We start from the raw sequence: 107,879 nt of genomic DNA, 5'->3' as shown, positions 1-107,879 counted from the left end.
TCTAGTTGTATACTAATATTGAAGAAATATTTATCAGGCCTTTTTCCATTTATAATAAGTTACGGCAAGCGGCGGTATATCCAGGATAATGGAGTATGGCCGGTTGTGGTACGGAATAGGGCGGCTTGTGAAGCACTCGTATTCGGCCCCGCTACCCCGGTAACTAAGGGCATCCGAGTTAAATATTTCGGTCCAGTTGCCTTTCAGGGGTACCCCAACCCGGTAATTCTCCTGTACCGTCGGCGTGAAATTGCACACCACCAGAATGATTTCTTTTTCTGATTTTCCTTTCCGGATAAAGCTGATGACGCTGTTGGTGGCATCGTTCATATCTATCCATTCAAAACCCTGCGGGTCGAATGCCAGCTCGTGCAAAGCCGGTTCCTGTCTGTACAGGCGGTTCAGTTCCCGTACCGTTTGCTGCACACCTTTGTGGTAACTTACATCGTGCACCAGATGCCACTGCAAGCTGCTGTCGTGGTTCCACTCGGCTAATTGCCCAAACTCCAGGCCCATAAACATGAGTTTGCCCCCCGGGTGGGCATACATATAGCTAAAGAGCAGGCGCACGCTGGCAAATTTTTGCCATTCATCGCCGGGCATTTTGTTTACGATAGAACCTTTGCCGTGTACCACCTCGTCGTGCGAAAGCGGCAGCATAAAGCTTTCGGTGAAGGCATAATGGATGCTAAACGTGATCTGGCCCTGGTGATAGCTGCGGTGAATAGGTTCCAGCGCCATATAGCGCAGGGTGTCGTTCATCCAGCCCATCATCCATTTCATATCAAAGCCTAAACCGCCCGACTGTGTTGGTTGAGTTACCATCGGCCAGGCCGTAGATTCCTCCGCCACGGTAATTACCTCCGGATAAACGGCCGTTACGGCATCGTTAAATTCCTCCAGAAACCGGATAGATTCCAGGTTTTCCCGGCCGCCAAACTCATTCGGAATCCACTCGCCGGCGTTGCGGGAATAATCGAGGTACAGCATCGAGGCCACCGCATCTACCCGCAAGCCATCCACGTGGAATTCCTGCAACCAGAACAAGGCGTTGGAAATCAAAAAAGATTTTACCTCGTTTCGACCAAAGTTAAAGATGTAACTTTTCCAGTCCGGGTGAAAGCCTTTGCGCTCGTCGGCGTGTTCGTACAGGTGCGTGCCATCAAAAAAACCAAGGCCATGCTGATCGGTCGGGAAGTGGGAGGGTACCCAGTCGAGAATTACGCCAATACCCGCCTGGTGCAACTGGTCGATGAGGTACTTAAAATCTTCCGGTGTGCCGTACCGGCTGGAAGGAGCGAAGAAGCCCGTTATCTGGTAGCCCCACGACCCGTAGAAAGGATGCTCCATAACCGGCATAAACTCCACGTGGGTATAGCCCATGTACGAAACGTAGCCCACCAGTTGTTCGGCAATTTCGCGGTAGGTGAGGGAGCGGTTGCCTTCCTCGGGAACGCGCCGCCAGGAACCCAGGTGCACTTCGTACACCGAATACGGCTTGTCTTTGCCGGTAACTTTATTTTTCCGGTTTTGCATCCACTCCTGGTCGTGCCACTCGTAGCGGCTCTCCCATACCACGGAGGCGGTGCGGGGCGGCACCTCGGCCAAAAAAGCATACGGATCGGCTTTTTCAACGGCGTAATGGTTGTGCTTCGACCGGATGAAATATTTGTATGCCGTACCTTTTCCTACGCCCGGCACAAAGGTTTCCCAAATGCCCGAGCCATCCCACCGGGGACTCATTGGGTAACTGTTATGATCCCAGAAATTAAAATCACCGATAACCGAAACGTGTTCGGCGTTAGGTGCCCATACGGCAAAGAAGGTGCCTTTTACGCCCCGGTACTCGCCCAGGTGCGCGCCTAATTTATTGTACAGGTTGTAATGTCGACCCTCCCGCAGCAGGTGAATATCAAAATCGGTGATCGGGCTTGGAAAACCGGTACTTGCTTCACCTGCCGGAGCGGTTTCCGGGATGGCCGGTACTTCACTTCCTACTTCTAAAATATTAGATACAAATTCAGCCAGCTTGCGCCGGACCCTTCCTTTTTTAACCGGCGGTTCTCCGGCAGCAGGCGTGGATTCCGGGACGGCTTCTACCGCCGGTACAGGCAATGGCAACGCCTCGTCTAATTTTTTACTGCGGCCGGCGCCCCTGGGCTTCTTAATCGGATTTATGTCTGGTCCGGGTCCTGGGCTGCCCAGGCTTTCTGGATTCTCTAAATTCTCGCTATTTCTCTCCATCTAAGTGCCTCCTCATAATATACTTTATGCCTCTGATCGGAATGGTAACCCAATCCGGACGGTTATTTAATTCATAATTTAATTCGTAAATCGCTTTCTCCAGCAAGTAGGTTTGAATAAGAATATCCAGGTGCTTCTTATCTGCCGGAATAAATTCGCTTCCCTTTACGGTATTCAGGTAAGAATCGAGGTAAAATCCGCTTACGTAATGATACCATTGTTCGGCCCAGTTTTCCAGCACGGCCATATCTTCTTTACGAACGCCTTGTAATTGGAATAGGGCATTGTAGGCGGCGTAGTGGAAAGAGCGGATCATACCGGCGACATCGCGCAGCGGCGACCGCTTTAGCCGGCGTTCGCTGAAAGCGCGGGCCGGCTCGCCCTCAAAATCAATAATCATGAAATCCTTGCCCGTAAACAACACCTGACCCAGATGGTAATCGCCGTGCATCCGGATTTTCATGGTGGTTATTTTCTCAGCAAATATTTCCTTCAGCACGTTCAGAATATCGTTTTTCAGGCCCATTATTTCCTGCGCCTCTACCCGTACCGATTCCGGTAACTTCTTCAGGTTCTTATCCAGGCTTTGGAAAGTGCCGCGCACCAAAGAAGTAAAAGAAGAAAACATAGAACGCTGGTAATGCAACGAGAAAGGCTCCGGCTCGAAATCCGGCGTTTGCGGACTGGCGTTCAGGGCCAGGTGCATTTCGCCGGTGCGTTGCCCCAACAGGTTTACCCGCTCTACGTAAGCGCCACCCAATATATTCTGGTATTCTTCCGGAATCTGGTCGAAAGTGGCCGGCTCCGATAGGTTTCCCAAGGTTGGTGGCAAATTTTGGAGATTTTCCTGCGATACTACCCGTTCAAAATACCGTTTCAGCGACTCACCGAAATAGGCCCAGGCATCGCCCTGGTTCGGAACCAATTCCTGCATCATGCCCAGCACCATTGAAGGTTGATTGCCTTGTTTCAGTTCTACAGCTCCTATAAATTTAGGAACCTGCTCGAAATGCGCTACTTCGGTCAGGAAGCGGGTAATTTCTAAATCCGGGTTAATCACACTATCGAGTTTCCGGTACAGCTTCATAAAATAAGCATTCTCGAAAACAATGGACGTGTTGCTCTGCTCGGCGCTTAAGACTTTTGAATTAACTATATCGCCGGCTTTTTTAATATTTTCTTGCACGTACAGGTTTAATTCGCCCGAATCGGCTTTAAGTTTTCTCCGTTTGGCCATGAGCTCGAACAAGGCTCCCCGGAAAGTATTGCTGTAAACCGCATCGTACAAATAACCCCGTCGGCCGCCAACCGAAACAGCAGCAATAATGCTTTGCGGACAAGTATTCCGGAGGTCTTGCTCCTCGTTCTGTTCGGCAAATGAAACCGGAAGCTGGTAAAGTTCGGGCAGGCCTTCGTTGTAGTTTACCCGGATAATCAGGAAGCCGGCATTCTCGTTTATGAGCGGAACCGGCACATGGTGTACTACTTCCATTTTTTGGATTACCCGCGCCTTGCCGCCAAACCACCGGCATTTCCGGAAATAATTAGGAAATGCTTTATCCAGGAGTACCTGGTGCCGACGCCCGGAGAACATTTCTTCCCAGTTCTTCACTTCCAAGACCAGCGGTGCGTCATCGGCAACTGTTTCCTCATCTACTTGTTGTTTCTCCAGCAAGAACCAATAAAAGCCGTGCGTTCCTACCGTGAACAAATACGGTTCGTTTTTAATCGCCGGAAATTTATTCTGGCTGAAAAGCTCTTTTGGTACGAAGTTCTCATAACCTTCCAATGGCAGTTCGGCTGCTTCGGAGTAACGCGATAAATTAGCAATTACCAGAATAGTCTGGTCTTCGTAGGTCCGCAGGAAAGAAAGTACCTTGGAGTTAGAAGAGTTCAGGAATTTTATTTCGCCCCGGCTGAAAGCCTGGTATTGCTTGCGCATGGCAATAATGCGCTTCATCCACCACAGCAGCGAGTTAGAGTTTTTCTGTTGATTCTCTACGTTTACCGACTCGTACTGGTACTCAGGATCGATGATAACCGGCAGGTATAATTGGTGCGGGTTGGCCTTGGAGAAACCGGCGTTCCGGTCGGGGCTCCACTGCATAGGCGTACGCACGCCATCGCGGTCGCCGAGGTAAAAGTTATCGCCCATGCCAATTTCGTCGCCGTAATAAATTACCGGGGTGCCCGGCAAGGCAAACAAAAGCGAGTTCATCAACTCTATTTTATTCCGGTTATTATCGAGCAAGGGAGCCAGCCGGTGTCGGATACCCAGGTTTATTTTGGCCAGCGGATCTTTGGTGTACACTTTGTACATATAATCACGCTCCTCGTCGGTTACCATTTCCAGGGTAAGTTCGTCGTGGTTGCGCAAAAACATGGCCCACTGACAGTTCTCCGGAATGGCCGGGGTTTGGTCTATAATATCGGTTATCGGGTAGCGGTCTTCCATCTTCACGGCCATAAACATGCGGGGCATAATGGGGAAGTGGTAATTCATGTGGCACTCGTCGCCGTTGCCAAAATAAGCCGCCGAATCTTCGGGCCACATATTGGCCTCGGCCAGCAGCATCTTACCCGGAAACTTTTTATCTACGTGGGCTCTTACTTTTTTCAGAAACTCGTGCGTTTGGGGTAGGTTTTCGCAGTTGGTACCTTCCCGTTCAAACAAATAAGGTACGGCATCCAGCCGGAAGCCATCCACGCCCATGTTCAACCAGAAATCAAGCACTTTAAATACCTCTTCCTGCACTTTGGGGTTATCGAAATTTAAATCGGGCTGATGATAGAAAAAACGGTGCCAGTAATATTGGCCGGCAACGGGGTCATAGGTCCAGTTGGAGGCTTCGTAATCTTTAAAAATAATCCGCACCTCGTTGTACTTGTTCGGATCATCGGTCCACACGTAAAAATCGCGGTACGGCGAGCCTTTCTTGGCCAAACGTGCCCGCTGAAACCAAGGGTGCTGGTCGGAGGTGTGGTTCAGCACCAATTCGGTAATAACTTTCAGGCCCCGCCGATGCGCTTCTTTCATAAAGCGCTTAAAATGGTTTATGTCGCCGTAAGTAGGATTTATGCTGTAATAATCGGCTATGTCGTAGCCATCGTCGCGGAGCGGCGACGGGTAAAAGGGGAGCAGCCAGATAGCCGTAACTCCCAAATCTTCCAGGTAATCCAGTTTTTCCATTAGCCCCTGAAAATCCCCGATGCCATCGCCGTTGCTATCGTGGAAGGCTTTTATGTGCAGTTCGTAAATTATTGCGTCTTTGTACCAGAGTAACTGGCCATCCGTGTTCATTTTATCGTTTGCCATATATGTTTTTCAGCTTTTATTAAAAAGAATTAATCTGGTTATCCTGCGGCTGTTTCCGTCCGGGGCGGTTCGGATGATATTCCACCCGGAATACATGGCCCGGAAATAAATGTGGATTCAACTCCACAAAATTCCATTCGCCTTGCCACTGATATTTAGCGCCGCTGATTAAATCGTGCACCCAATAAGGTTTATCTTCCGGAATGCCCAGTTTCTTCAGCGGTACTTTTACCATACTTTTCTGAGGGTGGCGGTAATCCAGGTTTACGACCATTAGGAGTTGATTCGAGAAATCGTCCGTGGTTTTACCGTAGCACAACATCTGGGGGTTGTCGGCCTCGCCCAAAATAATATTATTTGTTTCTTGTAGGGCCGGATTTTCGTGCCGGATGGTATTAATTAATTTAATAAACTCACCCACGCGCGTTTCCCGGTTCCAATCCCAATGCTTTACTTCGTACTTTTCTGAATCTAAATATTCTTCTTTGCCCGGTACCGGCTCGTTGATGCCGAATTCGTAAACCGGACCGTACAACCCGTAGTTCGACGATAACGTGGCCGCCAGCAATAACCGCTGAATAAAAGCTGGTTCGCCGCCTTGTACCAGGTGCGGCGGCAAAATATCGGGCGTGTTCGGCCAGAAGTTAGGACGGTAATAATATTGCCGGTCGGTTTTCGTAAGCTCCGTTAAATATTCTTTAAATTCTTCCTGGGTTTCGCGCCAGGTAAAATAAGTATACGATTGGTTAAAGCCAATTTTGCCCAGTTGCTCCATAATGCGCGGCCGGGTAAAAGCTTCGGCCAGGAATATTAATTCGGGGTGCTCTTTCCGGGTTTCGCGGATCAGCCATTCCCAAAAAGGAAACGGTTTGGTATGGGGGTTATCTACCCGGAAAATGGTGACGCCCTGCGCTACCCAATAATCTACAATGCTTTTTAGCTCCTGCCACAAATTTTCCCAGTCTTCATTCTCGAAATTAATCGGCAGAATATCTTGGTATTTTTTTGGTGGGTTTTCGGCGTATTGTACCGTGCCATCGGGCCGCCACTTAAACCACTGCGGGTGTTCTTTCACGTACGGGTGGTCGGGTGCGCACTGCAGCGCCAGATCCATGGCTATTTCAATATTTAATTCTTTGGCTTTCTGTACTAAACTGCGGAAATCTTCTACGGTGCCCAATTCAGGGTGAATAGATTTGTGGCCACCTTCTTCGGCACCAATTGCCCACGGAGAGCCGGGATCGCCAGGGTTGGCATTTACAGCATTATTCAAACCTTTGCGGTGATTGCGGCCAATGGGGTGCACCGGCGGAAAATAAAGTACGTCAAACCCCATATCGGCTACGCGCGGTAACAGCCGTTCGCAATCCTGAAAAGTGCCGTGTTTGCCGGGTTCCTGCGCCGCCGACCGGGGAAAAAATTCGTACCAGGTGCTGAACTGAGCTTTTTTTCGCTCTACATCTACCCTAATAATTTTTTGATAAGTAGTGGCGTTGCTGCGTTCGCCGTGTTCGTACATGAATTTGGTTACTTCGGGGCTTAACCCCAGCTGGACGGCGGCCGGCCCGTGGAGCGCTTTTAATTCGGCTGCCCAAGCCGCCAGTTTAGGCGCTGCTTCCGAAGAAGCTTGCCCAGCGGAGTCTTCCAGTAACTGCACGCCAATCATTATTTCAGAAGAAATATCCTGGTCAGCTTCGAACTTCTTTTTAAGGGAATATTGCCAGGTGCCGAAATGATCGATCCATCCGCGCACGGTAAATTCATATTGACCCGGTGATTCCGGCATAAAAGAAGCCTCCCAATGGTCATTTAACAAAAACACCATGGGCACCTCCTGCCAGGTTTCGGCACCTTTCGGCCGGTAGAGCACAATGGCTTTAACCACATCGTGGCCGTCGGCGAAAACATCGGCAGCAACTTTAACTTTTTGACCGAGGGCTGATTTGATTAAATATTGGCCGCAGCCAATCTCGGGAGATACGTTTTGGATTACAACTCTTTGTTTTCCTTCAAAATCTATCATAGGTACGCGTAAGGATTTACGATGATGGGAAAAATTGAAATGATAAGGCGGCGACGAGGGTTCTTATTAAGTCTTAAAGTCTTAATTAAAAGCCACATCGCCTACCGCCTTATTTTATATCCTGTCCTATTAAACGGGAGGTCTTCGTTTGGGTTTAATGTAAAGCCGCGAACCTACTTTAATTTTGCACTTTTTTAGGGCGGTTTACCAAGGCAAAATCCGTAATTTGTTCTGAATATTTTAGAAAACAGGAGGTGCTTTATTATTATTTTAAATTCATATTTCTGGTGTTACGGGTGAACCTCACCCTAAATCCCTCTCCTGAAAAAGGAGAGGGACTTTGATTACTCATTCTGATAAATAACCTGTCAAGCATGCATCTACTATAAAAAGCTATTAAATGCATTTCCTTCAAAAGAAGCATTACCAGAACTCCCCTTCGCCTTCAGGAGAAGGGGTAGGGGGATGAGGTGCTTTTATTAAATTAGGCGTAACCGTAATATTTTTACGCTATTGATTACCCACTTTCCGAAATAATTCTCAACTTTAACTATGGCTGTTTACGATGTTGCTTATTTGCAGGAACTTCCGGTATTGAAATCCATACCAACCGAACACCTGGAGTGGTTATTAAAAACCAGTGAAATTCGGGAGTTAGCCCCTGGGCAGGCCCTCTTTACCAAAGGCCAGCCCACCGATTACATGCACCTGGTGCTGGAAGGCCAAATAAACATCAGCCTGGAGCAGAATGGCACCTACAAGTATTTTGTCTCGGTTAAAAAAGGAGAAATTACCGGCTTGCTGCCTTATTCGCGGTTACGGACGGCGGCTGGTCAGGGTATTGCCCTGGTACCGACCACTGTGCTGTCGTTGCACCGGAGATATTTTACCGAGCTGGAGCACGTAAGCCCGGAGTTGGTGCAGGAGCTGGTAGGCATTATGACCGACCGCGTACGCGACTTTACCCGTAGTCAGCAGCAAAACGAAAAGCTCATGGCTTTGGGTAAACTCTCCGCTGGTTTGGCCCACGAACTAAATAACCCGGCGGCCGCTATGGTGCGGAGTTCGGCCGAGCTGCTGCGCATCCACCACAGCGTGCCCGAAAAGTTTAAGCGCATCATGTCCATGCACGTTACCCCTGACCAGGTAGATGCGGTAAATGATATTTTATTCCGGAAAATAGATGCCGGTTTGCAAAGCAACTTAACGCTACTCGAACGCAACAGCCTGGAAGATGAAATAACCGATTGGCTCGAAGAACAGGAGGTAGAAGACGGCTTCCTGCTCGCCGAAACTTTTGCCGAATCGGGTGTTAACCTCACCGATTTAGAAGAAATTAAAGCTATTTTGGCCGGTAATAATTTGTCCGAAGTTTTAGATTGGATTGCCAATACCCTGAATACCGAAAGATTAATCTGTGATATTCAGGCCTCGGCGAAACGTATTTCGGCGTTAGTAAACGCGGTAAAAACTTACTCCCACATGGATCGGGGCCAGGATAAAGAAAAAACCGATTTACACAGCGGAATTAAAAGCACCCTTACCATGCTCAACCACAAGTTAAAAGAAAAAAATATTCAGGTAGAGCAGGATTTTGGAAAAGATTTGCCTTTGGTAAACGGCTACGTAGGTGAGCTAAACCAGGTCTGGACTAACTTAATTGATAATGCCATTGATGCTTTAGAACCCGGTGGCAAGTTGCGGCTGGCCACCCGGGTAGAAGGCGATAATTTAAAAGTTACCGTGCAGGATAATGGCAGTGGTATTCCGGCCGAAGCCCTTAACCGGATATTTGAGCCTTTTTACACCACCAAACCCGTGGGTAAAGGCACCGGTCTGGGCCTGGATATTGTTAATAAAATTATGTTGCACCACGATGCCGCCATAAAAGTACAATCTCAACCCGGCAATACGGTTTTTGAACTTTGCTTTCCGATTGTGTAATTTCTATGCTTTAACCAAAAGCGTTGTTGTAAAAGATATCTGTGGGTTAAGCAGAGCCTCGGGAGGTTAGCTGAAAATCTTAATCTAATTTTTTTTACACGAAGCAAAAATTAATATTAGGTTTAATAAAAAATATACCTTCAGGAGAAGGTTTTAGGTTATGAAACAACCCATCATTTTTGCCGTGGACGATGATGCCCAGGTGCTAAAAGCCCTGGTGCGCGACCTCCGAAATCAGTACCGGCAGGAATACAAAATTTTGCATACCACCTCTGCCGACGAAGCGCTGGCCAGTTTGCGGGAGCTTAGAAATAAAGGCGAGGTTATCTCACTTTTTATTTCGGACCAGCGCATGCCCGATATGTTGGGCGTTGATTTTCTGGAGAAGGCCCGGGCCGTTTACCCGGAAGCCAAACGGGTGCTGCTAACCGCTTACTCCGATACCGAAGCCGCCATTAAAGCCATCAACGAGGTTGGTTTACATTATTATCTGCTAAAGCCTTGGGATCCACCCGAAGAAAAACTTTATCCGGTTATTTCGGATTTGCTCACAGATTGGGATGCCAATTACATTCCGGATTACGAGGGCATTAAAGTAATTGGGTACCAGTGGTCGCCGAAATCGCACGAATTAAAAGATTTTTTATCGGGTAACTTGTTTCCTTATAAATGGCTCGATATTGAATCCGATGAGAAAGCTGCTGAACTGGTGCGGCTTAACGTCATAGATCCAAAAGATTTACCGGCGGTTTTTTTTGAAGACGGCTCTTTCTTAACAAACGCGGGTTTAGCACCCATTGCCGAAAAACTGGGCTTAAAAGTTCGGGCGCTGAATAATCTGTACGATGTGGTAATTATTGGCGCCGGGCCAGCCGGTTTGGCGGCCGCGGTTTACGGCGCTTCCGAAGGATTAAGAACCTTGTTAATTGAGCGGCGGGCACCCGGCGGGCAAGCCGGTACCAGTTCGCGCATTGAGAATTACCTGGGTTTCCCGACCGGCTTAAGCGGGGCCGACCTTACCCGCCGGGCCATAACCCAAGCTACCCGATTTGGCACCGAATTTTTATCGCCGCAGGAAGTAGTGGATATTAAGATTAAAGACAAATACAAAATATTAACCCTGAGCGATGGCACCGAAATTAATGCTTTAAGCCTGGTTATTACCACCGGGGTAGATTACCGCCAGCTCGAAACGCCCGGCATTGCCGAGTTTACTGGCGCCGGCATTTATTACGGTGCGGCCATGACCGAAGCCCAGGCATGTAAAAACAAACAGGTATACGTGGTAGGTGGGGGTAATTCGGCGGGGCAGGCAGCCATGTACCTGGCGCAGTTTGCCGACCGGGTGCATATTATCATCCGGCGCGAAGATTTAAGCGCTACCATGTCGCAATACCTCATCGACCAAATTAAGGGAACTGCCAATATTGTAATGGTGCCTTGTTCCGAAATAATTCAGGCTAACGGCAACAGCCGACTGGAGGAACTGGTGCTAAAACAGGTAACCGACGGTGCGGAACAGACGGTAAAGGCCGATTCCTTATTCATTTTTATCGGGGCCAAGCCTTACACCGACTGGATTAAGGTAAATATTATTAAGAACGCCAAAGGTTTTATTACTACTGGTCGCGATTTATTGCAGCACGAGCAATACCGTAAATTCTGGAAACTGGAGCGGGAACCCTTTTTACTGGAAACCTGCAGCCCCGGTATATTTGCCGCCGGCGATGTACGGGCAGGCGCCATGAGCCGGGTAGCCTCCGCGGTAGGCGAGGGAGCCATGGCCATTAAATTTGTGCACGAATATTTAGCGGAGAATTAATAAAAATTAAAAATAACCTAATCCTGAGCGCATCATGACCCTAAATACCAAAACCTGCATTCATCTGCCGCAGGACCAGGAACTTAAAAAGGCAGCGGTGCCCCAATGCCAGCAGTGCATAGACATGGGAAGTACCTGGGTGCACCTGCGCACCTGCCAAACTTGCGGTGAAACCCATTGCTGCGATTCGTCGCCGAACAAGCATGCAACGAAGCATTTTCTGGAAACGAACCACCCCGTGGTAACTTCGGCAGAGCCGCGCGAAGATTGGGCCTGGTGTTATGTAGATAATTTATTTATGCCCCTATCTTAAAGGTCTATGCTTTTATTTTTCCTAGGCTGGAAAATAATCTAAAAGCTGCTCTGCCGGTTAATTATTAGGGTTTACCGGCAGCGTTTCTTTTAATTTATTTTACTTTTTAACGAATCTGCTTAAAGTCGTAAGGATTTATGATTTCTTCAATCGCTATAAAAAGTTAGGCCTATCTATTTTTTTAGAAATGCGGTAAGCCGCATTTACCAGACCAACGTGGCTGTACGCCTGCGGGAAATTACCCCACTGGCTGCCGGTTTTGGCGTCAACGTCTTCGCTGAGTAAACCCAAATGGTTGGTGTACTGCAATATTTTTTCGAATTCGCGCATGGCATCATCTATCCGGCCGACACACGCCAGCGCCTCAATGTACCAGAAAGAACAAATCAGGAAAGTGGTTTCGGGGGTGCCAAAATCATCGGCGTGGCGATAGCGGTAGAAAAGTCCTTCGGGGGTTTTAAGCTCTTTTTCAAGGTGGCGCAAGTGGCTGCGGGCCAGTTTGGAGTTCGGGTCGAGGTAGCCCATCATAATAAGTTGCATGGTGCTGGCGTCTAAATGTTTCGAGCCGATGGCATTGGTGTACACCCCGCGTTGTGGATCCAGGCACTCTTCAATTCGGCTGGCTGCTTCCTGCCGCAGCCGGTGCGCTAACTCGGTTAAAGTATTATCTTGTAAGTATTGTCCTATTTTCCAGGCCGCGTTGGCCCCGGCCCAATGAAACAGAAAAGTATAACAATGCAGTTGTTTCAGGTTGCGAAATTCCCAAAGGCCGGCATCGGGTTCGTGCAGGTATTTTTCCAGTTTGTGCAGCGTATGGTAAATTAATTTTTCTGATTCTACCCGGCCCGCATCTATAAAGCGACGATCGACATACAACGGCAGTAAGGCCACGAGTACTTGCCCGTACACATCGTTCTGTATGTGCGTGTAAGCGTCGTTGCCAATCCGCACCGGTTTGTTGCCCAGGTAACCTTCCAGGTCCAGTTCTTTTTCGATTAATTTACTCGCGCCATTAATGCCATACAGCGGCTGAAAACGGTCCTGTGCCTGCACCGATACATTGGCAATGTAATGGAAATACCGCTCCATTTCCTCAAAGTGCCCGATATTGTTAAAGGCCGTTAAAATATAATAGCTGTCGCGCATCCAGCAAAAGCGGTAATCCCAGTTGCGGGTGCTATGCGGCGCCTCGGGCAAACTGGTGGTACTGGCCGCAATAATGGCTCCGGTATCTTCGTACTGGTGAATTTTTAAAGCCAGCGCCGAACGAATAACCTGGCTCTGGTAATAATTGCTGATGCTGGTACTTTTTACCCAGTTGCGCCAGTAATGGATTGTTTTTACCTGAAATTCTTCGCAGGTGGTAATCAGGGGCGCTTCCAGGGGCTCGCCAAAAGTAAGAACCAGGTATTTGGTTTCGTTTAGTACAAACGGCTCTTCGTCCAGAATATAAGTGAGCGAAACGTTGGTGGTCAGGCGTACTTGTTCTTCTAAACCCAGGTACGCAATGTGGTTGCTGCCCCGAACGCGGGCAGGCTTAATAGTGCCGTAATTGCCTGCCGGATTGCAGGTAACTTTAATGTGCGGCGTACCCGAAAGCGGCTCTATCTTCCGGATGAGCATAAGCGGCTTAAAGTTACGCTGGTGCTGGTGAAAACGGGGAGCAAAGTCAGTTACGCGGTAGCGGCCATGTACGCTTTCAATTTCGGTGCAAAGCACGTTGGTATTTTCGATGTAATATTGATTGCAACTAAAATTAGTTTCGGAAGGCCGGACGGAGAACTCGCCACCTTTTTGCCGGTCGAGGAGGCTGCCAAAAATAAAACTGGAATCGAAGCGGGGCCAGCACATCCACGAAATATTCGTGTCTTTGCCAATTAAAGCTAAATAGGCGCAATTTCCGATTAAGCCAAAGTTGTAAGTATGTTTTTTCATAGGCATCCGGTGGGATGTTTTTTTAGTAGCTTATACAACTGCCAGGTAAGCCAGGCGGTAATGTTGCAGTTGTACCGGAATTAAAGCTTTTGAGTTACTATACCCGAAGAAATATATAGCAGAATGCAATTATTAATCCGGTAAATGCAAGCCAATAGAAAGAATTCGGCAGCATGGTTTTACTAAAAAGAGAAAGGGGGAAAGCGGTAGCTTAAATAAAGGGCGCTGCTACCCGTAGAAGATACATGGCGGCTTGGCCTAATCGAATAATAATTTAGCGCCCCCTAAAAAAATGAACAGCCAGATAAGTCCTTTAATCAGAAAGAACAGAAATCCGGCAACTCCGATTTTTTTTAAGTAGGTTTTAAACTTAGACATCGGCTTTAAAACGATGCGCTAATTTAAATATTATATCCTTAATTCTCAACTGCTGCCTTCAGGATTCGGCGCGGGCGTTCGTAATTTCGGTTACCAACTGTTCGTCGGAATAATTTTCCAGCCAATCGCGCTGTAATTGCAGGCGAACGGTTTGAGCGCCGCCGTTGGGCGTACACACTACCGGCACTTTCCCGTCGGTGGTTTCTACCCGGTCGGCCGCTTCTTCGGCGGCTTCTGCTTTCAAGCCGCCAAAAGCCTGCACACACACCCAATTGGTATTATCCTGATCCATTACTTCGCGTTGTTCCATAAAAAATTTAAATAGTATATTGCCCGGGCCAGCCCCGGAACTAATAAGTTTGGGTTAGAAACGGAAGTAGTTTTTAAAGGTTATGTTCATTCCGGAACAACCATGCGGCCAGAGAATTGATTATTTTAATTGGAATATTAAACGTTTTCCTGGCGATCGCTGTGCCCCAACGGTTTTTCGGGCGCAATACGGTCGCGGATAAGTTGTTTTAATTCCTTCGATTCGGGAAAGCGGCCGGCCTCTTTGCGCGAATAAATTAATTCGCCGTTTAGCCGCACATCAAAAACGCCACCGGTGCCGGGTACCAGGGCAACTTCGCCGAGTTCGGTTTCAAAAGTAGTTAACATTTCCTGGGCCATCCAGGCGGCCCGCAGCAACCACCGGCATTGGGTACAATAATTTATTTCCAAACGAGGATTCATGGCGTTAAATATATAAGTAGCTTACATGCTAAACAGCAGAAAGTACGGGAATTATTAAGAATAGATGATTCTTTTTGGCAATTGCCACCTGTTTTATTTCTCTGACCCAGCCGAAAATAAAATTTGAATAAAGGCGGAAAAACCTAATATTAGGGTTATGAAAAGAGGTATCTATTTAATTAAAATATTCTTGTTAGCAGTTGTCGTCAGCAGTTGCAACAGTGGCCCAAGCAATCTGCCCGAAACCCAGGAAGCAGTAACCCAGAATAGCCAGCCGGCCGAAAATAGCCAACCGGAAGCTACGGAGGCTGCCACCAACGATTTGCCGAATTTGCCTTTAACCAAACTGGACGGAACTAAACTAATGACCAACAGCCTGACCGGCAAAATCATTCTATTCTTTTTTCAGCCCGATTGTGACCATTGCCAACGCGAAACCGCCCAGATTCAGGAGAACCTGGCTGCTTTCCGCGACTACCAGGTATATTTTATTACCAATAACCCGCAAGCGGAACTAGCCAAATTTGCGCAGGAATATAAATTGGCTTTCGAATCTAATTTTGTTTTTGCTCAGGCCACTTTAGAGGATATTTTAAATACGGTTGGTCCCATGGCGTCGCCGAGTATGTTTATTTACGCCGCGGATGGTAAGTTAGTAAAAGCTTTTAACGGCGAAACGCCCATCGCGCAAATATTGCCGGCTTTATAAAAAAGCCTGTATTTTTTGTTAAGCCCTCCAACTATAGTGCAGATAAGCCGAATAATCGGTTTAGCTGCTAGTTAGGGCACATCTAATCAGTAGAAAATAAATAATGGGGATACCTACAGAAATCCTGAAATTCTTCAAAATTTCTAATGCTAAAACAGATGCTTCTGGTGTAATAAGACCTTTTGCAATTCACGATTTATTCAAAGAACATAGCTCATCAACTCTAAAGGGAGTCAGATTAGAATATGTGTATTCAATTTGTAAAAAATTTGAACATGAAGGCTTGCTAATTTCTGCTGGTACTAATGGAACGGCTCCCTTAATGAATCAGTGTTACTATAATATGTGGTTAGAGGAGGATTTAGCAAATTATGGTGCTTATGATTTTTTAATTGAAGGATTTTTAAGTATTAGGAATAATTTCTCCACGGCGGTTATGCCCATTGTTGTTCAACATTCTGAAACAGGCATAATTGATATCGGTACTTCTTTTGTTTATCAGCGAAACCTTATTCTAACAGCTAGGCATTGCGTTGAAAATATGGACTATATCAAAATACTCAAAGGGACAGAAGTCGTCAAAGTAAAGCGGGTCCTATATCCAAGAAATAGAAAAATTGATTTAGCAATTATAGAAACAGAAGATGGTGCTTTAAACAATATTCCTTTTTTTCATTTTGACAAAGGAAATGTATTGGATGATGTCTTGACTTTAGGGTATCCACCCATTTCAGGGTTTGATGCAATTCAATTTTCAGAAAAAGGGACAATCAATACAATGTACAAAGCTTCAATTGGAGATATAGTGGGTGAAGACATCTCCTATTTAGATGGTGTTGATTACTTTTTGATTAATGCAAGAGTTAAAGGAGGAAATAGTGGCGGTCCAGTTATAAATAAGTTTGGAGCTGTTGTAGGTATGTTAACTCAACTGCCATACGATATGGAAAATCCAGACAGAATAGACTTAATGGGATTTGGGATTGCTCTACCTACAGAAGTAATTGATAACATACTTAAAAGTGACGAATTAGATGAATTCGCCACAGAAAATACCTTAGATGGATTTAAAATAGTCGAGCCCTAACCACACCTATAGCGCATTAGAACGCGCCATAGCCAAGTCCGTTGGGCAAAAAAATCATAAGTATTGAATTATGGAGCCAGAAGTCAAAAGTGACATCGAAAAGTTAATAGGATACTCTGTAGAATTTGCAGAGAATTTGCTCCTTGACTCTGGTGAATACTATCCATTCGGTTCAAAGATTAGTTCATCAGGAAAATTTACACCAGTCAGCTTCTTTGAGGATGAAGAATACCCTGAAAGTCAAAAAATAATAAATGAACTGACTTCAGCCTTTGAAGAAGCATTTAACAAAAATAAAGTTAGAGCCTACAGCATAGCATATGACGTTAGAGTGCAAAATGAAAAGTATAATCTTCCCAAAGACGCCATACTGATTTCAATTAAGCACGAAAATGTTGAAGGGAAGCTAATTTATTATTACCCTTATAAGTTTGTTAATAAAAAGAAGTTGGAATTTCTTGAGCCTTGGGGTGAACACGAAATCTAAAAATGCCTTTACCCAACACGGTACATAAACAAAGCTTCGGCTACTCCATGCTCTCTTTATTTACTAACCGTTTTGGCCGCAATTACAACTTAAATTCATGAAAATATCCGAACAAATAGCGAAGCACTTTCGGGAAGTATATTTTGGCGGTAACTGGACCGAAGTAAACCTGAAAGAAAGTCTGGCCGGCCTAACCTGGCAACAAGCCACTACACCAATACATAATTGTAATACCATTGCGGCTTTGGTTTATCATACGAGTTACTATGTAAGTCGGGTTTTAAAGGTATTGGAGGGAGAACCACTGGATGCCAGCGATACGGATAGTTTTAACCTGCCGCCGATTAGCTCCCAGGAAGATTGGGAAAAATTGATGGACAAGACCTGGGCAGATGCCGAAAGCTTTGCCAGCTTATTGGAGCAGTTACCAGAGCATAAACTTTGGGAAGATTTTGCGAATAATAAATACGGGAATTACTACCGAAATATTCACGGGATTATAGAGCATACCCACTACCATTTAGGGCAAATTGTACTGATAAAAAAAATACTCTTACAGGTTAATAATAGCTGAAGCAGGCAAAAAATCTTTTGCCACCACTAGGGCCTTTGGGTTTTAACAGTAGCAGTGAAACTGCTAGTAAAAGGCAGAATATTTGGTTGAAAGTTTTAGCGCCAACTAACCTTTCGCCTTGTTCCGCAAATATAAAAATCCGGCCAGGATAATACCTGTAGCCGGATTATTATTTATAATATTTATTTAACTTCTCCTTTAAACCAGCAGAGCTAGTCCATTCGCTGGAGTTTAATAAATTCCTGCCCTTGTTTATCGTCTTTGCGCACAAAAGCCCGGATAATTAAACGGGTGCCGTGCTCGTAGGTAAAGAACCGGTAAACCCAGTTGCTGATAACCACCAGCTTGTTCCGGAAGCCAATCAGGTAATAAAGGTGCACAAACAACCAGGCCACCCAGGCAATAAAACCACCTAATTTAATATTTTTCGGTAAGTCGGCCACCGCCCGGTTGCGGCCAATTATGGCCAGCGAGCCTTTGTCGAAATACTCGAAAGGTTCGTAAGTTTCGCCGCGGAGCAGTCGCTGAAAGTTTTTGGCCAGATGCCTCCCTTGCTGAATAGCCGGTTGCGCTACTCCCGGGTGCCCGTTGGGAAATAAATCGGTAGTCATTTTGGCAATATCGCCAATAGCAAAAATATCGGTGTACCCTTTTACCTGGTTAAAGCGGTTTACAATATATTTGCCCCGCTCCACGGTTTCGGCCGGCATGCCCTCTACGGTAGCGCCGGCTACCCCGGCTGCCCAAACCAATGTCTGGGTACGGATTTGCTCGCCGCCTTTCAGGGTTGCCACCTCGCCGTCGTACGATTCTACCAGGGTTTTCAGCTTAATAATAATGCCCATCTCCTCCAGGTATTTATGGGTTTTCTGACTCGATTCCGGCGACATGGGCGGCAATACGCGGTCTAAACCTTCTACTAAGTAAATATTCATTTTGCTGAAATCCATGCCGGGGTAATCGCCGGGCAAGATGTGTTTCCGCATTTCGGCCAGCGATCCGGCCATTTCTACCCCCGTCGGGCCACCGCCCACAATTACAATGTTTAACAAACTTTGGCGTTTTTCCGGGTCTTTGGTCATGTTGGCCAATTCAAACGATTGCAGCAACTGGCTTCGCAGGTTAAGGGCATCCGGAATTTGCTTCAGCGGGAAAGAATATTTTTTAATTTGCTCGTTGCCGAAAAAATTAGATTTGGTTCCGGTGGCAATAACTAAGTAGTCGTACCGCAAATCGCCAATGGCGGTGCTTATGGTTTTAGATTCAGGATTAATGCGGCTTACCCGGACTGGCCGGAAATGAAAATCTTCGTAATCCTCGTCGAACATTTTCCGCAAAGGTTCGGCAATGGCATCGGGTTCGAGGCCGGCGGTAGCAACCTGGTATAAAAGCGGCCAGAAGCCGTGGTAATTTTGCTTGTTAAACATGACCACTTGAAAATCTTTACCCGGTAATTTGCGGGCCAGGTTAATGCCGCCAAAGCCACCCCCAATAATAATAACCCGGGGCTTAGTGGTTTCGGGTACGTTAAGCGAAAGTTCTTCCAGTCTGAGCATATAGGTTTATGTAGCGGTTGTATTAATATTTATCTGGTTTAGAGCGCCGGAGAATATTTTGTTTTTCCTTCCGGGTAAAAACCGGTATATGATTTCTTTTGCCAATTGCTGATTATAATTACACATACGCAGAAGTTAAAAGAATAGCGTTAAAGCATTTTACCTCTTTCGGGCAGAAGGAAACTATTTAGCTGGTAAACAAATATTTTTCCTTCTGCCTGAAAGAGGTGAGAGCTCAAGCCTGATAATAAATTGCGTAACACCACTTATACTAGGTTATAAAAGTTAATATTAAAATATAGTTATCCGTCCTTCCTGAGATTACCCCGGAAATGAAATAAAGTTTCAATAAATATTGGCTACCCGAAATAAACGCCGCTGATTCCTCTTACTCTCAATACTTAGGCTGTTTTAGACGGATGGTGGCTGATTTATAGCAGAGTAAGATATTTATTACTTCGGAAAGTACAGGCCAAAATGCCAGATGGATTCGGACTCCACCCGCCTTAGCTATTAAACCTATTATTAATCTTCTCAGCTACTGACTTTAATTTACGATAACGCAGCGGACGTTTTAAAAGTAGGTAATACCCGGTTCTGGGAAGCTTGTTCGTAAGCGTAAGCCAGTTTTAATAATTCGCCTTCGGTATAAGCCGTACTGAAAAAGGAGAGACCAATGGGCAAGCCTTGTACCTGGCCCAAGGGTACGGTAATGTGCGGATACCCCGAAATAGCCGCCGGTGAAGTAAAGCCGTAGCCGGTAGAATAATCGCCGTTCACCAGGTCGATGCACCACGGCGGCCCGTAAGTAGGGCCCGAGATGGCATCTAACCGGTGTTCCCGCAATAGGTTATCAATGGATTGGCGGGAAACAGTCCGGTTTTTTTGTAAAGCTTCCCGGTATGCGGTACTGGTCAGGTCGCCGAGTTTTTCTGAGCTTTCAAGAATTTCCTGCTTAAAATAAGGCATTACTTTGGCCTCATTTTCTTTATTAAAAGCAATCAGCTGCTGCAGCGATTTTACCTGGCCGTTGGTCTTCGCCAAATATTTATTCAGCCCGTCTTTAAATTCGTATTGCAGCACCTTAAATTCCGATTCGCTCAACCCGCCTGTTTTTTTCAGAATATCCACCTCTACAATGGTAGCGCCCTTGCTTTTTACCAGGTCCAATGCTTTCTGTAGTAAAGTATCGATACCCGGATGACCTTTCAGAAATGATTTTTCTATCCCGATTCTTTTGCCTTGTAAGCCGTTGGCATCCAGAAACTGGGTATAATCCGGCTGTATTTGGCCTTCGCTTTCTTGCGTAACGGCATCGGCGGGGTCAATGCCGGTCAGGAAGCTTAATAAAATAGCCGTATCGCGTACCGTTCTGGCCATCGGTCCGGCCGTATCCTGGGTTTCGGAAATCGGAATAATGCCCGAACGGCTGATTAGCCCCACGGTTGGTTTCAAACCCACTACGCCGTTGACCGAAGCCGGGCAAACCACCGAGCCATCGGTTTCGGTACCAACCGCTACTACGCACAAGTTAGCGGCTACCACCACGCCCGAGCCCGAACTGGATCCGCAGGGCGTACGGTCCAGCACGTAAGGATTACGCGTTTGGCCGCCCCGGCTGCTCCAGCCGCTCGTGGACCGGGTAGACCGGAAATTCGCCCATTCGCTCAAGTTGGTTTTACCCAGGATAACGGCGCCCGCCTCGCGTAGCTTTTTTACAATAAAGGCATCCTGGGCGGCTTTGTTATCGGCCAGCGCCAAAGAGCCCGCTGACGTGGACATTTTATCGGCCGTATCAATATTATCTTTTATCAAAACCGGAATGCCGTGCAACGGGCCGCGTATTTTTCCATTTTTCCGTTCCTGGTCCAGGGCATCGGCAATATTTAAAGCATCCGGATTTAATTCAATTACGGCGTTCAGCTTAGGTCCATTTTTATCAATAGCCTCAATCCGATCCAGGTATAGCTGGGTTATGGACCGAGAGGTATATTCGCCGTTCTGCATTTTTTGCTGCAAATCGGTAATGGTTACTTCGTTTAATTCAAAATTATCGGCGCGGTGGTGGCCGGTGGTTTTCTCGGCCCCACGCTTACCCGCGGAACCCGAATTGCAGGCACCTAAAGTTAGTGTAGATAAGGTTAAACCAGCCAGGGAGCTATTTCTTAAGAAGTTTCTTCGGTTCATGGTTGCTGTTTTGTTAAATATATGAATTTGAAGCGAACAAAAAGTAGGGCAGTTGCCGCCTCATCCCCCAACCCCTTCTCCTCTGGGAGAAAGGGAGCTCCGGTAACGCATTTATTAGGGGAAACGCTTTTATCAGGAGAATAAATATTGTTCTGTAAGGTAGTACCATATAGTGGATGCAGTAAATTCCTTCAAAACTATTTTGTCCCTTATTACTGCTATCCAAATACCAGAATTATCTATTCAATTCGCTTGATAAATTTTCTAAAGAAGAAGCCCTTAAACACCTTTATTGTAATGACTGAAATACTAATCAAAGTCCCTCTCCTTTTTCAGGAGAGGGATTTTGGGTGAGGTCCTCTTGTAACATTAATTTTTTAATATCCGGCTAAATAATATTACATTTAATAAGCTGATTAGCTGTTGTTTTTTACCTAATACCAAATAGCCAGTTATGAGATATTGTTGGATTTTAATATTTTGCCTGATTCAGCTCCAGGTAAATGGCCAGGGAACAGCTACTGTAAAGCAAGGCGAAGTGGTTTTCCGGAACGTAAACGTAATACCCATGGACCGGGAGCGGGTGTTGGCTAACCAGACAGTGGTGGTAAAAGACGGTAAAATTACTTATGTGGGCGAGGCCAAAAACGCGAAGTACGGCAAAGCGGCTACCCTGGTAGAAGCCAAAGGCAAATATTTAATACCGGGATTGGCCGAAATGCACGCCCACGTACCGCCAATAGATAACCTGGAACCCATGAAAGAGGTTTTGATGCTGTTTGCCGCCAATGGAATTACCACCATCCGGGGCATGCTGGGGCACCCGCGCCACTTGGAACTGCGCAGTAAAATTAACAGCGGCGAAATATTAGGTCCTCATTTTTATACTACCGGCCCGTCGTTTAGCGGGCAAAGTGTTAAAACACCGGAGCAGGCCGCTACCATGGTGCGGCAGCAGAAAGCAGCCGGGTATAATTATTTAAAATTGCATCCGGGCCTTACCCTTGAAACGTTTGATGCGATGGCCAGTACCGCCAAAGAAGTAAATATTCCGTTTGTGGGGCACGTTTCTTTTGATGTGGGCATCTGGCGGGCCATTAACGCCGGTTATTCTTCTATCGATCACCTCGATGGTTTTATTGAAGGGCTGGTGCCGGGAATTGATAGTATGAAGCAGGAGCAAGTAGGTTTATTTGGAATGTTTGTGGCCGATAAAGCAGATACGACCCGCATACCTAAATTAATGCAAGGTTTAAAGGCAAAGAATATTTGGGTGGTGCCTACCCAGGCGCTGGCCGAGCGTTGGTTCTCGCCCATACCCGTAGAGCAGTTCAGCAAAGCTCCCGAAATGGTGTATATGGCGCCGGAAGTAAGGCGAAACTGGGCTAACAGCAAAAAGAACCTGCAAGCCAATCCGCAGTACAATGCCGCTAAAATGAAAGATTATATTCAGTTGCGGCGGAAATTAATATTAGCTTGTCAGCAAAATGGCGTGGGACTGCTGTTGGGCTGCGATGCACCACAAATATTTAACGTACCCGGTTTTTCTACGCACCAGGAACTTAAATATCTGGTAGATGCGGGCCTTACACCTTTTCAGGCTTTACAAACCGGTACGGTTAACGTAGCCAAATACCTGAACCAAACAGAAAATACGGGTACTATTAAGGTGGGAGCCGTATCGGATTTAATCTTGCTGGCTGGTAACCCTTTGCAGGATATTACCCAAACCCGCCGGATAGAAGGCGTCATGCTCGGCAACCGCTGGCTACCCAAAACTTACCTGCAACAACAGCTTCAGAAACTTAAAAAGCAATAATTAATATTGCCCAAGCGGTAACCGCGCCTTCAGACGTGCCTGCAAAACAGAACAATGAAGCTCCTGACATCAGTTTGGGCAAGGAGGGTCTTTGGGAAGATAAATCCTCTTTTAGATTTTCGGTGGTGAGGTATGAAGCATTTCGCAGCAGAAAGAAAGGTTTACCGCCCAGAAAACTCAACAGAGCCGGTTTCCCTGGAAATTACTTTGGAGTAGACTTCCAGTTAGCGGATTACCATTTAAAGATAAAATCTTTCAAAAGACAAATACACGCCTATCGTGTAATTTATAAATAAATGAAGCCTCTTGGTGTGGAGGCTTCATTTATTTTAAATAGGCTTAACTATTAGCCTCTCCCTTTGCCGCGATTATTGTCTTTCCCGCTATTATCCTGGGCGTGACCCTTGCCTTTACCTTTTTCTTTATCGGCTAATACCAGTTTAAACACTTTGCCGGTATTGCCGGTAGGCCCTGACAGCTCTGAAACGGTCAGGTATATTTCGCCTTCTAAATCCTGGCCAAAGCCTTTCAGGTAATATCCTAAATCGTCGGGGCGGTTTACCAGATTGATTTCGCGGTAATCCCACAAGCCCGGACCGGAAGGCTGCGAAATAAATAGCTCGGCATCGGGTGTGCCTGGGTTTTGCGAGAAGGTGCCGAAAATGTACTTGCCCTGGAAGCCCGGAATATCGTTACCGCGGTAAACGTTGCCCCCAATAATGGTAGTAGCCCGGCCATTTACCGGATTCCGGTAATTATTCACCTGGATCACCGGATTGATTAACCGCCGGCCGTATACATCAACACTGGGGCAGGAAGCTAAGGGTTTCAGCGGATCGGCCGCATTAAAGCAGGAGGTGCCTTCTTTTACGTTCCAGCCGTAATTCTGGCCTTTTTCTACCACATCAATTTCTTCGAACAGCAACTGCCCGGCATCGCCGGCAAACATCCGGCGGGAGCCGCTCATATCAAAAGAGAACCGGAAGGGGTTGCGGAAGCCGTAGGCCCATATTTCGTCGCGGCCGGTTTTACCCACAAAGGGGTTGTCGGCCGGAATACGGTAAGGGGCGCCGCTGTTTACATCTAAACGTAAAATATTGCCGAACAGGTTGGCCTCAATATCCTGACCGTTACCGCCTTTATTAACCGGGTACCAGTCTTCCACGTGACCAGGGTCCACATCATTGGCGCCGCCGCCATCACCAATGGCAATGTACAGGTAGCCGTCCGGGCCAAACGCAATGGTGCCGCCGTTGTGGTTCGATTGCGGATCGTCCAATTCCAATATTACTTTTTCTGTACTCAAATCGGCTACGTTCGGGTTACCCGCCGACACGCGGAATTCCGAAATCCGGCTCAGATTGTTCCAGGTGGTAGTAGGCGTTGGTCCGCCGGGGCGGGGCGGGAGGGTATAATAAATAAAGAAGCGGCCATTATTTTTAAAATCCGGGTGAAAAGTAAAGCCGAGTAAGCCCCGCTCATCGTAGCGCGGATTAAGTGTTACCATTTTACTCGTAACATCCAGGAAAGGGGTGGTTAACTGGTTGTCCGCTGCATTTACTATCCAGATTTTTCCGATCTGATCCAGAATAAACAAACGGTTGCTGCCGTCCGGGGCTTCTTCTACTCCCAGCGGCGACACCAGATTAGTGGCAATAGGAGCCAGGTCTACGGGCTTCATGTTGAAGTGGGCAACGGATAATTCTTCACTGGTTTGAGAATCGGTGGGCGCTGCCTCTTTTATTTCTTCCTGACAACTCTGTAGCAGCAATGTACTTAGGAGCAAGGCTAAACCAACCGTAGAAAATAACCGGTTAGGAGTAGTTTTTGCTGGAGCCGGACGGCTCCACCGGGGAACTTGGGTTAAAAAGGTACTGGCGGTACTCGTCTTTCTTTCCATAATTTTTAATTTTTAAAGATGAAAAATATTGAGACTACTGTATGCTAATGCCATAACTAAATATTGCCTGGTGGCTTGTTAAAATGACTGACCATTACTGTAAGCGGAAATTTACGGTATTGCTGCCGGTGTTTTTTGTTTTGTTTATTTCATGTCTGCATCTGTTTTTCTGGCAAATACACCAATAGCAGTTTTTCTAAATTTTAGAAGGATGCTGTTGCTGTATGGGCCTCAAATTATTCAGGTGAATGGAAAAGAAACTACTGGGTAAAGCAATAGTTCCGGTAAATAGTGTAGCCACCACGCAAGGATTATCTGATTGGTTGCCTGGCCTGCAACAAATAAGTGAGATTTTATTCAGAAATATTAATGCACTTAAAAACAAGTTAAATATAGATGATGTTTATTATAAATAAAATTATAAAATTTAATATTTTGTTAAATTATATTGGTGGTTTAATAATTATATTTTTTTATAATGAGTTCAAAACTTAAATAAATATATAAAATAATTAATATTTATGCTAATACTAAGATATAATTTCGCGTTTTTTCTGTTGTGGTGTTGGTGTTAATATAGTTATGATAAGCAAAAACGATAGTTTGATTTGAAAGCCTTTATTTATAATATGTTCTTATAAATGACTGATATTTAGATGTAATTGAAATAAAATAAAGTTGCATATCTTATGCGGCTATTAATAATTAGTTAATTTAACTTGTATTTAAAATAGTTTAAGAAAAATAAATGGTATATCAAATAAATTGGATTATATTGCTGCGATTTTATTAGTGAAAGCTTTATGGATGCTTGGTTATTGTGTGTTAAATTAGATAAAAGTAAGTTTATGGTAAATTAATTATGTGGATTTGTTGTTAGACAATATTGAATATTTTATAAAAATAAGTAAACAGATGCGTATTTGTTTATGATAAAACTATTACAACTGCTGGTATTTTTTCTTTTATCTATTCCTGTTCGGATTTATGCCGAAGATGTTAAACAACTTACCCCCAATAGAATAACTAGTGCGCTTGCCGACCTCAGTAATGATAAAGCGGGATATTTGGCGCACAATGCCAATTTTAACAGTGTTTCGGGTATTTGTATATCTTCGTTAAGGTTTTTAAACCCGGCTGGCTTTAGGCATTATGGGGCCTTAAACGGCAATAATTATCGGCAGTACATGGGTCTTCAGCCTGATGAAATTATGCACTATAATTAGTTACGAACTTTCCGCTCCCAGTCTTTACAAATCGACGAAAGTATTATTCACCAGATGATTTACCCGATTTTATCCTTCTTTATACCTGGCTTGTTTCTTATAGCAGGCTTTCCAGCCAATGGTTGCTTACTGCGCCTAAGGTGCTTTGGTGAATATTTTTAGCAAACAGATATTATTTGAATAAATAAATAAGTGAAAAATATGATTAAAATCTACCCTTCAGGAAAAAGACTAATAAAATTGATTTCAGCGTGGAAAGCACTTGTACTGGTTTTATGGTTTTGTACTTTTTTTTCTCAGGTGGAAAGTTTTGCTCAAACGATTACCAGCTGGAAAGGAACCAGTAGTAACGGATGGTATACTGCTGCCAACTGGACCAACGGGGTACCCACTGCTGCCTCAGATGTTTTTATTGGAGATGCTAATTTTACCGGTACCTATAACCCGGTTTTTGGTAGTACCACCACCATAAGATCTTTAACCTTAGGTGGCACTAAAGCGGCCAGTTTTTCTTTACTAAACTATAAAACCATTTTTAAGGTAACCGGCGATGTAACCATTGCGACCAACGGAACTATCAGTAATACGGCGGCGGCCTTCTATGTAGGCGGTAACTGGAACAACGAGGGTGGGTACCAAACTGCTACGGGCCGGAGTGGGAATAAAACTTACTACGCTACGGTCATTTTAAACGGAATTACCCAAGTCATTAGCGGGGCCACTACCTTTATGGACCTGGTGGTAAACCAAGGCAGTAATACCACCTTAAATAACGGAATAACAGTAACCAGAAATTTTTCTGTTTCGGGCACTTTCGATCCGGCTACTTATCTGGTAACGCTTACGGGTGCTGCCTTTAACCTTGGTTCTACCGGAACAATTAAAATAAAAACTGCCAGTTATGCCGGCAATTATACTATTGCGCCAACTACCGTTTATGCGGGTAGCACTGTAGAATTTGCAGCTTCTGATCGCTCCCAAACCATTGCGGCTTTTTCAAACAACAAGGCTTATTCTACCCTGGTAATAAGTGGCGGCACAACTAAAACCTTAACTAGTAATATTTCTTTTTCGGCATCAAGCGCCGCCGACGGTAAATTATTGGTGAATAATGGCACATTAGATTTGGGTAATTTTACCGCCAACCGGGGTACTACCACGGCGGGCGGTACTGTTAATATTTCTAATGGCGCTATCCTTAAAATTGGGGGTACCAATACCTTTCCGGCCAATTTTGTAACCCGCATTTTTGGGGTGAGCAGTACCATCGAATACGGGGGCACCAACCAAACAATTACGGGCGAGGCTTATGGCAACTTAACTTTAAGCTCCGGGAGTGGTGCGGCCGTTAAAACCATGCCTAACCTACCTTTTACCATTGCCGGTAATTTAACCAGTTCGGTTGGGGCAGGTACGTCGGTAAGCTTTACCGCGGGCCAGAATATTACCATAAACGGGAATTTAGTACTGGGGGCAAACACCACCTTTAACGGCGGAGCCTTTACCCACAACCTGGATGGTGATTGGATAAGTTCCGGTACTTTTACCGGCAATACCAGCACCATAATTTTAGGAGGTACCGGCAAAGCAATTGGGGGTACTGCACATACTGTTTTTAATAATTTAAACATTACCGGCAGTATCAAAGGTAAAGCTGCTAATATTACGGTGGCTGGTAACCTGGCTACCAGTGGGGCCGGTACTTTTATACACGCGGCGGAGGTTAACGGCGCCGCAACCAGTGGCACCTTAACCATGACCGGAACGGGTAAAACAATCAGTGGCCTTGATATTTCCTTTGATAACCTTACCATTACGGGCACCACAAGCTCTGCCAGCGACCTGACGCTTACCGGAAATTTAAACGTTAGCAACACTGCGTCTAATGCTTTTAACCTTACCAACGGCACCGTTTTGTTTTCGGGTACTGGCAAAACCATAAGCGCTGCCTCCAGTTCTAGTCTCAATTTTAATGCCTTGCGCATTATCGGAACTATAACTACCAGCAGCAGTTTCAGCATTAAGTCTGATTTTAGTGGCATTGGCGTTTTAACGGCTACCGCCGGCAATATTTCCTTTACGGGCACTTCTGCGTATGCCGGCGCACATAAATTATTTAATGTTGCTTTAAACGGAACCAAACTACAGTTAGCGGCCAATGCCAGTTTGGGTATTGCCAATTCCTTTACCATTGCGGCCGGAACCTTTGATGTGGCTACTTCCGGGCCGAACACAGTGGAGTATAATGGCAGCACCCAAAATATAGCCGGAACCACTTACCATACCTTAATTTTAGCTGGAACGGGTACCAAAACCGGGTTAAGCGGTTTTACGACCAACGGTAACTTGCAAATTAATAGCGGCGTTACGTTTAAGGCCGGTAACTTTACCCATACTATTAAAGGAAACTGGCTGAACAACGGTGCTTTTACCGCTGATGCCGGTATCATCCAATTTGCTGGTCCGGATGATGCCCAGATTACCGGTGCTTCTACTTTTGCTGCCTTAACGGTTAACAAAAGTACCGCCGGCAATACCATTAGTTTAAACAACAATGTAACAGCAGCTACTGTTAACATGACAGCCGGGAAAATCAATACGGGTGCTAATGTAATTACCATTACCGGAGCGCGTACCGGAACCGGCATTATTTTAGGCACCATTACCCGTACCCACGCCTTTAATGCCGGTACAGCTTATGCTTTCGAAAGCCCATTTAATACCGTAACTTTTGGCACTGCCACCGGCATAACCGCCGTAACGGTTACCGTTAAAGTTGGCGATGTAAGGAGCTTTCCGTTTGGTGGGGCCATTAACCGGGTTTATTCAGTTTCGGTACCGAATGGCACATATACGGCTGCGGCTTTGCGGTTGCATTACCAGGACGAGGAGTTAAACGGTAACGCCGAAGATGTGATTACGCTTTGGAACTACGGCACTTCCTGGAGCAGGGCTGCTAGAACAGCTAACAATACTACCGACAACTGGGTGGAGCAGACGGGGTTGGCCAGCCTAACGGGTCAATGGACGCTTTCCGGTGATAACATGGTAATGCAATGGACGGGTGCTACCAGCAATAACTGGCATGATCCTGCGAATTGGGTAGCTGTAGAAGGAACGACCACTGCCCGTGTACCCCTTTCCACCGACATTGTAGATATTGGGGGAGGAAATTTTATTAACCAACCGGTAATTACCAGCAATGCTTCGGTTAAAAGTATTCAGTTTGGCAGTGCGAAAAATGCAGTCTTAACTTTATCCGGGGGCGATTTAACCGTAGCGGGTAACCTGAATGGTGTCTGGTCTGGTAATGCCACCCATGCCTTGGTGGTAGGAAATCAAACTTTAGCAATTGGCGGCGATTTAAGCTTAAGCGATGGCACCACCGGGCAGGCCATCAATCTTTCCATTGGGTTGGGCACTGTTACGGTGGCTTATTCATTAACCCAGTCGGGTAACGCTAATATCACTTTTTCCGGGGCCGGCAATTTAAAAATTGGCCAGGACTTTCTGTATACCAATGGCAATTTTACATCCGGTACCGGTACTACTACTTATAATGGCAGTGGCAACCAATCTGTAGCCGGAAATATTGCCTACCATAATTTAGTTATAAATAAAACCGGTGGTACGGCTATGCTGACTAGCCCTGCCGCCATCGCCGGAAATTTATCGTTAGCCTCCGGGGGTAACTTTCTTACCAACGGCAATTTAGCCGTAACCGGTAATGTTGAAATAGGTGCCGGTACTATTTTTAATGGGGGCGGTAATGAGCACACCATTAATGGTAACTGGATTAATAATGGTACCTTTTTGCCTAATTCGGGCATTATTAAATTAGCCGGAACCAATAATCAAACCATTAGTGCTACTACTTTTAATTATTTAACAATTAACAAAGCCGGCGGCCGGGTAACTTTAACCGGCAACCTGATTTTAAATGCCAATCTGGTCGTGGAAGCCGGCGCACTGGACTTGGGTGAATTTACTTTTACCAGAAGCGCTGTGGGCGGTAATATTGCTTTTGGACCGAATACAGCTTTGTATTTGAGCGGGGCTACTAATTTCCCGGCCAACTTTAATGCGCACTATTTAGATAACACCAGTACGGTCTATTACAATGGTATCGGTACCCAAAACGTAGCCCGCATCAGTTACGGGCACCTGGTTATTCAGAATGGCAACACCAATGCTAAAACTTTAACCGGCTCTACAACCGTTAAAGGAAATTTAACCATTCATAATGGGGCTACCCTCCATGCTGGTTCTTATACGCTAACCGCTCAGGGTAATCTGGCAAATAATGGCACTTTTAATCCGGGAAGCGGCACCGTAATATTGGCCGGATCTTCTAAAACTACCGATGGTCCCTTGGTATTCAATGATCTTACCATTACCGGAAGCTATACCCTGAATTCCGGTTCTTTTACCGTCAATAATAATTTTTATAATTCTGGCAGCATCACTGCCGGCACCCATGCTTCTACCTTTTCGGGCAATGTAACCAATACCGGCAGCATGTCCAGTAATGGCAGCACCACGTTCTCTGGCTTAAAACAGCAAACAATTCAGTTGCTCGGAACCTTTACTACTACCGCTTCAGGTATTACTTATTTTAATGGTAATGTAGCGCCCATCTTAAATTCAACCAGTACGCCAACTTACGTTTCGGTGGTCATTAATAATAATGCCGGGATTACGGCCAGTGCCGATTGGACGGTTTTTGGATTGTTTAAAGTGGTAAATGGCGCGGCTTTTCATGGCGGTAATTCCACTCATTATTTTCATGGACCCTTCGTGAATGAAGGTACCGTAACCAGCACCGGAGTACTTAACTTTATTCCTGACGCAGCCCAGACTTTGGCATTAGGTACTACTTTAAACAGTTCGGGTACTGTCCGTTTTGGCGGCAACGGTCAGGTTACCATCGCCAGCAGCCCCACCGACTTAACCAATATCGAAATAGCCAATACCCATCCGGCCGGTATTACGCCGCCACTGGGCTGGAATATTGCCGATGAATTAATTATAAAGCCCGGCAGCTCCCTCAATGCCGGTACCAACCTTAACCATAGCTTAAAAGGAAACTTTATCAACGATGGTATCCTGAATGGTAATACGGCAACTTTTAACTTTAATCCTGCGGCCTCGGTTATTCAGGGCATGGGTACTACAAATTTTTATAACGTAATTATTAACGATTCCACTACCCTCGAAACAGATATAAATATTAAAGGTAATTTCACCAACAATGGGGTGTTAACTATTGAAAACAACACCGTAAACTTTGATGGAATTACCGCCCAGCTGATTAATGGTACGGCTGAAACTTCGTTTTACAACTTAAGTATCGCTAATAGCAATGCCCGGGTACAGGTAGCTACCAATATAAATGTAGTAAATAATTTAACCCTGGAGACCGGGAGTGTGCTTAAGCCGGATGAGACCGTGGTGGTGAATAATGCCGCTCCGGAAGGCACTTTAGCGGGCTCCGGCACCATAGAGGTAACCCGCATCCTGGCCCCTTCGGATTATATAGACCAGTATAAATTCAGCACTTATGATTTAAGTACCCTAACGGTTAAGTTTAGCGGTACCGCAGCCCAGAGCAGTTCTCTTACGTCTTTTTATAATTTAATCATCAGTAATCCGGCAGGTTTTACCTTAAGCGGACCTACCACGGTTGCCAATACGTTACGCCTCGAAAACAGTATTATTAATGCCAATGGCAATATTTTAACTGTGGGTACGGGTGCGGCCGCTCCCGGATCAGTAGAAGTAATTGGTACCGGTATGGTTTTGGGCAAGCTTAAACGCTGGATACCGGCCAGTACTGGCTCGGGTATTCAGTTCCCGGTAGGTACAGGCACCACCCGGCGGATGGCCACCATTCAGTACACAACGGCGCCATCCGGGGGCACCTTGACCGCCGAGTTTATAGTGGCTGATCCGGGTAAGAGAGGACTGCCGCTAACCGACCGCAACAGCAACCAGGAAGAATTTGTGATTAACAATATTGGTACTTCGGGCTATTGGACCATTACGGCTGGCAATACCGACGCAGAAGCCCTGACCGGCGGGGTTTATAATGCCACCTTTGAGGCTACTAATTTAGCCGGGATAAATAACCTGGAAAACTTTATGGTGCTAAAGCGGGGCAATAGTACACAGCCCTGGAATTTGCACGGGACCTATGCCGCCGCTACGGGTAGCCTTACCAGCCCGGTAATTAGCCGTACCGGTTTAACCGGATTCTCTGATTTTGCTTTGGGAGGCAAAGAAATTACAACCTTACCGGTAACCTTAACAGCTTTAAAGGCAATCACCCAGGGTAATAATGCTGTCATCACCTGGAAAACCGCAATGGAAATAGACAATCAGGGTTTTTATGTAGAAGTATCTGCCAATGGAAAGGATTACCGATCGCTGGGTTTTGTACAAAGTAAAGATGCTGATGCCCGCACCATACAAAACTACCAGTACACCGATACCGAAACCGGTAAATGGGGCACCCGGTATTATCGCTTAAAACAAGTAGATTTAAACGGTAATGCCACCTACTATGGCCCTAAGGTTATTACCTTTAAAGAGGAAAGTAATTGGCTTGTTGCTTACCCAAATCCTTTTAAGCAATCCGTTGAGGTTCTAATAGAATCCAGAATAAACCAGATTGGCAATATTACCTTGCATGATATAAATGGCAAACAAATATGGTCGACGGAAAAACACTTGATCCAGGGAAATAATAGTTTAAAACTACCACTGCCCGAAGATTTGGTTAAAGGAATTTATTATCTCCGCATTCAGCTACCACAAACAAGTAAATCAATAAAATTGGTGAAGGATTAACTTCTGGTATTTAGCTTTCAGCAGGAAGTACATTTACTACTTCCTGCTATTATTTTAAAGTAAATTTATCGTTTAAGGGCGGTAACCTATTTGGTGTTTGCGGAGAGAATTTAACTTATTTCATGTAAATTTATGTGCCGGAGCAGCAGTGATTTGCCGCCTGAGGAAAGTGGCTGGCTAACGGATTTAAGCCGAACCAATATTTAGCCTTACTAAATTAATTAAATCCTAAGTTACCCTATATTTTTTATTGTACGGTTTAATCTTTATTTTTGAACCGAAAATAAATAATGCCTTGAGATTAAGAGCGGTATATTTTGCGGTATATATTTTTATCGGCTCTTTGCTGCCTAACTCTGATCTGCACGAAATCTCCAAAATAAGCTCGCTCATTCAGCATTTTCAGCGCCACCAGGATAACGCCGGTGGTAATTTAAGCTTGCTCGATTTCCTGAAAATGCACTATAAGGATGCACAACACATGCAGTCCGAAAACCACGAAGCGTTGCCTTTTAAAAAGATGGGTAATTCGCCCTACGATTATTTTGTAAATTCCATTCGCTTCCATTATTCCGCTGAGGTACCCGAATTTTCCGAAATCATACATTTTCCACAGCCCATTTCCAGGGTAAAATATTCTTTTGCCGGTACTATCTGGCAACCTCCAAGAGTCTCCTAGCATCCGTTTAGGGCAAAAGCAATCCTGACGCAGCAGTTAGCCAGCAACCGATTTGGGTGCCGCTTTATTGCGATTTTGTTGCTTTTCCTGCAGTTTATCAGGTTGGTTCCGGCCGGAATACGACCTGCCTTTTCTTATATTTCTTAGCTCCTGCCTGTCAGGTCAAAATCCTTATTTCGATGCTGAATAAGATTATCCTATTTTCTATAAAAAATAAATTAATTATCGGTTTGATGACCCTGGCCCTGGTGGGTTGGGGCATTTATAACCTGAGCCGGCTCCCAATTGATGCTGTGCCCGATATCACGAATAACCAGGTGCAGGTAATTACCGTGTCGCCTTCGCTGGGTGCCCAGGAGGTAGAACGGCTTATTTCTTTCCCGGTAGAGCTATCAGTGGCCAGTGTACCGGGAATTATTGAGATTCGCTCTTTTTCCCGGTTTGGCTTGTCGTTAGTAACGGTGGTGTTTACAGAAGAAACCGATATTTACTGGGCCCGCCAGCAAATAACCGAAAAGCTAAAAGAAGCCGAAGAACAAATTCCGCCCGGCGTGGGAACGCCTACATTAGCGCCGGTTACCACCGGTCTGGGCGAAATTTACCAGTATGAAATTCACCCCACCAAAGGTTACGAAAGTAAATATTCAGCTACCGAATTGCGCACCATTCAGGATTGGCTGGTGCGGCGGCAACTGCTCGGCACCCCCGGTGTGGCCGAAGTAAGCAGTTTTGGTGGTAAACTGAAGCAGTATGAGGTAGCCATTAACTCCCCGAAACTGCGTTCGATGAACATTACCATTACCGAAGTTTTTGATGCCCTGGAAAACAACAACGCCAATGCCGGGGGCGCTTACATCGAAAAAGACCCCAATGCTTATTTTATCCGGACCGAAGGGCTGGTGAAAAGCAAAGAAGATATTGGCCGTATTGTGGTAAAAGAAACATCTGCCGGCGTGCCGGTGCTCATCCGCGATATTGCCACCGTGCGCGAGGGTTCGGCCATCCGCTACGGTGCCATGGTGAAGGACGACCAGGGCGAAGTGGCCGGCGGTATTGTGATGATGCTGAAAGGCGAAAATTCTTCTAAAGTAATAAAAGATGTAAAAGCTAAAATTGCCGAAATCCAGAAAACCTTACCCGAGGGTGTAAAAATTGAACCCTTCCTGGACCGAACCAAACTCGTAAACCGGGCCATTAGTACCGTCGAGAAAAACCTGGCCGAAGGCGCGTTAATTGTGGTATTTGTGCTGGTATTGTTGTTGGGTAATCTGCGGGCCGGCTTTCTGGTAGCTTCGGTTATTCCGCTGGCCATGCTGTTTGCCATTTCGCTCATGAACGTGTTTGGCGTATCGGGTAACCTCATGAGTTTGGGCGCGTTGGATTTTGGTTTGATTGTAGACGGGGCCGTAATAATTGTGGAAAGCGTCATCCACCGGCTCCAGTTAAGCAAACATCACCACTTGGGTATTACCCGCTTAAACCAGGAACAGATGGATGTGGAGGTGTACGATTCGGCCAGCCGCATGATGGGTTTTGCTTCCTTCGGCCAGATTATTATTCTGATTGTGTATTTGCCCATCCTGGCGCTGGTGGGCATCGAAGGAAAAATGTTTAAACCGATGGCTCAGACCGTAGCCTTTGCTATTCTGGGGGCGTTTTTGCTGTCGCTGACGTACGTGCCCATGATGGCCTCGCTGGTGCTGAGTCGCCGCACCGAGCACAAAGAAAATATTTCGGACAAAATAATGCGGGCCATTAACCGGGCTTATCAACCACTGCTCAACCTGGCCATGCGCCTGAAGGGAGCGGTACTTTTGGTGGCCATCGGCCTTTTTGCTCTGTCGTTGTTTTTGTTTTCCCGCATGGGCGGCGAATTTATTCCGTCTTTAGACGAAGGCGATTTTGCCATTGAAACCCGCGTGCTTACGGGCAGCTCTTTAAACGAAACCATTGAAGTCGTACAGAAAGCGTCGGGTCTGCTGAAGAAAACTTTTCCGGAAGTAGAAAAAGTGGTTACGAAGATTGGTTCTGCCGAAGTGCCCACTGAGCCCAACCCGGTAGAGTTAGGCGATATGATAGTGGTATTGAAAGAACAAAGCGAGTGGACGAGCGCCAAAAACCGCGAAGAACTGGCGAATAAAATATCCGAAACCCTGTCGGAGAATTTGCCCCAGGCTTCTTTTGGGGTGCAGCAGCCCATACAAATGCGTTTTAACGAATTAATGACCGGTGCCCGCCAGGATGTGGTGGTAAAAATATACGGCGAAGACCTCGATACCCTGGCCGTTTACGCCGAAAAGTTGGGTAAATTAATTAGTCCGGTAGCGGGTGCCCAGGATTTATACATTGAAAAAATGACCGGACTGCCTCAAATAATGGTAGGCTATAACCGCGAAAATTTAGCCAAGTACGGTTTAAGCATTAACGAGGTAAACCGCACCGTAACGGCAGCTTTCGCCGGCGAAGAGGCCGGCCAGGTGTACGAAGGTGAAAAACGGTTCGATTTGGTAGTGCGTCTGGATGAACAGGATCGGAAGGATATTTCGGATGTGCAGAATTTATTTGTGAGCAACGCCGCGGGTTTCCAGATTCCGTTGCACCAGCTCGCTACAGTAGAAATGAAAGAAGGCCCTAACCAGATTCAGCGGGATGGTACCAAGCGCCGGATTTCGGTGGGCTTTAACGTCCGGAATCGCGATGTGCAAAGCATTGTGGACGAAATTCAAGGCAAGGTTGAATCTAAATTAAAGCTGCCGGTGGGTTACGCAGTCACCTACGGCGGTCAGTTCCAGAATTTAATCGAAGCCAAAAACCGGTTATCGGTGGCGGTGCCGTTGGCGCTGCTCCTCATCTTCTTGTTACTGTTCTTCGCTTTTAAATCCATTAAGCAATCAATATTAATATTTACGGCCATTCCGCTTTCGGCCATCGGGGGCATATTTGCATTGCTGCTCCGCGACATGCCTTTTAGTATTTCGGCGGGCGTAGGGTTTATTGCCTTGTTCGGTGTGGCGGTACTCAACGGCATTGTAATGATTGGCTACTTTAACCAATTAAAAGAAAGCGGCCTGACCGATCTAGAAGAAATAATCCGGAAAGGAACCGCTGCCCGTCTCCGGCCTATTATTATGACGGCCACGGTAGCTTCGTTGGGCTTTTTACCTATGGCACTTTCCAATTCGGCGGGGGCCGAGGTGCAGAAGCCGTTGGCCACCGTAGTAATTGGCGGACTGATATCGGCTACTTTACTAACCCTCGTGGTGCTGCCGGTAATATATTATTTCTCCGAAAGAGGATTGCGGGTGAAAAAGGTTCTGGTGGCATCTATGCTGGTACTCGGGCCCTTAGCAGCCTCGGCGCAACAGCGTCAGCCCATGCCGCTGGCACAGGTGCTGCAACTGGCGCAGGAAAACAACGGTTTAATCCGGAAAGCGGGGCTAGAGGTAGAAATGCGCTCGGCTTTAAAAAAGACCGCTCTCGATTTACCTAAAACCTATATTGATTATTCCGAAGGTAAATTAAACAGCCCCTACATTGATAACCGGGTAGGTATTACCCAGAGTTTTTCGGCGCCGGGAGCCTATAAAGCACAAAAGAATTTGCTGAACGAACAAAAATTATTCAGCCAGAAACAACTGCAAACCCAGCAGCACGAGCTGAACTACCAGGTAAAAAGCGTGTATGTGCGTCTGGCTTATTTATTTGAGCAAAATACATTGCTGCAACGGCAGGACAGCATTTTTAAAATGCTGGAACGCGCTGCCGACGTAAAATTCCGGACCGGCGAAAGTGGCCTGCTGGAAAAAACCACCGCCACTACCCAGCGCCTGGAACTTGCTGATCGCCTCCGGCAAAACGAAACGGAGATAAATGTACAAATGGCAGGCTTAAATGCATTGGTGCAGGCTCCCGAGCCGCTGAATATTTTACCGGAAAAACTCCGCCGGGAAGAAGGTTCTAATCCTGTGTCTCCGCCGGAACTTAACCATCCGTTGCTGGGCGTTTACCGGCAGCAGGTTACCGTAGCCGAACGGGAACAACGGGCCGAAAAAAGCAAATTTAGTCCGGATATTACGCTGGGTTATTTTAACCAATCACTGACCGGTACTTACGAGGTGGACGGCGGTTCTCAATATTATGGGCGCGGCGACCGCTTTCAAGGGGTGGAAGCAGGTATTGCGCTGCCCTTGTTCTTTGGTGCCCAGTCAGCCCGTGTAAAAGCCGCCGGCTTAAGAGAACAAATTGCCCAGGCCGATTTGAAGAACCAGGAAATACAATTGCAGAATAATATGAAAGCTGCTTTGGAAAATCAGCAGCGCTTGCGCAATAGCCTCGACTTTTACCAAACCCAGGTACTGGTCAATGCCAATCTGGCGCTGCATCAAGCCGATAAAGCTTACCGCAATGGCGAAGCCGGGTACCTGAACTATTTACAGGCTGCCGACCAGGTGCTCCGCATCCGGCAAAATTATTTACAGTTGTTGCTGGACTACCGGCTTAATTTACATCAGTTAGAATATTTAAAAGGTAATTAATCATGAAATCAACCTTAATTATTATATACGTTTTAGCGGCTGGCTTATTCTTAAGCGGTTGCGGCGAAAAAGAAAATCCGGCGGAGGCAGCTACCGAAGCGCCGGCCCCCGCACCGGAAAACCTGACCTTAACACAAAAGCAATTCCAGAATATTGGCCTGGCGTTGGGCAGCCCCCAAAAGATTAAAATGGGAGCAATGCTACAATTATCCGGCGAAGTAGATGTGCCACCCTCCGGCCTGGTAAATGTAGCGGTACCCTATGGTGGTTTTCTGCGCAAAACCAATTTAATGCCCGGCTCCCGCATCCGGAAAGGCCAGGTATTGGCGGTACTGGAGCATCCCGATTATGTGCAGTTGCAACAAGAGTACCTCGATACCCAAACCAAGCTTCAACTGGCCGAACTCGAATACGCCCGCCAGCGGGAATTGACCCAGGAAAAAGTTGCGGCCTTGAAAAATTTTCAGCAGGCAACTGCCGAGTTGCAGTTGTTGAAAAATAACCGCGCCGGTTTACGGCAAAAACTACTCATGATAAATATCGACCCGAATCGGTTAAATAATGCCGGTATTACCCGGTATGTTAATATTTTGTCGCCGATAAACGGCTACGTGAAAAGTGTGAATGCCAATTTGGGCAGCATGATTAACACCTCCGATGTTTTATTTGAACTGGTAAATACCGAAGATTTACACCTGAAGCTGAATGTTTTTGAAAAGGACATACCCAAGTTACGGGTAGGTCAGCCGGTAAAGTTTAAATTAGCCAATGACCCCACGGAGCGAACGGCCAAAATTGCCATTGTGGGCCGGACCGTTGATGCAAATAAAACCATTCCGGTACATGCCCATATTGCTGATTCCGAGCCGGAACTGCTGCCTGGTATGTTTTTAACGGCCACCATCAAAACCGAAAACGAGGAGGTAACTGCCTTGCCCGAAACAGCCGTGGTACAGTTTGAAGGACAAGCTTTTGTATTTGTAGAGGAGGGTAACCACCAATTTAGACGTGTGCCGGTAACCACCGGCATTAAAAACGGCGAAATGATACAGGTTAATTTACCGGCAGCGTTGGAAAACTCCGGCAAGATTGCTGTAAAGGGTGCTCACAATTTATTGGCCATGCAGGCCAATGCGGAAGAAGAGGAGTAAAATTGCCTGGCGGCATGGGTTCCAGCTAAGCTTTTGTTGTTGTTCACACCTAAGCAATAAAAGTATACCAGACCAAAGCCCAGTAAAAGTCGAAGCCCTGTTCTACAGGTAGAGCAGGGCTTCGACTTTTATCTTTAAAATTTACAAATGCCGGAACCAATCTTTTACATCATCAACGGAGCGGCCCAATTTGGTAGACAATTGGTGAAACCATTCTTCCTGCCGGCCAGAAGTATATTCCAGGTCATCGTTGGTTAAATGGCTATATTGTTGCCGCGCTTTGGCTTTCAGTTCATTCCAGTTAAAATGGGTTTTTAATTCCTGGCCTTCAAACAGATCATCCTGACGATTATAATAGTAGTATTCCATAGCGCTTATTTTTAGTTGGGGTAGAAAATTATACGAATCCAATCAGCTTTAGTTTTTGCTTTATGGAGCCATAATCCAGAAAAATCTTGTTTAAAACCGGTTATTTCAGCTTTACCCGCATTATGTAATCATCGGCTGTCAGGTACAAAATGCTTTCGTCGGCATTAAAGGTGCAGTTTGAAGTGGCTTCGCCGGTGCGAATGGTGCCCAGGTGTTTCGCATTTTTATCAAATATGAGGACGCCACCCGGCCCGGTAGCGAATAAAAAGCCTTGCCGGTTTATTTTTAAGCCATCGGGTAAGCCTTTTTCATTTTTGGAGAGAGGGGTAGCATCGTAAAATAGCCGGCCATTCGAAATATTGCCGTTTGGTTGCACGTCATAGGCCATCCAGATAGCTCTTTGGGGATCGGAGTTAGCTACGTATAAGGTTTTTTCATCGGGCGAGAAAGCCAGGCCGTTGGGGCGGCTAAGTTCTTTTGTTAACAGGTGAATAGAGCCGTCTGCAGTTACCCGGTAAACGCCCTGAAATGGAATTTCTTTGGCCGGATCGTCGGCATTCTTTTCCAGGCCGTACGGCGGATCGGTAAAATATAAATCGCCGTTGCTTTTGTAAACCGCATCATTGGGGCTGTTTAAGCGTTTTCCTTCGTACTTATCGGCCAGGGTTATATAATTTGGTTTGGGCTGATCCAGCGGCGCTTCCATGCGGGCCATGCGGCGGTCGCCGTGCTGGCACAATACCAACCGGCCTTGTTTGTCAAGGATTAAGGCATTTGAGCCTACTTCGCCGCCCCGGACCTGCGTACTGGTATAGCCGGATGGCGTCAGGTATAATTTTAACCCACCTTCTTCGCTCCACTCAAATATTTTATTAGGCGGAATATCCGAAAACAACAGTTTGTTTTGTTCTGCTAGCCAGAGCGGCCCTTCGGCCCACTCGAAGCCATTTGCCAATATTTCTATTTTGGCATCCGGCGAGATTAAATTATCCAGGGCAGCATCCAGCCGCTCGATGGTGCCGGTAGTTTTGTAGCTAGTTGGGGTTAAATTACTTTCTTTTTCGGTCATGGTTGTGGTTGGGGGTTGTTTCTGGCGGCATGCTTCCGCCGTGCATAAACAAGCTAAAATCAGGGCAGTTCCCAGAATGTTCTTTCCGCGCATGGGCAGCTTTTTAAGTTTAGAGCTAAAATCTACCGGTTATATGTTGAAATAAAAATGCCCACCGTATAATTTTTTGGAATAACCGAAGCATCAATCCTAAACGGGTAGTGCGTAATGAATATTTTTAACTGCCAAACCAGCTTTAAATGCTATAGGGTGGGTAAAACTAGCACTGACTGCTTCGTAAACTTAAATTGGTCAGATAAATCGGTTGCCCTCCTTTATTTAATTAAACAAGGGCCTTTAATTTTAAAGTGATTATTACAACTTTAGCAGCAGGCGTGTAGGGCTGTATAGGTCTTAGGTGTTTTATGATTGGGATTTCTTTAGTTTAAACGTTATGAAAAAATATATACTCTTAATTTGGTTGTGCGGACTTATTGGTATAGCCCATGCCCAGGTATTACAGGAGTTTTCGGGGGTTGTGCTGGATAATAATGGAACGGGTATTCCGGGGACTACTATTTATTTGCTGAACACCAACTTCGGGGCACCTTCCGATAACCAGGGCCGGTTCTCGATCCAAAATATTCCGTCCGGAGAGTATCAGGTGCGGTTTAGCGCGGTGGGTTATGCTACTACCACCCGAACCATTACCCTGCCAGGCAACAACACCGAATTGGTTATTCAGTTAGTTGCGGCCAATAAGCAACTGGAAGAAGTAACGGTAACTGCGCAGAAAAGAGAAGAAAATTTGCAGCGGGTACCCTTTAGTATTTCGGCGCTTTCGAGCCGGAAGGTGCAGGAATACCGCTTGTGGAACAGCCGCGATATTACCGCTATTGTGCCTAACTTATATTCCGCTGACCCGGGCGATAACCGGAATTTAACATCCATCCGGGGCATTACCACTACGTCTTACGACCCCGCCGTGGCCACGTATATTGACGGGGTAAACCAGTTTGGCCTGGATACTTATATAGCGGAATTGCTGGATATAGAACGCATTGAAGTGCTACGCGGGCCCCAGGGCACCCTGTATGGCCGCAATGCCATGGGCGGCGTAATCAATATTATTACCAAACAGCCTACGAACCAAACCAGTGGTTTTGCCGAAATTAATTTAGGCAACTACGGCCAACAGCGCTACAGTGCCGGCATCCGCACGCCGCTGGTTAAAAATAAATTATTCTTGGGCGCCTCGGGCTTGTTCCGGAAACAAACCGGATTTTATACCAACCTGTTTAACAATTCCGACTTTGACCAACAGCACGTTAGCATGGGTAATTATTACCTGAAGTATCTGGCCAACGACCGGCTGAACCTTACTCTAAACGTAAAACACAGCGCGAATCGCAACGAAGGCACTTTCCCGGTAGTTTCCAGCCCCGAAGAAGCATTTGCCAACCCGTTTGAGTTAAACCAGAATTCGGTGGGCAAAATGATTGATAATACTACTAACAGTTCTTTGTCGGTAAATTATGCCGGCCGGGCTTTTAATTTTTCTTCCCAAACGGCTTATCAGGCTAATTACCGTTATTATAACCAACCCATCGACGGCGATTTTTCGCCGATTGATGCCGTTTCGATTGTGAATAATTATGGCTCCGATTGGAACAAGGTGCGGGTAGGAACCCAGGAATTCCGGTTTACTTCGCCGGCCAGTACCCAACCGGCTTTTAACTGGATTGCCAGCGCTTACGGTTTTTATAACGATAACCCGGTAAAACAAGGCACCCATTTTGGAGCAGATGCCAAATTGGTAGGCGCACCTTTCCCGAATTTTACCAGCATTAATATTAACAATGGGCAAAGTTACGGAGGAGCTTTGTACGGGCAGATCACTTACCAGCTTCTGCCCAAACTAGACTTGACCGCCGGCTTGCGCTACGATTACGAACGCCGCAAACAAAGCATCCGCGGCGAATTTCAGCCGGACGGGGAAGCAGCCATTGTATCCCTGCCCGATACGGCATCCAAAGCTAGTTTTAAAGCATTCTCGCCCAAAGCTAGTTTGTCGTATCACCTGGCCGAAAGCAATACCATTTACTTTACGTACAGCCGGGGTTTCCGGGCGGGTGGCTTTACCCAATTATCATCCGACCCTTCGCAGCCGCCTTTGTACGCTTACAAACCCGAGTACAGCAATAATTTTGAGGTAGGGTTAAAAAATACTTTCCTGGAAAACCGGCTCCGGCTGAATATTACCGGTTTTTATACCAAGGTAACCGATGTGCAAATCCCAACCCTGGTTTTGCCCGAAGCCTTGGTTATTACCCGCAATGCCGGTAAATTAACCAGCAAAGGCGCCGAACTCGAACTGACTGCTACGCCCGTAAATGGCTTAGAACTAGCTTACAACTTAGGCTATACGAATGCCAAATACACCGACTTAGTGCTGGCGCAGAACGGCGAGCAGGTAACCTTAAACGGTAGCCGGCAAATATTTACTCCCGATATCACCTCGATGCTGGCCGCCCAATACGGTTATGAGTTGGGTAGTTCGCAAAAGATTAGGCTTATTGCCCGGGGCGAATGGCGTTATTTGGGTAACCAGTATTTTGATTTGGCCAACCAGCTAAAACAAGAAGCTTACAGCGTATTTAATGCGCGGCTGGGGCTGGCAGCGCGGCGCGCTGAGGTCTTTGTTTGGGGCCGTAACCTGGGCGATAAAAGATACCTGGATTATGCCTATAATTTTGGAGCCGCCCGTTTAGGTAACCCGCGCACGTACGGCGTTTCGGTTAGGGTAAATTTTTAATTAAGTATCGCGCCAAATTTGCTTAGTTCTAAAGAAATAAACTATGCGTACGGCTTTAAGTATAAGCTACTATTAGAAGTGGTTTATTAATTGAAATATGATTGGGTGGCCGGCAGCAGAAATAGCAACATAAATTTCTTTCGGCCGGTAGCCTGCCTAATTTGTTAACCAAGCCGGAGGGAGATTCCGGAGAGCTATGCAAAAAAATATAGAACAGCTTCAGGAAATTGTTGCCCAACTGGATGCACTGGAAAATGGAGCGCGGCAATTAGAAGAAAAACTAATGCCGCAGGTAAACCAGGTGCAGCCTGCTTTTAAGGATAGTACCATTAATTTGCTGCATTACCTGGCGCTGCGCCACCACGATATCCGGGGCTTGCAGGAGCAGTTGGCACGTTTGGGTTTATCATCGCTGGGCCGGTCCGAAGGTCATGTGCTGGCTAACTTGCAGGCAGTTCGCGAACAGCTTTGTTGCGCTCTCCAACAGGAAGCGCCGGCCGATAACAAGCCAAAAATCTCTTTCGACGATAGTGCAGCCCTGCTTAAAAAACACACGGAGGATTTGCTGGGCCCAACTGTGGCAGATCGTAATTCGCGCATCATGGTTACTTTCTCGACGGAGTTAGCAACGGATTACGATTTGGTACGGCAAATGATGGCCGCCGGTATGAATTGTGCCCGCATCAACTGCGCCCACGACTATAAATCAGTTTGGGTAAAAATGGTACAAAATATCCGCCTGGCCGAACAGGAACTGGGGCTAAGTTGTAAAGTATTGTTTGACCTGATGGGTCCTAAACTGCGCACCGGCCCTTTACGTCCCGGCCCCAAACTGGTGGAAGTGCATCCGTACCGCGATGAACTGGGGCAGGTAATAGCGCCCGCTAAGGTGTGGCTGGCTGCCCCCGGCGTAACGCCACCATTCAAGGTAGATGCCATTTTACCTTTAGCGGCTGATTGGGTAAACCAGTTAGGAGAGGGCGATCAGCTGCAGTTTAAAGATACCCGCCAGCGCAAACGGACTTTGTACGTAGCCAGCCGGGAAGCCGGTGGGGTAGTGGCGCATTTGTTTAAAACCTCTTACATCTCTACCGGTACCCGCCTGAAACTGAAGAACCGGCAGGTACCGAACCTGACGGCTGAAGTAGAGGAATTGCCCGAACTGGAAGTGCCGTTGCTGTTGAAAAAAGACGATTTGCTGGTCATCCGGAAAGAGCTGGTGCCTGGCGAGCCGGCCCAGCTAAACGAGGAAGGCCAGGTGGCCCAGCCGGCTTTTATTTCCTGCACCTTACCCGAGGTTTTTACGCAGGTAAAAGTAGGCCAGCCCATTTTGTTCGACGACGGTAAAATAGAAGCCGAAATAGCAGAGGTTAATAAAAATTCGCTGCTGGTTAAAATTACTTCGGCCGGCAACAACGGTAGCACCCTGCGCGCCGACAAAGGCATTAATCTGCCCGACAGCAACCTAGGCCTGAATAAACTCACTGATAAAGACCGGCAGGATTTAGCTTTTGTAGTGAAATACGCCGATATTATTAACCTTTCCTTTGCGAATCACCCGGACATGGTAGAGGCCCTGCAGGAAGAATTGCGGAAACTCCGGGCCGGGCACGTAGCCATTATGCTGAAGATTGAGACAAAGGAAGGCTTCCGGAATTTGCCACACCTGCTGCTAACGGTAATGCGCTCTTACCCCGCCGGTATTATGATTGCCCGTGGCGATTTGGCCGTAGAATGCGGCTGGCAACGATTGGCCGAAGTACAGGAAGAAATATTATGGCTCTGCGAGGCGGCGCATTTGCCGGTGGTGTGGGCTACCCAGGTACTGGAAAGTCTGGCCAAGAAAGGCCGCCCGTCGCGCGCCGAAATTACCGATGCGGCCATGGCCCAGCGCGCCGACTGCGTAATGCTGAACAAAGGGCCTTATATTTTAGAAGCCATCCGGATGCTGGACGGAATATTACAGCGGATGCAGGAACACCAATATAAAAAAGTATCGATGCTGCGTAGTTTACAGGTTTCCGAAATAGGGCATTTTTACGAGGAAAATAGCTGATCAAGCCAAAATAATGATGGCCTGGAATGCCTTATAAATATTTCCGGTACAGGTTATAAAGCACCTTCTTATCGTTCTCTGTAAGAAAGCTATTTACTTCTTTCTGAATAAAATGCAGTTTAAAGGCCCGGATGGCGGCACTTAAATTTTTTACATCGTAGCCAATAATCCGTAAAGCCTCCTGGGGGTTAAAATTAGCTGGTACGGTATTTTTGAGGGTGGTACTGTCTATGGCCTGGGTGCTGTCGGGGGATAATAAATTCAGGTTGGCTATTATGTTCAGACTGGTGGTACTGTCGGTAGTGAGGGTATCGGCCAGGATGCTTTCGTCGTACCAATAGCCGTAGCCTCTTTCGGCCAGCGCTTTCCACGGGAAAGTAGGATTGGGGTCGTCTTTGCGGGCCGGCGCAATATCGGAGTGTCCAATAAAATTGGCGGTGGGTATGTTGTAGTTTTTTTTCAGTTGGGCGAGTACTTGCAGCAAACTGTTTATCTGAGGTTCTGCAAAAGGCTCCAGCCCATTGTTATCCAGCTCAATCCCAATCGAGGAAGAATTTATATCGGTATTATTGCCCCAACGCGCTGCCCCGCCGTGCCAGGCCCGTAAATAATCGTTGAGCATGTGGTAAATTTTACCGTCGCGGCCAATCACATAATGCGCACTTACCTGGGTTTGGAGCCGGGTGAAGGTTTTGAGGGTTTGAGCCGTAGAGTCCTGCGCCGTATGATGAATAATAACGTAGTTTGGTTTGCGCAGATTAAAATTGGTGGTGCCTACCCAATACGCGCCCATAAGTAAACTATCAGCGCCAGGGGTTATAACCGGGGCCTGCCGGATGGTACGGGCGTAGGCCTTTGCCTGCTTTTTGTACGACCGGTTGGTTACGGCATAAGGGTTGGTGGTGCAGGCCGCCAGGCCAGCGACAAACGTTAAAAAGAAAAACAGCCGGGTAACAATATTTTGCATGTAAAGCAGGTTAATTATTTTCCGCCGCCAATTTACAAATTAAGAATTTTGCTTTTTATTCTGTTTTAGGCTTTTAGCTAAAGAATAAATAGTAAGGCGCTAACGCAATGCTTATTTTTAGCAAAAGCCTTTATATTGTTACTTAATTATTCAATCAATATTAAAAGTAAAACAACTTCCAAAACAGATAAACCACATGCTAAAGCAATATTTTATTACCGCCTATGATTTTACCGACCCGGAAGCGCTTAACCGGCGGATGGCGGCCCGACCAGCGCACTTGGAAGGTGCCCGCAAGTTAAAACAAAGCGGCAATTTTATAATCGGGGGCGCAATTCTAAGCCCGGAAGGTAAAATGATTGGTTCCTCTTTGTTAATGCAATTCGCCACCGAAGCAGAATTACAGCAATGGCTAGACGCAGAGCCTTATATAACCGGTAAGGTTTGGGATAAAGTAGAAATCAAGCCGTTCCGGGTAGCGGATATTTAAACTTAAATATTATTTACCGCACGGATTCGTAGCCGCCCATTAAACCTTTTTTGGAAAGTACTATTTGCCAGAGTTGATTATTACGAGCACGGAAAGAGCCGGCCGTTGACAACAAATAATATTTCCATAATCTGTAAAATAGATCGCCGTATTCAGGCTGTAATAGCTCCCAGTTCTGGTCAAAATTACGAAACATAGCTAGGAGCGTATAATCGTAATGCGCTCCGAAGTTATGAAGATCTTCCAGCACGAATATGTTTTCCATAGCACCGCCCAGTTGTTTTAATGAGGGTAGTAAGGAATTTGGGAAAAGATACTTGTTGGTGAAGGGGTCGGCGGAGGTACGGGAGTAGGCCATACCCATGGTGTGCAGCAAAAAAAGTCCATCAGGTTTCAGGCAGCGGGCAGCGGTTTGCATATACGTTCGGTAGTTGCGGTAACCCACGTGTTCAGCCATACCAACCGATACTACATGATCAAATTGTCCCTGTACGTCGCGGTAATCTTGCAGCCGGATTTCCACGGGCAGGCCTTGGCACAACTCGCGGGCCAGTTTTACTTGTTCGTGAGCTACTGTTATTCCTACTACTTCCGCCCCGTAGCGTTCGGCGGCAAATTTAGCAAAACTGCCCCAACCACAACCAATATCTAAAACTCGCTGGCCAGGTTGCAGATAAATTTTACGACAAATTAGATCCAGCTTGTTTTCCTGGGCTTGGTCCAGATTGTTCGCATTTTTCCAATACCCACAACTATAGGCCATGCGTTTGTCCAACATAAGCTGATACAGTTTATTGCCAATGTCGTAGTGAATTTGGGCATTGCGTGCAGCCTTGCCTTTTACCTGGTGGTTCATTACCTTGGCCAGCAACGCCTCCAACCAGCCCCGCCAGGTCAAACGGGCTACTTTATATAAATCAGCCCGCAGGGCGCGGCAGACAAACTCGTCTATTTGCTCGCAGTCCCACCATCCGTCCATATAAGATTCACCCAGGCCCAAAGTGCCTTGGGTAATTACCCTTTTATAAAACTGCTGATTATGTATTTGCAAATCCCAGGGGTTAGAGCCATTAATATGTATATCGGCCCTGGCCAGAATAGCAGCAACATCTCTTTGTAAACTTTTAGTGTCCATCACTTACCAGTTTAATATTTATGAGAATTGAAAATAATATTATGGAGCGCTGGCTTATTGCGCCGGAAAAAGATGAAAACTTATAAATTAGGCTAAATAAGTAATAGGTCAGTATTTTTAATAGCTACGCCTTGATCCGGCCTTATTACCAGCTGGATTATTTCACAATCGAATATTTAAATATATTAAAAATTTAGGAATGTTTTAAATTTTAGACAGATCGGTATTGGCTTAAATTAGTCTTTGAGCAATAATTTAATTCTAATTCATTCAGCCTCCACGCTGGTTAAAATTGTTTCAGTTGATTGGGCGGAATAAGCCGCGATTTCATACCAGCTAGATTTAAATCAATTCAGGAGAGCTGGCTTTTATTTGGCTTAATAATTAATAATCAGCAATTTGCTTTTTGCTGGTTTGTTGCCCTGAATAACTAAGTTTTACAACTCTGTCAATGGTAAGAACTTTAGTCAGGTTATTGAATAATATTTAAAACTTAACAATATCTTAATATTCGCCTCATTTATGTAAGACGGGAAGCTGTAATTTTGTACCGGACATTTTATCGGGAGTGACTACCCGGTAAAAGTTAAATCTCCTGGGTAGAGAAATTAATTAATGCCCTGGAGGTTCTTAATATTTTTTTCACGCTTCAAACCTTGGTTTATGTTCTCACCCATAAACAAAAGTTTAACGACTTTTTATTTTAAAATAAATTTTATTCTATTCTTAGTTCTAAGTATACCGGCCGCTAAGGCTCAGATAACGCGACCGGCTGCCCAGGATACGGTACCCTCCAGCATCAGGCCGGTGGATGATACCAAGGGAGATGCGCCCGCTAAAAGTAAATGGTACGATAAAATTGGCCTGCGGGGGTACGTGCAGGTGCGCTATAACCGCCTTCTGGAAACCAACCCACTGCTCCAATCCGGGCACGATAAATCGGTGGGCGAACACGGCGGTTTTTTAATCCGGCGGGCACGGCTGGTTTTTAGCGGCGACGTGCACGAACGGGTATATATTTATATCCAGCCTGATTTTGCCTCTACGCCCGGTGGCAGTTCTTCCTTACATTTTGGGCAGTTACGAGATGCTTATGTAGATTTATCGCTGGATAAACAAAAAGAGTACCGGTTGCGGATAGGCCAAAGCAAATTGCCTTACGGGTTCGAGAACTTGCAATCGAGCCAGAACCGCTTAACCCTGGACCGGCACGATGCCCTGAACAGTGGGGTGCCCAACGAAAGGGATTTAGGTGTATTTTTTTACTGGGCCCCCGCCAAAATCCGGGAACGGTTTAGTTACTTAACCAGCAGTGGTTTAAAAGGCAGCGGCGATTACGGTGTTTTTGGTTTGGGTATTTATAACGGTCAGGCCGTTAATAATCCGGAGGCAAATAATAACCAGCACGTAGTAGCCCGTTTATCTTATCCGTTGGCCCTGAAGAACGGTCAGATAATAGAACCCGGCATCCAGGCTTATTCTGGTATCTACACCGTTACCAAAGACCAGCTAAGCAGCAGTAATTTGGTGGGGGGCAATTTTACCGATCGGCGGGTAGCCGCGAGTTTGGTGGTGTATCCGCAGCCTTTTGGTTTCCAGACCGAATACAATATAGGCGAAGGTCCGGAGTTTGATCCGGTTACCCGTACCATCCGGGTCAAAAATTTGAAAGGGGGGTATGCGCAAGCCATGTACATGCTTAAACTAAAAAGCCATACCCTGATTCCGTTTGTAAAAGCTCAGTATTACGAAGGTGGAAAAAAAGTAGAATTGGATGCCCGCTACAGTAAAACCTACGAAACTGAAATAGGAGTAGAGTGGCAGCCGCTCCAGGCTTTTGAGCTGGTAGCGCAGTATACCATTTCGGACCGTACTACCCGCGATGGCCGGGATTTAGATAATCACCAGTTTGGCAATTTATTAAGACTACAGGCGCAGTTTAATTTTTGATGATTTTTACCGCCTATTTAAACCGCTCAGATTAATATGAAAATAACAAAGGAAAGATTATTCAGAAAACACGCCGCCGGCTTATTGCTGATAACCTCTCTTTTGGGAGCTTGCGGTCGTGGTGATACGAATAATACCGCCGGAAATAATCCCGACGATATTACAATTACCATTAAAGGCAGTGATACCGTATTGCCGTTAACCCAGCAGGAAGCGGAAAATTACATGCAGAAAAATGCCGGAGCGGCCATTACCGTGGTAGGAGGCGGAACCGGGGTCGGCATTTCGGCTTTGCAGGAAGGTACCACCGATATAGCCATGGCTTCGCGGGCGCTTAAAACCGGTGAAAGATTAAAGCTGAAAGGCGCGAAGAAAAACGTAAAAGAAGCTTTAATTGCTTATGACGCCCTCTCGGTGGTGGTACATCCGGAAAATAAAGTGAACCAGCTTACCCGCGAGCAATTAGAGCAGATTTTTACCGGCAAAATTAAAAACTGGAAAGAAGTAGGCGGTAACGATGAAGTAATTGTGGCTTATTCGCGCGAAACCAGTTCCGGCACTTACGAATTTTTTAAAGAAGAAGTATTAGATAAAAAGAACTATGCGCCCGGTATTCTCATGATGTCGGCTACTGGTTCTATTGTGCAGTCGGTGAGCCAGACCAGAGGCGCTATTGGGTACATTGGGCTGGCTTACGAAACAGAAGATGTAAAGGCCTTATCAGTGTCTTACGACCAGGGCAAAACCTTTGTAGCGCCGAGCGTTGAAGCCGCTAAAAACAAATCGTACCCGATTTCCCGGCCTCTATTCTATTTTTACGATGCTTCCGTCGAAAGCAGGGTCAAGCCTTTTATAAATTACGTGCTATCACCGGAAGGGCAAAAAATTGTGCAGGATACCGGGTACGTACCTTTAAGTTAATCAGGTTATTAAATAAACTACTCTTGTGAAAAGGTACTTCCATAATTTTGGCGAGCGGTTAATAGTTGGGTTACTAACCCTAAGCGGTACAGTTACCAGTTTAACAGTGCTGCTCATCGTTTTCTATCTGTTTAAAGAAGGGCTTGGTATTTTCAGTATGTCGCCGGTAGAAGAGGGTACTGCTATTGCGGTTAACAAGCAAAACCCGGTAAAGGAACTTTCGGCCAGTCAGTTAAAAGAAATTTCGGATCAGAATATAACTAACTGGCAGCAAGTAGGTGGCCCCAATGCGCCCATCAAACTCTTCCGGATAGATGATATTACCGAATATTATTCCGAAGAAGAATTAGGCGCCGATTTCGAATTTGTACCCCAGCGCATTAACGAGATCGTAACCAAAAACCCTAATATTCTGGCTTTCTTTCCGGAGGAGTTTCTGGCCAAAGATTTTCCGGGGCGGCAGATTTTTTTAGATAATATTTCGGTGGCCGATTTCCTGGGTGGGCGTGAATGGTACCCGACCATTACGCCGGCGGTGCGCATGGGCGTACTGCCCTTAATTTTAGGTACGCTGTGGGTAAGTTTCGGGGCGATATTGCTGGCTTTGCCCTTGGGTTTAGCCACTGCCGTTTACATGGCCGAAATTGCCGATAGCCGGGTCCGTAATATTCTGAAGCCCGTTATAGAATTGCTGGCTGGTATTCCGTCGGTGGTTTATGGCTTTTTCGGGTTGGTGGTAGTGGTGCCGCTTATTCAGGATATTTTTGGGTTGCCCGTTGGCGAAACCGCACTGGCCGGGAGTATTATTTTAGGTATTATGGCCTTGCCCACCATTATTTCGGTTTCGGAAGATGCCATGCGTACCACGCCCCGCGCTATGAAAGAAGCTAGTTTGGCTTTAGGGGCCAGCAAGTGGCAAACCATTTACAAAGTGGTTATTCCGTATTCCATTTCGGGTATTTCTACGGCGGCTATTCTGGGAATCGGGCGGGCCATCGGCGAAACCATGGCGGTGCTGATGGTAACCGGTAATGCCTCGGTCATACCAGATTCCTTTTTAGAGCCGGTGCGCACCATTCCGGCTACGATTGCCGCCGAACTGGGCGAAGCGCCGCAAGGAGGCATACACTACAAAGCGTTATTTGCGCTGGGCTGCATTTTATTCCTGCTAACTTTAATCATCAACGTTACCGTCGACTTAGTGTCGGCTAAAAAAAGAGAGAACCGCTAAAATTATGAGCTTTCACGACGGTAAATCCAGCAATCAATCTAAGCGACTGGCGCAAAGTGCGGCTTTCACCATATTCCGGGGACTCAGTTTTTCGGTCGTTGCTATCTTATTTATTATTCTGGCCTTTATAATTATCCGGGGTGTTTCGGTAATTAGTTGGGAGTTTCTGACGGAAATGCCCCGCAACGGCATGACCGCCGGCGGTATATTCCCGGCAATTGTGGGCACTTTCTGGCTGGTAGTAGGCAGTATGCTATTTGCTTTTCCGATAGGAGTTATGTCGGGTATTTACATGAACGAATACCTGAAAGATGGCTGGTTAAAGCGTTTTATTAAACTCATGACCAACAACCTGGCCGGGGTGCCGTCTATTGTATTTGGTTTGTTTGGGATGGCGCTGTTTGTGAACCGGTTTGGCTTCGGCGATTCTATTCTGGCGGGTTCGCTTACGCTGGGCTTACTGGCCTTGCCGGTAGTTATTCGTACCACCGAAGAATCTTTAAAAGCCATCGACGATTCTTTCCGGATTGGCAGCTTGGCCTTAGGCGCCAGCAAATGGCAAACTACCAGCCGGGTGGTGCTGCCCATGGCTTTCCCGAATATTATTACAGGCTTAATCTTATCGATCGGTCGGGTTTCCGGCGAAACGGCTCCTATATTATTTACGGTGGCCGCTTACTTTCTGCCCCGGCTTCCGGATAGCATATTCGACCAGGTAATGGCTTTGCCTTACCACTTGTATGTAATTTCAACCAGCGGCACCGACATTGAAGCCTCCCGGAAAATGGCCTATGGCACCGCCTTTATTTTAATTTTAATAATTCTGGTGGTTAATTTATTAGCCAACTGGCTCCGGAAATATTTTGCCAAAAGAGTAAAAATGCATTAATCCAGACCAGCTTTGTGTAAAAGCTGGCCGCTTTAAAAGGTACTTACCCCCATGTATCATACAGATTCCAAAGAAAAAGAGTACAGCATCCAGACGAAAGACGTCCATCTGTATTACGGCGATTTTCACGCGCTGAAGGGCATTAGCGTGGCTATGCGTAAAAATCAGGTAACCGCATTTATCGGGCCTTCGGGCTGCGGCAAATCTACTTTTCTGCGTTGCTTTAACCGGATGAACGACTTAATAGATAACGCGCGGATTGAAGGAGATATATTGGTTGACGGTGTTGATATCTACAAAACCAATATTCACGTAGATGATTTACGCAAGCACGTCGGCATGGTGTTTCAGAAACCCAACCCGTTCCCGAAATCTATTTTCGAAAACGTTGCTTATGGTTTGCGGGTAAACGGCACCCAAAATAAAAACTTTATTCAGGAGCGCGTAGAGCGTTCGTTGCAGCAGGCTGCCCTTTGGGATGAAGTAAAAGACAAGCTTAAAAAATCGGCTTTCGAGCTTTCCGGCGGCCAGCAGCAACGCCTGTGCATTGCCCGCGCACTGGCCATTGAGCCCTCGGTGTTATTAATGGACGAGCCCGCTTCGGCTCTGGATCCTATTTCGACGGCCAAAATAGAAGAGCTGATTTACGGGTTAAAGAAAGATTACACGATTGTAATTGTAACGCATAATATGCAGCAGGCCGGCCGTGTAAGCGACCACACGGCATTTTTTTTCCTGGGCGAGCTGGTGGAATTTGCTAAAACCAAAACCTTATTTACCAGCCCCAGAGACCAGCGCACCCAAAATTACATTACCGGCCGCTTTGGTTAAGCCTTTCTGCCTATTTTTAACCATCAATAACCGGTAAAATTAGTAGCTTTAAAAATAACTGGCTTTACAGCCAGTTGAGTTTCAGCAACAGATTATTCCTTATGAACCAATTAGAAAAGGAGTTACTCCAGATAAAAGAAAAAGTACACGAAATGTGGGACCTGGTTACTTTTCAGGTAAACGGGGGCAAAGTAGCATTGGTGAATGCCGATAAAGAATTGGCCCGGAAGATTATGAAAAGAGGCAAGAAAGTGAACATCTACGATATTAAAATCGATAGGATGTGCGAGAACTTGTTTGCCTTGTTTAACCCGGTAGCGGTGGATTTGCGCTGGATATTGGCCATCCTAAAAATTAACGCTAACCTGGAGCGGATCGGCGATACGGCCGAAGGGATTGCCCGCCTGGTAAAAGAAGCAGATAACCCATTTGAAGCCGAATTGTTACAAACCACCCAGGTACTGGAAATGTACGATGCCGCGGAAGCGATGCTGGTAGATGCGCGTCAGGCGCTGGCAGAAGAAGATACCGAACTAGCCAAAGCCCTGATAAAAAGAGACAAAATACTGGATAAAATTAACAGTAAAGCCGATAAAGCCTTGGTTAGCTACATACAGGCCCACCCCGAAGATATTGCCCAAGCTTTAAAGATTGCTAATATTATCCGCAAACTGGAGCGCATCGGCGACCAGATTACTAATATTGCCGAAGAGGTGGTTTTTTATGTGGATGCCAAAGTAGTGAAGCACCGGCAAAAAAATAAAAGAGACAAGAACAGAAGTAAGGATAAAGACAACGATACTAGTGAAGAATAGCCTGGATAAACCCAACATAAAAAAGCCGTAGCCATTCTAGCTACGGCTTTTTTATGTTTTCCAGATTTGCTAAAGGGTTAAACATAATGGGGTTTAAATGTAGTAATCTTAAAAGTAGTTGTGATCTATTAGAGAAGTTGCTACTTTTGCGCCTCTTTATGGAAATTTTAGTAAAATTAAGTCTGATTACCCCACCCTGATTTACCGGTTATACCCTAAGCCGAAATATTCTTAAACTTAAAAGTATCTCCTGCCCGTGCCCCATCGGTTAGCAGGTTAATACATAATTTTCTTTTCATTTTTGGTCCTTCCGGAACAGGTATGGTGTTTATTCAACAAATCAAAAAACAAAATATTAATATAAAAAACGATGTTTTATCGGGTTTAACCGTAGCCTTGGCGCTGGTGCCGGAAGCCGTAGCGTTTTCGCTGATTGCCAATGTTAGTCCTTTAATTGGTTTATATACCGCTTTTATTATTGGTTTAATTACTTCTTTTCTGGGTGGCCGGCCTGGTATGATTTCCGGCGCAACCGGCGCCATTGCGGTCGTGGTGGTAAGTTTGGTAGCAACCCACGGGGTAGAATATTTATTCTCAGCGGTGGTGCTGATGGGCCTGATTCAGATAACGATTGGCTTATTACGCTTAGGCAAGTTTATCCGGCTGGTACCGCATCCGGTAATATTTGGCTTTGTAAACGGCTTAGCCATTGTCATCTTTATGGCCCAGTTAACCCAGTTTAAAGTAACCGATAGTGCCGGAGTACAGCATTGGTTAAGCGGTACGCCGCTGTATATTATGCTGGGCTTTGTGCTGCTCACCATGGCCATAATTCATTTTTTGCCAAAACTTACCAAAGCTGTTCCGGCTTCCTTAACGGCTATTCTGGTGGTTTCGGCCATTATTATTTACTTTAATATTCCTACCCGCACGGTGGGCGATATTGCCTCTATTGCTGGTGGTTTTCCAGAATTTCATTTGCCGCAAGTACCCCTGAACTGGGAAACTTTAACCATTATTTTTCCTTATTCTTTTATTATGGCGCTGGTGGGTTTAATCGAAAGTTTGCTAACTTTAGCGGTAGTAGACGAAATGACCGAAACCCGGGGCCGGGGCAATAAAGAGTGCGTGGCCCAAGGTATTGCCAATATTACCACCGGCTTTTTTGGTGGCATGGGTGGCTGCGCCATGATTGGCCAAAATATTATTAACGTAAGTTCCGGCGGGCGCAGTCGTATTTCGGGTATAATAGCGGCAGTTGGCTTGCTGCTTTTTGTCTTGGTTGGTTCCTCGCTGATTGAACAGGTACCCATGGCGGCTTTGGTAGGCCTGATGTTTATGGTTTGTATTGGTACTTTTGAGTGGGCCAGCTTAAAAATATTTCGGAAAGTGCCTTTAACCGATGTGTTGGTAATGGTATTGGTTACCCTGATTACAGCCATATTCCATAATTTGGCGATAGCGGTCATATCCGGGGTTATTATTTCGGCACTGGCTTTTGCCTGGGAAAGTGCGGTCCGCATCCGGGCCCGCAAATTTACCGATGAAAAAGGTAGGAAGCACTACGAAATATTCGGGCCTTTATTCTTTGGTTCGGTCGCTTCCTTTCAGGAAAAATTTGATATTCAAAACGATCCGGCTGATGTAATTATTAACTTTAAAGAATCGCGGGTAGTAGATCATTCGGCTATTGAGGCTTTGCATAAAATAACCGAGCGTTACAGCAAAGTTGGTAAAAAGGCACATCTGCGCCATTTAAGCGAAGATTGCCAGCGCCTGCTCACCAATGCGGCTTCTATTATAGAAGTGAATTACTGGGAAGACCCGCACTACAAAGTAGCCATCAATACGCTAGAAGGTTAATAATTTCAGGACTTGCGCCCCACCTGCCTCTAGTTTTGCACCAACGTAACCGGTAGTTGTTTATGAATAAGGCTGGTAGCTTGTCCTGTAATTGGTTTTAACAAAAGAGGCTCACCTTACAGGCAGCCTCTTTTTGTTGCTAAAAAAAATAAGAGCCGTTGCTTTAATCTTTATTCATCTTCGCGGTTTACCGTATTTATATCAAAGGCGGGCACGCATACCGACCAATATTCGGTTTCTTCGTCGAACGGGTTGGAATATTTAACCCGGGCGCCGCTTTTGACCAGTAAGGTTTCGCCGGCCTGTAATATTATTTCTTCGCCGTCTACTTCGGCCATTTTCCGGCCCCTGATAACAATGGTAATCTCATCAAATTCTGGTTTCTGGTGCGGCTCCGACCAATGGGGTGGCGCCACCATGTGGGCAATACTGTAGGCCTGGGCACGGGTAGAGGCCAAACCAAAGTGTTCTTCTATCAGTTTGCCATCGGTGGTAGGTACCCGGAATGGTTTTACCTGTTTAAAATATTTTTTTTCGGTCATGTTTTAACAAGGGTATAAAGCTAAGGAAATTTATTCCGGGCACGCACCTTTGGTGTAAGCCGTTACGCCGGCATTTTCGGCCAAACAGGCATTGCTGTAAGTCTGTTTATTACAACCGCAAACCGGATCAAACTGCATGGTACATAAAGCCTCTGGGTTTATTTTGGCCGTATCAATACAATCTGTTTGAGCGGTTTTGCAACTGATTAGCAGCGTGGCCGCCAGGCAACAAAAAAATCTATTCATAGGTCAATAATGGAGTTTTTTTTACCACTTGCAAACGTATTGTCCAGGTTATTTTGGTTCCGGTTGCAAGTATTAATTTAAAGTCGGCCTTATTGGTTTTGTAATTTGCTGATTTATACGCGAAAATGATGTTGTAGCAATATGGCTCTTGAGAAATTTATTCTAATTAAGCTATCGTATTTTTTTGGATGCAGATTATTTGTCCCTGCCTGCAATCTATGCTTTGCAAATGGCGACAAAATTCAGATATATCTATTAATTAACCTTCAGGCTTAACTATTAAAACCTGCTTTCGTATAAAAAATCGATATACGCCAATTTTTATATTTTGATCCTGGCAACGGGTAGTTTAGGCGTGAACAATTTCTTAAAAATTATTATAAACCTCTAAAGAAGAAGCAAATGTTAGGTAATGTAAATGACAACAATGGTAAAGTATTGGTGGCTTTGCTGGCTGGTGCTAGTGCTGGCATAATTGCTGGCTTGTTAATGGCACCAGAGGCCGGTAAAGGTACCCGCGATAGCATTAAACGCAAAGCTATGGACTGGACCGATGAACTGGACCAGGTTGTTCGGAAATATATGCGTAAACTGGAAGACATGAACCTGACCGGAACCGGCAGCAGTTTAAAAATGCAAGGTTCCTGGGATGATGTAAAAGGCCGGTTAAAAAGCCAGTATGGTGATTTGACTGACGAAGATCTGACTTACACCGAAGGACAAGCCGACCAGTTGGTAGGTCGCCTGGAAACCAAACTCGGAAAATCGAAAGCAGAAATCAGACGCCTTATTTCCGAAATTTAATCATCAGGTTTCGGCCACGGGGATTAGTTTTAAATAAATTATGATTTTATCTAAAGCTTTTTACCTTTGTGCCAACGCTAAGAGTTTAAGATATAGCTATAACTTAATGTAATTAAAAACGTTATCTTCGTTTAAGGTTAATATCGAGAGCTATTAGCGGAAACTTTAAAAACAAAAATCTACAACTATGAAAGACAACAGCGGAAAAATTATGCTGGCTTTATTAGCAGGTGCCAGTGCCGGTATCGTAGCAGGCTTATTAATGGCCCCCGACAGCGGTACTGTATCAAGAGATAACCTGAAAAAATATGCCGGTAAGCTGAGTAAGGATTTGGAAAAAACTTTCCAGGAAAACATTAATAAATTAAGCAGTTTAAACACCGGTGCTTTGTTAGGCAGCCTGGGTTTAGGCGGTAAAGCTGATGCCGGTAGCGGCACAACCGGTGGCAGTGCTGCCGGCGGTACCACTGGTGGTAGCTATGCTGGTGGCAGTTCTACTACTGGTTCTAATGCCAATGCCTCTGGCAGTGTAGCTGGCGCTACCGGTACCGATGCCAGTGCCGGCGGTCCTCCGCGGGGTGGCAGAGCAGCGGGCGGTACCAACCCAACCGGGGCTGGTCCGGAAGTTGGCGAAGACGCATAAATTCTTTTAGTTTAAAGCAAAAGGCCTTTCTGATTTACCAGAAAGGCCTTTTGCTTTTTTAGCGCAGATACAATTGCTGCTCTGGATACAATATTCCGGAATATTCTATTCTGAAATATTGTATTCTGGAATATTGTATTCTGGAATATTCTATTCTGGTCTTTCCGGCTTCATCTGCGGGAAAAACAACACATCCTGGATAGAGTTGGAATTGGTCATGATCATGCTCAAACGATCGATGCCAATACCCAGGCCCGCCGTTGGTGGCATCCCGTACTCCAGGGCGCGTAAAAAGTCTTCGTCTAAAACCATGGCTTCGGTATCGCCGCGGCGGCCCAATTCCAGTTGCTCCTCAAAACGGGCCCGCTGATCAATCGGGTCGTTTAACTCCGAGAAGGCATTGCAGATTTCCTTACCATTACAAATTGCTTCAAAGCGTTCTACCAAGCCTTCTTTGCTGCGGTGGCGCTTGGCCAGCGGCGACATTTCTACCGGGTAATCGGTTATAAAGGTGGGTTGAATCAGGTTCGGCTCGCACATTTCGCCAAATATTTCGTCGATAATTTTGCCTTTACCAATTTTAGGGTCGAGGCGAATGCCCAGCTTTTCGGCGGTATCGCGTAGTTCCGGCTCTTCCATCTCGGAAATATCAATTTTGGTAAAATGTTCGATGGCCTCAAACATGGTAAAGCGTTTCCAGGGGCGGGCAAAGTTAATTTTGTTTTCGCCAACTTGTACTTCGGTGGTGCCGTGTAAATCCAGCGCCACTTTCTCCACCATTTCTTCCACCAGATCCATCATCCAGTAATAATCTTTGTAGGCCACGTACAGCTCCACCTGCGTAAATTCGGGATTATGGAAACGGCTCATGCCTTCGTTCCGGAAATCTTTCGCAAACTCGTATACACCATCAAAACCGCCCACAATCAGCCGCTTCAGGTATAGTTCGTTCGCTATCCGCAGGTACAAGGTCATGTCCAGGGTGTTGTGGTGGGTTTTAAACGGCCGGGCGGCAGCGCCCCCGTACAAGGGCTGCAGAATAGGCGTTTCTACCTCCAGGTAACCTTTGGCATTCAAAAACTGGCGCATGGAGTTGGTAAGCTGCGTACGTTTGATAAAAGTTTCGCGCACCTGCGGGTTCACCACCAAATCTACGTACCGCTGGCGGTACCGCATTTCGGGGTCGGTAAAGGCATCGTAGGTAACTTTATTGCCCTGCTCGTCTACGGCTTCTTTTACAATGGGTAAAGGCCGCAACGATTTGGTTAATAATTTCAGTTCGGTTACGTGCACCGATATTTCGCCAACCTGGGTAACAAAAGCGTAGCCCCGGATACCGATAAAATCGCCGATATCCAGCATCTTTTTGAATACTTCGTTGTACAGCGATTTATCGTCGCCGGGTGCAATATCGTCGCGCGAAACGTATATCTGGATGCGGCCGGTACTATCCATTAACTCGGCAAAAGAGGCTTTGCCCATAATGCGGCGGCTCATGAGGCGGCCTGCCAAATAAACATCCTGGTATTCGCCGGAATCGGGTTTGAAATTTTCTTTTATGTCTTTGGCAAAGGCCGATACGGGAAACAACTCCGAAGGGTAGGGGTTAATACCTTTACTCTGAAGCTGTTCGCGCTCGTGGCGCCTGCGTATTTCCTGTTCGCTTAACTGCATGCGGATTATTTTTAATTTCTTTTTAGCGCCGCAAATTTCATAAATATTTTGCCAGGAATCTAACTTTTACGGTAACTTCTCTAAACCTAACCCCAGCCGCCATGTAAACCCACCGGTGAAAGCTTCTAAAAACTGGTTAAATTACCTTACTTATGTACAGCCTCGTTAGTCTACCCAAAATAAAAGACCGGATGCGAGCATAAACCTGTGACCATCAGTAGAAAGTTACGTTTATAAAGAGCTGCCCTGAACTACTGGCCTTAGTACTTATTTGGCGGTAAACCTGGTTTAGTAACTCTAAAAATTTGCCTGTTTATTTATTAACAAAATTATTCTTGATGAAAAATTTACGGAACAGCTATCTATTTATACTAGTATTAGCCTTTAATTTAAGCAGTTGTAAGTTTTTTGAGAAAGAAGATCCGAAGCCGGTTGGCGAAGATTTAAATTTTACCAAATACCTGGCAGTAGGCAACTCTTTAACGGCCGGCTATACCGATGGGGGCTTGTACCGCGAAGGGCAACTTAATGCTTACCCCTATATTTTGGCGCAACAGTTTAAAACAGCCGGCGGTGGTGATTTTCTACAGCCTTTATTTTCGGAACAGGAAGCCAATGGATCGGGGTATTTAAAGCTAACTGGGTTTAGTCCGGCCGGTAATCCTATCCTCACACCCGTAACCACCAATCTGGCTTTAAGAGGGGGGATACCTTTACCCGGTGGCCCCAAATTAACTAAATATACCGATGTCAATCTCCAGAACCTGGGGGTGCCGGGTATGTCGGTGCTTGCGAGTGGGGTTGCTTTGTATGGCACGTTAAATCCGTATTTCGAGCGATTACTGGAAGATACCGATGTTATTACCAAAACCTACCGCAACTTTATCAGCAACCGTAATCATACCTTTTTTAGCCTTTGGCTGGGTGGCAACGATGTATTAGAGTTTGCCACCAATGGAGGCGAAACGAAGCCAGGCAATCCTTTCAGCGGGTTAACCAGTATAGCCGATTTCCGGGAGAATTATAACCGCCTGGTAGAAGCTTTAACCGCTAACGGGGCTAAAGGAGTAGTAGCTACCATCCCGGCGATAACAGCAATTCCTTTCTTTACAACTATTTCGGTGGCCTCTGTCCGGGCCTTGGCTAAAGCCGCCAGTCCGCAATACGATGTATACATCAGAACCGGTTCCGGCTCAACAGATGTACGGGTAGCCCAGCCCGAAGATTTAATTTTGCTCAATGCTGTTGGTACAATCGGCCGGATGGATATGCAAATACCCCATGGCTACACCCCCGATAACCCATTGCTGGATATCGAAGTGCTTGATAAAGAAGAAGCGGCCGAAATAAAAGCCAGGCTGGCAGCCTTTAACAATATAATAACCGAAGCCGGAAAGGTAAATAGCCTGGCGGTAGTAGATATGGAGGCCGCTTTTAACGGTACTTTGGTGGCTAATAGTATTTTAAGCATTTACCAGCAGGGGGTGGCGCAAAATCCTGCCCCTATCCGGAACAGTTTATTTTCGGTGGATGGAATTCACCCAACACCCCGCGGCTACGCTTTAATTGCCAATGAATTTTTACAGGCTATAAACCGGCAATACGGTACTGCCTTACCGCTGGTAAACCCGGCAAATTACCGGGGCATAGCTTTCCCGTGATTTTTAAATACAAACCAGTTCTGCAGAGCCGGTTTAAATAAGACCTGCCTTCCCTTGCTGGTCAAAAGCTTTAACCGCTTAAACTAAAATTATCAGCTAATTTTCTATTTCAAATATTGCAACCGGTTCTGTATCAACTAATATTACAATAGCATCTGAATGAATATGAATATAAATAATAAAAAGGTACTGCGCTTTAAAAAGCATTTTGGTCATTCGGAGCTAGCCCGAGGTTCTACTACAATTATAGAAAAGTAAATTCAGCTATTTTGATTAGCTCAAGAAGTAGGCATTCTTTGAAGTATATTTTTAATTGATAAGGGTATAATAATAAACGAAGCGCCTTTGGGGTTGAGGTATTTAATTTCCTGCCGATGGCTAGCTACATTTACTTAGTGCTTAAAAATGAAAGTAGGTATTTCTACTTTATTTCCTTATCAACCTAAAAATTTTTCAGAATAAAATGGCTATTTAGGCCTAAAAGGCTTATATTAGATAAGAAAATTTAAAATTATACCTTTTTCCGGATGTTATCGTTTATAGGACAAACACCCTGATATTTGGATGAAGTGTGAGGTAACGCTGGTATTTGAAGAGAATGATGGAACGCTTAAATGGCTCTTTAATATTATTTCTTATGCCCATCATATAAGTGAGCCGCGGGTACAAAAAATGCTGGAGCCAATGCTGAAAGAATTTTTGCATGACCAAAGCTACCAGCAATTAATAAAATTAACCCGACAAAAAATATCGGAAGAAGAGCTGGTTGTAAAACATCTGCAAAACGGCCTGATAAAATTTAGTAGTTCGCAGGTAAAAGTACGTGGCCCCAAAATTAAAGCCATGTGCTATATGATTGAACAAGCCGGCACCATGCAGGCCGCCGCCGAAGGGGAAGATGTTCCGGATTATATATTAAATTTATTCGAGGGGCATGCGCTTATATTAAACCGGATAAAAGAGGTAGTTTCCGAAGCATTAAAAATAGCCGGCGCCAAAGGGGTGCAAATAGCAGAATTTAATAGTCAGTAAAGTAGCTTGAATTTTATTCCACGACGAGAGAGACTAAGAGGCTATGGATATCGGTTGATGTTCATAGTCTTTTTGTTTTTAGAACTTTTAATCTACGTTGAAATAATCTTTAACTAACCGGCTACTCCGATTTTAACACCCGCTAACTCCTTATTTATCTTTAATATTACACCAGGGAATGGCTTTGCACCACCTGGCCGCCTCTGTTCAGAACATCGGCTTTGGCTTTCTCAAACTCAGCCGGATTAATGGAGCGGATGCCGTCTTCCACCAGAAAGGTCTGGAATTCTAACTGCAGGGCATCTTTGGCTGTGTAGTAAACGCAAAAATCGCCGGCTAACCCCATAATATAAACCTGGCTAATTTGCTTGCCGAGCAGGTAATCGGCTAAAGCAGTGGTTTTGCGATGGCCATTATCAAAGAATCCGCTGTAACTGTCAATCTCGCGATCGGTCCCTTTCCGGAAAATAGCTTCTACTTTATTCAGGTTTAAGGCATCAGAAAAATCTGCCCCCCGTGAACCTTGCACGCAATGGTCGGGCCATAACACCTGCTCCAGTCCATGTAAATCTATTTTCTCGAAATTAATTTTACCAGCATGATTAGAGGCAAAACTTTTGTGATCCGGTGGATGCCAATCCTGGGTAGCCACTACCAAATCGAAGTGCGGTTGCAACTGGTTGGCCACCGGAATAATTAAATCTCCCTCCGGCACTGCCAAACTGCCGCCCGGAATAAAATCATTTTGAATATCAATCAGCAATAATGCTTTCATGTCAGTTTTTTTGAAGTAAAATTATTGAAGTTTACGCTTTAATGAGGGATTTGGCTACTTTATCAGCTTAACCTATTTATTAGGGATGTTTCTTAAGCTGGTTTGCCTTTTCTTAAATGAATTACCCCACGCTTGAAACTACTAATATTATGATTGGCAATTTACCATACCGCATTATTATTTAACGTGAATTTGGTAAGATATTCGTTAGAACAGGGTCTAAAATATAAAAGCATCGCTTCCGTGGCGAAAGCGATGCTTAGAATTATAGAAAGATAAAGTAGAATTAAGCAGCTGAACTTAACCGGTAGGTATTGCTGCTGCCAAATATAGGCTCAATAGTATCTTGTAAGCGGGCCGTTACAAAGCTGTTTTGCAAATGGGCCGGTAAGGCATCAACCAGTTGCTGGTATTTTTCCAGTCCGATAGCTTTGGCTACGTAGCTTTCGTGGATGCCATTCAGGTATCTTACAATATCCAGTAAACACTCGTGGAACAGCTTAAAGTCTATGTCGGCTTCTACAAAACGGTCTATTTCTTTATGGCTCGACGAAATCCGCAACCGGCTCAATAAGTCGAACAGCGTCGTATAACCCATGCGCCAGGTTATCTGACTCCAGTGCTGCGCGTTCCATTTTTCCAGTACTTTACCAGTCTTCGGGCTCCGTAAGGCCGTTTGGTTGTTGTTCTGCACCTGGTTCCGGATGGTTTGCGCCCGGAGTCGGCGGGTTGTACGCAAAAATTGGCCAATCTGCGCCTGGGCATCTATTTCCTTTTCAGGAATTTGCAAACTGGGTTTATACCCCGCCAGCGGTAACCGGTGGATGGTAAAATCCGGGTAAGGACCGGCTGCATAGTAGCCAACCGCCCGCGGATAAGCATTCCGCACTACCAGTCGTCCTACTTCCCTGCTAATCAGCTCGGCGCTGTTCGTTTTAATATTTAAAGTATATAAGAAAGCCTGCAATCCGGCAAAAATGGTATAATAAGCCTGCGGAAAAGTCCAGTGTAAAGCATGCCGTAAGTAATCTTCGCTGCCCAGCTCTGCCGTTGCCCGTAAAGCATATTCCGTGCTCCAACTGGTCAGCAATATTTTTCCTACTGCTTCCAAATCTTTCTCGTCCAGGTTAGCGTGGTGCTCCCGGAAAAAAGTAAGATTATCCAAACCGTTGTCGTCGGTATGCTGAATATGGTAATTAATGGCAAAGAAGTAATTCAGGAATACCTGCGCCGGAATCGACTTCCGCCAGGTTTCTTCCGGCTTAATCTGCTCTTCCGTAAAGAGCGGAATTACATTTTCGTTAGTAACCTTTTTCATACTAAAGAAACAAAATTTAGTCTCCAAATAGTTGCAAATTTATTTAGTATTTACCTCTGAAATTAAAAATAATAAGCCTGAATTACAAGCAGTTATAGAAATAAATTTATGCTAATTAAATTAGTAAAATGCCTGCAACGATGGGGCAAAAAGGAGGAGTTCTTATGAAGTTTAATTCCGGTATTACCTGTATGGAGAGCAAAGAATAAAAATAAATAAGTCCGGTAAAATGTTAAAATAGCCTCCTGAATAAGCTTATTAAATAAAATTATCTGGGTAAAAGGAATAAATTCAATATTTTAATCTAAATACAAGGCTTAATTAAAGATTGGATTATATGTGAAAATTACAAGTATGTTAATAGCTAATTTTCCTTTATATCTTATAAAAATAGGTTTTTGGGTAGTATTGTTAATTTTTTGTTTAAGGTTAAGAATAATAATATTTAAAAGGTTATAAATTAATAAAAAAATATTGCTTAATATTGCAGTGTTCTAATTATTAAAATTATTATATTATACAGATGCGTATTTTTACCCTGGTAGTTATATCTGTGTTTCTTTCCTTATTTAATCTACAGGCCCAAGAACTGCCGGCAATTAAAATCAGGACCATTATTCCGAAGCAGTACCAGCACAATTTCGTCTTTTTTAATCCGGCGTATGCCGGTTCTGAAAGCAAACGGGAAATTGGTATTACCGGGCATAAGCTTTCGATGCAGGAGCCGGGCGGGCCGGTAAATGGTTTAGTTTATTACCATGCCCCATCAGGTGCCAGGGAATTGCAAACCGGCATTGGCGTGGTGTCTTCGTTTGAGAAGTTTAGTCCTTATACCCGCGGCCGGTTTGGGTTTGTTTATGCCCGGGGTTTGCAACTGACCAAGAATTTAAGAGTAGCGGCAGGCGTGCAGGTAAATGGTAAATTCTTAAATATTAGTTATGAGGATTACCGCCGCTTAAATCCAAATGGGCGTTATTTAACTTCCGACGATAGCGACGTATGGCCGGACTTAGATGCGGGTATCTGGGTTAATGCCCATCCCTTTTTTCTGGGTGGTTCTATTATGAATATAATGAGCCGTACGTTTGAATTTAAGGGCGATGCTTCGCGCCGGGAAATGCGGGAGGCATTATTGACGGGTGGTTTTAAAATCCGCTTTGGCGAGCATTATAACCTAACGCCATCGGTTCTGATGCAACGGGGTTTAGATGTTGAAACGACCGAATTAACTTATAATGCAACCGCAGTGTTAAAGTTTTTAATAGTAGGAGCTTCGTACCGCGGCGACCACTACACCCAAATGCCCTGGTCGTTTAACGGAGGTTTAAATTTTGGCGATAAAGTTTATTTGGTATTAGCCGCTTCTGTGCCCGACAATAATTATTCTGAAATTTATAAGCACGAACTGGAAGCTAACTTACGGGTCCGGTTTTAAAAATAATTTATTTATAACACCAATTTTGGATGAGCCATGCGCATAAAATATAAGAAGCTGGTTGCGGTAACCGAAATTGCTCAATTTACTTTTACCTGGTGGTAATAGAACCAGCAGCCAAGGAAGGAGGCGTAATAGGCTACCGTTTAGCGCTGTTCTGTTTATAAGGGATAATAAATCAGTCAAATAAAAAAAAAGCCATCAGATAACCCTGATGGCTTTTTTTATAATAAAGGAGTTGCCGCTTATAACTGGTCTTTTACAATGGCAACTGCTTCGTGCACGTAAATATCTTTCTGAATATTTTTAGCAAATTTATTGTACCTGCCCGCCTTAATGGTGTCGGATTTAGCAGTTGCCAAATCGCTGGCTAAAGCCGACGTATTTAGGCTTGGCATTGATTTTTCCAGCGCTTCGTAGCGCTTGGTTTCTTCGCGGTTTTTCTTTATATCGGTCCGGTAAGTAGCCAGTTTTAAAGATTGCTTAGAGGCCTCTATCCGCTCTTTCATGCGCTCGGCCTGTTGGGCCACTTGTTTAAAGCTTTGGTTACCGGCTACCCGTTGCTGGCTTTTTGCTTTAATGGTTTGCATATTCCAGTTTGGCGTCCAGGGTTTAAAACGAGCGGGTTTAATTTCATCCCATGGCAACGGATAATCCTGGTCTTTCTCGCCTTGTTCTAAAAAGCTATAGAAGTCGGGTAAGGTAATATCTGGCGTTACACCGCGTAACTGAGTAGCACCACCGTTAATCCGGTAGAACTTCTGGGTAGTTAATTTAAGCGAACCAAACGGTTTTAAAGCGCTGTAGGGGCCACCTTGTAGAGCCTGGTCTAAGTCGAACACTTGTTGTACGGTACCTTTGCCGTAAGTGGGGCTACCAACAATCACCGCCCGGTTATAATCCTGTAAAGCAGCGGCAACAATTTCGGAAGCCGAAGCACTGAAAGAGTTAACCATTACTACCAGCGGGCCATCAAATTGCACGGCCGGATCTTTGTCTTCCAGCACCTGCGGCTGCGAACCACTGGTTTCTACCTGCACGATGGGGCCTTGCGGAATAAATAAGCCCGACATTTCAACGGCATCCGATAAAGAACCACCACCGTTAGTCCTTAAATCCAGGATAATACCTTGGGCACCTTCGCGCTTCAGTTTTTCTACTTCCTTGCGTACATCTTCGCCGCTGTTGCGGCCACCCGACCGTTTAAAGTCAGCGTAGAATTTAGGCAAGCGAATGTAACCCACTTTGTTGTCTTCATTAATTAACGCAGATTGGGCGTAGGTTTCTTCAATAATTACCACTTCCCGGATAATCGGAATAATTTTAATGGTACCATCAGGTTTTTTAACGGTTAACCGTACTTCAGTTCCTTTTTTACCCCGAATCATTTTAATGGCATTGTCCAGGCGCATACCTTCCACACTTACTGGTTCCTGGTTGCCTTGCGCTACTTTTAAAATAATGTCACCGGCTTTTAATTCGCCCTGGCGGAAAGAGGCACTGCCCGGCACAATTTCGGCTACTCTAATCTGACCTTCGCGTTCCTGAAGCGAGGCCCCAATACCTTCCAAACGGCCGGTCATTTCAATATCGAAAGAAGCTTTATCTTCCGGTGCGAAATATTCGGTGTGCGGGTCGTAAGTGTTGGTAATGGCATTCATGTACAAAGAGAACTGATCTTCTTTCGTAGATTGGCTCTGCCGGCGGTAGAAATCTTCGTAAGTTTTAGTTACTTTTTTGCGGGCATCGGCTTCCAGTTGCGCATAAGTTTTAGCTGCTTCTTTCGTGTCGCCTCTCTCCTTGGCTTTTTCCTGCACATCCATCATCTCAGATAACTGTCCTAGCGTTTGGTACTTCAGGTATTTCCGCCAGGCTTCTTTTAAAGCCGCTTTATCAGCCGGGCGGGTAATTTTATCCGGGTCGGTTTCAATGGTCTCGTCTTTTTCGAAATCGAAAGGCTTGGCTAAAATTTCTTTATAATAGCCTTCGGTCTCTTTCAGCCGCTCGCCGTATAATTTGCTGGCCTGGTTAAAAAAATCGTGCGTGCCGCGTTTAACCTGGTCGTCAATATCCAGTTGGTGTTTTTTTAGGGTAGTTATATCGGCTTCTGTTAAAAACTTTTTGTTTACATCCAACCGCTTCAGATAGAGGTCAAATACTTTTTTAGAGAAATTATCATCTACCTTTTCCGGCTGAAAATGGGCACTGTTTAAGCCTTGCATTACCACTTTTAACAGCACTGTATTTTTATCAACCACTCCGGTGGGCGTATCTATTTCGAATGGCGATTTGTGAAGTTTAAGTGATGCTAAAACTCCGACAGCCAACAGAACTGTTATATAAATTAATATTTTAGATCTATAGGAGAACATACTGTTAAAATAATTATAATTTGTGCTTTACTATAAACAAAAGTAGTGCCTAATATGTAGCGGGCAGTTACCCAATAATGTACGGTAATTTTAAAAAGATGGGGGTATTTCCCTCATTTTCTTAATAAATAAAATAAATACTATATTTGCCTTTTTTGGCAAAGTGAAAAATACCCGAAGTAAGCCCCACTTCTGAGATTTACTCGTTTTTCCGGAGTAAGGTAGAAAAAATATTTTAGTTTATTTACCTCCGGTAGCAGATTAAAGTTATGAAGCTGTTTCGCATTTAAAAAGTTGGAATAAACCACTGCCTTTGCGGTGTATTTTCGCCAGAGAGGAGTCGGCAGGCGCTTAAGCATAGGCAGGATAATACGCCACAATAGCACCCGGAAACTTCCCGAATTAAAAATACAATACAATTTCTATTTAATTAACCGGAAAGGAATGGTAACTGTTTTGTTTTCGGTAACTATTTTTTCCTGACGCCGGGCCGGAATCCAGATTGGTCCTTCCTTTATTAAGCGCACCGCTTCGGCATTTAGTTCCGGCGTTAATCCTTTTACAATCCGCAAATTACTTAGGCTGCTATCTGGGTTAACGGTAAAACCGACAGTAATATTACCGTCTATGCCAAGTTGGCGGGCTGGTGCCGGGTATCGCAGGTTCTGCTGGAGGTATAGCTGGTAATTCGCAGCACCTACCATCGGATGAGCTGAAATAAAAGCTGTTTGGGAGACAGATGGTTTTACGGAGGTACCCGGATGAGCATTTTTCGCCTGGAACCACACCAACAGGGCAGCTAGTAACACCAAAAACAAGATAGCGGTGGTAATACCCCAGTTTTTTAAATGCTGCACAATGGTATTGGGGTGCCGATGTTGCGTACGGCTTTTCAGATGATAGTTAATCTGGAAAAGTTGTTGCCGGGTTTTTTCCGGGGTAGAAATACCCAGACCGGCTATGGCATCGGCGCACAGGTCACATTCGAGTAAGTGACGCTCTACTTCGTACCGTTCGGCGGGCAGCAACTGGTTATCCAAGTACTGGTACATAACATCGGCCGACAAATGTTTATCTGGTAAAGCTGAAACCGACAGATTGCTATTCATGGTGCTTTTCTAGGTAAATTTTTAAATTACGCTTGCCATTCTGAATATAGCTCTTTACTTTATTCAGGTCGTACCCTGTAATCTGGGCAATTTCCTGATAGCATTTTTTATGCAGGTAAAAGAGTTCTATGCAAATTCGCTGTTCTTCCGGAATATGATTTAGTCCTTCTTCCAGTAAGATAAACGTTTCTTCCTGGCGCAAAGCAGTCTCCGGCGATGTTTCATCGGCGGCCACATTTAATTCCGATAAATCCTGATTTACTATTTTCCCGGACCGGGTTTTTCGGGCGCGCAAAATCATCAGGCAATAATTTTTAGTAAGCACGTACAGCCAGCTTTCAAATTTTTGTACCGGCTGGTTTTGCAGCGCCTGCAGTACTTTCTCGAATAGCTGCATAACAGCATCCTTGCTGTCTTCTTCGTCTTTGAGGTATTTCAGGCAAATACCGTAAACCAGGTGCGTATAGCGTTGGTAAAGCTCTGCCGCAAAAGCCGGATCAGACGTAGCCCGGTACTGACGGATCAGCTCCTCGTCGGAATGGTATGATTGCGGTTTTTTACGGCGGCTAAACATAATTACTTAAAAGATGCAGAAAACTTAAAGTTCCATAAGAAAAATTAAATATAACCTTTATATGGAATCGGTATGAAAACGGCATCCTCTAATTAAAGAAGCTTTTCTGCAGAAAATCCTTCCACATTATTTGCAAATCATATAAATAAACGAATGATAATGGAAACTGGATTCTTATCTGTTGCCTCCTTTGACGATATTGTCTTTGAAGGCCGAAATAAAGCTTATGGTGCTTACGTGCTCCGCCAGGAATATCCGATGCAGGTTGTAAAGGCAACCGGCATTGCCTTGTTAACTGCGTTTTTATTTTTAATTGGCTTGGTAATAAAAGAGCCAGATGTAATGCTACCCGCCGATACCCAAAGTACGCAGCTAAACAATAAAGTACACACATTTATAGTCGAACCAATTATTCCGAAACCACCGGTAAAACCAGTAGCGCCAACGCCGGCGGCTTCACCGGCTTCACCGGCTGTAACTACCAAGGCATTCCGGGAGATCAGAATTGTACCGGATTTGACGCCGGTAACAACTACTATTCCGGACCAAAATGATTTTGCGCAGGCAGAGCCGGGCTTGGTAACGGCTGCCGGTAATTTGCCCGGAACGGTGCCGGATGTTTTAGCCGAAGCCGATTCAGCGATTGGTACAGGTACTGAAACCAGCAGCCCTTTTGAGGTGGTCGAAAAAATGCCCGAATTCCCTAATGGATTAGCCGCGATGTATAAATTTATAAGTAAACACCTGCGTTATCCGGCTGAAGCACAAAGCCTGGGATTGCAGGGGAATGTGGTATTAACTTTTGTGGTTAGCGCCACCGGCGAGATATCAGATATAAAAATATTGCAGGACATTGGAGGTGGTGCCGGTGAAGAGGCAAAACGGGTAGTAAGCTTAATGCCCCAATGGCGGCCCGGTTTGCAGCAAAACCGCGCCGTGCCGGTACGTTTTACTTTGCCTGTCCGGTTCCGGATTAATTAAAAAAGGTCTTGAAAAACAAAAGCCCTGTCTTTAAAGAACAGGGCTTTTGTATTGGAATTAGTTTCTGATTAACGGTAAATACTTTCGCCGTTGCTATTGCGCCATTCGTTTTCCAGGTAAGTGGCATCATCGTCGTTGCGCGGGTGTACGCCCATAACAATACCGCCTTCTTTTACGCCGTGCTCATATTCTTTGGCCCGATCTTCGGGAATACCAGAGCCAACCAGGGCACCCAGTAAACCACCAGTTAAACCACCCGCGCCGGCACCGGCTAAACCGGCCGCTAACGGACCAGCCACTACTAAGCCTAGGCCCGGAATAGCTACCGAAGTACCAATAGCTGCTACGGCACCCACAATGGCTCCTAAGGTACCACCAATAGCCGAACCGGCACCGGCACCTTCTAAAGCTTTGTCACCTAAATCGGAGTCGGCGGTGTTATCGCCAAAATGCCGTTTCCGGGTTTCATCCGACATAACTAAGTTTATATCATCTTTGGTATAACCACGGCTGCTCAGCGAACTATAAGCACGTTCGGCACTATCCCGATCGCGGAACATGCCGGTCATCAGCCGGGAAGAACCAGTACGACCCGACATTAAGCTGCCAGAACCAGACATCGAACTACCAGTCATACTGCTACCGGAATTAAGGGTACTGTCATAATCCTGGCCGGCTCTGCTGCTACCTGAAAGATTGTTCAGAGAAGAACCGGAACCCGAATTATTGTTCATATTATTGTTATTGGCATTATTCTGATCTTCAAAATTGCGCCCTGAATTAGCACCTGTGTTATTTTCCATAGTCTTTCGTTTTAAGGTTATTTTGGTTAATATTTCAGACAGCTAGAATAGCTAGCTGCACCCTAAACTAAACGACTCATGCTGGAATTGGTTACAAATACGGGTAAAGCGTGCAGGAAAATAGAAGTTATTGTGAATTTACTTTTAGCAAAAAAGCAGGCTTGGATTTTATAATTCTTTTAAAATTTTTAATTATCTGCCTGAAAAATAAAGTTTTTTTATTTGATGCTGAATATTCAGCCGAAGCTCTGCTCTGCGCGAAATGTTTAATCGGGGCGTTGTAGGTGTATTTACTTAGTAGTGGTTTTTACTTTCTTACGCCGTTCCATTTCTTTTTTTATCAGGTTAAATTCCCGGCTGCTTTGGCCCGCAATGGCGGTGTTCTCGTCGGCTCGTCGCAGTAAATAAGGTAAAACTGCTTCTACCGGACCGTAAGGGACATATTTAGCTACGTTGTATCCGGCATGGGCCAGATTGTAAGATAAGTTATCGCTCATGCCGTAGAGCTGGGCAAAATATACCCGAAAGTCGTTCGGCGGAATGTTGTATTGCGCCATCAATTTTAATAGCAAGTAACAGCTTTCTTCGTTGTGGGTGCCGGCACAAAAGGCAATGCGGTCCAGGTGCTCCAGGCAGAAAACCATGGCATCGTTAAAAAGCTTATCGGTGGCGGCTTTGCTGGGATTTATGGGGTTAGGATATCCTTTTTCCTGGGCCACGCGGGCTTCTTTTTCGAGGTAAGCGCCTCGCACTAATTTTGCCCCCAGCCAATAACTGCCCGCAACGGCATCTTCGTAATCTTTGCGCAATACATCTAACCGGTCCTGACGGTAGAGTTGGTAAGTATTATATACAATTACCTGTTCCTGGTTATAGCGGGTCATCATGTCAATGGCTAGGCGATCAATTGTCTCCTGAAACCAACTCTCCTCGGCATCAATAAATACCCGGACGGCGTACCGGTGGGCTCTTTCGCAAATCGTATTTACCCGGTTGTAAGCCCGATTAAAAGCTTGCTCTTCGGTGGGGTTTAAAGGTTCTTTGTCCTGTACTTTTTTCAGCAGGATAGCATCGGCGATGCCGGTAACTTTAAAAACCGAAAAAGGAATATTTTTGGAACGGTGGGCTTTTTCGATGGTGGCCAGAATTTCTTTGTACGTGGCATCAAAACTGTTTTCGTCGTTTTCGCCTTCTACCGAATAATCCAGAATGGTGCCGATATTGGCCTGGGCCAATTCCTGAATAACTTTGTTACACTCCAGCAAATTTTCGCCACCACAAAAATGACTAAAAATGGTGGGCTTAATCAGAAACTTCACCGGTAAATTCCACCGGAAAGCTTTACTCACCAGTTTGCCTCCTGTCTTCACCAGGAAATTATTATTCATGGTGGCAAATAGGGTATACATTTTAAATAATTCAGCATCCGATTTAGACGCAAAGGCAATAGCAGTATTTTCGAAAGAAACAGGTGTAACCGAAGTCATGGAGTACTTATAATCTGGCGCTTTAAAAGGTAAGGTGTACAAAAATTAACTACGGAGCGTATGGTTTTGAGAGCGGCTTCGGAGTTAATTTGCTGTTTACCTTAAACCGTAGCAAGTGGACAGATGTTTCACAACCGCCATCCTATTAATATTTGCGTAACGTTTATTTTAGTATTTACTTTGGGCACACTAAAACAAAGCTGATTTTGTTCGAAAATATTCATATCGGGGAAGATTCCTTAGCCGCTTTAGGCGAATTTTTAAAGAACCGGGCTTTTGATAAAATGGTGGTTCTGACCGATGACAATACCTATATCCACTGTTATCCGCTGGTAGAGCCTTTTTTGCCCCCGCACCGTGTTATTAAGGTTAAAAGCGGCGAAATTCATAAAAACCTGCAAACCTGCGAGCATATCTGGGAAGAACTGACAGATCAGCAATTAAGCCGCTGGTCGTTGCTGCTAAACCTGGGCGGCGGGGTTATTGGCGATATGGGTGGTTTTTGCGCCGGGGTATTTAAGCGGGGAATCTATTTTGTGCAGATACCTACCACCTTGCTATCGCAGGTAGATGCCAGCGTAGGCGGTAAAACCGGCATTGACTTTAGAGGCTTTAAAAACCATTTGGGCGTCTTTCAGGAGCCCTTAAAAGTGTTTATTTATCCGGGTTTCCTGCAAACCTTACCTTTAGCCGAACTAAAATCCGGTTACGCCGAAATTATTAAACATTGGCTTATCCGGAAAAAAGAGTCTTTTGATACCCAGAAAAATATTGGCCTGCTTACCGACGACTGGACCAGCCTGATTACCGAATCGGTTGGAATTAAAGCCGAAGTAGTAGCCGCCGACCCGTTGGAAAAAGGTTTGCGCAAAATATTAAACTTTGGCCATACAGTAGGGCATGCCCTCGAAACATACCGGCTGGAAAAGCCCGGCCAGGCTTTACTCCACGGCGAAGCCATAGCAGTGGGTATGATTTGTGAAAGCTACCTCTCCCAGCAACGTGGTTTATTAACCCCAGATGAGGTAATGCAAATTGAATTATTTATCTCTTCGGTTTACGAAAAGGTAGAAATAGCTCCCGACAGTATACCGGCTATTGCGGCTTTGGCTTTACAGGATAAAAAAAATACCGGTTCGGTAATTAAATGTACCTTGTTGCAAGGTATTGGTAATGCGGTATACGACCAGGTTATTACGTTAGCCGATATTCAGGATTCTCTTCATTATTATCGTTCTTTATGAGTGCCATCAATTCTACTTTATATATATCGCATCCCTCGCAGGTATTATCCGGGGCCGTAACGTTACCGGCCTCTAAAAGTGAAAGCAACCGGGCTTTAATCATCGAAGCTTTGTCGGGCGCCGGTTCGCAGCTCGATAATTTATCGGAAGCGAACGATACCCGCGTAATTACCCGGTTGTTGAGCGAAACAGCCAATGAACTGAACGCAGAAGATGCCGGAACGGTAATGCGTTTTATGACCGCGTATTTGGCCGTAACCGGGCAGCAGAAAATTATAACCGGTACGCCGCGCATGTTGCAGCGGCCCATTGGGGTGCTGGTTGATGCCCTGCGCGAACTGGGCGCTCAGATAGATTACCTGGGGCAGGAGGGTTACCCGCCCCTGGCTTTCCGCGGTATTGACCGCAACCGCGAATACCCGGCTACTTTAAAGGTACGCGGCGATATCAGCAGCCAATATATTTCGGCCTTGCTGATGGTAGCTCCTTTATTTCCCAACGGACTTACTTTGGAATTAACCGGTAAGATTGGTTCCCGGCCTTATATTCAGATGACTTTGGCTTTGATGAAGCATTTTGGCGCCGAAGGCCATTTTGAAGGCAATATTATTCATGTACCGCCCCAAACTTATCAGCCCGCCAGCTATATTATTGAATCGGACTGGTCGGGGGCAAGCTATTGGTACAGTATGGTTGCTTTAGCAAAAGATGCTACCGTAGAATTGAAAGGTTTGCGCCGGAATTCATTTCAGGGTGATAGTGCCATTGCAAATATCATGTTAAATATTGGGGTGCAAACCACCTATAATGCAAATAGCGTTACCCTTACTAAAACCAATAAGAATGAGGTATTCGCTTATGATTTTTCAGATTGCCCTGATTTAGCCCAAACCATTGCGGTGGTATGTGCGGCCAAAGGCATTGCGGCCGAAATGAGTGGCCTGGAAAGTCTACGGATTAAAGAAACCGATAGAATAGCGGCCCTGCAACAGGAGCTTCGCAAAATGGGCGGCGATTTAGAAGATATTGGCAATGGAATTTTCCGGGTGAAACCAATTACAAACTTTGCCGCTGGGCCAGTGTTCGATACCTACGAAGATCACCGGATGGCCATGGCTTTTGCACCGTTAGCTTTGGTTTCTAAAATTGCCATCCAGGAGCCGCATGTCGTCCGGAAATCCTACCCGCGGTTTTGGCAGGATTTAGAAAGCATGGGCTTTACCTTAGAAGCGGCTAACTAATTAAAGCTGCTTCTATTTCTTTTCTTAAACTTTGTAAGTACGACGACGTCTGTTGCAGGCGGCTGCCGTACCAGCTAAACAATTCGCCATCCACCAACTTCACTAAAGGATTTGGCAATATTTCCTGTATTTCCCGTATATGCTTTTCTTTAAACGGATAGGGCTCAGAAGATAAGAAAACCACCTGGGGTGCTGCTGCTTTCAATACATCGGGCGTAATAATGGGGTAGCGGTTTAAACCAGAAAAAATATTCCGGAAACCAACAGCCGTTAACATCTGGTGAATAAAAGTATCGTGCCCAACGCTCATGTAAGGATCTTTCCAGATTAAATAAGCCGCCGAAATCAAATTTAATTCTGTTGATTGTAGGGTAGCAAAACCGCTGGAGATATTCTGGATAATATTTTCGGCCGCATCCGAAGTTTCGGTTAATTGCCCAATATTTTTTATCATCGTTAGCGCGTCGGGTAAAGTAAAAATGTCGCTCATCCAAACGGGGTAGGTCTGCTCCAACGCCTGGATGCCTTCCAGGTAGTTTTCTTCTTTATTACCAATAATTAAATCTGGTCTTAAGGCCCGGATAATTTCGAAGTTAAAGTTTTTGGTACCTCCAATTTTAGTTTTTCCCTTTACCTGGGCTGTTGGGTGCACACAAAATTTAGTTACCCCTACAATTCTATTGGCCAGGCCTAAGTCAAATAATAACTCCGTTTGAGAAGGTACCAGGGAAATAATCCGTTGCGGCGCCTTCGGCAATTCTATTAGCCTGGATAACTGATCGGTAAATGTTTGCGGAAAGGTCATCGGACTTATGATTAAAGCAAATTAGTAAAAGACAGGATAATGATAGGCTCAGGAAATTTGGTAAAATAAAAACGCTTCCTGTTTTAAACAAGAAGCGTTAGTAAGGAAAGTTTGTGTGTGTGTTTGGGTGGGTTATTTAAAATAACGAAAATCGTGACCTGATTCGAGTTGTACCAGAAACTCATAGATCAGTTTTGACACATTATCTACATCTTCTTTATGAACAGTTTCGACGGTGGTGTGCATGTATTTTAATGGCAGCGATATCAGGGCAGAGGCTACACCTTCGTGGGAATAGGCAAAAGCGTCCGTATCGGTACCGGTAGCCCGTGAGGCGGATGCCCGCTGAAAAGGAATTTCTTTTTCCTGCGCTACCCGAATAATCATATCCCGCACGTTATTCTGTACAGCCGGACCGTACGTAATGACCGGACCTTTGCCGCAATGGATGTCGCCGCTGGTTTTTTTCTCGTACATAGGGGCCTGCGTGTCGTGCGTAACGTCAGTAATAATAGCTACATTGGGTTTAATCCGGTGGGCAATCATTTCGGCACCGCGTAAGCCAATTTCTTCCTGCACGGCGTTTACGATGTACAAGCCAAAAGGCAACTTCTTTTTGTTCTCCTGCAACATGCGGGCTACTTCGGCAATCATAAAACTACCAACCCGGTTATCGAGCGCACGGCCAACAAGGTATTTTTCGTTCATGACCATCAGTTCATCGTCGAAAGTAATAACCGAGCCCACATGCACGCCCATCTCTTCTACTTCCTGGCGCGAGGAAGCACCACAATCCAAAAATATGGTTTCGATGGTAGGGGCTTTATCTTGTTCTATTTTGCGCACGTGAATAGCCGGCCAGCCAAATACGGCTTTTACAATACCTTTAGCCGTATGAATATTTACGCGTTTGGAAGGGGCAATCAGGGCATCAGAGCCGCCGTTCCGGCGAACATAGATATAGCCTTGGTCGGAAATGTAGTTTACAAACCAGGCAATTTCGTCGGCATGGGCTTCTATTACTACTTTGTATTCGGCTTCCGGATTGATAACGCCAACCACCGTGCCGTATGTATCTACAAAATATTCATCAACATAGGGCTTAATATAATCAAGCCAAACTTTTTGTCCTTCTGCCTCAAAACCAGTAGGGGAGGCGGTGTTTAAATACTTCTCTAAAAAAGCAAAGCTTTCCTCTTTCATCTGTCTAATCACTAACCATAGGGTGAGCTATGGATATTTTTGTTTGTTGTTGTTGTTAGTTATACCTATTTAATTGGCTAGGTTTTCGTAAGCTTGGGTCGGATAATTTACTTGAATAGTTAAAAATATAATTAATATTTTATATATTCAAGTATTCATATATTTATTTTATAAAGGAATATTTCCGTGTTTTTTCCGGGGCAGATTGGCTACTTTGTTTTCCAGCATCTTAAACGCTTTTATTAATTTTAAGCGGGTTTGTCCGGGCATAATTACTTCGTCGATGAAGCCCCGGTGGGCCGCCCGGTAAGGTGTCGCAAATTTTTGCTGGTATTCCGTTATCTTTTCGGCCAGTTTCGCTTCCGGATCTTCGGCCTGGGCTATTTCGCGTTTAAATATTATTTCGGCCGCTCCTTTGGCACCCATTACGGCAATTTCGGCTGTTGGCCAGGCATAATTTAAATCGGCCCCAATATGTTTAGAGTTCATTACATCATAAGCGCCACCGTAAGCTTTACGGGTAATTACGGTTATACGCGGCACCGTTGCCTCCGAAAAGGCATATAATAATTTAGCACCGTTACTGATAATGCCGCGCCATTCCTGATCGGTGCCTGGTAAAAAGCCGGGTACATCCTCGAGCACCAGTAACGGAATATTAAAGCAATCGCAGAAGCGAACAAAGCGGGCGGCTTTGGTGCTGGCATTAATATCTAACACACCGGCTAACACAGCGGGCTGGTTGCCCACAATGCCAATGCTGCGGCCGGCCAAACGGGCAAAACCCACTACTATGTTTTCGCCAAAATTTTTGTGCACTTCAAAAAAGCTGCCTTCGTCTATAATGCCTTCAATTACTTCACGCATGTCGTAAGGCTGGTTCGGGTTTTCGGGAATAATGCGGTCTAATACAGGCCGGTACTCGTCGTCGGTAGCTTCGTAGGCGTAGCGAGGAGTGGTGTCTTCGCAGTTTTGCGGGATAAAACTCAGTAAAGTTTTAATATTCTGGATGCACTCCAACTCGTTTGCACACGAAAAATGGGTAACACCGCTTTTGGTGCTGTGGGTACTGGCGCCACCTAATTCTTCGGAACTTACATTTTCGTGGGTAACCGTTTTTACCACGTTGGGCCCGGTTACAAACATATAGGAGGTATTCTCTACCATTAAAATAAAATCGGTAATGGCCGGCGAGTAAACCGCTCCCCCCGCACAAGGGCCCATTACAGCCGATATTTGGGGTATTACCCCGGAGGCTAAGGTATTCCGGTAGAAAATATCGGCATAGCCACCCAGCGAAACCACACCTTCTTGTATCCGGGCGCCGCCTGAATCATTCAGGCCAATAACCGGCGCACCGTTTTTCATGGCCAGATCCATTATTTTAACAATTTTCTCGGCGTGCGTTTCGGAAAGGGAACCGCCGAAAACAGTAAAATCCTGCGAGAAAACATATACCAGTCTTCCATTTATAGTACCATAACCAGTAACCACGCCATCGCCCAGGTAATATTCTTTATCCAAGCCAAAGTCTTTGGAACGGTGCATGACAAATTTTCCGATTTCTTCAAAAGAACCGGCATCGAGTAGCAAATCCAAGCGCTCCCGGGCGGTAAGTTTACCTTTTTTATGCTGGGCGTCAATCCGGTCCTGGCCACCTCCCAACAAAGCTTCGGTATTTTTTCGGTTAAGAACTTCTATTTTGCTTCCTGCGCTGCTTTCTGACATACAAAATTTGTATCTACAAAGATGACCAAAGTTATAAAAAACTCGCTTATTTAAACTTTTAATCGTACAATTATTTGCTTCAATTTAAGCAAAAAAAAGGCTGACCATTCGGTCAGCCTTTTCCATTTAATTTAAATTTATTCCCCAGTCTTAGGATCGGCCGGAGTAGACTCTGATGATTCTTCGGGTAACTTCGGCTTACCGCTGCTTTCAGAACGGAAGGTTAAAGTTTCCTTCCCTTCTTCAAAGTCCGCAATAATTATGTCACCGTTACTAACATCAGCCCGCAGAATTTCTTCGGCAATCGGGTCTTCCAGGTATTTCTGGATAGCGCGGTTTAGCGGACGTGCTCCGTATTTAGGGTCGTAACCTTTTTCAGCTACAAAATCTTTGGCTTTATCAGTCAGTTCAATTTTGTATCCTAAGGTTTCTAAGCGCTTAAATAGTTTGCTCAAAGAGATATCAATAATTTTATGAATATCTTCCCGGCCCAACGAGTTAAACACAATTACATCATCCAAACGGTTCAGGAACTCCGGCGAGAAGGTTTTCTTCAGCGCGTTGGAGATAGTACCCCGCATAATGTCGTCCAGGTTTTCTTGTTTGGCCTTGGTTGAGAAACCAATACCGGCGCCAAAATCCTGTAAATCGCGGGCCCCGATGTTCGAAGTCATAATGATAATGGTGTTCCGGAAGTCTACTTTCCGGCCTAAACCATCGGTCAACACGCCATCGTCGAGTACCTGCAGCAACAGGTTGTAAATATCAGGGTGCGCTTTCTCAATCTCATCCAGCAAAATTACGCTGTATGGCTTCCGCCGGATTTTCTCAGTCAGCTGTCCGCCTTCTTCGTAACCTACGTAGCCCGGAGGCGCTCCTACCAAACGCGATACACTGAATTTCTCCATGTATTCGCTCATGTCGATGCGCACCAAAGCATCTTCTTTATCGAAGAGGTAAGTTGCCAGCACTTTTGCTAATTCGGTTTTACCAACCCCGGTTGGGCCTAAGAATACGAATGAACCAATAGGTTTCTTCGGATCTTTCAGACCTACGCGTGTACGCTGAATAGCTTTTACCAATTGCTTGATGGCTTTTTCCTGACCAATTACTTTGTCCTGGAGCTCATCGCCCATGCTCAGTAATTTCTGGCTTTCGTTCTGCGCAATCCGTTTTACCGGAATACCGGTCATCATGGCAATTACTTCGGCCACATTTTCTTCTTTAACGGTATAGCGTTTTTTCTTGGTTTCGTCTTCCCAGTTCTTTTTAGCAATATCCAGTTGGTCCAGCAGGCGTTTTTCTTTATCGCGCAGTTGGGCCGCTTCTTCGTATTTCTGACTTTTGACTACCCGGTTTTTTTCGGTTTTAATATTCTCAATCTGTTCTTCCAGTTTCAGAATATCTTCCGGTACCACAATATTGTTTATGTGCACGCGGGCACCGGCTTCATCCAGAATATCAATAGCTTTATCTGGTAAGAAGCGGTCGCTCATGTATCTATCCGATAATTTAACGCAGGCTTCAATGGCCTTATCGGTATAAATTACATGGTGGTGATCCTGGTATTTATCTTTAATGTTGTTCAGAATCTCGATGGTTTCTTCCGGTGTGGTTGGGTCTACCATTACAATCTGGAAACGACGGGCCAAAGCACCATCTTTCTCAATGTACTGGCGGTACTCATCCAGGGTAGTAGCCCCGATGCATTGAATTTCGCCGCGGGCTAAGGCCGGTTTAAACATATTAGAGGCATCCAAAGATCCGGATGCGCCACCGGCGCCTACAATGGTATGCAACTCATCTATAAACAATATTACATCCGGCGATTTTTCCAGTTCGTTCATAACGGCTTTCATCCGCTCTTCAAACTGGCCGCGGTATTTGGTACCAGCCACTAAAGAGGCCAGGTCTAAGGTAACCACGCGCTTGTTAAAGAGCACGCGCGATACTTTCTTCTGCACAATGCGCAGGGCTAAACCTTCGGCAATAGCGGTTTTACCAACGCCGGGTTCCCCAATTAAAATCGGGTTGTTTTTCTTGCGGCGGCTCAATACCTGGGCTACCCGCTCAATTTCTTTTTCCCGACCTACAATTGGGTCGAGTTTATCGTCTTCGGCGAGTTTGGTCAGGTCACGGCCAAAATTATCGAGTACCGGGGTACGCGATTTTTCGCCGGGCTTTTTAGCAGTACTGCCTTTGGCAGAACCCGAACTGCCAAATAATTTATCGTTATCGTTATCATCATCGGTGTCGGATGACGCCATTGGATTATTATTCTGATAATCCAGTGAATCTCTGATTGCTTCGTAGTTCACGTTGAATTTGGCTAAAGTTTGTGATGAAATATTATCTTCATCCCGGAGGATGGAAAGCAACAAATGTTCCGTACCGATAATATCACTCTTAAAAATCTTTGCCTCCAGGTACGTAATCTTCAATACTTTTTCGGTTTGCTTCGTCAGCGGAATGCTGCCGGTAATACTGGTATTGTGCGAAGCCGTATTACGGGTAGCCTGCTCCAGCGCATATTTTAATTCGTCGATCGAAACACCCAGTTTTTTTAACAAGGTTATCGCCGTGCCTTCGCCCTCCCGGATCATGCCCAACAATAAGTGTTCGGTACCTATATAGTCATGCCCCAGGCGAATAGCTTCTTCACGGCTGAGTGAGATTACTTCCTTCACTCTATTTGAGAATTTAGCTTCCATTTATTAAAGGATAAAATAGTAAGTAATGTTTAGTTTCTGATGCTTGCCTCTTTAAGTAAACAAGCAACGGCTTGTTAATGTTCAGGAGCGGCGGGGCTGGCCTGTAAATAAAATACGGCCTCCGGGCCTTGTAAAAACAATACATCAATTATACTCAAGTCAGGTACAAATTGTTTGCCAAAAACCTGATTGTATACTTTAATGTCCAAAATGGCAGAGTTTAATTTCGGATGTATTTTATTGCGATAATCTGCAACAGCTCCTGCGTATGCCGGAATATACGATTCTGTGAAAGAGATCGGTTTTTTAATATTCAGGCATTTCATATAAAAACGTAAAAGAGCGAGATTTAATTCGAATAAATACTGCTTTTTTTGCCCGTAAATCTGTTGCAGATAATCGCTGTAATACGTAAAAAACGGGGCACTGCCATAAGCTGAGCGGATACTGCGCCAATGCACCTTCACCCAGTCCTGGCTGTAGTCTATTTCGAGTTCGGTTATTTTGGTTTTGCGATTTCCTTTCTTTACCGGAATAGTTAAATCCTGCGGCCCGTGCGAGGTCAGAATCCGGCAACGATTCCGGTAACTTTGTTTTGTATAGTGTTCGTGTTGTTCAATTAAAATACTGTCGGCCCGAAGCATCTGCTGAAAATAGGCTATACTCGGGTTATATTGTATTTCGGTTAATAAAATCATGTTGGGTAAGCAGCGGCCTAAGACTTTTGCTATATTAGCGGAATATTATTCTTAAACCGATTTAATTTAAATATTAGTTATTACACGTACAAATATCGTGCATAAAAAAATAGCCTTGCGCAAACGCGATTATCCTTTATGGTGGCTGCTGCAAGGGCTTTCCCATCTGCCTTTCGGCATTTTATACCTGCTGGCCGATTTTGTTTACGTATTGCTGTTTTACGTTTTTAAGTACCGCAAAAAAGTTGTCTACCATAATCTGAATAATTCTTTTCCGGACAAAGATGCTGCTGAAATCCAGCGGATTGCGAAGCAATTTTACCATAACCTGGCCGATATCATTTTTGAAATATTGAAATTGGGTAGTATTTCCACCGCCGATTTACGCCGCCGGGCTCATTTTCAAAACCCGGAAATATTACAGGCTTACCTCGATAAAGGTTTATCGGTGCTTACTTTAGGTTCGCACGCCTGCAACTGGGAGTGGGGTTTGGCTTCTTCGCCGGGTTTTCTGAATTTTCCGGCCGATGGGGTATACAAACCCTTGCAGAATAATTTCTTTGAGCAATATATGCGCTTTTTGCGGAGCCGGCTGGGGCCCAATCCTTTACCCATGAAAGAAGTTTTGCGCCATCTGGTCCGGCATCGCCAGGAATCGCGGTTAGTAGCTTTGTTATCGGATCAAATACCGCCCCGCGGCGAAATTCAGTATTGGACTTCTTTCCTGAATCAGGATACGGGATTTTACGTAGGAGCCGATAAACTGGCCGCTACCTTTAAATACCCGGTAGTGTTTATTAAAGTAGTTCGCCGGGGAAGGGGGTATTATTTATTTTCGTTTGAACTGCTGGCCGAACCGGGTGCCGTAACAACCGCCGAAGAATACAAAGTAACCGAAGCTTATGCCCGGCACCTCGAAATTTCTATACGGGAAAACCCGGCCGATTACTTATGGTCGCACCGCCGCTGGAAACACAAACGGCCGGCCAGCGACAACGGAGCCGCAAGTAAGTGAGGTTAGTTATTCAGGCATTAGCGAACTTCTGCTTATCCTCTGCTTTGGTTTTAATTCATTAATGAAAGATTAATTTTTATAATTTGCCAGTTTTAAAGTCTACTTGCCGGGTTTAGCGGTGAAGAAGATGATAAAACATAATTCTTTCATTTAAAAAGACAGTATAGCTGCATGATAAAATTAATTAATCCCAATACCTTCCGTGAGTTTTTAAAGTCTGGTTCCGCCGGAGGAATTATTTTAATAGCCTGCTTAATCGTTTCTTTAATCATTGCTAATTCTCCGTTGGGGCCCGGATTCGAAAATCTGCTGGCCCGCGAAATAGGCTACCACTCTGATAACCTGGAACTGCGCTATTCGGTGTTGCTTTGGATTAATGATGGCTTAATGGCTATATTTTTTCTCTTGGTAGGGCTGGAAATTAAACGTGAGTTGGTAGAAGGGGAGCTTTCTTCTTTAAAGCAGGCGGCCTTACCGGTTTTTGCGGCAATAGGGGGGATGTTAGCACCGGCTGCCATTTATGCCTTGTTAAATAATGGAACACCTACCGCCAGCGGTTGGGGTATACCCATGGCCACTGATATTGCCTTCGCCATTGCGGTTCTTTCTCTTTTAGGTAGCCGGGTACCGCTTTCCTTAAAAGTTTTTTTAACGGCGCTGGCCATTGTGGATGATTTGGGGGCTATTTTGGTTATTGCGCTGTTTTATTCCAGCGAGATACACCTGGACTACCTCCTATATGCCGGCGGAATCTTTGCTTTACTTATCATTTTCAATCTGTTGGGTTTCAAAAAGCTAATTTTTTACCTGGTTCCCGGGGTGTTTATGTGGTATTTTATTCATCACTCCGGGATCCACGCTACTATTGCCGGCGTGCTTACCGCCCTCACGTTACCCACCACGCCCGGCGCCGAAGAATCGCCTTTGGAAAAATTAGAACACGGATTAACCAAACCGGTAAACTTTTTAATAATGCCACTATTTGCCTTGGCTAATACCAATATCCGGTTTGAGGCCGACATGATAGATGGCTTGACCAGTAACTTAGGGTTAGGTATTATTTTGGGTTTATTTTTAGGCAAGCCGCTGGGTATTACTTTAGTTTCGTGGCTATCAGTAAAATTAAAAATCAGCAGTTTGCCCAGTGGCGTCAGGTGGTCGCAGATTATAGGTGCCGGTATACTCGCCGGTATCGGCTTTACCATGTCTATATTTATAGCTTTGTTATCTTTTAGCGACCCGCTCTACCAAACCGAAGCCAAGTTTTCTATTTTAATAGCTTCCCTTTTAGCCGGCTTCATAGGTTTTATCGTCCTGAAATGGCTAGGTAAAAAGACACTTACAGAAGTGAAAAGCTAACTCAGCAAAGATAAACCCGACAGAAATATTGCCGCCTGGCGGTTGTTCCCGGATACCTTCTTCGTAATAACCCAGAAGTTGTCGGGTTAGAAAAGGCTAATGTTTAATGGCTGCCGCAGCCTTGACTTAAGTTTACTGTGCAAGCCGAAAAATCAGGAAAAAGTATTTCACTTTTCCGTCAACAGCCGTATGCCTAAATTTTGGCTAGCTGAACTTCTATGTTGAAGGTTTTGATTATAACTGTTAGCTTAATAGCCGGAATATTCCTTATCCTGATGGGAGTGGTTTTCTGGTTGCAGGATAGGTTAATATTTTTCCCCGAGAAAGTTCCGGCTGCTTACCGCTATCCGTTTAAGAGCAACTTTAAAGAAGTCTACTTAGACACGCCGGACGGTAACCGAATAAATGCCTTGCATTTTATGGCTAAACAAACTAAAGGCGTTATTCTATATTTTCATGGCAACGCGGGTAGCCTGCGCTCCTGGGGTTATGTAGCCGAAGAATTGGTGCCGTACGGCTACGATGTTTTTATGCCCGATTACCGCAGTTTTGGCAAAAGTACCGGTAAACTAAGCCCCCAAAACTTATACCAGGATGGCCAACTGCCTTATGAGTACTTACAGCAAGCTTACCCGGAAGATAAAATAGTAATATTTGGACGGTCAATCGGAACGGGCGTAGCTACCAAAGTAGCCTCGGAGAACAAACCTAAGCTGCTTTTGCTGGAAACGCCTTTTTATGATTTTACTGAGGTAGCTAAAACGCATTATCCTTTTCTGCCTGCGACGCTCCTGCTACGGTATACTTTCCGGTCCGATAAATGGATTAAAAATGTAAGCTGCCTGGTGTATATTCTTCATGGTACAGCCGATGAGGTGGTGCCGTTCCGGTCGGGTAAAAAACTGGCCGGGTTAATAAATAATCCTAACAGCTTGGTAATTATAGAAGGTGGTGGCCATAATAATTTAAGCAGCTTCCTGGCTTACCACCAAGCCCTAGCCCGGGTTTTAAAATAACCTTCCGTTCCAGTCTTCTAAATATAGCACCTAAATCTTTTAAATAATAAGCAGTACCTTTGCGGATAGAAAAATTTAAGAGTAATAGATGAAAGAATTTGCCCGCATTATCCTGCACGGCGGAAAGGACCATTCGTTGAAGCGCCATCACCCTTGGGTGTTTTCCGGAGCCATCAAGAAAATACAGGGCGAAGTAGAAGAAGGGGAGGCTGTGGAGGTTTTTAGCGCCGGCGGTGAATATTTGGGTACTGGTCATTACCAGCCCGGCGGTTCTATTGCGGTCCGGATATTTTCTTTTGAGCGCGTAGAACTTAATTATAATTTCTGGAAAGCAAAGATAAGCCAGGCCTTTGCTTACCGCCGGGCTTTGGGTTTCATAGAAAATAGTAGTACCAACATCTACCGGCTCATTTTTGCCGAAGGAGACGGATTACCCGGGTTGGTAGTTGATGTGTATAACGATACAGCCGTAATGCAATGCCACACCATTGGCATGTACCGCATCCGCGAAACCTTAGCCCAGGCTATTGTGGAAGTGGGCGCGCCTACTATTACAGCCGTTTACGATAAAAGTGCCGAAACCTTACCCGCCAAAGCTGCCGCTCAAGCAACTAACGGTTACCTGATTGGTGAAGCCACCGACAGCCAGGTAGTACAGGAAAATAATAATAAATTTACGGTAGATTGGGTGCACGGACAAAAAACCGGTTTCTTCATAGACCAGCGCGAGAACCGCTCTTTGCTGGCGCAATATTCCCAAGGCAAATCGGTACTGAATACGTTCTGCTACACCGGTGGCTTTTCTATTTATTCGCTCAACGCCGGAGCTAGCCAAGTACATTCCGTGGACAGTTCTAAAAAAGCTATTGAGCTCACCGATAAAAATGTAGAACTAAACGGTACTGCCGATCGGCACGAATCTTTTGCGGTAGATACTTTCTCTTTCCTGAAAGATAACCCAGCTACGTACGATATTATTATCCTGGACCCACCGGCTTTTGCCAAGCACCAGAATGTGCGGCACAATGCTGTAATGGGCTACAAACGACTGAACGTAGAAGGCATTAAACACATAAAGCCCGGTGGCATATTATTTACTTTTTCCTGCTCGCAGGTAGTAGATCGGTATTTGTTTAACAGTACGGTTATGGCCGCCGCCATTGAGGCCGGACGGAATATTAAAATCATGCACCAACTTAGCCAACCCGCCGACCACCCGGTAAGTATATTTCACCCGGAAGGGGAATATTTAAAAGGTTTGGTATTGTATGTAGAGTAAGAATAGGAGAATACACTGGTGCCGTAAATAATATTTTATCTAAAACAAAAAGCAGTTCCCTTGTCGGAACTGCTTATTTGTTTTGGCAAAAAGGGCGGGTTAATGCCGGCCGTGGCAACTGCATTGTTCACCAGCAATGCCGAGTGTGTGCACATCCATGCCTTCGGTAAAGGGGAAGGAGCCGCTCACTTTTGGGTTCTCCCAATAAAACGGCATTGGTTTTTTGTTGTAATTACCAATCTCCTGCATGGTAGCCGCATCGTACAAACGGCCATTTATCATAGTATAAACCACACTTTCAGAGTTTTGAATATTTTCCAGCGGGTTTTTATCCAGTACAATCAGGTCGGCGAGTTTGCCGGTTTCCAAAGACCCAATCTCCTTCTCCATGCTTAAATAATGCGCCCCGTTCAGGGTAGCGGCGCGTAAGGCTTCGTGGTTGCTCATGCCGCCTTGCTGCAGCATCCAGAGTTCCCAGTGTGCGCCCAAACCTTGTAACTGGCCGTGCGCCCCGAGGTTAATCTTTACACCCTGGTCAGCTAATTTTTTGCAGGCCTGGGCTGTTAGCAAATGGCCGTTGGCATATTCTTCGTCGGGAACCTGGGTAACCCGGCGCGAGCGGCTATCGATAAACGAACGCGGAACAAATCTTAATAAACGTTCTTTTTCCCAAACATTCGTTTTCTGGTACCAGTAATATTCGCCGGAGTTGGCGCCGTAGTTTACAATCAAAGTAGGCGTATAAGCGGTTTGGCTGTTTTTCCAGAGCGATACCACATCGTTGTACAAAGGGGCAATTGGAATATTGTGTTCGATGCCGGTATGCCCATCCAGAATCATAGTCATGTTATGGAAAAAGGTAGAGCCCCCTTCGGGTACCACGGCCATGCCCAGTTCGCGGGCAGCCTGAATAACCTGCTGGCGCTGTTCGCGGCGGGGCTGGTTATAGCTTTTTACCGAGAAGCCGCCCATGGCTTTAATGCGGCGTAAATGCGAACGGGCATCTTCCAAACTATTAATTACGGCTTTAATATTGCCATCGGCACCGTAAAGCACCGTACCCGTAGAAAATATGCGCGGCCCCACCATGGCGCCGGCTTTCACCATTTCGGATTGATTAAATACCTGTTCGGTGCTGGAAGAAGGGTCGTGGGTAGTGGTAACGCCGTAAGCCAGGTTTGCATAATAGGCCCATTGCTGCTGGGGGCTCATGCCGGTCCGGAAGGTACCCATATGCGCGTGCACATCAACCAAACCCGGCATAATGGTTTTACCTTGAGCATCGATGGTTTTGGTGCCGGCTGGTACCGTAACCTGGTTTGCTGATCCAACGGCTACGATTCGGTTGCCTTCCACTACCAGGGTGCCATTCTGAATTACTTCGTCGCCTTTCATGGTAATAATGCGGGCATTGGTAAAGGCCAATTTGCCCTGCGGTACATCGGTAGCCAGCACCAGGTTTATTTTAAGGCCCGTAGAATCTAAGGGCGGGATTTTAGTAACGGCGCCCGGTAAAAAGGTAAAGCGGTTTTTCAGATCGTTGGTAAAATATTCCTCGCCCAAAAGCCAATGTAGTTTCTGGCTGTCGCGCGACCAGTGCAGGCTGGTACCGGCATCGCGGGAAACGCGGGCCAGCGGAATGGCCTTGCTGTCGATACTAATTTCCAGTCCTTTCCCGGCAGCCGGCAAGGGCATAATGTAGGCATTAAATAATTCGGTAAAGGCTACCCATTGATTATCGGGGCTGGGAACAAACTGGGTTGCATATTTCGAGAACAGGTGCGTAACCGGCTCTTTTCCATCCAGGCCTACACTTTTTAAAGTATTGTTACCATTCTCGTTTACCGTGAAAAATATTCGTTTGCCGGTTTTATCAAATAATGGTTCGCTGCCGTTTTTCTGGATCAGGTTCATGCTGCCACCTTTGGCCGGCATCCAGAAAATACCGGTATTTTTACCGAAATTATAGCCTTGGTGATCATTGCCGCCAGTTTTGTTGAAAATGATTTTCTGGCCGTCCGGCGAAAAAGAAGGCGCTGCATAAAACCCTTTTTCGGTGGTGAGCTTTTGGGGTTTGCTACCGTTCAGGTCGGTTTTGTAGAGAGCACTCAATGTTTGGTCGTTCCAGGTGGCATACGCAATGGTTTTGCCATCCGGGCTGAAAGCCGGGTAATATTCGAAGTCGGTGCCTTTGGTAACCCGAGCGGGTTTGCCATTGGGTAATTGCTTTTTATAGAGATAACCGGCAGCGCTGAATACCAGGTATTTGCCGTCAGGCGAGGTAACGGCATGGCGAATGGCTTTGGCGGTGAAGTTTTTCGGGGCAACACCTTCGGGGCCAAAGTTATACTTAACGGCTTCGGTTATCTGGTGCCGCGACTGTACGGTAAAAGGGATTTCGGTAGCTTTGTTTAGCTGGCTTACGTCTACTTTGTGTATTTTCCCCTGCGCCCAGATAATAATATTCTTATTGTCGGGTGTCCAGGCGAAGTTCGGGTACACACCAAAAATAGCCCAGGCTTCCTGTTGGTCTTTGCTCAGGTTGTCATAAACGGGCCATTCTTCGCCGGTACTTAAATTATGAAGGTAGAGCACTGATTTCGTACGCACCCGGCGCACAAAAGCCAGCAGTTTGCCATCGCGGGAAAGCTGCGGCCGCACCGCCCCGCCCATGCCGGTTACCACATTTTCGATGTCGCCGGTGTTCCGGTCCACGCGCCGGATCATGTAAATAAGGCCGTTGGGGTCTTTGTTATACTCAAAAAAATTGCCGCCGCTCATGTCCTCGCTGTAATACACATAACGGCCGTCCGGCGAGACAATAGGTTCACCAGCATCCTGCTGGTCGTTTTTGCGCTTGGTGAGTTGGATGCCTGTGCCGCCGGCAATGTGGTAAGCCCACATTTCGCCGGCTCCTAAGGAGCGGGTGGCGGTAAAGTGTTTGCGGGCGATTAAATATTGCCCATCCGGCGACCACGAAGCATTATTCAGCAGCCGGAAGTTTTCCTTCGTTACGGCGCGGGCATTAGAACCATCCCGGTTCATGATCCAAATATTGTCACCGCCATCCTTATCGGAGGTGTAGGAAATAAATTTGCCGTCGGGGCTATAACGGGGTTGCACTTCATAAGCCCGGCCACCGGCTAATAACTTGGCGGTGCCGCCGGTGATGGGCAGGCTGTAAATATCGCCCAGTATGTCAAATATTATTTCTTTACCATCGGGGCTCACATCCAGGTTCATCCAGGTGCCTTCGGTGGTGGTAAAACTAACTTCTTTGGCCGGACCGTGGGCGGCTTCTACCTGCCATTTTTTAGGATCAGGGGTAGCGGGTTTTTTATCCTGTGCCTCGGCCCATATAGAACTGCTTAGGGCGAGAACGCCGGTTAGGAGGGGAATAAAAGATTTAAACATGAAGTATATTAAAGATTTTTGGGTGTGAATGAATCTTCAAAAATAATAAATAACGGGCATTTTTGGGGATAAGAATTGGCAGGATGAAAGATAGGTACCAGGAAAAAAATAATGTGCTTTCGGTGGGGCCAGGTTCTGCCGGAATACTGGCTGGTGAAAACACGCAGCCAGGGCAACGTTTTCTGCCAACTTTTTAAGTTAAAAAAAACTGGTAGTCTAAGCTGGTAAGATGATATTGAATGCCGCGAAAGATAGTATTAGCGGCATTTAGCGTAAAATAGCTCTGGTATAGGTAAATGCATTCTCTTGTTACAAGAATATTGCCTGAACATAGACGAAAGTTCTGCAAAGTCTTTCGTTTGGCGCAATGGTTACCTGCCGAAAACTGCTCTTTCTTTTTTAATCCGGTCGTTCACAATATTTATTATTTCGGGAGCAGCGCCGGAGAGTACCAATACCCCGGTTCCTTTTTCCCGCGCGTACGGTTCTGTTATTTCGCCGATTTTTTTGACGCTTTTAAAAAGTTTCTGGTGCTCCGAATCAGGGATGTCGCCAACCAGAATTACGTTCGTAAAGGTTAAAGGCTGAGGCAGCCAGAGGAGATAACTGCCATTTTCGGTGTGTGCAGGGGGTAACTGGTATTTTTTGCCGTAATAATTAATAGCCCCAGCCTGGCCGTAATTATCGCACAGAATAAGTGTTGCTTGGCGCTGATCCGCCGGAATCTGGTGGTAAGCTTTTGCCACAATAGTTGTAAGTTCTTCCCAGCCCAACATATCGGCATAATCCTGGGGTAGCTGATGGTGCTGGCCATCTTCCCAGCGCAACACGCCTAAATCTTTAAACTTGGCGGCATAAGTAGCCATCGTGGCCGGTGGTAATACCGGAAAAACCAACGGGAATACCGGGAATAAGAAAAGCAGTGGAAAAGCCAACAGGATGGGACGCAACCAGTAGCGCCAGCCCTTTTGGGTAAGCTTTTCCCAACCCAGACTGCCCACTGCTATCAGTACCGGGTATAAGCCCAGCGTGTAATAACTCTTGCCCTGCAACCCAATCAATAAGCCCATTACCACCAGGAATATGATACCAACGGCCAGGTATGGTTTGGCCCGGCGATTGAAGAAGACCATGGCTAAACCCAGCGGCCAAACCAGCAAAGCTCCAATGCACATAATCACCTGATCGAGTAAAAAATCGGAGAGGGCTACGTGTTGCAATTGCTTTTGCTGTAACTCGCGCATGTGCGTGAAAAAAGGTAGGTTATGCTGCAATTGCCAAAAAATATTAGGCAACACCAATACCGCCGTGAGCAACAAGACCTGGTAGAAAACTTTCTTCCAGAATAATACGCGGTGGCGGGTAAACAAAAAGCTCATCAAGGCCCCAATGATGAAAAAGCCAACGGTATACTTATTTAATAACCCGGTTGCCAAAGCAAAGGCTAGGCCATATAAGTAGTTATTTTTGCCCGTTTGGATGTACCGGATGATCAGGTAAAAATATAAAGTCCAGAGTAATACATCGAGGGAATTAGGTTGAAACAATAAGTTTAATCGCAGGTAAGCCGAAAAAACAAAGCAAAAACCCGCCAAAAAGAGCGCAAAAGTGCCACCCCCAAGCTTCTGCACCATTTTACCCATAACATACAGCGTGAGCGCACCAAACAGAGCCGGCCAGAATTTTACCCAAAAAAGACTGTTACCCATTAGCTGTGTAAACCAAGCCAAAACCGAGATAACCGGCGGCACTTCCAAGAAGCCCCAGGCCAAATGGCGTCCCTGGTCCAGGTACAAATATTCGTCGCGGTGGAGCTGGTAAGCCGGGTTCAGAAATAAATATTGAATCGTAAACTTGGCTAATGTTAAGTAAAACAGCAATTTGGTGCTGAATACCTGGCCTGAATCCTCTGCCAGAAGGTGGTTTTTCGGGTGAGTGGGCTGCGAGTTAAGGGAGGGGTGCATAAAGGCCTAGCACATTATTTACAGTTGTTTTATAATCCGGGCTGGGTTACCCGCCACCACTACGTTATCCGGAATATTTTTGGTAACGACGCTGCCGGCCCCGATAACCACATTGTGCCCGATGGTAACGCCGGGGCAAATAACTGAGTGCCCACCAATCCAGACGTTATCGCCAATGGTTATGGGTTTGCCAAATTCCCGGCCGGAAATCCGCTCCTGCGCGTCCAGCGGGTGCGTAGCGGTATAAATTTGTACATTGGGTGCCAGAAAGGCGTTCTTGCCAAATGTAACCCGGCATACATCTAAAATAACACAGTTAAAATTGGCGTAAAAATTTTCGCCGAAGCTTATATTGTAGCCATAGTCACACTGAAAAGCCGGCTCGATGTAGCAAGTAGTTTCGGAGTGGAATAATTTGGCGAGGATTTGCCGGCGTTTTTCGGTTTCATCGGGATGACTGTGGTTATAATCGTAGAGGGTTCTACGGGCATTCAGCCGGTCCGCTACTAATTCGGGATCGTTGGGGTTGTACATACCACCGGCCAGCATGATTTCTTTTTCGTTCATAGGTTTATTTTGGGTTTAATATAAAAAAGCAAAGCCGACAAAATTGCCGGCTTTGCTTTTTTATAATCGACTAATATTAAATATTATTCTTCTTTAACTCTTTTACAGCATGGTCTACGGCGCGGGCGGTTAAAGCCATGTAAGTTAACGATGGGTTTACGCAGGAGGCAGAAGTCATGCAGGCGCCATCGGTTACGAATACGTTCGGCGCTTCGTGTACCTGGTTAAAGGCGTTCAGCACCGAAGTTTTCGGGTCGCGGCCCATGCGGGCAGTTCCCATTTCGTGAATAGCTAAACCCGGATAAGAACCAGCATCGTAGGTTTTTACGTTTTTCAGACCGGCCGCTTCCAGCATTTCGGCCGCATCGTTGGCCATATCTTTCCGCATCTTCATCTCGTTTTCCTTAAACTCGGCGTCGAAGGTTAACGTTGGCTGACCCCACTTGTCTTTTACGTCTTTGTTCAGGGTTATCTTGTTTTCGTAATAAGGCAAGCACTCGCCAAAGCCACCGAGGCCCATTTTCCATTTGCCTGGTTTGGTCATCGCTTCTTTAAAGTCGGCGCCAAAGCCCATCTCGGCTACCGCGCGTTGCCAGCCATCGCGGCTGCCACTGCCCTGGTAACCAAAACCGCGAACATAATCGCGCTTATCGTTGCCAATATTGCGGTAGCGGGGTACGTAAATACCATTAGCCCGGCGGCCAAAATAATATTGGTCGGCAAAATCATCGGTTTCGCCGGAAGCGCCGGTCCGGAAGTGGTGGTCCATCAGGTTGTGGCCCAACTGACCGCTGGCGTTACCAAACCCGTTCGGGAACCGGTTAGAAGTGGAGTTCATCAGAATCCAGGTACTGCTCAGGGCCGACGCGTTTACGAAAATAATCTTGGCGTAATATTCGGTCATCTGGCCGGTATTAGAATCGATTACCCGTACCCCGGTGGTTTTACCTTTTTTCTCATCGTAGATTAATGAGTTTACAATCGAATCGGGGCGCAACGTTAGATTACCGGTTTTAACCGCTGCCGGCAAAGTAGACGATTGGGTACTGAAATAAGCGCCGTACGGACAGCCCCGGCTACACAAGTTCCGGTACTGGCAGGAGGCCCGGCCATTTAATGGTTTGGTTAAGTTGGCTACCCGGCCCATTGTAATTTTCCGGCCGGGGAATTTACCTTCCACTACTTTTTTAACGGATTTCTCAATGCAGTTAAATTCCATAGGCGGTAAAAACTGGCCATCCGGTAATTGGGGAAGTCCTTCGGCCTGACCGCTGATGCCCACGTATTTTTCAACGTAGTCGTACCACGGCGCAATATCTTTGTACCGAATAGGCCAATCGGTGGCAATGCCTTCTTTCAGGTTGGCTTCAAAATCAATATCGCTGAGGCGGTACGATTGCCGGCCCCACATAATGGATTTACCGCCCACAATATTGCCCCGGAACCAGTCGAACCGCTTTTTCTCGGTGTACGGCGAATCGATATCTTTTATCCAGTAGCTTTCATTGTATTCATTATAAGGGTAATCGCGGCTAATATATGGGTGCGATTCGCGTTGCTTCTGGGTAATACGACCCCGGTATTTAAATTCCCAGGGATCTTTCATGGCAGAAGTATAGTCTTTTACGTGCTCTAGTTTATGGCCCCGCTCCAGCATCAGGGTTTTTAGTCCCTTTTCGGTTAGTTCTTTGGCCGCCCAGCCCCCGCTCACGCCGGAACCGATTACGATGGCATCGTAAGTATTTTGTGCTTGTGCTTTTAAATTAAGGTTCATGAATAAAAATAAATATTAACTGGGTGGATAAAAAAGAGAAAATCTGTTTGGCTCCTGTGTAATCAGGTTGCCCAGGTTTTCTGTCCCGGTTTCATGGGCTCGCAAGGCCGGTAAGCACCCGGTACTGCTATGTAATTAAGGGCTTTGGTGGCACCAATCTCAGAAGTGAAATAACCGGTTACGGTCATTTCTTTAATCATCTGAAAGAATGGGGCGGGGGCAGATGGTTGTTTTGCCCGTAATGCCCGGGTATCAGCTTCAGCTTTTTTAAGCAGTTCGGTTTGCTGCGCTTTGGTAGCAGCTAAAAAACCTTTGCCGTAAGCCTTCTTGGCAGCTTCATCTAAATTATCTAACCCGCTAAAGAACCGTTTCTGATCCTGCTCCGGGTAACAATCGGTTATCAGTACATTAATAAATTCAGGTACTTTGGCCGCTTTGGCCCCCGGGGTTTTGGTAGTTGGGATAATTAACTCCGCAATTTCAGCAATCATTTTTTGCTGGTTATCATTGGCCAGCGGCGAGATATAGCCATCTGGTATAGCTAACAGGGTGTTGCCCTGACCGTAAACCAATCCGGAAATAAGTGGGGCCGACAGGGTTACCCCCATGAGGGTAGCAACTTTAAAAATGGCTTCTCTGCGATCCATTAGAGATGAATTAGTAAGTGAAACAAATAAATGGGGTGGCTAATTTTTGGTAAACAATATAGGCATAATTTTTCTTCTTTAATAGTAAATCCGGCAGAAAACCGGAAAGAAATTTATAGCAGAAAAGAAATGAAAGAGGGTTAGTAAGATACCCGCAGATAAATAACCGGTGCATCAGCTATTTATTATGGGATAAAAGCTGAATAAAAAATTTAATTTTATACCTTCAGGGCCTTTCAAAAGAACTTGTATTGTTTTGTTTTAAGGTGGTTTTAGGCTATAAAAAAAAGACCCGTTAAATTTTTAACGGGTCTGGAATCATTAATTATTTACCTTTTCCTGATGTTTTTCTTCTCTGGTTTGTTGTCTTTCCTGTTGTTTGGCCTCCCGGGTGGCTTTTCGTTTAAAATAACCTCTTAACAAAAAGTTGGTTTTTAAGGCTTCCAAATCTTCATTCAGGTTAATAGAGCTTTTTTCCAGGTGAACCATGGTATTTTTTAAACTGCCGGCAAACTGCGGATCATTCAACAATACCCCAACGGCATTGTTGTTGTCATCGAGTTTACGGCTGGTTTCGTTTAGGTTTTGGGTCATTTCGGCGGCGGCAGCGGCTGTTTTCTCCAGTTGGGTGGCCGAAGACCGAATCTGGTTAAAAACGGCCGTGTCGGTTAATAGCTGATTGGCCAAACCTTCGGGGGTATTTAGTTTGGCGGTAAACCGCGATAAAGCCGCCGAAGCCCGTAAAGTGGTAGAGGATGTTTGTTTTAAGTTGTTCACAATGGCGCGGAAATTATCGGCCATAAGAGAATCGTTCAGAACGGCGCCCATGGTCCCTTGCCCGGCTACCAACCGGTTGCTCAACGTCTTGAAATCACTGGTAATACTTACCAGATTTTCGTTGTTTTTCTGCAGGGTTTCCATCATCACGTCGGTGTCGAGCGCTTCTTCTGAGGCCAGCACATCTTCATCTTCTACAGTGCTCGAACGGCGCGTACCGCCGTATATCTCAATAATTTTGTTACCGATCAAACTTTCGGAGCCCAGCCGGGCTTTGGCATCTTTACGAATGTAAGGTATGGAGGCTTCTTCAATATTCATGGTAATGCGCACCTGCGCATCGCCGTAAAACTTTATATCTTTTACGGTACCAATTTTTACCCCCGAAAACCAGACATTATTTCCGGTTTTTAAACCAGCTACATCGTCGAAGATAGCGTAAACCTTAATGGTGTCCACGAATCTTTTCTGCTGGCCACCCAGGGTTAAAATGCCGGCAATAAATATTATCAGCGCGACAAATATAAAAATACCTACTACCGTTAATCGTTTACTTTCTGCAGCTTTCATTTATTCTATAAAATTATAATCATAAAACGCCTTCACCCGCTCATCGTTGGTGTTAAATACTTCTTCGAACGTACCCTGGCGCTGAAATTGACCGTCCAGCAGCATCACAATACGATCACCGGTATCGCGGGCACAGGTAAGGTCGTGGGTGATAATAATAGAGGAAGTATTAAATCTTTTTTGTACTTCGTTAATCAGGTTGTTTATTTCGATACTGGTAATGGGGTCGAGGCCAGCGGTAGGCTCATCATAAAGCATTATTTCGGGCCGTAAAATTAAAGTACGGGCAATGCCAATGCGCTTGCGCTGCCCCCCCGATAATTCGGAGGGCATCTGATTAATGGTTTGGGCCAGTCCAACGGCATCCAAAACGGTTTCAATCAGGTTATCAATTTCCTGCTGGCTTAAATCGCGCGAATGGCGCAATAATGGGAATTCCAGGTTTTCCCGCACGGTCATGCTGTCGTAGAGGGCACTGTTCTGGAAAGAGAAACCAATTTTAAGCCGGAGTTCATCCAGTTCTTTGGGCTTGAGTTTATTTACTTCCTGGCCCAGTACATTTACATGACCCTTATCTAACTTTAAAAGGCCCGCAATAATTTTAATCAATACCGATTTTCCGGTGCCGGACCGTCCCAAAACCACCAGGTTCTCGCCCTGGTACAGATCCAGATCCACACCCCGCAGCACTTTGTAATCTTCGAAAGCTTTTTTAAGCCCCCGGATGGAGATTACTTTGTTTTCTTTATTGATGTTCGGATTTGTTTTTTTCATACAGTCAGGTTTACATCGAACGGATGGCGTTAATGATCTGCATGGTTAACAACTCTTCGATAAAAATGAGCACCATGGCTGTAACTACCGACGAGTTAGCTGCTTTGCCTACGCCTTCGGTACCTTTTGAGGAATTATACCCTTTGTAGCAACCCACCATACCAATTGTAAAGCCAAAAAGAAACGATTTAAAAACCGAGGCAAAAATATCCAGAAATGTAATCGCATCGAAAACATCGACCATAAAGGTAGCAAAACTGGTTTGCTCGTGCTGGTGCACATTAACGTACGCCCCCATTAAGGCTACAAAAACGGTGTACATCATTAAAATCGGAATCATGAGGGTAGTAGCCAGCACCCGCGAAACCACCAGGAATTTATACGGGTTGGTGGCTGATACTTCCATGGCATCAATTTGTTCGGTTACTTTCATCGACCCAATTTCGGCGCCAATGCTGGACCCGACCCGCCCGGCGGCAATAATAGCGGTAACCAAAGGACCCAAAGCCCGCACAATAGCAATCGAAATTAAAGCGGGTAACCACGAGGTAGCCCCAAATTCGGTAAGCGAGGGCCGCGATTGGTTTGTAAATACAATACCAATAATAAAACCGGTAAGCGAAATAAGCGGCAAGGAGCGCAGCCCTACTTCGTAAAATTGTTTTATTATTTCTTTAAACTCATAAGGCGGAAAAAATACCTCCTTAAAAAAGCGTAAAACAAAAGTGTATACATCATAAAGATTAAGAAACACCCGGTCCACTTTTCTGGAAATAAGATAGCGGCGTTTGGGTGGTTTTATTACAGGTTCATCTGTATCCATTCGGTTTAGGTATGCCTAACGTTAATTTAGATGTTTCTTAGCATGCTGCCGGGCTACCCGGAAGCAAGTATTATAAATTAGTTACCAGGTATTAACCTGGTAACTGATACAAAAAAGAGATTATCTTTCAGTCTCAAACCAACATGTCAAGCTCATTGACGCAACTGTTTTTCTGCCGCCGCTCCTTCTTATCTCTTTTGCAACGCTGATTTATCATCAATTCTTTTTTAAGAGAGATGAACGCAGGGCAAATTTATTATTTTATTTGGCCCAACCAATGGCTAAACTACCACCGCGTGTACGCATTTTATGCTTTAAAGGTAATCGCAATTACAAGTTGTTCTTACTTAAAATTTTAAAAAGGGCTGCAATCTGAAAACATAAAGTGGTAATGCTGGTATTTTGTTTAAAGTATGGAGAAAAAAAAAGGCACTGCCGCGCAGTACCTTTTTAAATTTAAATTTCTGAATTTTATTCTTCGTCGCGTTTTTCGTAGCGTTTGCGGTCGTTCTCGTCCAGGTATATTTTCCGCATCCGGATGCTCTTGGGTGTAACCTCCAATAATTCATCTTTCTGGATATATTCCATGGCTTCTTCTAAAGAGAATTGCTTTTTCGGGGCAATTTTCACGTTATTATCCGAACCGGAAGCCCGCATGTTGGTCAGCTGCTTGCCTTTCTGAATATTAACGGTAATGTCGTTGCCGCGGCTGTGTTCACCAATTACCTGGCCTGCATATACTTCTTCCCCTGGATCCACAAAGAATGCCCCGCGGTCCTGTAATTTATCGATAGAATACGCCGTGCCCGGACCAGTTTCCAGCGAAATAAGCGAACCATTAATACGGCCTGGAATAGGACCTTTGTGCGGTTCGTAGCTGATGAAACGGTGGTTCATAATGGCTTCGCCGGCGGTAGCGGTTAAAACATTGTTACGTAAACCAATTAAGCCCCGCGCCGGAATATTAAATTCCAGGTGCTGTAAGTCGCCTTTCGGCTCCATAATGGTTAATTCACCTTTGCGCTGGGTCACCAGTTCAATTACTTTACCAGCCGTTTCTTCGGGCACATCTACTACCAGGTGCTCCATGGGCTCGTGGCGCTGACCGTCAATTTCTTTAAATATTACCTGCGGCTGCCCTACTTGTAATTCGTAGCCTTCGCGGCGCATGGTTTCGATTAATACCGACAAGTGCAGAATACCCCGGCCGTACACCAGGAAGGTATCTTCTTTGTCGGTTTCTTCTACCCGCAAAGCCAGGTTTTTCTCAATTTCTTTGTATAACCGGTCGCGTAAGTGGCGGGAGGTTACATATTTACCTTCCCGGCCAAAAAACGGTGAGTTGTTAATGGTAAACAACATGTTCATGGTTGGCTCATCAATCGAGATCCGGGCCAGCGCTTCGGGCATTTCGGCATCGGCAATGGTATCGCCAATGTCAAAACCTTCAATACCGGTAATCGCGCAAATTTCACCAGACGATACGCTGGGCACTTTTACTTTACCCAAACCTTCGAAAATGTGAATGTCTTTGATGCGCATTTTCTTGATAGAACCATCGCGTTTGCACAAGCTAATGGCTTCGCCTTCGGTTAAGGTGCCGCGGTGTACCCTTCCAATGGCAATCCGGCCCACAAAAGACGAATAATCAAGCGAAGTGATTTGCATTTGCGGGGTACCATCCAGTGTAGGCGCTGCCGGAATTACATTTACAATGGCATCCAGCAACGGCGTAATATCTTCGGTTTTCTGCTGCCAGTCGGTGCTCATCCAGCCTTGTTTGCTCGAACCGTATAAGGTTACAAAGTCCAGCTGGTCTTCGGTGGCGCCGAGGTTAAACATCAGGTCAAAAACCTGTTCGTGTACTTCGTCGGGGCGGCAGTTTTCTTTATCTACTTTGTTTACTACCACAATTGGCTTTAAACCTAACGAAATGGCTTTGCTTAACACAAAACGGGTTTGCGGCATAGCGCCCTCAAAGGCATCTACCAGTAACAAAACGCCGTCGGCCATTTTTAATACCCGTTCTACTTCCCCGCCAAAGTCGGCGTGGCCCGGGGTGTCAATAATATTTATTTTTACATCTTTATACCGAACCGACACGTTCTTGGAAACGATGGTTATACCTCTTTCCCGTTCCAGATCGTTATTATCCAGAATCAGATCATCGAAGTGTTGGTGTTCGGAAAAGATTTTAGATGCGTGGATGATTTTATCAACCAGGGTAGTTTTGCCGTGGTCAACGTGTGCGATAATCGCAATGTTTCGAATATTCTGACTCATTTTTTTTATTTCAGGCCGCAAAGATACAAAAAATTAACCGGAAAAAATACTATCGGTTAAAGCTTCGGACTGTAGTTTTTATAAAGAAATTTAGGTTTAAAAAAGTTTCGTAGGTAATAACTCTTTTTCAAGCTTGTCAAACTGATTGCCTTTAACTACTCGTATGCTTCTTAAAAAAACAGCACCCAATAAATATTTATACCAGATGAAAATAATTTTTAACCTGTTGCTGGTTTGTACAATGGCCTTATCGGCTTGTGCCCAGCAGAAAAAAGAAGGTGGTACGGCAGCTACCGGCGGAGCACCATTGCCCAACCAAAAAGTAAATGCCCTGAATCAGGGGAAAACCACTTATGCGGTGGTAAAAACCGAAGCGGAGTGGCGGCAGCAACTTACCCCGGAACAATATAATGTAACCCGTGAGAAGGGTACCGAACGGCCTTTTGCGAATAAGTACAATAATAACAAACAAAAAGGTATTTATGCCTGTATCGGCTGCGGCCAGGAATTATTCAGCTCGGCCACCAAGTTCGATTCCGGTACCGGCTGGCCCAGTTTTTACAAACCGCTGAATAACCGCGTGGTAAAAGAGCTGCAGGACCTGGAATTGGGCATGGTTCGGACCGAAGTAGTGTGCAGCAACTGTGGCGCGCACCTGGGCCATGTTTTCGACGATGGGCCTAAACCTACCGGGTTGCGCTACTGCCTTAATTCGGCGGCTTTAAACTTCCAGAAAAAATAATACAATTTTATATAAGCTTTATGTATAACCTTTTGCTAGGGCTAACCCGTATCAGTAGTACGAATGATGACTAAAAACATGGACTTAAGTTCAACTAGCAATAATATAGAACACACCGCGCAGCTGATAATGGAAGCGTTCCGGCATTTTGGTACGCCGGCCAACGAGGTTTTATCCTACGATCAGTTGCTGCCTTATCTGGATGAGAAAAGTGAGCATCAGCATTATAAAGATGCCATGGCTGAGGCCGAACATCACCTGAGTAAAGAAGCTTATGCCGTTCCGGATGCCGCCGGTTTGCGGTTAACGGAGGTGGGTTACCAGGCTTTGCAGGAAGGTAAAGAAGCTTAAATGCTTTTTGTAAATGGTAAACTCGTTAGGTAAGCAGAAAGGAGAAAATGAGTGGGGAGCGGACAAGTAAGGCAGCGCAAGCTATAATGGCAGGAGTTGGTTTGATGATGATAGCCTGTACTTCCGCCCGGGAAACTAACGAGACTAATGCGACGGTCCCCAGCACGATACAAAGTGATGCGGATCGTCGCGCCATTTATAACAACGCCGATACCCGGCCTATTCTCCGCCAGCCTAACCTGAATAACCAGGCTAGTGAAATAAACCGAAAAAAAAATATTGAAGACTGGGGCCAGACTAAGCCGCACAACGAGCCTGTTGAAGTCCGTACCATGGAATTAGGCCGTCCCAGAGCCGATACTATCCGCTAGGTCTTAACCACTTCCTATCTTATATCCTTTCAGGTAGTTCCCAATATTGCTTTAAGTGACAGGCCATTGTTACGTTCAGGCCACCCGTCCACAGTAAAGCCAATGCTTGTTTGGGTTAATCATTAATAAGAAATTAATAAGGATTTTTGGTTATAGGCTATTTCATTCACGCTCCGTATCTGACATATCGGCGGGATTAGCTTTGGGAGCTGTGGGCTTTCGGGTTCTGGTGGGGTTGGTAGCTCCTGATTCAGCCCCGGTAGTAGCTCTTGTTTTCCTGACTCGGGAATTGGTTGTTTTTGGTGGAGCAGGGGCTAAGGCGGCTTCGTTTTCTTCTTTCCCGGGCGCTTCAGGTGGGGTTGGTTGGTTATTATAATCTAAGGCATTATCAATCGGCTCTGCTTCAACTACTGGCTGTTCTGTTTCCGGGGTGGTAATATTTTCTGGTTTAGGTTCGGCATTTTTCAGCAAATCCTTCATAATTAATGCTGCGCTATCCTTAAGTTTCTGGCGTGCCTCTTTAATAATATTTTTAATCGCCTTTTTGGTATCTTTTTTTACCTCCTTTACCACTCCTTTCATTTTTTTATTAAACTCCCGTTCTATTTTCTCCAACGAAAGGGTTAAAGGAGCATCTTTTGAGGCAACTTTCTTTTTGCCGGATTTCTTCTTTTCTTCTTTTTTCTCAGTTTTTTCCATAACAACAGCCTAAAATATAATTAATTGAATTGAAGGGTTTTTACCGGGGCAACAAAATTCTGAAGTATTTGGGTTAGAATAAATTATTGCCCTATTTTCTTATCTGTTCCGCCTTTGCATGGCCGAAAACGCTTTTAGCTGATTGGGCGGTATAAATATAGGCAAGCCAACACTTACACCATTTACGTATATTTGTGACTTTAAACCTGCATTATGACAAAAAACTATAAACGCTACACCGTAACGGCGGCCTTACCTTACGCCAATGGGCCGGTACACATCGGGCACCTGGCGGGGGTATACCTGCCGGCCGATATTTATGTACGTTACCTGCGTGCGCAGGGCCGCGATGTTAAATTTGTTTGCGGCTCCGACGAACACGGCGTGCCCATCACCATTAGGGCGCAAAAAGAAAACGCCACGCCGCAACAGGTAGTCGATAAATACCATCAGCTAATTAAAGATTCTTTTGCCGACTTTAATATTTCTTTCGATATTTATTCCCGCACCTCCAACCAGACCCACCACGAAACAGCAGCCGGTTTCTTTACGAATCTATACGATAAAGGCATATTCGAAGAAAAAACCTCTCAGCAATATTTCGACGAGAAAAACCAGCAATTTCTGGCTGACCGCTACATTGTGGGTACCTGCCCCAAGTGCGGCAACGAAAATGCGTACGGCGACCAGTGCGAGAGCTGCGGTTCGAGCTTAAATGCCACCGACCTGATAAATCCCAAAAGTATGCTCAGCGGCGAAAAGCCCGTGATGAAGGAAACCAAGCACTGGTACTTACCCCTGGATAAGTACGAAAACTGGCTGCGCGAATGGATTATAGAAGGCCACCAGGAATGGAAAGCCAACGTATACGGGCAATGCAAAAGCTGGATAGACGGCGGTCTGCAACCCCGCGCCGTTACCCGCGATTTAGATTGGGGAGTGCCGGTGCCGCTGGAGGAAGCCAAAGGCAAAGTGCTGTACGTGTGGTTTGATGCGCCCATCGGCTATATTTCGGCTACGAAAGACTTAACTCCGGATTGGCAAACCTACTGGCAGGACGAAGATACCAAACTGGTGCACTTTATCGGCAAAGATAATATTGTGTTTCATTGTATTATTTTTCCGGTAATGCTGAAAGCGCACGGCGATTATATTCTGCCAGACAACGTACCGGCCAACGAATTCCTGAACCTGGAAGGTGATAAAATATCTACTTCGCGCAACTGGGCGGTGTGGCTGCACGAATATTTGGCAGATTTCCCCGGCAAAGCCGATGTGCTGCGCTATGTATTGTGCGCCAATGCCCCCGAAACCAAAGACAATGATTTTACCTGGAAAGATTTCCAGGCCCGCAACAACAACGAGTTGTTGGCCATATTTGGTAATTTTATTAACCGGGCGGTGGTACTGACGCATAAATATTTCGACGGCAAGGTACCGGCTAAAGCCGAACTGCAAACCGCCGATGTAATGGTGCTGGATGAGTTAAAAGCTTTCCCCCAAACCATTGCCGATTTAATTGAGCGATATCGGTTCCGGGAGGCTTTAAGTGAGTTAATGAACCTGGCCCGATTGGGTAATAAATATTTAGCCGATACCGAACCCTGGAAAATTATTAAAACCGATGAGGAACGGGTAAAAACCATTTTAAATATTGCCTTGCAAATTGCCGCCAGCCTCACCATTGTTTCGGAGCCATTTCTGCCCGAAACCGCCCGCAAACTGGCTGCCATGTTAGGCATCAGAACCGATGAATGGGCCGCTGCCGGCGCACCCGATTACCTTATAGCTGATCATCAGTTAGGCGAAGCTGCGTTGTTATTTCAGAAAATTGAGGATGAAACCGTGCAGGCGCAGGTACAAAAATTATTAGATACCAAAATAGCCAATCAGCTAGCTAACGCTTCGGCTAATCCGGCGAAAGAAAATATTTCTTTCGAGGATTTCTCTAAAATGGATATTCGGGTAGGTACCATTCTGGAGGCTGAGAAAGTAGCCAAAACCAAAAAACTGCTGAAACTAAAAATTGATACGGGCATTGACCAGCGGACTATTGTAAGCGGGATTGCCGAGCATTTTGTACCCGAAGCTATTATTGGGCAACAGGTATCGGTACTGGTAAACCTGGCGCCCCGCGAAATAAAAGGCATTCAGAGCCAGGGCATGATTTTAATGGCCGAGAATGCGGACGGCAGCCTGACTTTTGTGCAACCTTCCACAGCAGTGAAACCGGGCAGCGGCATTTCTTAATTTTTAGTTTAGAAGCTTGTTTAAGAGCTGCGTCGGTGATTCTGGCGCAGCTTTTCTTATTCAAATTCAACTGTAGTTACCAGCGGGTAAATGGGGCCGAATTCCTCGGGATTATAATAGCGCCAGAAATAAGCCATATTTTCTAACGCATCTACCTGGCTGCCCGGAATCGGAAATTTTACATTTTTGGTGGGGTAATGCTGAAGTAAATATTCGGCTACCGCTGGCAATAGATTTATACTTAAATCCAGGAATAATTTTAACTGTTCGTCACTGCTCAACGATTCAGCTTCCATGCGCCGGATTATCTCGGCTATATTCGAAATAGTAACAGTACCCACCCCTTTCACAAAGAAAATACCGGTAGGCTTTTCTTCATCGGGTAGGTTCTGAATAGCCGAGGCGGTTAATTTTTCCTGCTCTTTTCGGGAAGATAACCGCTTTTTTCTATAATTCTCGTCCGCTGCACCCTGTTTCTCCGCATGAAAATCGAAATAATCCTGCAACGATGATTCTAACTCTTCCGGACTATTGAAAGTAGCTAAAGGGCTGCCATAATATTCTACAAAAGAAGCATGCATCAGGTCTACGCTTTTCTGTAATTTTTCTGCTTCTTCCGGGCCATACATCCAGAATTTGGTAAAAGGTTGTTTCTGGTAATTAGCTATTTCAGCCGGTTTCAATTCGTTTACTACCATCATACCGGTTATCCACCAGTCGTTATTCCATTTAATTACCGAAAAATCATAAGTTTTTTTTGCTTTGTCGTCGGTAGGTGGCGCCTGCACCGAGTCTTGCCGTACTTTATAAAGCGTCTTGGTAAACAGGTGCCGGAACAGGAAATGATTATTTTCAGAGCCTTCGTACGTAAATTTGCCGCTGTGTACCAAAGCCAGGTTCTTGATTTCTTCTTTTTTAGGTGCCGGGCAAATGGCTAGATTGGCAAATAATTCAGGGGCGTTTAGTGCGCCGAAAGAATACCGGTAGCTGTACAAAAACTTCTCGCGGTACATATACATTATTTTATCCAGCATTGGCAGTTGCAACCCGGCCGGGGTTGTATTTACCAGATCGGCCATTTCGTCATTGAACTCCCGTTTGGTATCAGGCCCCGGTAAGTAAGACCCAAAGGCGAGCCAATTGAGCCTGGTTTTAAAATCAAAAAAGTTTAAAGTATCCGGAACAGAAAAGTAGTTTTCGTAAAAATCGGTGGCATCGGTAGTTTCAATGGCCTTTTCAAACAAAGTAAAAATATCCTGCGCGAAGGCTTGC

The 107,879-nt window shown here is 45.5% G+C and carries 79 protein-coding genes; 40 read left to right on the top strand and 39 right to left on the bottom strand.

Features of this window, described 5'->3' with window-relative positions; genetic code table 11:
* Positions 1-33: 33 nt before the first annotated feature.
* From glgB to AAE02nite_RS18090, 3 genes are read right to left on the bottom strand one after another with little or no spacing between them, the layout of a single operon-like run.
* The gene (gene glgB / locus AAE02nite_RS18100) at positions 34-2,244 is read right to left on the bottom strand and encodes a 1,4-alpha-glucan branching protein GlgB (RefSeq protein WP_146900948.1); all 2,211 of its coding nucleotides are present in this window, start codon (positions 2,242-2,244) and stop codon (positions 34-36) included.
* Entirely contained in the window at positions 2,231-5,560 is a 3,330-nt protein-coding gene (gene treS, locus AAE02nite_RS18095) for a maltose alpha-D-glucosyltransferase (protein WP_146900945.1), read from the bottom strand. Before treS ends, glgB begins: the two co-directional genes overlap by 14 nt.
* A gap of 19 nt (positions 5,561-5,579) precedes the next feature.
* Positions 5,580-7,583: an alpha-1,4-glucan--maltose-1-phosphate maltosyltransferase gene (locus AAE02nite_RS18090; protein WP_146900941.1), complete on the bottom strand. Its 2,004-nt coding sequence runs from the start codon at positions 7,581-7,583 to the stop codon at positions 5,580-5,582.
* Between the two features lie 552 nt (positions 7,584-8,135).
* On the opposite strand from AAE02nite_RS18090, the gene AAE02nite_RS18085 reads away from it, so the two are divergent.
* From AAE02nite_RS18085 to AAE02nite_RS18075, 3 genes are all read left to right on the top strand, one after another.
* Entirely contained in the window at positions 8,136-9,527 is a 1,392-nt protein-coding gene (locus AAE02nite_RS18085; RefSeq protein WP_146900937.1) for an ATP-binding protein, read from the top strand.
* Between the two features lie 160 nt (positions 9,528-9,687).
* Positions 9,688-11,349: an NAD(P)/FAD-dependent oxidoreductase gene (locus tag AAE02nite_RS18080; RefSeq protein ID WP_146900934.1), complete on the top strand. Its 1,662-nt coding sequence runs from the start codon at positions 9,688-9,690 to the stop codon at positions 11,347-11,349.
* 34 nt (positions 11,350-11,383) lie between these two features.
* A complete protein-coding gene (locus tag AAE02nite_RS18075) occupies positions 11,384-11,662 on the top strand; it encodes a UBP-type zinc finger domain-containing protein (protein ID WP_146900931.1) in 279 nt (92 codons plus the stop codon).
* A gap of 153 nt (positions 11,663-11,815) precedes the next feature.
* Here the strand turns inward: AAE02nite_RS18075 and AAE02nite_RS18070 are convergent, their stop codons facing one another.
* The 3 genes from AAE02nite_RS18070 to AAE02nite_RS18060 form a co-directional block, all read right to left on the bottom strand.
* Entirely contained in the window at positions 11,816-13,597 is a 1,782-nt protein-coding gene (locus tag AAE02nite_RS18070; protein WP_146900928.1) for a glycoside hydrolase family 15 protein, read from the bottom strand.
* 436 nt (positions 13,598-14,033) lie between these two features.
* Positions 14,034-14,285, bottom strand: a complete 252-nt coding sequence (locus tag AAE02nite_RS18065) for a hypothetical protein (protein ID WP_146900925.1) — start codon at positions 14,283-14,285, stop codon at positions 14,034-14,036.
* Between the two features lie 137 nt (positions 14,286-14,422).
* Entirely contained in the window at positions 14,423-14,707 is a 285-nt protein-coding gene (locus tag AAE02nite_RS18060; RefSeq protein ID WP_146900922.1) for an Rdx family protein, read from the bottom strand.
* Positions 14,708-14,864: 157 nt separating this feature from the next.
* Between AAE02nite_RS18060 and AAE02nite_RS18055 the strand changes: the two genes are divergently transcribed.
* From AAE02nite_RS18055 to AAE02nite_RS18040, 4 genes are all read left to right on the top strand, one after another.
* Positions 14,865-15,416 carry a peroxiredoxin family protein gene (locus AAE02nite_RS18055; RefSeq protein ID WP_146900919.1) on the top strand — a complete coding sequence of 184 codons (552 nt, stop codon included), beginning with the start codon at positions 14,865-14,867 and terminating at the stop codon, positions 15,414-15,416.
* 103 nt (positions 15,417-15,519) lie between these two features.
* Entirely contained in the window at positions 15,520-16,503 is a 984-nt protein-coding gene (locus tag AAE02nite_RS18050) for a S1 family peptidase (RefSeq protein ID WP_146900916.1), read from the top strand.
* A gap of 70 nt (positions 16,504-16,573) precedes the next feature.
* The gene (locus AAE02nite_RS18045) at positions 16,574-16,990 is read left to right on the top strand and encodes a hypothetical protein (RefSeq protein ID WP_146900913.1); all 417 of its coding nucleotides are present in this window, start codon (positions 16,574-16,576) and stop codon (positions 16,988-16,990) included.
* 97 nt (positions 16,991-17,087) lie between these two features.
* Positions 17,088-17,564, top strand: a complete 477-nt coding sequence (locus AAE02nite_RS18040; protein WP_146900909.1) for a DinB family protein — start codon at positions 17,088-17,090, stop codon at positions 17,562-17,564.
* 212 nt (positions 17,565-17,776) lie between these two features.
* Here the strand turns inward: AAE02nite_RS18040 and AAE02nite_RS18035 are convergent, their stop codons facing one another.
* Together AAE02nite_RS18035 and AAE02nite_RS18030 are read right to left on the bottom strand one after the other, a co-directional pair.
* Positions 17,777-19,120: an NAD(P)/FAD-dependent oxidoreductase gene (locus tag AAE02nite_RS18035; protein ID WP_146900906.1), complete on the bottom strand. Its 1,344-nt coding sequence runs from the start codon at positions 19,118-19,120 to the stop codon at positions 17,777-17,779.
* 552 nt (positions 19,121-19,672) lie between these two features.
* Complete coding sequence (locus tag AAE02nite_RS18030; protein ID WP_146900903.1) at positions 19,673-21,307, bottom strand: amidase; 1,635 nt, start codon at positions 21,305-21,307, stop codon at positions 19,673-19,675.
* Positions 21,308-21,761: 454 nt separating this feature from the next.
* Here AAE02nite_RS18030 and AAE02nite_RS18025 point away from each other — a divergent pair, with 454 nt between their 5' ends.
* On the top strand, positions 21,762-23,126 hold the full coding sequence (locus AAE02nite_RS18025) for an amidohydrolase family protein (RefSeq protein ID WP_146900900.1): 1,365 nt from the start codon (positions 21,762-21,764) through the stop codon (positions 23,124-23,126).
* 346 nt (positions 23,127-23,472) lie between these two features.
* Here AAE02nite_RS18025 and AAE02nite_RS18020 read toward each other — a convergent pair whose 3' ends face one another.
* On the bottom strand, positions 23,473-25,026 hold the full coding sequence (locus AAE02nite_RS18020; RefSeq protein ID WP_146900897.1) for a PQQ-dependent sugar dehydrogenase: 1,554 nt from the start codon (positions 25,024-25,026) through the stop codon (positions 23,473-23,475).
* Between the two features lie 248 nt (positions 25,027-25,274).
* Here AAE02nite_RS18020 and AAE02nite_RS26355 point away from each other — a divergent pair, with 248 nt between their 5' ends.
* From AAE02nite_RS26355 to AAE02nite_RS17995, 6 genes are all read left to right on the top strand, one after another.
* Positions 25,275-25,442, top strand: coding sequence for a hypothetical protein (locus tag AAE02nite_RS26355; RefSeq protein ID WP_170252638.1), 168 nt, complete (start codon positions 25,275-25,277; stop codon positions 25,440-25,442).
* Positions 25,443-25,955: 513 nt separating this feature from the next.
* Positions 25,956-26,252 (top strand): hypothetical protein, encoded by a 297-nt coding sequence (locus tag AAE02nite_RS18015; RefSeq protein ID WP_146900894.1) that lies wholly within the window; start codon positions 25,956-25,958, stop codon positions 26,250-26,252.
* A 300-nt stretch (positions 26,253-26,552) separates the two neighbouring features.
* Complete coding sequence (locus AAE02nite_RS18010; protein WP_170252637.1) at positions 26,553-33,101, top strand: T9SS type A sorting domain-containing protein; 6,549 nt, start codon at positions 26,553-26,555, stop codon at positions 33,099-33,101.
* 295 nt (positions 33,102-33,396) lie between these two features.
* Positions 33,397-33,780 (top strand): hypothetical protein, encoded by a 384-nt coding sequence (locus tag AAE02nite_RS18005; protein WP_146900888.1) that lies wholly within the window; start codon positions 33,397-33,399, stop codon positions 33,778-33,780.
* A gap of 179 nt (positions 33,781-33,959) precedes the next feature.
* Entirely contained in the window at positions 33,960-38,315 is a 4,356-nt protein-coding gene (locus AAE02nite_RS18000) for a CusA/CzcA family heavy metal efflux RND transporter (protein WP_146900885.1), read from the top strand.
* 2 nt (positions 38,316-38,317) lie between these two features.
* Positions 38,318-39,466: an efflux RND transporter periplasmic adaptor subunit gene (locus AAE02nite_RS17995; protein ID WP_146900882.1), complete on the top strand. Its 1,149-nt coding sequence runs from the start codon at positions 38,318-38,320 to the stop codon at positions 39,464-39,466.
* Between the two features lie 141 nt (positions 39,467-39,607).
* On the opposite strand, the gene AAE02nite_RS17990 is transcribed toward AAE02nite_RS17995, so the two are convergent.
* Both AAE02nite_RS17990 and AAE02nite_RS17985 read right to left on the bottom strand, forming a co-directional pair.
* A complete protein-coding gene (locus AAE02nite_RS17990; protein ID WP_218033519.1) occupies positions 39,608-39,835 on the bottom strand; it encodes a CsbD family protein in 228 nt (75 codons plus the stop codon).
* Positions 39,836-39,935: 100 nt separating this feature from the next.
* Positions 39,936-40,997, bottom strand: coding sequence for an SMP-30/gluconolactonase/LRE family protein (locus AAE02nite_RS17985; protein WP_146900879.1), 1,062 nt, complete (start codon positions 40,995-40,997; stop codon positions 39,936-39,938).
* Positions 40,998-41,337: 340 nt separating this feature from the next.
* On the opposite strand from AAE02nite_RS17985, the gene AAE02nite_RS17980 reads away from it, so the two are divergent.
* Positions 41,338-43,698, top strand: a complete 2,361-nt coding sequence (locus tag AAE02nite_RS17980) for a TonB-dependent receptor (RefSeq protein ID WP_146900874.1) — start codon at positions 41,338-41,340, stop codon at positions 43,696-43,698.
* A gap of 196 nt (positions 43,699-43,894) precedes the next feature.
* Complete coding sequence (locus tag AAE02nite_RS17975) at positions 43,895-45,754, top strand: pyruvate kinase (RefSeq protein WP_146900870.1); 1,860 nt, start codon at positions 43,895-43,897, stop codon at positions 45,752-45,754.
* A 31-nt stretch (positions 45,755-45,785) separates the two neighbouring features.
* Here the strand turns inward: AAE02nite_RS17975 and AAE02nite_RS17970 are convergent, their stop codons facing one another.
* Positions 45,786-46,721, bottom strand: coding sequence for an N-acetylmuramoyl-L-alanine amidase (locus AAE02nite_RS17970; protein WP_146900867.1), 936 nt, complete (start codon positions 46,719-46,721; stop codon positions 45,786-45,788).
* 196 nt (positions 46,722-46,917) lie between these two features.
* Between AAE02nite_RS17970 and AAE02nite_RS17965 the strand changes: the two genes are divergently transcribed.
* A complete protein-coding gene (locus AAE02nite_RS17965; protein WP_146900864.1) occupies positions 46,918-47,211 on the top strand; it encodes a YciI family protein in 294 nt (97 codons plus the stop codon).
* Between the two features lie 13 nt (positions 47,212-47,224).
* Here the strand turns inward: AAE02nite_RS17965 and cfa are convergent, their stop codons facing one another.
* Positions 47,225-48,346, bottom strand: coding sequence for a cyclopropane fatty acyl phospholipid synthase (cfa, locus tag AAE02nite_RS17960; RefSeq protein WP_146900860.1), 1,122 nt, complete (start codon positions 48,344-48,346; stop codon positions 47,225-47,227).
* Between the two features lie 663 nt (positions 48,347-49,009).
* Here cfa and AAE02nite_RS17955 point away from each other — a divergent pair.
* From AAE02nite_RS17955 to AAE02nite_RS17925, 7 genes are all read left to right on the top strand, one after another.
* Complete coding sequence (locus AAE02nite_RS17955) at positions 49,010-50,296, top strand: porin (RefSeq protein ID WP_146900857.1); 1,287 nt, start codon at positions 49,010-49,012, stop codon at positions 50,294-50,296.
* A 36-nt stretch (positions 50,297-50,332) separates the two neighbouring features.
* Positions 50,333-51,217, top strand: a complete 885-nt coding sequence (locus AAE02nite_RS17950; RefSeq protein WP_146900854.1) for a phosphate ABC transporter substrate-binding protein — start codon at positions 50,333-50,335, stop codon at positions 51,215-51,217.
* 25 nt (positions 51,218-51,242) lie between these two features.
* Positions 51,243-52,448 carry a phosphate ABC transporter permease subunit PstC gene (pstC, locus tag AAE02nite_RS17945; RefSeq protein WP_146900851.1) on the top strand — a complete coding sequence of 402 codons (1,206 nt, stop codon included), beginning with the start codon at positions 51,243-51,245 and terminating at the stop codon, positions 52,446-52,448.
* Positions 52,449-52,452: 4 nt separating this feature from the next.
* The gene (pstA, locus tag AAE02nite_RS17940; protein ID WP_146900848.1) at positions 52,453-53,337 is read left to right on the top strand and encodes a phosphate ABC transporter permease PstA; all 885 of its coding nucleotides are present in this window, start codon (positions 52,453-52,455) and stop codon (positions 53,335-53,337) included.
* Positions 53,338-53,388: 51 nt separating this feature from the next.
* Positions 53,389-54,168, top strand: a complete 780-nt coding sequence (gene pstB, locus AAE02nite_RS17935; protein WP_146900845.1) for a phosphate ABC transporter ATP-binding protein PstB — start codon at positions 53,389-53,391, stop codon at positions 54,166-54,168.
* Between the two features lie 101 nt (positions 54,169-54,269).
* The gene (phoU, locus tag AAE02nite_RS17930; protein WP_146900842.1) at positions 54,270-54,983 is read left to right on the top strand and encodes a phosphate signaling complex protein PhoU; all 714 of its coding nucleotides are present in this window, start codon (positions 54,270-54,272) and stop codon (positions 54,981-54,983) included.
* A gap of 321 nt (positions 54,984-55,304) precedes the next feature.
* Complete coding sequence (locus AAE02nite_RS17925) at positions 55,305-56,846, top strand: SulP family inorganic anion transporter (RefSeq protein ID WP_146900839.1); 1,542 nt, start codon at positions 55,305-55,307, stop codon at positions 56,844-56,846.
* Between the two features lie 170 nt (positions 56,847-57,016).
* On the opposite strand, the gene AAE02nite_RS17920 is transcribed toward AAE02nite_RS17925, so the two are convergent.
* Both AAE02nite_RS17920 and AAE02nite_RS17915 read right to left on the bottom strand, forming a co-directional pair.
* Positions 57,017-57,388, bottom strand: a complete 372-nt coding sequence (locus tag AAE02nite_RS17920; RefSeq protein WP_146900836.1) for a cupin domain-containing protein — start codon at positions 57,386-57,388, stop codon at positions 57,017-57,019.
* Positions 57,389-57,418: 30 nt separating this feature from the next.
* Complete coding sequence (locus AAE02nite_RS17915; RefSeq protein WP_146900833.1) at positions 57,419-57,634, bottom strand: Kazal-type serine protease inhibitor family protein; 216 nt, start codon at positions 57,632-57,634, stop codon at positions 57,419-57,421.
* A 402-nt stretch (positions 57,635-58,036) separates the two neighbouring features.
* Between AAE02nite_RS17915 and AAE02nite_RS17910 the strand changes: the two genes are divergently transcribed.
* On the top strand, positions 58,037-58,438 hold the full coding sequence (locus AAE02nite_RS17910; RefSeq protein WP_146900830.1) for a CsbD family protein: 402 nt from the start codon (positions 58,037-58,039) through the stop codon (positions 58,436-58,438).
* A gap of 187 nt (positions 58,439-58,625) precedes the next feature.
* Complete coding sequence (locus AAE02nite_RS26570) at positions 58,626-59,081, top strand: YtxH domain-containing protein (protein WP_218033518.1); 456 nt, start codon at positions 58,626-58,628, stop codon at positions 59,079-59,081.
* 150 nt (positions 59,082-59,231) lie between these two features.
* Here AAE02nite_RS26570 and lysS read toward each other — a convergent pair whose 3' ends face one another.
* Positions 59,232-60,755 (bottom strand): lysine--tRNA ligase, encoded by a 1,524-nt coding sequence (gene lysS / locus AAE02nite_RS17900; RefSeq protein WP_146900827.1) that lies wholly within the window; start codon positions 60,753-60,755, stop codon positions 59,232-59,234.
* A gap of 338 nt (positions 60,756-61,093) precedes the next feature.
* Between lysS and AAE02nite_RS17895 the strand changes: the two genes are divergently transcribed.
* Both AAE02nite_RS17895 and AAE02nite_RS17890 read left to right on the top strand, forming a co-directional pair.
* A complete protein-coding gene (locus tag AAE02nite_RS17895; RefSeq protein WP_146900824.1) occupies positions 61,094-62,416 on the top strand; it encodes an SGNH/GDSL hydrolase family protein in 1,323 nt (440 codons plus the stop codon).
* A gap of 564 nt (positions 62,417-62,980) precedes the next feature.
* Complete coding sequence (locus AAE02nite_RS17890; protein WP_146900821.1) at positions 62,981-63,448, top strand: hypothetical protein; 468 nt, start codon at positions 62,981-62,983, stop codon at positions 63,446-63,448.
* Positions 63,449-63,614: 166 nt separating this feature from the next.
* Here AAE02nite_RS17890 and pncA read toward each other — a convergent pair whose 3' ends face one another.
* The gene (pncA, locus tag AAE02nite_RS17885; protein WP_146900818.1) at positions 63,615-64,223 is read right to left on the bottom strand and encodes a bifunctional nicotinamidase/pyrazinamidase; all 609 of its coding nucleotides are present in this window, start codon (positions 64,221-64,223) and stop codon (positions 63,615-63,617) included.
* Positions 64,224-64,509: 286 nt separating this feature from the next.
* Positions 64,510-65,541 (bottom strand): hypothetical protein, encoded by a 1,032-nt coding sequence (locus AAE02nite_RS17880; protein ID WP_146900815.1) that lies wholly within the window; start codon positions 65,539-65,541, stop codon positions 64,510-64,512.
* A gap of 523 nt (positions 65,542-66,064) precedes the next feature.
* Here AAE02nite_RS17880 and AAE02nite_RS17875 point away from each other — a divergent pair.
* Positions 66,065-66,976, top strand: coding sequence for a PorP/SprF family type IX secretion system membrane protein (locus AAE02nite_RS17875; protein WP_146900812.1), 912 nt, complete (start codon positions 66,065-66,067; stop codon positions 66,974-66,976).
* A gap of 245 nt (positions 66,977-67,221) precedes the next feature.
* Here AAE02nite_RS17875 and AAE02nite_RS17870 read toward each other — a convergent pair whose 3' ends face one another.
* The 3 genes from AAE02nite_RS17870 to AAE02nite_RS17860 all read right to left on the bottom strand — a co-directional run bounded on the left by AAE02nite_RS17870 (position 67,222) and on the right by AAE02nite_RS17860 (position 71,031).
* Positions 67,222-69,348: a carboxy terminal-processing peptidase gene (locus AAE02nite_RS17870; RefSeq protein WP_146900807.1), complete on the bottom strand. Its 2,127-nt coding sequence runs from the start codon at positions 69,346-69,348 to the stop codon at positions 67,222-67,224.
* Positions 69,349-69,770: 422 nt separating this feature from the next.
* A complete protein-coding gene (locus AAE02nite_RS17865; protein ID WP_146900804.1) occupies positions 69,771-70,457 on the bottom strand; it encodes a TonB family protein in 687 nt (228 codons plus the stop codon).
* Complete coding sequence (locus tag AAE02nite_RS17860) at positions 70,450-71,031, bottom strand: RNA polymerase sigma factor (protein ID WP_146900801.1); 582 nt, start codon at positions 71,029-71,031, stop codon at positions 70,450-70,452. The genes AAE02nite_RS17865 and AAE02nite_RS17860 overlap by 8 nt, the downstream gene beginning before the upstream one ends.
* 159 nt (positions 71,032-71,190) lie before the next feature.
* On the opposite strand from AAE02nite_RS17860, the gene AAE02nite_RS17855 reads away from it, so the two are divergent.
* Positions 71,191-72,012, top strand: a complete 822-nt coding sequence (locus tag AAE02nite_RS17855; RefSeq protein WP_170252636.1) for an energy transducer TonB — start codon at positions 71,191-71,193, stop codon at positions 72,010-72,012.
* A 68-nt stretch (positions 72,013-72,080) separates the two neighbouring features.
* Here AAE02nite_RS17855 and AAE02nite_RS17850 read toward each other — a convergent pair whose 3' ends face one another.
* Positions 72,081-72,611: a hypothetical protein gene (locus tag AAE02nite_RS17850; protein ID WP_146900961.1), complete on the bottom strand. Its 531-nt coding sequence runs from the start codon at positions 72,609-72,611 to the stop codon at positions 72,081-72,083.
* Positions 72,612-73,105: 494 nt separating this feature from the next.
* On the bottom strand, positions 73,106-74,302 hold the full coding sequence (locus AAE02nite_RS17845) for a proline dehydrogenase family protein (RefSeq protein ID WP_146900795.1): 1,197 nt from the start codon (positions 74,300-74,302) through the stop codon (positions 73,106-73,108).
* 206 nt (positions 74,303-74,508) lie between these two features.
* Here AAE02nite_RS17845 and aroB point away from each other — a divergent pair, with 206 nt between their 5' ends.
* Positions 74,509-75,546: a 3-dehydroquinate synthase gene (gene aroB / locus AAE02nite_RS17840; RefSeq protein ID WP_146900792.1), complete on the top strand. Its 1,038-nt coding sequence runs from the start codon at positions 74,509-74,511 to the stop codon at positions 75,544-75,546.
* Positions 75,543-76,787, top strand: a complete 1,245-nt coding sequence (gene aroA / locus AAE02nite_RS17835) for a 3-phosphoshikimate 1-carboxyvinyltransferase (protein ID WP_146900788.1) — start codon at positions 75,543-75,545, stop codon at positions 76,785-76,787. Before aroB ends, aroA begins: the two co-directional genes overlap by 4 nt.
* On the opposite strand, the gene AAE02nite_RS17830 is transcribed toward aroA, so the two are convergent.
* From AAE02nite_RS17830 to AAE02nite_RS17810, 5 genes are all read right to left on the bottom strand, one after another.
* Entirely contained in the window at positions 76,780-77,592 is an 813-nt protein-coding gene (locus AAE02nite_RS17830) for an ABC transporter substrate-binding protein (RefSeq protein WP_146900785.1), read from the bottom strand. The genes aroA and AAE02nite_RS17830 overlap by 8 nt on opposite strands.
* 132 nt (positions 77,593-77,724) lie before the next feature.
* Positions 77,725-78,795, bottom strand: coding sequence for a M42 family metallopeptidase (locus tag AAE02nite_RS17825; RefSeq protein ID WP_146900782.1), 1,071 nt, complete (start codon positions 78,793-78,795; stop codon positions 77,725-77,727).
* 168 nt (positions 78,796-78,963) lie between these two features.
* The gene (locus AAE02nite_RS17820) at positions 78,964-80,523 is read right to left on the bottom strand and encodes an acyl-CoA carboxylase subunit beta (protein WP_146900780.1); all 1,560 of its coding nucleotides are present in this window, start codon (positions 80,521-80,523) and stop codon (positions 78,964-78,966) included.
* A gap of 137 nt (positions 80,524-80,660) precedes the next feature.
* Entirely contained in the window at positions 80,661-83,234 is a 2,574-nt protein-coding gene (locus AAE02nite_RS17815; protein ID WP_146900777.1) for an ATP-dependent Clp protease ATP-binding subunit, read from the bottom strand.
* A gap of 74 nt (positions 83,235-83,308) precedes the next feature.
* A complete protein-coding gene (locus AAE02nite_RS17810; RefSeq protein WP_146900774.1) occupies positions 83,309-83,932 on the bottom strand; it encodes a WbqC family protein in 624 nt (207 codons plus the stop codon).
* A gap of 97 nt (positions 83,933-84,029) precedes the next feature.
* On the opposite strand from AAE02nite_RS17810, the gene AAE02nite_RS17805 reads away from it, so the two are divergent.
* From AAE02nite_RS17805 to AAE02nite_RS17790, 4 genes are all read left to right on the top strand, one after another.
* A complete protein-coding gene (locus AAE02nite_RS17805) occupies positions 84,030-84,947 on the top strand; it encodes a lysophospholipid acyltransferase family protein (RefSeq protein ID WP_246151137.1) in 918 nt (305 codons plus the stop codon).
* A 171-nt stretch (positions 84,948-85,118) separates the two neighbouring features.
* Positions 85,119-86,306, top strand: a complete 1,188-nt coding sequence (gene nhaA, locus AAE02nite_RS17800) for a Na+/H+ antiporter NhaA (RefSeq protein WP_174761966.1) — start codon at positions 85,119-85,121, stop codon at positions 86,304-86,306.
* A 218-nt stretch (positions 86,307-86,524) separates the two neighbouring features.
* The gene (locus AAE02nite_RS17795) at positions 86,525-87,322 is read left to right on the top strand and encodes an alpha/beta hydrolase (RefSeq protein ID WP_146900770.1); all 798 of its coding nucleotides are present in this window, start codon (positions 86,525-86,527) and stop codon (positions 87,320-87,322) included.
* 88 nt (positions 87,323-87,410) lie between these two features.
* Positions 87,411-88,601, top strand: coding sequence for a class I SAM-dependent rRNA methyltransferase (locus tag AAE02nite_RS17790; RefSeq protein WP_146900767.1), 1,191 nt, complete (start codon positions 87,411-87,413; stop codon positions 88,599-88,601).
* 99 nt (positions 88,602-88,700) lie between these two features.
* Here the strand turns inward: AAE02nite_RS17790 and AAE02nite_RS17785 are convergent, their stop codons facing one another.
* The 9 genes from AAE02nite_RS17785 to typA all read right to left on the bottom strand — a co-directional run bounded on the left by AAE02nite_RS17785 (position 88,701) and on the right by typA (position 102,194).
* Positions 88,701-92,015 (bottom strand): amidohydrolase family protein, encoded by a 3,315-nt coding sequence (locus AAE02nite_RS17785; RefSeq protein WP_146900764.1) that lies wholly within the window; start codon positions 92,013-92,015, stop codon positions 88,701-88,703.
* A gap of 371 nt (positions 92,016-92,386) precedes the next feature.
* A complete protein-coding gene (locus tag AAE02nite_RS17780) occupies positions 92,387-93,979 on the bottom strand; it encodes a glycosyltransferase family 39 protein (protein WP_146900761.1) in 1,593 nt (530 codons plus the stop codon).
* Positions 93,980-93,997: 18 nt separating this feature from the next.
* Positions 93,998-94,546 carry a sugar O-acetyltransferase gene (locus tag AAE02nite_RS17775; protein ID WP_146900758.1) on the bottom strand — a complete coding sequence of 183 codons (549 nt, stop codon included), beginning with the start codon at positions 94,544-94,546 and terminating at the stop codon, positions 93,998-94,000.
* A gap of 76 nt (positions 94,547-94,622) precedes the next feature.
* Positions 94,623-96,320 (bottom strand): GMC oxidoreductase, encoded by a 1,698-nt coding sequence (locus AAE02nite_RS17770; protein WP_146900755.1) that lies wholly within the window; start codon positions 96,318-96,320, stop codon positions 94,623-94,625.
* A gap of 62 nt (positions 96,321-96,382) precedes the next feature.
* Entirely contained in the window at positions 96,383-96,967 is a 585-nt protein-coding gene (locus AAE02nite_RS17765) for a gluconate 2-dehydrogenase subunit 3 family protein (protein ID WP_146900752.1), read from the bottom strand.
* A 321-nt stretch (positions 96,968-97,288) separates the two neighbouring features.
* On the bottom strand, positions 97,289-98,314 hold the full coding sequence (locus tag AAE02nite_RS17760) for an MlaD family protein (protein WP_146900749.1): 1,026 nt from the start codon (positions 98,312-98,314) through the stop codon (positions 97,289-97,291).
* Positions 98,315-99,088 (bottom strand): ABC transporter ATP-binding protein, encoded by a 774-nt coding sequence (locus AAE02nite_RS17755; RefSeq protein WP_146900746.1) that lies wholly within the window; start codon positions 99,086-99,088, stop codon positions 98,315-98,317.
* A 10-nt stretch (positions 99,089-99,098) separates the two neighbouring features.
* Entirely contained in the window at positions 99,099-99,911 is an 813-nt protein-coding gene (locus AAE02nite_RS17750) for an MlaE family ABC transporter permease (RefSeq protein WP_146900743.1), read from the bottom strand.
* A gap of 471 nt (positions 99,912-100,382) precedes the next feature.
* The gene (gene typA, locus AAE02nite_RS17745; RefSeq protein WP_146900740.1) at positions 100,383-102,194 is read right to left on the bottom strand and encodes a translational GTPase TypA; all 1,812 of its coding nucleotides are present in this window, start codon (positions 102,192-102,194) and stop codon (positions 100,383-100,385) included.
* 205 nt (positions 102,195-102,399) lie between these two features.
* On the opposite strand from typA, the gene msrB reads away from it, so the two are divergent.
* The 3 genes from msrB to AAE02nite_RS17730 all read left to right on the top strand — a co-directional run bounded on the left by msrB (position 102,400) and on the right by AAE02nite_RS17730 (position 103,658).
* Complete coding sequence (gene msrB / locus AAE02nite_RS17740; RefSeq protein WP_146900737.1) at positions 102,400-102,936, top strand: peptide-methionine (R)-S-oxide reductase MsrB; 537 nt, start codon at positions 102,400-102,402, stop codon at positions 102,934-102,936.
* Between the two features lie 63 nt (positions 102,937-102,999).
* On the top strand, positions 103,000-103,287 hold the full coding sequence (locus AAE02nite_RS17735; protein WP_246151135.1) for a hypothetical protein: 288 nt from the start codon (positions 103,000-103,002) through the stop codon (positions 103,285-103,287).
* Between the two features lie 86 nt (positions 103,288-103,373).
* A complete protein-coding gene (locus AAE02nite_RS17730; protein ID WP_146900734.1) occupies positions 103,374-103,658 on the top strand; it encodes a hypothetical protein in 285 nt (94 codons plus the stop codon).
* A gap of 162 nt (positions 103,659-103,820) precedes the next feature.
* On the opposite strand, the gene AAE02nite_RS17725 is transcribed toward AAE02nite_RS17730, so the two are convergent.
* Entirely contained in the window at positions 103,821-104,357 is a 537-nt protein-coding gene (locus AAE02nite_RS17725; protein WP_146900731.1) for a hypothetical protein, read from the bottom strand.
* A gap of 213 nt (positions 104,358-104,570) precedes the next feature.
* Between AAE02nite_RS17725 and metG the strand changes: the two genes are divergently transcribed.
* Positions 104,571-106,607 (top strand): methionine--tRNA ligase, encoded by a 2,037-nt coding sequence (gene metG / locus AAE02nite_RS17720; RefSeq protein ID WP_146900728.1) that lies wholly within the window; start codon positions 104,571-104,573, stop codon positions 106,605-106,607.
* Positions 106,608-106,663: 56 nt separating this feature from the next.
* On the opposite strand, the gene AAE02nite_RS26350 is transcribed toward metG, so the two are convergent.
* Positions 106,664-107,879: hypothetical protein (locus tag AAE02nite_RS26350; RefSeq protein WP_170252635.1), on the bottom strand; the 1,216-nt coding region annotated here is incomplete at its 5' end.

This window comes from Adhaeribacter aerolatus, from assembly GCF_007991635.1.
GTDB classification, from domain to species: domain Bacteria; phylum Bacteroidota; class Bacteroidia; order Cytophagales; family Hymenobacteraceae; genus Adhaeribacter; species Adhaeribacter aerolatus.
Note: the sequence above shows the minus strand (reverse complement) of the source record. Positions and strands in the feature narration are given on the sequence as shown.

Bases quoted from the DNA above. Each gene is read 5' to 3' on its own strand.
- AAE02nite_RS18045 (WP_146900913.1), top strand. From the start codon at position 16,574: ATGGAGCCAGAAGTCAAAAGTGACATCGAAAAGTTAATAGGATACTCT.
- AAE02nite_RS17735 (WP_246151135.1), top strand. From the start codon at position 103,000: ATGATGACTAAAAACATGGACTTAAGTTCAACTAGCAATAATATAGAA.
- AAE02nite_RS17915 (WP_146900833.1), bottom strand. From the start codon at position 57,634: ATGAATAGATTTTTTTGTTGCCTGGCGGCCACGCTGCTAATCAGTTGC.
- AAE02nite_RS17795 (WP_146900770.1), top strand. From the start codon at position 86,525: ATGTTGAAGGTTTTGATTATAACTGTTAGCTTAATAGCCGGAATATTC.
- typA (WP_146900740.1), bottom strand. From the start codon at position 102,194: ATGAGTCAGAATATTCGAAACATTGCGATTATCGCACACGTTGACCAC.
- AAE02nite_RS17975 (WP_146900870.1), top strand. From the start codon at position 43,895: ATGCAAAAAAATATAGAACAGCTTCAGGAAATTGTTGCCCAACTGGAT.
- AAE02nite_RS17860 (WP_146900801.1), bottom strand. From the start codon at position 71,031: ATGTTTAGCCGCCGTAAAAAACCGCAATCATACCATTCCGACGAGGAG.
- AAE02nite_RS17810 (WP_146900774.1), bottom strand. From the start codon at position 83,932: ATGATTTTATTAACCGAAATACAATATAACCCGAGTATAGCCTATTTT.
- AAE02nite_RS17825 (WP_146900782.1), bottom strand. From the start codon at position 78,795: ATGAAAGAGGAAAGCTTTGCTTTTTTAGAGAAGTATTTAAACACCGCC.
- AAE02nite_RS17965 (WP_146900864.1), top strand. From the start codon at position 46,918: ATGCTAAAGCAATATTTTATTACCGCCTATGATTTTACCGACCCGGAA.
- glgB (WP_146900948.1), bottom strand. From the start codon at position 2,244: ATGGAGAGAAATAGCGAGAATTTAGAGAATCCAGAAAGCCTGGGCAGC.
- aroA (WP_146900788.1), top strand. From the start codon at position 75,543: ATGAGTGCCATCAATTCTACTTTATATATATCGCATCCCTCGCAGGTA.
- AAE02nite_RS17750 (WP_146900743.1), bottom strand. From the start codon at position 99,911: ATGGATACAGATGAACCTGTAATAAAACCACCCAAACGCCGCTATCTT.
- AAE02nite_RS18085 (WP_146900937.1), top strand. From the start codon at position 8,136: ATGGCTGTTTACGATGTTGCTTATTTGCAGGAACTTCCGGTATTGAAA.
- AAE02nite_RS18050 (WP_146900916.1), top strand. From the start codon at position 15,520: ATGGGGATACCTACAGAAATCCTGAAATTCTTCAAAATTTCTAATGCT.
- AAE02nite_RS26355 (WP_170252638.1), top strand. From the start codon at position 25,275: ATGGAAAAGAAACTACTGGGTAAAGCAATAGTTCCGGTAAATAGTGTA.
- AAE02nite_RS17990 (WP_218033519.1), bottom strand. From the start codon at position 39,835: ATGGAATACTACTATTATAATCGTCAGGATGATCTGTTTGAAGGCCAG.
- AAE02nite_RS17980 (WP_146900874.1), top strand. From the start codon at position 41,338: ATGAAAAAATATATACTCTTAATTTGGTTGTGCGGACTTATTGGTATA.
- AAE02nite_RS17765 (WP_146900752.1), bottom strand. From the start codon at position 96,967: ATGGATCGCAGAGAAGCCATTTTTAAAGTTGCTACCCTCATGGGGGTA.
- AAE02nite_RS18020 (WP_146900897.1), bottom strand. From the start codon at position 25,026: ATGGAAAGAAAGACGAGTACCGCCAGTACCTTTTTAACCCAAGTTCCC.
- AAE02nite_RS18035 (WP_146900906.1), bottom strand. From the start codon at position 19,120: ATGCTCAGACTGGAAGAACTTTCGCTTAACGTACCCGAAACCACTAAG.
- pncA (WP_146900818.1), bottom strand. From the start codon at position 64,223: ATGAAAGCATTATTGCTGATTGATATTCAAAATGATTTTATTCCGGGC.
- AAE02nite_RS18000 (WP_146900885.1), top strand. From the start codon at position 33,960: ATGCTGAATAAGATTATCCTATTTTCTATAAAAAATAAATTAATTATC.
- metG (WP_146900728.1), top strand. From the start codon at position 104,571: ATGACAAAAAACTATAAACGCTACACCGTAACGGCGGCCTTACCTTAC.
- AAE02nite_RS18060 (WP_146900922.1), bottom strand. From the start codon at position 14,707: ATGAATCCTCGTTTGGAAATAAATTATTGTACCCAATGCCGGTGGTTG.
- AAE02nite_RS17845 (WP_146900795.1), bottom strand. From the start codon at position 74,302: ATGACTTCGGTTACACCTGTTTCTTTCGAAAATACTGCTATTGCCTTT.
- AAE02nite_RS18065 (WP_146900925.1), bottom strand. From the start codon at position 14,285: ATGGAACAACGCGAAGTAATGGATCAGGATAATACCAATTGGGTGTGT.
- AAE02nite_RS18090 (WP_146900941.1), bottom strand. From the start codon at position 7,583: ATGATAGATTTTGAAGGAAAACAAAGAGTTGTAATCCAAAACGTATCT.
- nhaA (WP_174761966.1), top strand. From the start codon at position 85,119: ATGATAAAATTAATTAATCCCAATACCTTCCGTGAGTTTTTAAAGTCT.
- AAE02nite_RS17755 (WP_146900746.1), bottom strand. From the start codon at position 99,088: ATGAAAAAAACAAATCCGAACATCAATAAAGAAAACAAAGTAATCTCC.
- AAE02nite_RS17775 (WP_146900758.1), bottom strand. From the start codon at position 94,546: ATGAACGAAAAAGAAATCATGCTGGCCGGTGGTATGTACAACCCCAAC.
- treS (WP_146900945.1), bottom strand. From the start codon at position 5,560: ATGGCAAACGATAAAATGAACACGGATGGCCAGTTACTCTGGTACAAA.
- AAE02nite_RS17815 (WP_146900777.1), bottom strand. From the start codon at position 83,234: ATGGAAGCTAAATTCTCAAATAGAGTGAAGGAAGTAATCTCACTCAGC.
- AAE02nite_RS17875 (WP_146900812.1), top strand. From the start codon at position 66,065: ATGCGTATTTTTACCCTGGTAGTTATATCTGTGTTTCTTTCCTTATTT.
- lysS (WP_146900827.1), bottom strand. From the start codon at position 60,755: ATGCAGTTAAGCGAACAGGAAATACGCAGGCGCCACGAGCGCGAACAG.
- AAE02nite_RS17780 (WP_146900761.1), bottom strand. From the start codon at position 93,979: ATGCACCCCTCCCTTAACTCGCAGCCCACTCACCCGAAAAACCACCTT.
- AAE02nite_RS18080 (WP_146900934.1), top strand. From the start codon at position 9,688: ATGAAACAACCCATCATTTTTGCCGTGGACGATGATGCCCAGGTGCTA.
- AAE02nite_RS17995 (WP_146900882.1), top strand. From the start codon at position 38,318: ATGAAATCAACCTTAATTATTATATACGTTTTAGCGGCTGGCTTATTC.
- AAE02nite_RS17855 (WP_170252636.1), top strand. From the start codon at position 71,191: ATGGAAACTGGATTCTTATCTGTTGCCTCCTTTGACGATATTGTCTTT.
- AAE02nite_RS17890 (WP_146900821.1), top strand. From the start codon at position 62,981: ATGAAGTGTGAGGTAACGCTGGTATTTGAAGAGAATGATGGAACGCTT.
- AAE02nite_RS17985 (WP_146900879.1), bottom strand. From the start codon at position 40,997: ATGCGCGGAAAGAACATTCTGGGAACTGCCCTGATTTTAGCTTGTTTA.
- AAE02nite_RS18015 (WP_146900894.1), top strand. From the start codon at position 25,956: ATGATAAAACTATTACAACTGCTGGTATTTTTTCTTTTATCTATTCCT.
- AAE02nite_RS17970 (WP_146900867.1), bottom strand. From the start codon at position 46,721: ATGCAAAATATTGTTACCCGGCTGTTTTTCTTTTTAACGTTTGTCGCT.
- AAE02nite_RS17880 (WP_146900815.1), bottom strand. From the start codon at position 65,541: ATGAAAAAGGTTACTAACGAAAATGTAATTCCGCTCTTTACGGAAGAG.
- AAE02nite_RS17760 (WP_146900749.1), bottom strand. From the start codon at position 98,314: ATGAAAGCTGCAGAAAGTAAACGATTAACGGTAGTAGGTATTTTTATA.
- AAE02nite_RS17850 (WP_146900961.1), bottom strand. From the start codon at position 72,611: ATGTCGGGTCGTACTGGTTCTTCCCGGCTGATGACCGGCATGTTCCGC.
- cfa (WP_146900860.1), bottom strand. From the start codon at position 48,346: ATGGACACTAAAAGTTTACAAAGAGATGTTGCTGCTATTCTGGCCAGG.
- AAE02nite_RS26570 (WP_218033518.1), top strand. From the start codon at position 58,626: ATGAAAGACAACAGCGGAAAAATTATGCTGGCTTTATTAGCAGGTGCC.
- AAE02nite_RS17820 (WP_146900780.1), bottom strand. From the start codon at position 80,523: ATGTCAGAAAGCAGCGCAGGAAGCAAAATAGAAGTTCTTAACCGAAAA.
- AAE02nite_RS17830 (WP_146900785.1), bottom strand. From the start codon at position 77,592: ATGACCTTTCCGCAAACATTTACCGATCAGTTATCCAGGCTAATAGAA.
- msrB (WP_146900737.1), top strand. From the start codon at position 102,400: ATGAAAATAATTTTTAACCTGTTGCTGGTTTGTACAATGGCCTTATCG.
- AAE02nite_RS18075 (WP_146900931.1), top strand. From the start codon at position 11,384: ATGACCCTAAATACCAAAACCTGCATTCATCTGCCGCAGGACCAGGAA.
- AAE02nite_RS18040 (WP_146900909.1), top strand. From the start codon at position 17,088: ATGAAAATATCCGAACAAATAGCGAAGCACTTTCGGGAAGTATATTTT.
- AAE02nite_RS17920 (WP_146900836.1), bottom strand. From the start codon at position 57,388: ATGACCGAAAAAAAATATTTTAAACAGGTAAAACCATTCCGGGTACCT.
- AAE02nite_RS17730 (WP_146900734.1), top strand. From the start codon at position 103,374: ATGGCAGGAGTTGGTTTGATGATGATAGCCTGTACTTCCGCCCGGGAA.
- phoU (WP_146900842.1), top strand. From the start codon at position 54,270: ATGAACCAATTAGAAAAGGAGTTACTCCAGATAAAAGAAAAAGTACAC.
- AAE02nite_RS18070 (WP_146900928.1), bottom strand. From the start codon at position 13,597: ATGAAAAAACATACTTACAACTTTGGCTTAATCGGAAATTGCGCCTAT.
- AAE02nite_RS17785 (WP_146900764.1), bottom strand. From the start codon at position 92,015: ATGTTTAAATCTTTTATTCCCCTCCTAACCGGCGTTCTCGCCCTAAGC.
- AAE02nite_RS17955 (WP_146900857.1), top strand. From the start codon at position 49,010: ATGTTCTCACCCATAAACAAAAGTTTAACGACTTTTTATTTTAAAATA.
- AAE02nite_RS17870 (WP_146900807.1), bottom strand. From the start codon at position 69,348: ATGTTCTCCTATAGATCTAAAATATTAATTTATATAACAGTTCTGTTG.
- pstB (WP_146900845.1), top strand. From the start codon at position 53,389: ATGTATCATACAGATTCCAAAGAAAAAGAGTACAGCATCCAGACGAAA.
- AAE02nite_RS17865 (WP_146900804.1), bottom strand. From the start codon at position 70,457: ATGAATAGCAATCTGTCGGTTTCAGCTTTACCAGATAAACATTTGTCG.
- AAE02nite_RS17925 (WP_146900839.1), top strand. From the start codon at position 55,305: ATGGTGTTTATTCAACAAATCAAAAAACAAAATATTAATATAAAAAAC.
- AAE02nite_RS17910 (WP_146900830.1), top strand. From the start codon at position 58,037: ATGTTAGGTAATGTAAATGACAACAATGGTAAAGTATTGGTGGCTTTG.
- AAE02nite_RS17770 (WP_146900755.1), bottom strand. From the start codon at position 96,320: ATGAACCTTAATTTAAAAGCACAAGCACAAAATACTTACGATGCCATC.
- AAE02nite_RS18055 (WP_146900919.1), top strand. From the start codon at position 14,865: ATGAAAAGAGGTATCTATTTAATTAAAATATTCTTGTTAGCAGTTGTC.
- AAE02nite_RS18030 (WP_146900903.1), bottom strand. From the start codon at position 21,307: ATGAACCGAAGAAACTTCTTAAGAAATAGCTCCCTGGCTGGTTTAACC.
- AAE02nite_RS17895 (WP_146900824.1), top strand. From the start codon at position 61,094: ATGAAAAATTTACGGAACAGCTATCTATTTATACTAGTATTAGCCTTT.
- AAE02nite_RS18025 (WP_146900900.1), top strand. From the start codon at position 21,762: ATGAGATATTGTTGGATTTTAATATTTTGCCTGATTCAGCTCCAGGTA.
- AAE02nite_RS17725 (WP_146900731.1), bottom strand. From the start codon at position 104,357: ATGGAAAAAACTGAGAAAAAAGAAGAAAAGAAGAAATCCGGCAAAAAG.
- AAE02nite_RS17790 (WP_146900767.1), top strand. From the start codon at position 87,411: ATGAAAGAATTTGCCCGCATTATCCTGCACGGCGGAAAGGACCATTCG.
- pstA (WP_146900848.1), top strand. From the start codon at position 52,453: ATGAGCTTTCACGACGGTAAATCCAGCAATCAATCTAAGCGACTGGCG.
- AAE02nite_RS17950 (WP_146900854.1), top strand. From the start codon at position 50,333: ATGAAAATAACAAAGGAAAGATTATTCAGAAAACACGCCGCCGGCTTA.